Origin of the sequence: Sphingomonas sp. Leaf242 (assembly GCF_001422045.1) — a bacterium.
Taxonomy (GTDB): domain Bacteria; phylum Pseudomonadota; class Alphaproteobacteria; order Sphingomonadales; family Sphingomonadaceae; genus Sphingomonas.
In genome coordinates this window covers 1-95,744 of record NZ_LMLW01000014.1, presented here as the reverse complement: position 1 = coordinate 95,744, position 95,744 = coordinate 1, and the positions used below count along the sequence as shown (strand labels likewise).

The 95,744-nt window shown below is 63.7% G+C and carries 84 protein-coding genes and 1 pseudogene; 45 read left to right on the top strand and 40 right to left on the bottom strand.

Going from position 1 to position 95,744, the window contains the following annotated elements:
• Positions 1–41 precede the first annotated feature (41 nt).
• Together ASF09_RS19920 and ASF09_RS19455 are read right to left on the bottom strand one after the other, a co-directional pair.
• Complete coding sequence (locus ASF09_RS19920; RefSeq protein WP_082444515.1) at positions 42–503, bottom strand: acyltransferase family protein; 462 nt, start codon at positions 501–503, stop codon at positions 42–44.
• A 164-nt stretch (positions 504–667) separates the two neighbouring features.
• Positions 668–2,077: a right-handed parallel beta-helix repeat-containing protein gene (locus ASF09_RS19455; RefSeq protein WP_156359457.1), complete on the bottom strand. Its 1,410-nt coding sequence runs from the start codon at positions 2,075–2,077 to the stop codon at positions 668–670.
• A gap of 271 nt (positions 2,078–2,348) precedes the next feature.
• Between ASF09_RS19455 and ASF09_RS19450 the strand changes: the two genes are divergently transcribed.
• The 10 genes from ASF09_RS19450 (at position 2,349) to ASF09_RS19405 (ending at position 13,785) form a co-directional block, all read left to right on the top strand.
• Positions 2,349–3,620 (top strand): lipid II flippase MurJ, encoded by a 1,272-nt coding sequence (locus ASF09_RS19450; RefSeq protein ID WP_082444513.1) that lies wholly within the window; start codon positions 2,349–2,351, stop codon positions 3,618–3,620.
• Positions 3,621–3,640: 20 nt separating this feature from the next.
• On the top strand, positions 3,641–4,588 hold the full coding sequence (locus tag ASF09_RS19445; RefSeq protein WP_200912607.1) for a class I SAM-dependent methyltransferase: 948 nt from the start codon (positions 3,641–3,643) through the stop codon (positions 4,586–4,588).
• Positions 4,589–4,812: 224 nt separating this feature from the next.
• Positions 4,813–5,592, top strand: coding sequence for a glycosyltransferase family 4 protein (locus ASF09_RS19440; protein WP_200912606.1), 780 nt, complete (start codon positions 4,813–4,815; stop codon positions 5,590–5,592).
• Positions 5,593–5,603: 11 nt separating this feature from the next.
• A complete protein-coding gene (locus ASF09_RS19435; RefSeq protein WP_156359456.1) occupies positions 5,604–7,535 on the top strand; it encodes an acyltransferase family protein in 1,932 nt (643 codons plus the stop codon).
• A complete protein-coding gene (locus ASF09_RS19430; RefSeq protein WP_060527729.1) occupies positions 7,532–8,701 on the top strand; it encodes a glycosyltransferase in 1,170 nt (389 codons plus the stop codon). Before ASF09_RS19435 ends, ASF09_RS19430 begins: the two co-directional genes overlap by 4 nt.
• A gap of 2 nt (positions 8,702–8,703) precedes the next feature.
• Positions 8,704–10,647, top strand: a complete 1,944-nt coding sequence (asnB, locus tag ASF09_RS19425) for an asparagine synthase (glutamine-hydrolyzing) (RefSeq protein ID WP_060527728.1) — start codon at positions 8,704–8,706, stop codon at positions 10,645–10,647.
• A 112-nt stretch (positions 10,648–10,759) separates the two neighbouring features.
• Positions 10,760–11,755, top strand: coding sequence for an NAD-dependent epimerase/dehydratase family protein (locus ASF09_RS19420; protein WP_060527727.1), 996 nt, complete (start codon positions 10,760–10,762; stop codon positions 11,753–11,755).
• 244 nt (positions 11,756–11,999) lie between these two features.
• Positions 12,000–12,239, top strand: coding sequence for a hypothetical protein (locus ASF09_RS19415; protein WP_133032097.1), 240 nt, complete (start codon positions 12,000–12,002; stop codon positions 12,237–12,239).
• Positions 12,240–12,346: 107 nt separating this feature from the next.
• Positions 12,347–13,381: a M48 family metalloprotease gene (locus ASF09_RS19410; protein WP_060527726.1), complete on the top strand. Its 1,035-nt coding sequence runs from the start codon at positions 12,347–12,349 to the stop codon at positions 13,379–13,381.
• The gene (locus ASF09_RS19405; protein ID WP_060527725.1) at positions 13,378–13,785 is read left to right on the top strand and encodes a J domain-containing protein; all 408 of its coding nucleotides are present in this window, start codon (positions 13,378–13,380) and stop codon (positions 13,783–13,785) included. Before ASF09_RS19410 ends, ASF09_RS19405 begins: the two co-directional genes overlap by 4 nt.
• A 34-nt stretch (positions 13,786–13,819) precedes the next feature.
• On the opposite strand, the gene ASF09_RS19400 is transcribed toward ASF09_RS19405, so the two are convergent.
• The 8 genes from ASF09_RS19400 to ASF09_RS19365 all read right to left on the bottom strand — a co-directional run bounded on the left by ASF09_RS19400 (position 13,820) and on the right by ASF09_RS19365 (position 23,687).
• Positions 13,820–15,079 (bottom strand): sugar transferase, encoded by a 1,260-nt coding sequence (locus ASF09_RS19400; protein WP_235529903.1) that lies wholly within the window; start codon positions 15,077–15,079, stop codon positions 13,820–13,822.
• Positions 15,080–15,901: 822 nt separating this feature from the next.
• Positions 15,902–16,573, bottom strand: a complete 672-nt coding sequence (locus ASF09_RS19395; protein ID WP_060527723.1) for a hypothetical protein — start codon at positions 16,571–16,573, stop codon at positions 15,902–15,904.
• Between the two features lie 322 nt (positions 16,574–16,895).
• On the bottom strand, positions 16,896–17,162 hold the full coding sequence (locus ASF09_RS19390; protein ID WP_060527722.1) for a ribbon-helix-helix domain-containing protein: 267 nt from the start codon (positions 17,160–17,162) through the stop codon (positions 16,896–16,898).
• Complete coding sequence (parA, locus tag ASF09_RS19385; protein ID WP_056056097.1) at positions 17,159–17,827, bottom strand: ParA family partition ATPase; 669 nt, start codon at positions 17,825–17,827, stop codon at positions 17,159–17,161. The genes ASF09_RS19390 and parA overlap by 4 nt, the downstream gene beginning before the upstream one ends.
• A 121-nt stretch (positions 17,828–17,948) precedes the next feature.
• Positions 17,949–19,436, bottom strand: coding sequence for an alpha/beta hydrolase family protein (locus tag ASF09_RS19380; protein ID WP_060527721.1), 1,488 nt, complete (start codon positions 19,434–19,436; stop codon positions 17,949–17,951).
• A 276-nt stretch (positions 19,437–19,712) separates the two neighbouring features.
• Positions 19,713–20,528: a helix-turn-helix domain-containing protein gene (locus ASF09_RS19375; RefSeq protein ID WP_082444511.1), complete on the bottom strand. Its 816-nt coding sequence runs from the start codon at positions 20,526–20,528 to the stop codon at positions 19,713–19,715.
• A gap of 420 nt (positions 20,529–20,948) precedes the next feature.
• Positions 20,949–22,028 (bottom strand): replication initiator protein A, encoded by a 1,080-nt coding sequence (locus ASF09_RS19370; protein WP_082444509.1) that lies wholly within the window; start codon positions 22,026–22,028, stop codon positions 20,949–20,951.
• 318 nt (positions 22,029–22,346) lie between these two features.
• Positions 22,347–23,687 (bottom strand): capsule biosynthesis protein, encoded by a 1,341-nt coding sequence (locus tag ASF09_RS19365; protein WP_060527719.1) that lies wholly within the window; start codon positions 23,685–23,687, stop codon positions 22,347–22,349.
• Positions 23,688–23,931: 244 nt separating this feature from the next.
• Here ASF09_RS19365 and ASF09_RS19360 point away from each other — a divergent pair, with 244 nt between their 5' ends.
• Positions 23,932–25,449 (top strand): LTA synthase family protein, encoded by a 1,518-nt coding sequence (locus ASF09_RS19360; RefSeq protein ID WP_327196600.1) that lies wholly within the window; start codon positions 23,932–23,934, stop codon positions 25,447–25,449.
• Here the strand turns inward: ASF09_RS19360 and ASF09_RS19355 are convergent.
• Positions 25,436–26,194 carry an SDR family NAD(P)-dependent oxidoreductase gene (locus tag ASF09_RS19355; RefSeq protein WP_156359455.1) on the bottom strand — a complete coding sequence of 253 codons (759 nt, stop codon included), beginning with the start codon at positions 26,192–26,194 and terminating at the stop codon, positions 25,436–25,438. The two genes, ASF09_RS19360 and ASF09_RS19355, sit on opposite strands and share 14 nt — an antisense overlap.
• A gap of 175 nt (positions 26,195–26,369) precedes the next feature.
• Here ASF09_RS19355 and ASF09_RS19350 point away from each other — a divergent pair, with 175 nt between their 5' ends.
• A complete protein-coding gene (locus ASF09_RS19350) occupies positions 26,370–27,044 on the top strand; it encodes a sterol desaturase family protein (RefSeq protein WP_235529902.1) in 675 nt (224 codons plus the stop codon).
• A gap of 89 nt (positions 27,045–27,133) precedes the next feature.
• On the opposite strand, the gene ASF09_RS19345 is transcribed toward ASF09_RS19350, so the two are convergent.
• The 5 genes from ASF09_RS19345 to ASF09_RS19325 all read right to left on the bottom strand — a co-directional run bounded on the left by ASF09_RS19345 (position 27,134) and on the right by ASF09_RS19325 (position 32,392).
• Positions 27,134–28,825, bottom strand: coding sequence for a capsular polysaccharide export protein, LipB/KpsS family (locus ASF09_RS19345; RefSeq protein WP_082444507.1), 1,692 nt, complete (start codon positions 28,823–28,825; stop codon positions 27,134–27,136).
• Positions 28,822–29,865, bottom strand: coding sequence for a phytanoyl-CoA dioxygenase family protein (locus ASF09_RS19340; protein ID WP_060527743.1), 1,044 nt, complete (start codon positions 29,863–29,865; stop codon positions 28,822–28,824). Before ASF09_RS19340 ends, ASF09_RS19345 begins: the two co-directional genes overlap by 4 nt.
• Before the next feature lie 69 nt (positions 29,866–29,934).
• Positions 29,935–30,561 (bottom strand): histidine phosphatase family protein, encoded by a 627-nt coding sequence (locus ASF09_RS19335; RefSeq protein WP_443025037.1) that lies wholly within the window; start codon positions 30,559–30,561, stop codon positions 29,935–29,937.
• Entirely contained in the window at positions 30,558–31,409 is an 852-nt protein-coding gene (locus tag ASF09_RS19330; RefSeq protein WP_268795653.1) for a 3-deoxy-manno-octulosonate cytidylyltransferase, read from the bottom strand. Before ASF09_RS19330 ends, ASF09_RS19335 begins: the two co-directional genes overlap by 4 nt.
• Positions 31,406–32,392, bottom strand: coding sequence for a KpsF/GutQ family sugar-phosphate isomerase (locus ASF09_RS19325; protein WP_060527715.1), 987 nt, complete (start codon positions 32,390–32,392; stop codon positions 31,406–31,408). Before ASF09_RS19325 ends, ASF09_RS19330 begins: the two co-directional genes overlap by 4 nt.
• Before the next feature lie 214 nt (positions 32,393–32,606).
• Between ASF09_RS19325 and kdsA the strand changes: the two genes are divergently transcribed.
• The gene (kdsA, locus tag ASF09_RS19320) at positions 32,607–33,446 is read left to right on the top strand and encodes a 3-deoxy-8-phosphooctulonate synthase (protein WP_060527714.1); all 840 of its coding nucleotides are present in this window, start codon (positions 32,607–32,609) and stop codon (positions 33,444–33,446) included.
• 13 nt (positions 33,447–33,459) lie between these two features.
• On the opposite strand, the gene ASF09_RS19315 is transcribed toward kdsA, so the two are convergent.
• Both ASF09_RS19315 and ASF09_RS19310 read right to left on the bottom strand, forming a co-directional pair.
• A complete protein-coding gene (locus tag ASF09_RS19315; protein ID WP_156359454.1) occupies positions 33,460–34,620 on the bottom strand; it encodes a glycosyltransferase family 4 protein in 1,161 nt (386 codons plus the stop codon).
• A 260-nt stretch (positions 34,621–34,880) separates the two neighbouring features.
• Entirely contained in the window at positions 34,881–35,528 is a 648-nt protein-coding gene (locus ASF09_RS19310; RefSeq protein WP_056056120.1) for an outer membrane protein, read from the bottom strand.
• A 317-nt stretch (positions 35,529–35,845) separates the two neighbouring features.
• On the opposite strand from ASF09_RS19310, the gene rfbC reads away from it, so the two are divergent.
• The 6 genes from rfbC (at position 35,846) to ASF09_RS19280 (ending at position 41,519) form a co-directional block, all read left to right on the top strand.
• Positions 35,846–36,418, top strand: a complete 573-nt coding sequence (gene rfbC / locus ASF09_RS19305) for a dTDP-4-dehydrorhamnose 3,5-epimerase (protein WP_060527713.1) — start codon at positions 35,846–35,848, stop codon at positions 36,416–36,418.
• An 11-nt stretch (positions 36,419–36,429) separates the two neighbouring features.
• Positions 36,430–37,485 (top strand): dTDP-glucose 4,6-dehydratase, encoded by a 1,056-nt coding sequence (rfbB, locus tag ASF09_RS19300; protein ID WP_060527712.1) that lies wholly within the window; start codon positions 36,430–36,432, stop codon positions 37,483–37,485.
• Positions 37,482–38,411: a dTDP-4-dehydrorhamnose reductase gene (gene rfbD, locus ASF09_RS19295; protein WP_060527711.1), complete on the top strand. Its 930-nt coding sequence runs from the start codon at positions 37,482–37,484 to the stop codon at positions 38,409–38,411. The genes rfbB and rfbD overlap by 4 nt, the downstream gene beginning before the upstream one ends.
• Entirely contained in the window at positions 38,408–39,277 is an 870-nt protein-coding gene (rfbA, locus tag ASF09_RS19290; protein WP_060527710.1) for a glucose-1-phosphate thymidylyltransferase RfbA, read from the top strand. Before rfbD ends, rfbA begins: the two co-directional genes overlap by 4 nt.
• 193 nt (positions 39,278–39,470) lie before the next feature.
• Positions 39,471–40,304 (top strand): ABC transporter permease, encoded by an 834-nt coding sequence (locus tag ASF09_RS19285; protein WP_235529900.1) that lies wholly within the window; start codon positions 39,471–39,473, stop codon positions 40,302–40,304.
• A gap of 33 nt (positions 40,305–40,337) precedes the next feature.
• Positions 40,338–41,519, top strand: a complete 1,182-nt coding sequence (locus ASF09_RS19280) for a lipopolysaccharide biosynthesis protein (RefSeq protein WP_200912605.1) — start codon at positions 40,338–40,340, stop codon at positions 41,517–41,519.
• Between the two features lie 41 nt (positions 41,520–41,560).
• Here ASF09_RS19280 and ASF09_RS19275 read toward each other — a convergent pair whose 3' ends face one another.
• The 3 genes from ASF09_RS19275 to ASF09_RS19915 all read right to left on the bottom strand — a co-directional run bounded on the left by ASF09_RS19275 (position 41,561) and on the right by ASF09_RS19915 (position 45,455).
• Positions 41,561–42,736, bottom strand: a complete 1,176-nt coding sequence (locus ASF09_RS19275) for a hypothetical protein (protein ID WP_060527709.1) — start codon at positions 42,734–42,736, stop codon at positions 41,561–41,563.
• 98 nt (positions 42,737–42,834) lie between these two features.
• Positions 42,835–44,112: a glycosyltransferase family 4 protein gene (locus tag ASF09_RS19270; protein ID WP_060527708.1), complete on the bottom strand. Its 1,278-nt coding sequence runs from the start codon at positions 44,110–44,112 to the stop codon at positions 42,835–42,837.
• Positions 44,113–44,174: 62 nt separating this feature from the next.
• On the bottom strand, positions 44,175–45,455 hold the full coding sequence (locus ASF09_RS19915; RefSeq protein ID WP_162237261.1) for a glycosyltransferase family 4 protein: 1,281 nt from the start codon (positions 45,453–45,455) through the stop codon (positions 44,175–44,177).
• On the opposite strand from ASF09_RS19915, the gene ASF09_RS19260 reads away from it, so the two are divergent.
• From ASF09_RS19260 to ASF09_RS19250, 3 genes are all read left to right on the top strand, one after another.
• A complete protein-coding gene (locus tag ASF09_RS19260) occupies positions 45,438–46,100 on the top strand; it encodes an ABC transporter ATP-binding protein (RefSeq protein ID WP_060527706.1) in 663 nt (220 codons plus the stop codon). The genes ASF09_RS19915 and ASF09_RS19260 overlap by 18 nt on opposite strands.
• A 49-nt stretch (positions 46,101–46,149) precedes the next feature.
• The gene (locus ASF09_RS19255; protein WP_235529899.1) at positions 46,150–47,367 is read left to right on the top strand and encodes a polysaccharide biosynthesis/export family protein; all 1,218 of its coding nucleotides are present in this window, start codon (positions 46,150–46,152) and stop codon (positions 47,365–47,367) included.
• A 111-nt stretch (positions 47,368–47,478) separates the two neighbouring features.
• The gene (locus tag ASF09_RS19250) at positions 47,479–48,180 is read left to right on the top strand and encodes a class I SAM-dependent methyltransferase (protein WP_200912604.1); all 702 of its coding nucleotides are present in this window, start codon (positions 47,479–47,481) and stop codon (positions 48,178–48,180) included.
• 46 nt (positions 48,181–48,226) lie between these two features.
• Here the strand turns inward: ASF09_RS19250 and ASF09_RS19245 are convergent, their stop codons facing one another.
• A complete protein-coding gene (locus ASF09_RS19245; RefSeq protein WP_082444503.1) occupies positions 48,227–50,353 on the bottom strand; it encodes a glycosyltransferase in 2,127 nt (708 codons plus the stop codon).
• Between the two features lie 256 nt (positions 50,354–50,609).
• Between ASF09_RS19245 and ASF09_RS19240 the strand changes: the two genes are divergently transcribed.
• The gene (locus tag ASF09_RS19240; protein WP_082444501.1) at positions 50,610–53,216 is read left to right on the top strand and encodes a glycosyltransferase family 2 protein; all 2,607 of its coding nucleotides are present in this window, start codon (positions 50,610–50,612) and stop codon (positions 53,214–53,216) included.
• The gene (locus tag ASF09_RS19910; protein WP_082444499.1) at positions 53,213–54,421 is read left to right on the top strand and encodes a glycosyltransferase family 61 protein; all 1,209 of its coding nucleotides are present in this window, start codon (positions 53,213–53,215) and stop codon (positions 54,419–54,421) included. The genes ASF09_RS19240 and ASF09_RS19910 overlap by 4 nt, the downstream gene beginning before the upstream one ends.
• Positions 54,422–54,515: 94 nt before the next feature.
• Here ASF09_RS19910 and ASF09_RS19230 read toward each other — a convergent pair whose 3' ends face one another.
• Entirely contained in the window at positions 54,516–55,934 is a 1,419-nt protein-coding gene (locus tag ASF09_RS19230; RefSeq protein WP_060527700.1) for a hypothetical protein, read from the bottom strand.
• A gap of 115 nt (positions 55,935–56,049) precedes the next feature.
• On the opposite strand from ASF09_RS19230, the gene ASF09_RS20530 reads away from it, so the two are divergent.
• Complete coding sequence (locus ASF09_RS20530; RefSeq protein WP_156359452.1) at positions 56,050–57,567, top strand: hypothetical protein; 1,518 nt, start codon at positions 56,050–56,052, stop codon at positions 57,565–57,567.
• A 136-nt stretch (positions 57,568–57,703) separates the two neighbouring features.
• Here the strand turns inward: ASF09_RS20530 and ASF09_RS19220 are convergent, their stop codons facing one another.
• Positions 57,704–58,687: a class I SAM-dependent methyltransferase gene (locus ASF09_RS19220; RefSeq protein ID WP_060527698.1), complete on the bottom strand. Its 984-nt coding sequence runs from the start codon at positions 58,685–58,687 to the stop codon at positions 57,704–57,706.
• 650 nt (positions 58,688–59,337) lie between these two features.
• On the opposite strand from ASF09_RS19220, the pseudogene ASF09_RS21025 reads away from it, so the two are divergent.
• Positions 59,338–59,424 (top strand): annotated as a pseudogene (locus ASF09_RS21025) (SUF system Fe-S cluster assembly protein); the annotation flags it as partial.
• A 62-nt stretch (positions 59,425–59,486) separates the two neighbouring features.
• Here the strand turns inward: ASF09_RS21025 and ASF09_RS19900 are convergent.
• Together ASF09_RS19900 and ASF09_RS20525 are read right to left on the bottom strand one after the other, a co-directional pair.
• Complete coding sequence (locus ASF09_RS19900; protein ID WP_082444519.1) at positions 59,487–60,203, bottom strand: hypothetical protein; 717 nt, start codon at positions 60,201–60,203, stop codon at positions 59,487–59,489.
• A gap of 187 nt (positions 60,204–60,390) precedes the next feature.
• On the bottom strand, positions 60,391–60,552 hold the full coding sequence (locus tag ASF09_RS20525) for a hypothetical protein (protein WP_156359451.1): 162 nt from the start codon (positions 60,550–60,552) through the stop codon (positions 60,391–60,393).
• A 320-nt stretch (positions 60,553–60,872) separates the two neighbouring features.
• Between ASF09_RS20525 and ASF09_RS19210 the strand changes: the two genes are divergently transcribed.
• Positions 60,873–61,355, top strand: a complete 483-nt coding sequence (locus ASF09_RS19210) for a hypothetical protein (RefSeq protein WP_060527696.1) — start codon at positions 60,873–60,875, stop codon at positions 61,353–61,355.
• A 106-nt stretch (positions 61,356–61,461) separates the two neighbouring features.
• A complete protein-coding gene (locus ASF09_RS19205) occupies positions 61,462–63,234 on the top strand; it encodes an ABC transporter ATP-binding protein (RefSeq protein WP_060527695.1) in 1,773 nt (590 codons plus the stop codon).
• A 27-nt stretch (positions 63,235–63,261) separates the two neighbouring features.
• On the opposite strand, the gene ASF09_RS19200 is transcribed toward ASF09_RS19205, so the two are convergent.
• Complete coding sequence (locus tag ASF09_RS19200; RefSeq protein WP_060527694.1) at positions 63,262–63,729, bottom strand: lasso peptide biosynthesis B2 protein; 468 nt, start codon at positions 63,727–63,729, stop codon at positions 63,262–63,264.
• Positions 63,726–64,361 (bottom strand): aspartyl/asparaginyl beta-hydroxylase domain-containing protein, encoded by a 636-nt coding sequence (locus tag ASF09_RS19195; protein WP_200912603.1) that lies wholly within the window; start codon positions 64,359–64,361, stop codon positions 63,726–63,728. The genes ASF09_RS19200 and ASF09_RS19195 overlap by 4 nt, the downstream gene beginning before the upstream one ends.
• A gap of 136 nt (positions 64,362–64,497) precedes the next feature.
• On the opposite strand from ASF09_RS19195, the gene ASF09_RS19190 reads away from it, so the two are divergent.
• Together ASF09_RS19190 and ASF09_RS19185 are read left to right on the top strand one after the other, a co-directional pair.
• Positions 64,498–65,733, top strand: coding sequence for an aspartyl beta-hydroxylase (locus ASF09_RS19190; RefSeq protein ID WP_156359450.1), 1,236 nt, complete (start codon positions 64,498–64,500; stop codon positions 65,731–65,733).
• A gap of 147 nt (positions 65,734–65,880) precedes the next feature.
• Positions 65,881–66,468, top strand: a complete 588-nt coding sequence (locus ASF09_RS19185) for a phage tail protein (protein WP_060527692.1) — start codon at positions 65,881–65,883, stop codon at positions 66,466–66,468.
• 279 nt (positions 66,469–66,747) lie between these two features.
• On the opposite strand, the gene ASF09_RS19180 is transcribed toward ASF09_RS19185, so the two are convergent.
• Entirely contained in the window at positions 66,748–67,053 is a 306-nt protein-coding gene (locus ASF09_RS19180; RefSeq protein ID WP_235529898.1) for a DUF6916 family protein, read from the bottom strand.
• A 173-nt stretch (positions 67,054–67,226) separates the two neighbouring features.
• On the opposite strand from ASF09_RS19180, the gene ASF09_RS19175 reads away from it, so the two are divergent.
• Genes ASF09_RS19175 through ASF09_RS19165 form a run of 3 tightly spaced genes read left to right on the top strand, consistent with a single transcriptional unit; the run spans position 67,227 to position 69,714 of the window.
• On the top strand, positions 67,227–68,192 hold the full coding sequence (locus tag ASF09_RS19175) for a hypothetical protein (protein ID WP_060527690.1): 966 nt from the start codon (positions 67,227–67,229) through the stop codon (positions 68,190–68,192).
• A complete protein-coding gene (locus tag ASF09_RS19170) occupies positions 68,189–68,458 on the top strand; it encodes a PqqD family protein (RefSeq protein ID WP_060527689.1) in 270 nt (89 codons plus the stop codon). Before ASF09_RS19175 ends, ASF09_RS19170 begins: the two co-directional genes overlap by 4 nt.
• Positions 68,459–68,505: 47 nt before the next feature.
• Positions 68,506–69,714 carry a putative 2OG-Fe(II) oxygenase gene (locus ASF09_RS19165; protein ID WP_060527688.1) on the top strand — a complete coding sequence of 403 codons (1,209 nt, stop codon included), beginning with the start codon at positions 68,506–68,508 and terminating at the stop codon, positions 69,712–69,714.
• Here the strand turns inward: ASF09_RS19165 and ASF09_RS19160 are convergent.
• The gene (locus ASF09_RS19160; protein ID WP_060527687.1) at positions 69,711–71,486 is read right to left on the bottom strand and encodes an asparagine synthase-related protein; all 1,776 of its coding nucleotides are present in this window, start codon (positions 71,484–71,486) and stop codon (positions 69,711–69,713) included. The genes ASF09_RS19165 and ASF09_RS19160 overlap by 4 nt on opposite strands.
• Before the next feature lie 50 nt (positions 71,487–71,536).
• Between ASF09_RS19160 and ASF09_RS19155 the strand changes: the two genes are divergently transcribed.
• On the top strand, positions 71,537–72,469 hold the full coding sequence (locus ASF09_RS19155) for a hypothetical protein (RefSeq protein ID WP_060527686.1): 933 nt from the start codon (positions 71,537–71,539) through the stop codon (positions 72,467–72,469).
• Between the two features lie 155 nt (positions 72,470–72,624).
• On the opposite strand, the gene ASF09_RS20520 is transcribed toward ASF09_RS19155, so the two are convergent.
• Positions 72,625–72,771, bottom strand: a complete 147-nt coding sequence (locus ASF09_RS20520) for a hypothetical protein (RefSeq protein WP_156359449.1) — start codon at positions 72,769–72,771, stop codon at positions 72,625–72,627.
• Between the two features lie 303 nt (positions 72,772–73,074).
• Between ASF09_RS20520 and ASF09_RS19150 the strand changes: the two genes are divergently transcribed.
• Together ASF09_RS19150 and ASF09_RS19145 are read left to right on the top strand one after the other, a co-directional pair.
• Entirely contained in the window at positions 73,075–74,301 is a 1,227-nt protein-coding gene (locus ASF09_RS19150; protein ID WP_156359448.1) for a putative 2OG-Fe(II) oxygenase, read from the top strand.
• Positions 74,298–75,272, top strand: coding sequence for an HPr kinase/phosphorylase (locus tag ASF09_RS19145; protein ID WP_060527684.1), 975 nt, complete (start codon positions 74,298–74,300; stop codon positions 75,270–75,272). The genes ASF09_RS19150 and ASF09_RS19145 overlap by 4 nt, the downstream gene beginning before the upstream one ends.
• Positions 75,273–75,299: 27 nt before the next feature.
• Here the strand turns inward: ASF09_RS19145 and ASF09_RS19140 are convergent, their stop codons facing one another.
• Both ASF09_RS19140 and ASF09_RS19135 read right to left on the bottom strand, forming a co-directional pair.
• The gene (locus tag ASF09_RS19140; RefSeq protein WP_060527683.1) at positions 75,300–76,037 is read right to left on the bottom strand and encodes a class I SAM-dependent methyltransferase; all 738 of its coding nucleotides are present in this window, start codon (positions 76,035–76,037) and stop codon (positions 75,300–75,302) included.
• Complete coding sequence (locus tag ASF09_RS19135) at positions 76,007–76,516, bottom strand: hypothetical protein (protein ID WP_060527682.1); 510 nt, start codon at positions 76,514–76,516, stop codon at positions 76,007–76,009. Before ASF09_RS19135 ends, ASF09_RS19140 begins: the two co-directional genes overlap by 31 nt.
• Positions 76,517–76,654: 138 nt before the next feature.
• Here ASF09_RS19135 and ASF09_RS20515 point away from each other — a divergent pair, with 138 nt between their 5' ends.
• Complete coding sequence (locus ASF09_RS20515) at positions 76,655–77,830, top strand: hypothetical protein (RefSeq protein ID WP_060527681.1); 1,176 nt, start codon at positions 76,655–76,657, stop codon at positions 77,828–77,830.
• Between the two features lie 8 nt (positions 77,831–77,838).
• Positions 77,839–79,065, top strand: a complete 1,227-nt coding sequence (locus tag ASF09_RS20510; protein WP_156359447.1) for a nucleotidyltransferase domain-containing protein — start codon at positions 77,839–77,841, stop codon at positions 79,063–79,065.
• 42 nt (positions 79,066–79,107) lie between these two features.
• Here the strand turns inward: ASF09_RS20510 and ASF09_RS19120 are convergent, their stop codons facing one another.
• Both ASF09_RS19120 and ASF09_RS19110 read right to left on the bottom strand, forming a co-directional pair.
• Positions 79,108–80,142 carry a phytanoyl-CoA dioxygenase family protein gene (locus tag ASF09_RS19120; RefSeq protein ID WP_156359446.1) on the bottom strand — a complete coding sequence of 345 codons (1,035 nt, stop codon included), beginning with the start codon at positions 80,140–80,142 and terminating at the stop codon, positions 79,108–79,110.
• Between the two features lie 513 nt (positions 80,143–80,655).
• Positions 80,656–81,648, bottom strand: coding sequence for a site-specific integrase (locus ASF09_RS19110; protein WP_060527677.1), 993 nt, complete (start codon positions 81,646–81,648; stop codon positions 80,656–80,658).
• 372 nt (positions 81,649–82,020) lie between these two features.
• On the opposite strand from ASF09_RS19110, the gene ASF09_RS19105 reads away from it, so the two are divergent.
• Together ASF09_RS19105 and ASF09_RS19100 are read left to right on the top strand one after the other, a co-directional pair.
• Positions 82,021–83,304: a nucleotide sugar dehydrogenase gene (locus ASF09_RS19105; protein ID WP_060527676.1), complete on the top strand. Its 1,284-nt coding sequence runs from the start codon at positions 82,021–82,023 to the stop codon at positions 83,302–83,304.
• A gap of 66 nt (positions 83,305–83,370) precedes the next feature.
• Positions 83,371–84,153, top strand: a complete 783-nt coding sequence (locus tag ASF09_RS19100) for a metallophosphoesterase family protein (RefSeq protein ID WP_060527736.1) — start codon at positions 83,371–83,373, stop codon at positions 84,151–84,153.
• On the opposite strand, the gene ASF09_RS19095 is transcribed toward ASF09_RS19100, so the two are convergent.
• Positions 84,150–84,521 carry a hypothetical protein gene (locus ASF09_RS19095; RefSeq protein WP_060527675.1) on the bottom strand — a complete coding sequence of 124 codons (372 nt, stop codon included), beginning with the start codon at positions 84,519–84,521 and terminating at the stop codon, positions 84,150–84,152. The two genes, ASF09_RS19100 and ASF09_RS19095, sit on opposite strands and share 4 nt — an antisense overlap.
• Entirely contained in the window at positions 84,521–84,844 is a 324-nt protein-coding gene (locus ASF09_RS19090) for a hypothetical protein (protein WP_060527674.1), read from the bottom strand. Before ASF09_RS19090 ends, ASF09_RS19095 begins: the two co-directional genes overlap by 1 nt.
• A gap of 122 nt (positions 84,845–84,966) precedes the next feature.
• On the opposite strand from ASF09_RS19090, the gene ASF09_RS19085 reads away from it, so the two are divergent.
• The 4 genes from ASF09_RS19085 (at position 84,967) to ASF09_RS19070 (ending at position 90,560) form a co-directional block, all read left to right on the top strand.
• Entirely contained in the window at positions 84,967–85,713 is a 747-nt protein-coding gene (locus ASF09_RS19085) for a polysaccharide biosynthesis/export family protein (RefSeq protein WP_156359445.1), read from the top strand.
• 167 nt (positions 85,714–85,880) lie between these two features.
• Positions 85,881–87,971 carry a GumC family protein gene (locus ASF09_RS19080; protein WP_235529897.1) on the top strand — a complete coding sequence of 697 codons (2,091 nt, stop codon included), beginning with the start codon at positions 85,881–85,883 and terminating at the stop codon, positions 87,969–87,971.
• Positions 87,961–89,214, top strand: a complete 1,254-nt coding sequence (locus tag ASF09_RS19075) for a hypothetical protein (RefSeq protein WP_060527671.1) — start codon at positions 87,961–87,963, stop codon at positions 89,212–89,214. The genes ASF09_RS19080 and ASF09_RS19075 overlap by 11 nt, the downstream gene beginning before the upstream one ends.
• Positions 89,211–90,560, top strand: a complete 1,350-nt coding sequence (locus ASF09_RS19070; RefSeq protein WP_060527670.1) for an O-antigen ligase family protein — start codon at positions 89,211–89,213, stop codon at positions 90,558–90,560. The genes ASF09_RS19075 and ASF09_RS19070 overlap by 4 nt, the downstream gene beginning before the upstream one ends.
• Position 90,561: 1 nt before the next feature.
• Here the strand turns inward: ASF09_RS19070 and ASF09_RS19065 are convergent, their stop codons facing one another.
• Together ASF09_RS19065 and ASF09_RS19060 are read right to left on the bottom strand one after the other, a co-directional pair.
• Positions 90,562–91,719 carry a glycosyltransferase family 4 protein gene (locus tag ASF09_RS19065; protein ID WP_060527735.1) on the bottom strand — a complete coding sequence of 386 codons (1,158 nt, stop codon included), beginning with the start codon at positions 91,717–91,719 and terminating at the stop codon, positions 90,562–90,564.
• A gap of 19 nt (positions 91,720–91,738) precedes the next feature.
• Positions 91,739–92,788, bottom strand: a complete 1,050-nt coding sequence (locus tag ASF09_RS19060) for an EpsG family protein (RefSeq protein ID WP_060527669.1) — start codon at positions 92,786–92,788, stop codon at positions 91,739–91,741.
• A gap of 420 nt (positions 92,789–93,208) precedes the next feature.
• On the opposite strand from ASF09_RS19060, the gene ASF09_RS19055 reads away from it, so the two are divergent.
• The gene (locus ASF09_RS19055) at positions 93,209–94,912 is read left to right on the top strand and encodes a hypothetical protein (protein ID WP_060527668.1); all 1,704 of its coding nucleotides are present in this window, start codon (positions 93,209–93,211) and stop codon (positions 94,910–94,912) included.
• Between the two features lie 74 nt (positions 94,913–94,986).
• Here ASF09_RS19055 and ASF09_RS19050 read toward each other — a convergent pair whose 3' ends face one another.
• A complete protein-coding gene (locus ASF09_RS19050; RefSeq protein ID WP_082444491.1) occupies positions 94,987–95,664 on the bottom strand; it encodes an acyltransferase family protein in 678 nt (225 codons plus the stop codon).
• Positions 95,665–95,744: the final 80 nt, after the last annotated feature.

Sequence of the window (95,744 nt, the reverse complement as noted above, 5' to 3'; positions counted from 1 at the left end):
GCATCGCTACCCGTTACGACAAGCTTGCGGCTAACTTCCTGTCAGCTGTCGCGCTCGCAACAGCGGTCGCCTTTTGGATGTGAATGAGTCTGAGCCCTAGGAAGCGATGGCCAGACGACGCCTTTCAGTATTTCAATGGCATAGGGCCGAATATTTCCGCCGTTATACCATAGTCTTACTCCCTCTATGACGATAACGACGAGAAGAAGAGGGCCGAGGCGGAGCATTCGCGTCCAGAAGAATTGTACATATAGGACACGCCTGCCATCGAGTATTTTAGCAAAAAGATATCCGCTCAACGTCATGAACAGCGCAACGCCGGTATGCCCCTCATCAATCACCGCGAGAAGATGAACGCCTTGAAATGGAATAGGATTTCCGGTTTGGCCATGCATAAAATGCCAGCTGAATACGAGAAATGCCGCTAAAGCTCGAATATGATCGAGGCCGATCCAGTGCGGCGCCGCATCTCGACGGATTTCGTCTTTTCGTTGAACATCCAAACCCGTTTTCCCGCTGAAGCCGTACTTATTTTCGACTGGCTTCGGCGTTCACATTGCAGACGGGTTGCTTCCAAGGACAGATGCATCCATTTTGGATGTATTGGAACTATTGCGTGACCGAGCGGGCGCTACCCGCTCGGCCCGGCACCGTCGGAAACGCGGTCTCAGGTGACCGGCTGGCCGTTCACGGTAAGCGTCCCGCTGATCTTGGAGCCGCTGAGGTCGACCTTGCCGCGGATACGATTGACCCCGACAAATCGCCCGCGCGGGTGACCGGTCGCCTGCATTCCCTGGACCATCGTGCAATCGCGGTAGATCGCGGCGATCGACCACGGCAGCGTCCCGTGAACGGCGCGGAAGCTGCAGCGGTCGAACAGGATGTTCTGGCTGCTCGAAAGATCGGCGATCGGCCGATCCGCGTTCGCCCCCGCGCCGATCCGCGCATCGGTGGTCTTGCCGGGGTCGTCGGTAAAAGTGCAGGTCACGAACTGCGTGGCGCGGGCTGGGTCGGGATCGCCATAGGCGCGCACCACCCCGCCGACGAACGTGCAGGCGGCGAAGCGGAACAACGGCTTGGAAGGCCATGCCGACCAGCTGGTGGTGCCGACGAACGTACACCGCGTGAAGCGCACATCGGCGCTGTCGCCGGAATCGGCGACCATCCCGCATCCCAGATTGTCGGCGAAGCGGCACTGGTCGAAACCGATGTCGCGGATACGCTTGCCGCCCTCGGCCTCGATATCGAAGCCTGCGCCGGGCGCGCTGCGAACCTTGCCACGCCCGGTCCGCGTGAAACTGCAGCGCGAGAAGCGATAGCCGCTCCCGCCGACCAGGCTGCAGCCCTGCCGGCCATTGCCGTCCGAGACCACATCGGTGATCGTTCTGGTCGTGGCCGGGAGCGGGTTGGCGGCGCCGTCGATCACCATGCCGTCGAGCGGATGGTCGACGAGCCGAAGCCGCTCGATCGTCTCGCCGCCCCGGTTTTCGATCAGCCGCAAGCCATATGCCGGGATCTGCCAGCCGACGTCGCCAAACTTCCCGCCCAGCACCACGGCATCGCCCGGCCCGACCAGCGCGAAGTCCGACACCGCGACCGGGGCGCTACAGCCTTCGATATGGATCATCGCGTCGTAGGGCGTCGCCAACCCGTTTCCGAGATACGGCATCGGATGATCCTCACGCGCGCCGTTCGCGTCGAAAACGCCGTAGCGCAGGCCGTTCCGGCACAGGAAGCGGGCACCGTTCCCCCGCAGCGACAGGGGTCGCGTGCAATTCTTGAACATCAGCAGCTGATGCGCCGGGAACATGTACTTGCCGCCGGGCTGCAATCCCTGGTTGCCGACCAGATACGTCGTTCGCCGAAACACGACCGTGCCACCGCCGTACAGGGTCACCGCATTCGAGAGCGCCGCCATCGCCATGCTGTCGTCCGCCACGCCGTCGCCCTTGGCGCCGAATTCCTCGGGCGTGAAAACACGGTCGCCGTTGGCAGAGGCAGGGGCGCGTGCCGAGACGGAAGCCCCGCATGTCAGCGCCAGACCCACCGCGAGAAGCGTCCGTCGATCCGTGTCCATGTCGTCCATCCGATACCTGCCCTGCCCGCGTCTGACCTGCCCAAGCCTGCCCTGCCCAAGCCTGGCCGCCAGACGCTTCGCACTTTCGCCAACGCCAATCGCGTCATTGCCGGTTATAGCAGCGACCTCTACGATCGTCTCGTCCCCGCCCCCGTCAGGCGCCTGCCTGCGACGTGACGACGGATTCGCCGTATCGGACGATCGACTGCCTGGAAGCGCGCGCTGTCATGCCGAAAAATATCACCATGCATAACCCAGGTAGATCGCGTCGATGAGTAGAACGCTTGCCCTGGCGATGATGAGCGCGCTCAACATCGCCTCCACCCTCGCGTTCCAGTGGATCGTCTTGACGATGATCGGACCGGGCAGCGAGACCGACGCGCTTTTTGCCGCCATGACGCTGCCGCAGATCTTCGCGTCGGTCATCAGCGCATCGCTCGCCAATGTGCTCACGCCGATCCTGGCGGGCGAAACCGACGATGATCAGCGTCGCGATTGCTGGACGCTCCTGATCGTCAGCGGGGCCGGATTCCTGGTCGTGACGCTCGCGCTCGAACTGACCTCGGCCTGGTGGACGCCCCTCACCGTTCCCGGCTTCACCAAGCCCCATCAGGACCTGACGGTGCATCTCGCGCGCATCAGCCTGATCGGGATCGTCTTCACCGGCATGAATGCGGTGCAGACCGCGCTGGCATTTGCCCGGCACCGCTACATCCGCGTCGATGCCATCGCCGCCCTGGCCAATGTCGTTGCAGTCGGAACGCTCATAGTATTAATTCCTTACTACGGCGTCGAAGCTGCGGCGTGGATCGGAACCGGCCGACTCTGTCTGCAAACGCTGCTCCTGTTGCCGGGCATGGGCCGCGCATCGCTGCCCGACCTTCGTCAGCCGATCGTCGGACTGGCATGGCGTCGCCTGAAGCCGCTGCTCGTCGGCGCGAGCTATTACAAGATGGACCCGCTGGTCGACCGCTTCCTGCTTTCGGCGCTGCCGGCCGGATCGTTGTCGCTGCTCTATCTGGCACAGCAGCTATACGGTGCTGCCAGTCAGGTTCTGGTGAAAGCGGTCGGCGTCCCAGTAATAACCCAGTTGTCGGTGCTGGCGAAGGCGGATGACGATGCTAACTTTAACCTGTTGTTGCGCCGAACTTTTATCGTGATGGGGGGGCTTAGTATCACCGGTGTATTAGCCCTCATACTGATCGGCCAACCAATCCTTGCGACGGCAATCCAGTTCGGTCGGTTCGGTGCAAAGGATAGTCATACGCTATGGCTGTTGCTCGTTCTGACAAGCGGTATGTTCGTTGCCGGAAGTCTGGGATCGCTGGCTTCCGGTGCGTTTTATGCGCGCGGCGATACGCGTACACCGACACTATTGGGATCACTCTCGTTCACGATCGCTATAGGCCTCAAGATCTTGATGTTTTGGCTGTACGGGCTGGTTGGCGTGGCGATCGCCATTTCACTCTACTATGTCATGTCGCTTGTCATGCTAACCGTGCCTCTCTATCGACGCGCGCTTGATCAGCGGCACGTCCTGTAGCCGACAGAGGATTGCAGACATTGGCTTTGGAAACGATTCCCTGCCCGCTCGGCTGCCAAGGGCCGGATGAGTTTGTCGTAACGGGCCATGATCGCCAGCATGGTCTGCCAGGCGAGTTCACGGTCGTGCGATGCCGCGCCTGCGGGCTTGCCCGCACCTCGCCGCGGCCGACGCCCGAAAGCATGGGCGACTATTATCCCGACGATTACGGCCCCTATGTCGGAACGCGCATTTCCGCCGATGCCGCAGCCCAGACCGGCCTCAAGGCACGTGCGCTGGCGACGGCCAAGACCGTGTTCGATACCAAGGCGCATAGCCTCCCCGATATCCCGGTGGGACGGATGCTGGAATTCGGCTGTGCCTCGGGGAATTTCCTCAAGCTGATGGCGGACCGCGGCTGGGACGTCGAAGGCGTCGAATTCTCGCCCGACGCAGCTGAAGCGGCGCGCGCACTCGGCTTCCCGGTGGAGATCGGCGCGTTGGAAGGCATCGAGAAGGCCGAGAATTCCTACGACCTGGTGGTCGGCTGGATGGTCGTCGAGCATCTGCACGACCCTGTCGGGGGACTGCGCAAGCTCGCCCGCTGGACCAAACCCGGCGGGCAACTCGCGGTGTCGGTGCCCGACAGCGGCGCGGCCGAAGCGCGTCTGTTCGGCAAGCGCTGGTACGCGCTGCAATTGCCCAATCACCTTTTCCACTTCGACGCGAGCAGCATCACCAAGGTCATGGCGGCGTCGGGGTGGCGCGTGACGCGGATCCAGCGTCATCGGACGATGTCCAACCTGATCGCCAGCGCGGGCTACTGGCTCGAGGACAAGGGCTGGCAGCGCGTGGGGAAGGCCTTGAAGGACTTTCCCGAACGCGGGGGCCGGATCGGCGCCCTCGCGCTGTTCCCCGTGTCCTATGTCATGGCCAGCCTCAACCAGACCGGGCGGATGACGGTCTGGGCGGAGCGTACCGGAGAGTGAAGGTTGCGGCGTTCACCGGCGGTCGCGACGTTCCGAGCGCCCGATTTCGCGTGCGGCAATACATCAAACCGCTTGCCGATCTCGGGATCGCGATCACCGAGATGCCGACATCGACGTCGGTCTATCCTCCTGCGGCGCGCTGGCAGCGGCCAGGCTGGGCGGCCACGCGCCTCGCCGAAGTCGGCTGGCAGGCGATCCGTTCGCACGGCTTCGACCGGGTACTGTTGCAGCGCGAGATGCTGTCGTCGCTCGCGACGCTTGAGGGGCTGACCAAGCGGCCACGGCTGCTGGACGTCGACGATGCGATCCATCTGCTTCGCGGTGGTCGATTTGCCCGGCGGATCGCGGGGGCCTGCGACCGCGTGATCTGCGGCAACGCGTGGCTGGCCGACGTCTATAGTGGCTGGGCGCGCGATGTGGTGATCTTGCCGACCGGCGTCGATGCCGACCGGTATCATCCCATCGAAAAGACGCAGGCCGACCGCCTGGTCATCGGCTGGATCGGCACCGCGGCGAATTTCCCGTATCTCGAATCTCTCGAACCCGCCTTGAAGATCGTCCTGGCGCGGTACGATCACGTCGATCTGCGAATTGTCAGCAATGCCCGTCCCAGCTTTCCCACTATCGATTCTTCGCGGTGGAGTTTTGTACAATGGTCTGAACCGCGCGAAGTATCGGAAATACAGGCCACCGATATTGGACTGATGCCGCTCGCCGATACCGATTGGGCGCGTGGCAAATGTAGCTTTAAGATGTTGCAATATATGGCGTGCGGCAAACCGGTAATAGTATCGCCCATCGGCATGAATGCGGATATCCTCGCAATGGATACGCTGGGCATCGGTGCACGCGGCATCGATGAATGGGTTGACGCCCTCGACCTGCTCGTTGCATCGCACGCGGAACGATCTCGCTTGGGACGGGCAGGACGCACAGTCATCGAGCGAACGTTCTCGCTGACAATGCTCGTACCGAAACTCGCCCACCATCTGCGCGACGTCTAGGGGGCATTGTTGTGACATTGCGGCAGGATATTCAGGCTTTGCGCGGCATCGCCGTGCTGATGGTCGTCATCTATCACGCGCGATTGGGACTATTGCCGGCCGGCTATCTCGGCGTCGACATATTCTTCGTGATCTCGGGTTTTCTCATCACCTCGATGATCCGTACGCAGATCGATCAGGACAGATTCAGTTTCACGGAATTCTATTTCCGCCGGGCAAAGCGGCTGCTTCCCGCGGCGTATACGACCTTCACGATCACCGCGCTGATCGCGACCGTGCTGCTGACCAGCGTCGAATTCCGCCAGTTCGCACAGCAGTTGCTGGGCGCGGTCACGTTTACCGCCAATTTCGTGCTCATGCAGCAAGGGTCGTACTTTGGCGGCGACGCCGAGTTGAAACCGCTGCTCCACACCTGGTCGCTGTCGATCGAGGAGCAATATTATCTCCTGATGCCGGCGATCCTGTTCTTCACGCCGCGCCGGATGTGGCTTGGCGTGGCGAGCGCCGCGCTGGTGCTCTCGGCGATCGCGTGCATCGTCATCGGACTGTGGAAGCCGCAGATCGCCTTCTACTTCTTCCCGACGCGAGCGTGGGAGCTCGCCATCGGATCGATCGGCGCTCTGATCATCCATCGCGGCTGGACCGCGCGCCCGGTCGAGTGGCTGTTCTGGCCTGCCGTCGCCACGCTGATCGTTCTGCCGATCCATCCGATCGGCGGGTTGCATCCGGGTGCCGACGCAGCACTGGCCTGCCTTGCCACGCTGGTGATCATCCTGCGCCATCATCCGCTGAGCGATCGACCGGTCGTGCGGCCGCTCGCGTTCGTCGGCGACTTTTCCTATTCGCTCTATCTGATCCATTGGCCGCTGTTCGCCTTCGCGATGAACGTCTGGGTGCAGACCCCGCCGACATGGCTGAAGCTGGTGCTGATCGGAACCGCGCTCGTGCTGGCCTGGCTTCAGTATCGCTTGGTCGAATACCCGGTCCACAAGGCGCCCATACGCTTCTCGTGGCCGCGGGTGGCGGCCGCGCTGGCGATTTCCGCGTCGGTCATCGCCGTACCGTATGTGGCGATCGGCATGGGCGCGGCACCGTCACGCTATACCGAGGAACGCCGCGGCAATACCGGGCTTGGCGACGCGTGCGTTTCAGACGTCAGCTACAAGCCCGGATCGGGTTGCATGACGCGATCGCCCCCGACGCTGCTGGTGTGGGGGGATTCCTATGCGATGCACCTGATCCCCGGCATCGTCGCAACGCGCCTGCCCGGGCAGGAGGTCGTCCAGGCGACCAAATATGTCTGCGGGCCACTGATCGGCGTCGCGCCGGTCGGCCACTTTACCGGATCGACGCAGAACACCGCGTGGGCGAAAGGCTGCCTCGCGTACAACAACGATGTCCTGGCGTATCTGCGCGACACGCCCTCGATCCGCACGGTCGCGATTGCCAGCGTCTTCAAGCAATATCTCACGCCGGCGGAGTTTCACGTCATGCGCGGCACCCCGGCCGCGGAGCGCGAACAGGCCAGTTCGGAGGCGGCCGCGATCGCCGGTCTCGGCAATACCGTTCGCGCGATCCGCGCACTGGGTCGCCGCGTCGTCGTCATCGCACCGCCTCCTGCGCTCGATTGGGACGCCGGGCTGTGCGCCGAACGGCTTTTGCGAGGACTGCCGACACGCGGGCGCTATGCCGACTGCGCCGTACCCGATGACGAATATCACGCGTACCGCGCGCCCGTGCTGCACTTTCTGGACCGCGTGCGGACGCACCTCGATGTCGACGTGATCATGCTCGACGACGCGTTGCGCGCAGGGACGGGGTACCCCGCGATCGCGGATGGCCGGATCGTCTATATCGCGAACGGCCATCTGTCCTATTGGGGCTCGGAATACGTCGCGCGCCGGATGCAGCTTGCGCGCCAGATCGATCGCCGCGCGCGGTGACCGATCCGCGCGAACAGGATTTCCGCGTGATGCACGTCATCACCGGACTGGGGGGTGGCGGTGCGGAAGCCGCGCTGTTCCGCTTGGCCGCAGCCATGCCCGATCCCGGGCAGGTGCATGTCGTCAGTCTTACCGGCGACGGCCTGTATGCATCCCGGCTGCGTGACATCGGCGTTCCCGTAACGGTGCTCGAGGCCGGATCGGCAGTCTCCCTGCTGTGGAGCATAGCCCGATTGGTCCGCCTGATCCGGCGTTCGCGTGCCGATGTCGTCCAGACCTGGATGTATCATGCCGATCTGGTCGGAGGCATCGCCGCCTGGATCGGTCGGCGTCCGGTCTGCTGGGGCGTTCGTGCGGCCAGCTTCGATCCGGCGCGCAACAAGACATCGACGCTGGTGGTGGCGCGTCTCTGCGCCCGGCTGTCGCGGTTGATCCCCGCCGCGATCGTCTCGCCCAGCCAGGCCGCGATCCAGCTCCATCGATTGATCGGCTATGCGGGACGTTTCGAACTGATCCCGAACGGCTATGATTTTGGTGCGCTCAGGCCCGATGCCGCAGCCGGCGCGCGCTTCCGGATCGCCACCGGCGTTCCTGCGACGGCGCGCGTCATAGGCCATCTTGGCCGGGCCGATCCGCTGAAGGACCACCCTTCCCTGCTCGAAGCCTTTGCGATGCTTGCCGTCGATCGACCCGATGTCTGGTTGTTGATGGCCGGCGCCGGACTGGAACGCGGCGAACCCTATTTCGACGCCCTGCTCGATGGCCATCCGTTCGCCGATCGGATTGTCGGTGTCGGGCGCCGCGACGATATCCGTGCGGTGATGAACGCCATGGATGTCTTCGTGCTCAGTTCGGCAGGGGAAGCCTTTCCCAATGTCGTCGCCGAAGCGATGGCGTGCGCGGTACCCTGCGTCGTCACCGATGTCGGCGACGCCGCGTTGATCCTCGACGGCACCGGATGGGTGGTACCGCCGCTGGCGCCCGAAACGCTTGCACAGGCGCTGGGCACCGCGATCGACGAACCGGCTTCCGAGCGCGCGCGGCGCGGCGAGACGGCACGGGCCAGCGTGCTTGGTCGGTTCGGACTCGATCGCATGGTATCGGCGTATCGAACCCTGTGGCATCAAATCGCGCGCGCACGCGCCAAAGCTTCGCTAGGAACCTGACGATGTGCGGTATTGCTGGAGCATGGGCCAAGGACCCCACCGACCCGTCGGGCGACGCGTTGCGCCCGATGGCATCGGCGATTTCCTATCGCGGCCCGGACGATGGCGGGGTCTGGACCGACGCGGGACACGGGATCACCCTGCTGCATCGCCGCCTGGCGATCGTCGACCTGTCGCCGGCGGGACATCAACCCATGACGTCGACCAGCGGCGCCCTGGTGATCGTGTACAATGGCGAGATCTACAATCACGACGACCTGCGCGCCAAGCTCGCCGCGCAAGGCCTGACGCCGGAATGGCGCGGCCATTCGGACACCGAAACCCTGCTCGCCTGCATCGAGGCCTGGGGAGTCGAACGGACCGTCTCCGAAGCGGTCGGCATGTTCGCGTTCGGTCTGTGGAACCGGACGACGGGCTCGCTGACGCTGGCGCGCGATCGGTTCGGCGAGAAGCCGCTATATTATGGCTGGCAGGGCGGCCGGTTTCTGTTTGGATCGGAACTCAAGGCGTTGGCCGCGCATCCCGCGTTCGAGCGCCGGATCAATCACGATGCGGTCGCGCAGCTGCTCCGCTTCAACTATATCGCCGGCCCCCAGTCGATCTGGTCGGGGGTGCGCAAACTGCCGCCCGGAACGACGCTGACGCTGCGCTCGATCGACGACCGCGACGCGACCCCGACGCGCTACTGGTCGCTGGTCGAGACCGCGCTCCACGGTATCGCCAATCCGCTCGACCTCGACGACGTCGCCGCGACCGATCATTTGGAAGCGGTGCTCAAGCGCGCCGTCGGCGGTCAGATGATGGCCGATGTGCCGCTGGGCGCGCTCCTGTCGGGGGGAGTCGATTCATCGCTGATCGTCGCCCTGATGCAGTCCCAGTCGACGCGCCCGGTGCGGACCTTCAGCATCGGTTTCCATGAGAAGCGCTTTGATGAATCGGGCCACGCCGCGCTCGTCGCCGCGCATCTCGGGACCGATCATACCACGTTGATGATGACCGCCGACGATGTCCTTAGCGCGGTGCCGCGGATGCCGGACATCTATGACGAACCCTTTGCCGACAGCTCGCAATTGCCGACGACGTTGGTCATGGCACTGGCGCGGCAGCACGTGACCGTCGCGCTGAGCGGCGATGCCGGCGACGAGCTGTTCGGGGGCTATAACCGGTATCTGTTTGCACCCAAATTGTGGAAATCGCTTCGACTGGTGCCTGCACCGCTTCGATCGGCGGTCGCGCAGATGATGACGAAGGCACTCTCGCTCAACGGCGGTTCGCTGTCGCACGCGCTCGATCGTCTTCCGATCCATGCGAATCTGGGGGACAAGGCGTACAAGCTTGCCGCTCGGCTGGGCCCGGTTCGATCGGTCGATGATCTCTATGCGTCGATGCTCGCCGAATGGGGCCTGTCCGACGTCCCCGTCCTGAGGGGATCGTCGCATCACGCGCTGATCGACGATCGCGGCGCCTGGCCCGTCATCGCGGATCCGGTCGCGAGAATGATGGCACTCGATTCCGTCAGCTATCTTCCCGACGACATCCTCGTGAAGGTCGATCGCGCGGCCATGGCGGCGTCGCTGGAGACCCGTGCGCCGTTCCTGGACCACCGCGTCGCGGAAGCCGCCTGGACACTGCCGATGCACCAGAAACTGCGTCAAGGCCGCGGCAAATGGGTGCTCCGCGAAATCCTCGACCGCTATGTTCCGCGCACGCTGATCGAGCGACCGAAAATGGGATTCGGCGTGCCGATCAACGACTGGCTGCGTGGTCCGTTGAAAGGCTGGGCTTCGGACCTGCTGTCGGAAGATCGCCTCCGGCGACAGGGATTGCTCGATGCGGAGATAGTCGGGCGCCAATGGCGCGATCATCTATCGGGTCGTCGACAGCTGGGCAGCCAGCTCTGGAGCGTCCTGATGCTCCAGGCTTGGCTCGATCGTCAAGGTATGTAACGGACGACGCACGGTGCGTCAGATACCCCAATTGACCACGTCTCGCAGCACTTCGTGCTTTAGCGGATAGTCGTGTTTGGTACATAGAAACCGCAGACTGCAGGAGTTACTTATGCGCGTTCTCGTCACCGGCGCAGCCGGGTTCATCGGCTTCAACGTCAGCCGCCATCTGCTCGCACGCGGCGATACGGTGCTCGGCATCGACAGCCTCAACGAATATTACGACGTCACGCTGAAGCATGCGCGCCTCGCCGAGCTCGACAAGCTGGGCGACGGCTTCGCGTTCAAGCAGGTCGACTTCTCCGATCATGTCGCGCTCGAAGCTGCGCTCGACGGCGAGCATTTCGACCGCATCGTCCATCTCGGCGCACAGGCCGGCGTGCGCTATTCGATCGAGAACCCGCGCGCGTATCTGCAGGCCAATCTCGCCGGGCATCTCAACATGATCGAGATCGCCCGCCACCGGAAGGTCGAGCATATGGTCTATGCCTCGTCCTCGTCGGTCTATGGCGGCAACGACACGCTGCCGTTCCGCGTCGAGGACCGCGTCGACCAGCCGCTGTCGCTCTATGCCGCCACCAAGAAGGCGGACGAGCTGATGAGCGAGACCTACGCGCATCTCTACCGGATCCCGCTGACCGGCCTGCGCTTCTTCACCGTCTATGGCCCGTGGGGCCGTCCCGACATGGCGATGTGGCTGTTCACCAAGGCGATCTTCGAGGGTCGTCCGATCGACGTGTTCGGCGAAGGCAACATGCGCCGCGACTTCACCTATATCGACGACATCGTCGCCGGCATCGTCGCCTGCGTCGACAATCCGCCCGCCGACGATGGCAGCGTGAAGGCGGGCGGCAGCGTCAGCCCGCACCGGATCTACAATATCGGCAACAGCCAGTCGGAAGATCTCGGCGAGATGATCTCGCTGATCGAACAGGCCTGCGGTCGCCCCGCGGAACGCCGGCTGCTGCCTATGCAGCCCGGCGACGTGCGCGATACCTTCGCCGATATCAGCGCAATCCAGAACGACCTCGGCTTCGAACCGCGGACGACGATCGCCCAAGGCGTGCCGCAGTTCGTGGCCTGGTATCGCGAGTATCACGGTCTCTGAGCCATACGACTCTCGGGCCGAATACTTCGACCCGAGAGTCGCAGGCGTCATGACTGCGATGACGGAATCTGTCTGGAACACCCCGGACAAAGGAACTTGCCGTTGCTCGACGAGTTTCGATATCGTCTATAAGTCTATGACGAATAGCAAAACTTGCCATTATTTGATGTGGACAAGGGCGGCGATTCGGGGCTATGGAAACTGCGATATTGGGTTTTCCGAATCCTAAAAGGGGATGAAGGCAATGAAATTGAAGGCACTCTACACGGCGATGACGGCGCTTTCGCTCGTCGCAGCGCCGACCATCGCGGCAGCGGCTCCCGTCGCTACCCCGCTCACGCAGCCGGCCAAGGAATCGGTCGATGGCGACAACGCACTTGCTAGCGGTGGTGGCTTCATCGTCGCTGCACTCGCAGTCGTTGCAGTCGGTCTCGGCATCTATGTTGCCGTCGACAAGAACGACGACACGCCCAACAGCCCGTAAGCCATCTGGTTTTCGGTAGAAGAACGGCTCGGATGGTTATCCATTCCGGGCCTTTTTCTTGTCCGGCCGCTTTTGTCTGCCCTCTTAGATCGATCGATTGATCGCCCATGGCTTCGGTCAATCCCATGCTTGGAATGCTCGGTATCGTCGCCGTGATCGCGGCCGGACCGGTAATCGGCCTTGTCTCTGCGCAGGCCGTACAGCCCTTGTCGAAGTCGAAGTCGATCCCGGCGCTGGCCCCCGCCCCCCCTGCCCGCGCCCCGGTAGCGACCGCCGTATCGACTTTGCCGGGACGGGAGGCGGATGGCCGGGTGGAGCACATCGCGTTTCGTCTCGCCAGCGCCGGCCGTGCCCGTTGCCCGGCGCTCGAGCCCGCTCTCGGCCTCGTGCTCCAGCACCTGTCGCAATTCGAGCTGGCCGATCGCGCGGGCATGATCGCCGGACTGTCGCTCGATCGCGGCCCTGGCGTGATCGCGGTCGTTCCGGGCGGTCCCGCGGCGCTGGCAGGGATCCGTCCCGGCGACGTGCTGCTGGGGATCGATGGCCATGCGATCCCCCCCGAGACGGCGCTTGCCACGCCGTTCGATGCCGCCCGCGCGCATGCCCGCGCCGACGCCGTCCGCGACCTGCTGGCGCACACGAAGACCACGCCGTTTGCGATCTCGCTGCTGCGCCACGGGGTAGCCATGACCGTCACGGTGACGCCGCGCCTCGCCTGCCCGTCCTACGTCCACCTCGCGCGCTCGGACCAGCGCAATGCCTATGCCGATGGCCGCCATGTCTTCACCACCACCGGTCTGCTGTCGACGGTCCGGAACGACGACGAACTCGCGTTCATCCTTGCGCACGAGATGGCGCACAACATCCTGCATCACGCCGTCGTCATGCGGGGCGGCGACGTCGGACACGGCATCGGCCGCAATCTGGGACGCAGCGGCCGGATCGTGCGCGAAACCGAGCGCGAGGCCGATGCGCTTGGCGGGACGCTGATGCTCGACGCGGGGTTCGACCCGGTCCGGGGGGCCGCCATCCTCGGGCGTCTCGGGGGAGGCGATCTCGGTATCGAGCTGTTCGCCGCGCATGACTCCGTCGGCAAACGCATTGCCGCGATGCGCGCGCTGGCCGCGGCGCGCCAACGGTGAGCCAGCGTGATTTCTACCAGGTCCTCGGCGTCGCCCGCGATGCGTCGTCCCTCGACATCCGCGCCGCGTTCGTCCGGCTGGCGAAGCATCATCATCCCGATCACGGGCAATCGGCGCACCTGCCCGGACGTCTCCACGAGGTCCAGCAAGCCTATCGCTGTCTGTCGGAGCCAAGCACAAAGGCCCGGCACGACGTCGCCCTGGCGGAAAGCGAGCGGCTCCATATCGCGCACCAGCGCCGCGTTCGGACCCGGCTAGCTCGCTATGATGGGCGCCATGCCAAACGCGATTCTGGACCCCCGCCCCCCCGGCTCGAGGCCCATCGCAGGCTACGCTGGTGGGCGGTCGGCGTGCTCGTCGTGAGCGCGGCGATCGCAGCGAACGTGGCAGGCCTCGTCCGCTGACTATTGGCGTCCGCGACTGTTTGGCGTCCGCGGACTATTTGGCGCCGAAACCGGTAAACATGATGCCGATGGTGCGAAGCGCGATCAGCAGGTCGAGCCACGACGAGAAGAACTTGATGTAGTAGAAATCATAGTGGAGCTTGACGTGGACGTCGTCGAGCCCGGCGACATGGCCCTGATTGACCTGCGCCCACCCCGTGATCCCCGGTCGCACGATATGGCGATAGGCGTAGAACGGGAGCTCGCTCTCGTACCAGGTCGACAGCGGCACCGCTTCCGGCCGCGGACCGATCCAGCTCATCTCGCCGCGCAGGATATTGATGATCTGCGGCAGTTCGTCGATCCGCGAGCGGCGCAGGAAGCGACCGATACCGGTGATGCGGTCGTCGGCATCGCGGGTGATCGCCGAATGCCGCGCGGCGACGTCGCCGGTCGTCGTCGCCTGCTCGACCATCGTGCGGAACTTGATCATGTTGAAGGGGATGCCGCGATACCCCATGCGCTGCTGACGGAACAGGACGGGTCCGGGCGAGCTCGCCCGGACCAGCAGCGCAACGACGATGAGAGGCAGCAGCAGGACCGGCAGCAGCACGATGCTCGCGACGATATCGATCGTCCGCTTGATCCCGCGATAGCCGAGCGCGGGCAGCAACGACCCGAAACTATTCTCCGACAGATGCTCGATCTGGACGCGCCCGGTCAGCGATTCGCGCAGCTGCTTGGTGTGATAGACGGGAATCCCCGAGATCGCCGCCTTCGCGAGCATCCGCTCCCATTCGGGCGAATGGTTCGAGCGCAGGTCGACGACGATCGAGGCATGCGGGTCGTCGGGGACGACCGGTTCGACGAGCTTGATCCAGTCGACCTCGGGCGTGTCGTCGACGATCCCGGTCTTGCCGACGGGGACATAGTACATCCGCTTGGGCGCGGCGTTCTGATTGAAATAGCCGAGCAGGAACGTCACGCCCACCGATGCGAGATACCCGGTCAGCAGCATCGAACCGCTATAGCTTGCACGCGACGTCAACAGGATAGCGCCAGCAACCCCGAATGTCGTCGAGAAGGCCGGCAAGATAAAGCCGAACGCCCGCGCCCCCGGATAGACCGTGACGCGCCGAAAGACGAGCAACGCCGTGACCGCCGCGATCAGCGACGTCAGCTGTGTGTTACCCGTGCTCGAAAGGTTCAAGGACAAGGTGCCAGATGTCATCAGCGGCGCGGCCAGTGGGACCACATACGCCGTCAACGCCACCATCAGGAGCGGCTTGAGCAATCGAACATCGGTATGGCTCACCCGCGTGGACCGTCCATTATCGCCGGTTATAAGCAAGAACCACCCCATACCGAATTAACAGCTTGTACGTTTTGCCGAGCCACGACCACATCGACTTGCACAGCGCGGTATGCCCTCCACCGCTTTCCAGCAAGCATTACAATCCTGCTTGCCGCTGGAATGCGATCTTCACGTCGACAGCCTCTGCCGACAGGAGTCTTGCTTACCCGACCAATCCGCGATCCCGGTCGGAAACTGCGTTCAGGATTGCTCGGCCATATGCCGTCTTCTTGAACCGCTCGCCTGCGGCACGCGCCTGATTGAGCGGGTACACCACCGCCGATCGGATCTACCGCTCGGCATCGTCGCCCATCACGCCGTATATCGATCGTCCGGCTCGTCCAGGGTAGCCAGGGATGGTTTACGAACTTCTATTGGCGGATGCCGTAATCGGGGCGGCAGCAAAATCGATCCACATCGCACCGGTGAATGACCTTAGACATGTCTTTATGTCGACATGTCGTATTATCGACACGCAGACATGGTGCACGATCGGAAGGTGCTTAGAACCCCGCCCTTCGTCGGACGCTACGAGATTCGCTGTCCTACACCGCGCGACCGTGCGCAGATCGGCGCATGGCACCGCACCCTCCCCAACCGGATCGACCCCCAACCGATCGACAACAAGTGCAGGACATGCACGGCATCGCGCCAGCGTCTGCACTTCGTGCACATCCAGCGCCCAACCCGTTGAAAACGCCAGATACACGAAGGGCGGGAAGTGTTGCCACTCCCCGCCCCCATGCCGTCACGTCAAGCCGTGCCCGTTGCCGGGCGCAAGGCTCAGAAGTGCGTGATGATGCCGAGCATCGGACGGAAGCTCTGTGCCGAACCGAAGGTGTTGACCTCGGCGCGGATGCGGAAGCCGGCGTTGCCGGTGATGCCCTTGAGGCCGATGCTCTGCGGACCGACTTCGGCCCCGATGCCGTAGGTCACGGCGTTGTAGTCACGGTTGGTCCGGCCGCCATTGGTCGAGAACTGTGCGAAGTGGTCGAAATTGACCCACTGGTAGCCGACCTTGCCGTAGAAGATGCCGCTGTCGCCGGCGCGGAAGCCGAAGCGGCCTGCTGCGCCGTATTCCCAATCGATGTTGCCATCGACGCCCTTGATGACGTTACCTTCGACACCGACGAAGACCGGGCCGAGCGGCACGTTGACGCCGACGACGCCCTGCACGAGCGCACCGTCCGCGCGGTAGTTGTTACGGACCGAGCCGTCCGAGTTCAGCGCGCGCGGGATGCCGTGGTTGCCGACGTTGTCGAACTGCTCCCAACCGCCCATGATGCCGACATAGGGCTCGATCCCGAACGCCTTGGAGCCGTCGGGCGCGGCTGCTTCGCCGGGGGCTGCGCTGTTGTCGGTCGGCGCGGGCGCGGGTGCTGCCATGTCCTGTGCGAAAGCAGGGGCTGCGAATGCGGTGGTCGCAAGGACGAGAGCCAGGGAAAGCGTACGCATGGAAATAGACCTTCTATCGTTAATTACGTGGCCCCCGACCGCACGATGCGTCGGCTTGATCCAGGGCCTCGAAACAGGCGGCTAGCCGCTTTGTTGCAATAAAAATACAGTGCCTGAGGAACTTTCCTGCGGTGTTGCACTGCAGCAACGGTTCCTGACGGGACGATGAACGGTCTGCATCGTCCGAACGCGCTTGTGATCGCAGCGGCCGGCAAAAGGTCTTCGTCCCATGTTCGCAGCGACTTTTCGGAACGGACACGCGCACGGTCGCCGATGCCTGGCGCGCGCGCCTCGACCGGATCGTCGTCTACCGGGGCGTGGTCTAGTCGCCGATCGGGCTTTCGCCGTGCTTGCGCAGGACGTCGTTGAACGCCTCGGCCATCAGCGCCTGGAGACTCCTGCCCTGTCGACGGGCGAGCGTATGCATCGCGAACGACATTTCGGGCGAGAAGAACCCGGCGATCTGCTTGCGGCCCTGTCGGCTGGCGGGTCCGGTCGATGCCCCCTGCCCTGCCATCAAGGGTGCCGGTGCGACCGGTTCGGATGGCGTGCGATCACGCAGATTGGCGAACGAGGGTTTGCGACTCATGCTGCGGTCTTTCTCTTGCGGGCCGGTTTTGCAGACGATGTCGACACACCTGTCTGTCGACATGTCCACTCGTAGATATGTCGAATGTCCTCGGCTGCCTTGCCGTTCGGTTCGAACTCCATGACGGTGCGGCCTTCGGCGCTCGCATGACGGAAGGCGGCGCGATCGGGGATCTGGATCGGACAGGCCGGCGTCCCGAAGCTTTCGACGAGCTCACCGGCCTCCTGATAGACCCGCGGTGCGTTCGGCGAGCCCGCGGTGAATACGACGAAGGCGGGTTTGCGGAGCAGCTGGACGAGCTTGGCGGTGGTCTGGATCGCCGACAGGTCGAACGCGCTGGGTCGGCACGGGATCAGCACCAGGTCCGCGATCTCGACCGCGGCACGCGCGGCGCTGTCGGCGTGCGGTGGCGTATCGATGACGATGAACTCGGCCCCCTGCTCGGTCGCCTGCGCGACCTTGGCGGCGAGCCGCGGGGGGGGGCTGTCGATCACCTCGGGTGGCGCTTCGCTTCGCCAGGCCGCCCATTGGCTCGCGGTGGCTTGCGGATCGGTGTCGATGACCAGCGCGATGCGGCCCGCATCGTGCGCGGCCGCGGCGAGGTGGAGCGCCAGCGTCGTCTTGCCGGCGCCACCCTTCTGGCTGATGATCGCGATTGTCGTCATGTCAAAACCCCTACATGTCTACATGACGACAAATCACCTGTTTTGGCAAGCCCATAATCAGGTCGGCGGATCGCGCGGGGACGCATATCGGCACGCGCTGGCGGTGCTGGATTGCCCCTGGCTACCCCAGTTTCGGTCGGCCTCGGGCGCGCTTCGTCCGGTCGACGATCCAGTCGCCCACCGTCTTCAGGGCGATAGGGGACACCGTCTCCTCGATCGCGGCATATTCGGAAACGTTTCCCGTCGGCGCGGTCTGCAGCAAATGGTTCAAGCCCGGTATCTCGATCGTCGTGGCATCCGGATTATCGTGAAGCGCGGCCTTGATATCGGCGAGATTGCGCGACGCCGGCACCTGCACGTCCTTCGAACCGCCCAGCGCGAGGACGGGGCATCGGACCTTTTCGAGTGCTGGCCGCGGATCGTAGGCAAGGAACCAGCGCATCCACGGTTGTGCGATGGTACGCAGCCCGATCGGGACGGGAGCATCGCCGCGCTCTCCGCCATGCTTTCCTCCGTGTTGGGCGATCGAATGCCACGCCGCGGCGAGACGGCTATCCGCACTCTGCTGATCGGGGGCGCCTTTTACCGCATCGTAAAGACGCTGCATGGTCGCTGCCGACTGGTCGACGGTCGCCTTCGGCACACCGGCGGCCGTTTCCAGCCAACGCTTCTGGGAAAGAAGGACCTGTTCGAGCGGTTCGCCCGGGCCCGACAGCAACACGATGAATGCCAGGGCAGGGTCCCGGTCGGCGACGATCGGTGCGATGATCCCGCCTTCGCTATGGCCGATCAGACCAATGCGGCTTGCGTCGATATCCCGGCGCGAACGCAGAAAGGCAAGGCCGGCCTCGACGTCGCCGGCAAAGTCGGCTGTCGTGGCACTCCGGACATCGCCGGTCGAACCACCGGTCTGACGATCGTCGACGCGGAGCACTGCAACCCCGCGACGGGTCAAGGCATCGGCCCAGACGAGGAACGGCTTGTGCCCGAACAGCGTCTCGTCGCGATCCTGAAGCCCGGACCCCGTGATCAGCAAAACCGCCGGGAAGGGGCCGTTGTTTGCAGGCCCATTGTTTGCAGGCAGAGTGAGCGTCCCGGCGAGGTGCGATCCGCCGATCGCGTTGTCATATGCGACCTCCTCGACGCGGTACGGGAACGGTGGCCGGGGCGTTTGGGGTCGCGCAGTGCCCGACGTTGCGGCAGGAGCCGCCCGGGTCGTCGCACGGGTCATGGTGAGCGAAATCGAACCGCCACCCTGCGACCATGTCCCCTCCAGCGTTCTGCCGTCATCCGAAAGGATCGCCGTATAGCTGGCCGATGGCGTGGTCAGCACGAGGTGGAGCGTTTTGCCCTCCTGCTTGACCGACGCGATGGGCAGGCCGACCGCGCCTTGGGCAGGACTGTCGAGCGTTGCGGTCAAACTGCCGGGCGTGCCGCTGATATGCAGTATGAGAGGGATCGACCGCCCCGGCGCGGGCACGATCGCGCCCTGCCAGTCGCCGACGATCGCGTTCGATGCCGCTACGGTCGTTGTCTGGGGTGCGGATCGGGGTGGGACTGGCCCCGCCATGCCCAGCGTAGATGCCGCAAACAGGATCGCCGTCATCATCGTCGCCGGACCTCACTATGGTCCGAGCTGAATCTAGCTATCGGACCGGAACCTGGAACGTGATGCTGCCAAGCGGCCGGTAGCGGCGCAAGTGCAGATGATCATCGAGCTGCGACATGTCGGATCGACGGCTGACCGTATGACCACCATGCCTTTGAAAGACGGCGCTCACCGCTTGCTCCAGCTAGGGAGCATGTGACGGCAACGCCGGCACTCCTGGACTTGGTTTTTACCGTTTTTTGCTAACCAACTCGACATCGATTCTCTTTCTATCAATCAACTTAGGAGGGGTTGAGGCTGGATTTGAGACTCGCGTTCGATCCGGTCGACACCGGCTCCGAGCTTGGCCAGCATCTTGCCCAATTGCCCCCCGACCGTCACCGCCGCCAGATCGTGACACGACAATCCGGACAGCATGGCCGCGGTATCGTCGATCCGATCCGCCTGCTGCTGGACGACGTCGTCGGGCGTCGGCGCCGGCCGCATCCACCGCGGCAGATAGGCGAGGACGCGCTGGGGCAGGGTAGGGCGGTACACGTTGGAGGTCTGCCGATAGCGCGGCCCGGGGCCCTCGGCCTCGACACGCTTGAATCGCCGCTGCCGAACGAGAAAGCCGATGTCCTCGAGGATATGCAGCGCGCGCGCGATCGTCGCACGGCCCAGGCTCGTCGCCTTGGACAGGTGGTCGTAGCTCGGAAAGACGCGCCCCTTGTTGAGCCGCGCCAAGGTGAGGATCTCTTCGTAGACGCGGACCGCAGCCGCGGTGAGCAGGATGATCCGGCGCTCGGCCGCGCTCAGAATACGGTCGCCGGCGCGCGCCTCGCGGCGCAACTGACGGCCCGCATCGAGTGTTCGCCTGGCGATCCGCAACAATTTGTCGGTCTCGCCCTTGGCCGGAACGGTGAAGAACAGCGTCTCGAACGTACCCGCCTCGATGCTGTCGCGCAGCACCGGCGCACCGGTGCGATGTGGACCGCCCGCCCGCGCGCCCAAGCCTGGAGACAGGCCAGGTGACGGCCGGCGCGGCGACTGACGTCCTGCAACCGCGCCCAGCGCCTGCGCGGTCGCCTGGCCCAAGGTAAAAACAGCCATCTTCCATCCCCTTATGGGGCTGGGACCGAGACAAAGAGAGAGCGTGGCGCGAAACGCGCATCCTTGAACCGAAGTCCGTGTCAGGCTATGTGGAGAGGGTCGGTCAGTTTCGACCCCGGAATCGACGTTTGGCGACGTCGCTCCATCACTACCTTGGGATGCCCGGCCTTCGTGCCGGGCTTTCCTTTATTGGGTCACAGCCGCTCCAATTTGCGTTCCACCGACGTCATCGCCGACATGTCCCGATTTTTGCAGTTAATCTGTAATAACGAAAGCGTCCGCGGTTCGTGCTTTCGAGTATCAATTACGAAAATCGATCGATTATCCTGTCGAAAGTTCGTGCTTTCGAGTATCAATTCGTCCGCGTATTCGTGCTTTCGAGTATCAATTCGCGGGAAAGTTCGTGCTTTCGAGTATCAATTAAAACAGGTCTTCCGACTCGGTGATCCCTGATTCGCGCGGTGATTCGCGGCTCGGTTCCCGGCCAGTTTCACGACCTGCTTCACGGGGCGCTTTAGGCACCGGTTCCGCGGTCGACAGGAGCTGCCGCGACAGCCGGGGCTTGGGGTGCTCGTCGAGCGCAGTCAGCCGCCTGGTGATCACGACCCTGACGGGGTTGGTCTTGCGGCCCCGCTTGACGACCTCGGTGCCGTCGGGATCGCCGATCGTCTCGACCAGGTCGAGCCGGTAGTCGGGGATCGTGTCGGCGACGACGATCTGTCGCAACGCGGCGCGAAAATTCGCCAGCGGGTTCTGGTAGCCGATCTGCAACCGGAAGGTCGCAAGGTCGATCTCGAATCCGTCACCATCGCCGGTCGATCGCGCGACTTCGTAGATCCGCCGCTCGATCGGACCGAGTTGAAAATACGCCGCGGCATAGTCGAGCACGTGCCGGTCGAGCAGGATCGCCCGGAACAGCCAGTCGCACAGCCGCACCTTGACTGCCTTCAGGCGGCGTTCGCCGGCGCGGGTCTTGTTATAATGGAGCTTGGCTTCGGATAGCCATGAGAAGAACCCTTCCTCGCCTTCGCCGCCCGCCTCGATATTGGTCTTGATCTGGGTACCCTGCAGCCGCTCGAGCGCTTCGGACAGCCGCCCATAGGAGCGCGCGCTGTGGTTGCTGCCGGTGACGCTGAACAGATCGTGCGCGGTAAAGACGAAATCCTGCGCGACATCCTCGCCGGCCTCGAGCTTGGCGGCCATCAGGCTGGCGATATAGAGCACGATCTCCTTGTCGTAGATCGTCGCGACGCCACTCGCACTGGGCCGGACTTCGATCGTGACGGTGTCGGTCTTGTAGCTGAGCGGCTTCATCCACGCATTCTTGCTGAGCGCGAAGAACGGGAACGCCATCAGCGATCGCTCGCCGCGGATCTCGCCGTATAACGGGCTGTCGAGCAGGAACAGGTCGCCCTGCGGAATTTCCGTCTGGCCGGCGCTCGACTTGCGGGGTTTGGCGCGCGGGACAGGGGGACGCTTGGCAGGGCTGGGTCGGGTCATCGGCTATTTCTACTCGAAAGCACGAACTTATGGGAGCCTGCCAAGGGAGACGGAGAGGAAAATCGCGGTTTTCGGTGAAAAGCTCGTGCTTTCGAGTATGAATTCAACGGGTGCATGGCGCAGGCCTGCGACCGGTTGCAGAGTGCTGCAAGCCAGGGTGCCCCGCGCTCGATCAACCGCGCCGTCGATCGAGATGTCTGCTTGTCGACATGTCGGACCGCTGCCTGTTGCGCTAAGAACTCTGGCTCTGGCCTAAACAAAGCGATCTCTGTCGCGCCGCTATCCTACATGTCGACAGGTCGTCATGTAGGATAGTAGTCAGGAAATCTTCGTGACCTGCAAGGCGGCGGACAACGCGCCCGTGCCGTCTGTCGCGATATGCTTCGGGCTCGCCGCTTCCAGCCGGGCGATCACGCCTTCCGTTACGCGTGCGAGCGCTTCTTCTGAGAAGAAACCGCCGGGGATCAGGCACCGGTCGATGAGCACGCGGCGGAAGGCGGCAAACGTCTCCGCGTCGGGCTTGCCGGGATCGCGCCAGAACTCGTCGAGCGATCCCTGGAAGGTGATCCCGTCCATGTCGTAGACCGCGTGGCCGAGCGCGATCACCGGGACGCCCTGCATCAGCGCGAGCGTCCCGCTGGTGCTGTTGATCGTCACCATGCCTTTCGCCTTGCACGCGATCGGCACCATGTCGCCGCTTTCGAGATAGTCGACGCGGTCGGTAATACCGTGGAGTGCGGCGAGCGACGCGGTCTCCTCGCGCCAGTCGCGGACGCCGTTATCGAGCGGGTGCTCCTTGATGACCAGTCGCAGCGGGGCAGGGGCATTCTCGGCAAAGGAATGCATCACCATCCGCAATGCGTCGGCGATCCCGGCAAAGCTCGAATGCAGCCGGATCTGGGCATCGGAATCGAGCTGCAACGGAAACAGCACATAGGGATCGCCGCGGGTCTCGAGTTGCGCGACCAGCGCGGCCGCCCGCACCGCCGCCTGCTTGCGCCCGCGCAACCGGCGGACCCAGCCCATCGCCTCGACCAGCGGATGCCAGGGGCGGTGATTGGCCCAATGCGGGTAATACCAGCGGCTGAAGACGTCGGCGACGTTATAGGCGACCGCCTCGAGCGCGCGTCGCCGAAACGACGATGCGACCTGGCGATGCTCGGGGATCGGCGGAAGCGTCGCGGCCTGGGCGCGGTACCAGGCCGGATCGCGCGGCAAGCTCGAATGGCCGTTCACGCCGCCCAGTTCGAGCGTCACCCAGTCCGGCCGGATATAGCCTTCCTCGAACACATGGACGGGGATGTGGAGGGTGCGGCACACCTGGGTCGCGCCGAGGTGCATCGCCCGGCAGTCGCCGAACAGCATGACATCGGTGATCTGATGCTCGTCGATCAACCGCGCCAGCGCGTCGGGCCAGTCGGCGAGCGATCCGCGATAGTCGATGCCGTTGGGCAGCCGCCAGAACAGCCGGTCGCCACCGTTGAAATTGACCTTGTAGACCCCGTAGCCCTGCTGGCGCAGCGCCTTGCCGACCCGGCCGAAGAGCGGCCCCATCAGCCCTTGCAGAAGCAGGACGTTGCGTCGCGCCGGGGGTAGTGTCGAACTCGGCGCCGCTATTTTGGGTGTGATGTCGGGCACATCGGCAAAGGAAGAAAGCATGCGGCAGCCTTTCATACATATCCGATGCAGGCGATAGACACATAATGCGGTGCATCATGGCGGGTGTCCGTCGGCATCCGGGCCGTGGACCCGGCAGCTAGATAGGTTGACGCACGGAGGCAAGATGACCGGCGGTGACAGCCTCACGGCCTCCCGCTATACGCCCGCCGCTACAAGCCCGTCGTCGCTTGCCTTCGCGCGTCGATCCCATGACCCTCCTTCGAGTCCGACACCGCGGCAGACTGTGACGATCGGTTTTATATCCTTCCTGCTGATGCAGAGCGTCTCGCTGGCGCTCGATGCGGCGGTGCGACCGCGGCACCGCTATCGGGGCAGCGCGCTGCGCAGTGCACCGGGACTGATCCTGCATTGTCTGACGATGACCGCGCTGTTCGGCCTGATCCTGGCGCTTTCGGGAAGCGCACCGGTTGCCGCCAGCCTGGTCGTCGCGCTCATGGCGGTGTTCGTGACCGCATCGAACGCCAAGCACGCGATGCTGGGCGAGCCGTTGTTGTTCTCCGATCTCGCGCTGCTCTCCGCGCTGGTCCGACATCCCGGTTTCTATTTCACCGCGCTGTCGATCCAGCAGAAGTCGGGGCTGGCGATCGGTGCGCTCGGCCTGCTCCTCGCGCTGGTCTGGCTGTTCGTGCCGCATCTGACGCCGCATCTCGTGGGGGCAGGGGTGCTGCTGCTGGCGGGAGGCACCTTGGCGGCGCTGCTCCACGGCAAGGCCTTTGCCGGCCTCGCGCGGATACCCGACATCGACGCCGATCTCGCCCGCCACGGCCTGATCGCGACGCTGCTGCTATATTGGCTACGCTGGCGCGAAACCCCCGATCCTCCCTTGTGCCCGACCGAATTTTCCGACGGATCGCTATCGGCAACCGATCCAGCAGCAGACTTTGCCCGGCCGGATCTCGTGATCGTCATCCAGTGCGAATCCTTTGCCGATCCGGTCGACCTGACAAACGATCCCCTGCACGCCTTGCCCGGACTGGCGCGGGCGCGCGCGATGGCATCGCAATGGGGCAACCTCGGCGTCAGCGGGTTCGGCGCCTATACGATGCGGACCGAATTCGGCGTGCTGTTCGGGCGTAGCGAGGCGGCGCTGGGCTTTCGTCGCTACGATCCCTTTCTGACCGCGCGACGCGAAGGCTCCTATGCCTTGTCTGCGAAGTTTGGCGCATTTGGTTATGGCTGTCTGTTCGTGCACCCGCACGACCTGCGCTTCTACGGGCGCGACCAGATGATGCCGGCGATCGGTTTCGACCGCCTGATCGGGGAGGAGCATTTCCCGCCGGCAGAACCCGGCACCGGCCGCTACGTCGCCGACCGGACGCTCGGGGCGTCGCTCCGCAAACTAATCGACGACGCTGCGGAACCGACGTTCCTCTATGCGGTGACGATGGAAAACCACGGTCCGTGGATGAAGGACCGGTTGACCGGATCGCCGGGCGGGCTCGACGCCTATCTCCATCATGTCCGCAACAGCGACACGATGCTGACCGAGCTGATCGACGGCTTCGCCGATACCGGCCGCTCCGCGCTGCTGGTCTTCTTCGGCGATCATCGACCGAGCATTCCCGGCGTGGCCGAACCGGGGCCGGTCCGCCACACGCCCTATGTGATGCTGCGGTTCGTCGACGGAAAGCCGGTCCCGGCGCCCGTCGCCGGCGCCGATGGCCGTATCGATCTCACCCCCGACGAGCTCCATCATGCCATCCTGCACGCGGTCCGCGGCGCCTCCGTCACTTCGGCCTGAGGCTCCGCAGCAACCGATCGCGCAGGCCCGCGGGCAGCAGGCGATCGACCAGCCGCAACGCGGCGAACGGCCAGGGCAGGACGAGATGCGCGTGGCCGCGTGCGCTCGCCGCCACGATCCGCGCGGCGACGTCGGCGGGTTGCATCAGGAGGCGTTGCGGCGCTGCGACCTGACGCCCTTCGGGCCGGTCGATCGGGCCGGGCGAGACGAGCATCACGCTGACGCCATGAGGGGCCGCGCCGATCCGCAGTGCCTGCGCGAAGCGGGCGAGGCCTGCCTTCGATCCGGCATAGGCCGCGGCGAACGGGAGCGCATGAAACGCCGCGGCCGATCCGATCAGGATGATATGGCCGTGGCCGCGCGCTGCCATCCTGTCGGCCAGCGCCGCGGCCATCGCGCTCGGCGTGACGAAGTTGACCATGCCCAGCCTGACCATCCGGGCCGGGTCTTCGCCCCGTTCGTGACGACCCTGGATATCGCCGAGCCCGGCCGCGAGCACGGCGATGTCGATGCCTCCCGCAGACTCCTCCGCGTCGATCGCGGCGAGCGCGGCTGCGGGATCGACGAGATCGAGCAATCGGAGAGTCACCATCGCACCGGCGTCACGGCACTGATCCGCGACCTGCTCGAGCCGTTCGTGGTCACGTCCCCACAACACGAGCAGGACATCCGGACCGGCATAGTGCCGCGCGATCGCGGCGCCCAACCCTCGCGAGGCACCGGTTATGAGAATTCGCTGTCGCACGTCTATCCTGAATGGCGCTTATTTGACGGGGCTGTCGGGTGTGTCGTCTACACCATAACTTGGCGCAAACCTGAACCAGCCCGTCGACAGATGCCGTTTCTCGGTAAGCTCAGGATAATCTATTGCTCCTAGTGTCACTTGACAGGGGCACCCCGCCTCTGTCCATAGCGGCGGTATGAGTATGCGTAGACAAGAGCCAAGGCCGAACCACGGCGGAGGCGCCGAGTATCCGCAACGCCTTCGGCTGTTTCGCAGCGATCTGCTCGAACGCCTGACCGTGATATCGCCCCGCGCGTTCGTCGCGACCTGGTCCATGATCCTCGTGCTGGTCACATGGGCGGGCTGGGGAACCGTGGCGCCGCTGACCTGGGTCGGACTGGTGATGACGGGTCTGCTGATCTGGTCGCTGTTCGAATATTGCATGCACCGCTTTCTGTTCCACCTGGAATTGCAGTCGGACCTGGGCCGCTGGCTCGGCTATGTGATGCACGGCAATCATCATTCCGATCCGAACGATCCCTATCGCAGCCTGATGCCCCCGATCGTCAGCGTGACCTGGTCGGGTGCGATCTGGATCGGCCTGGCGTCGGCGTTCGGGCCTGCGGGCACCGTGATCTTCCTGGGGTTCGCGATCGGCTACGTCGCCTATGACAGCATCCATTACGCCTGCCATCAGCTACCGGCGCGCGGTCCGCTGATGCGTGCGTTGCGCCGCCATCACCTGCGCCATCATTTTGGTCGTCGCGACGGCAATTACGCGATCACGACGATCTTCTGGGATCGCCTGTTCGGCTCGCATATCTCCGCCAAGGCGGCAGCGACCGCGCCGGAGACTCCCGTACACTCCTGATCGAGGGTCCGACTGCGGGCTTCACCGAGACATGGTGCAGCGGTGATCGGTTCGACGCGCCCCCGTCTCGGGCCCGTCTCAACCCTGCTTCAGCGACGCCCCTTCATCAGGCGACCCTGAATCTGCCGGAGGCGCGTGACCCAGCCAAGCCGGTTGACGGCATCGCCGGCGACCATCCGCGCGAACAGCGTCTCGGGTTCGCAGGGCAGGCCGCTCACCGGATCCAGATACCGCGGATAGAGGATCAGCACGCCGGCGACGAGTTCGTCGAGCGCCAGCCCACGGCCCCGGCGGTCCGACAGCGGCATCAGATCGCGCGTCAGCCCCCAGCCGGCGTAGAACGGCATGCCGTGGCAGGTAACGTCGCACCCGCGCAGCAACGCCTCGAAACCGGTCAGCGAGGTCAGGACATGGACCGCATCGACGCGTTCGAGCAATGCGGCCATGCCGCCTCCGCGGACAATCCGATCGGCAACGCCCAACGCGTCCGCATCGGGCACCGCGCCCTTGCGATGCCCGGCATCGACATCGGGGTGCGGCCGGAACCAGAGTTCGGCCTCGGGCTCGAGCGCACGCGCGCGGCGCAGCAGTTCGAGGTTGCTGGCGAGGCCCCCGCCACCGAGCTTGACCGACATGTCGTCCTCGACCTGCCCGGGCACCAGCACGAGACGACGCCCGGGTTGGCGGGCCGGAAACACGTGCGGGGCGTTACCGCCATATTTGCTGATCCCGCCCGCCAGGATGGCCGCGCGGAGATGCGCCGCGCGCGCCAGCAATGCCGCGGGGAAGTGCGTCTCCGCGAGCAACGTCTCGAGATCGCTGGGGCGGCTCGGATCATAATGGATTCCGCGCCAATCGACGGTGATCGAGGAGGGTGGCACCATGTCGCTGCCCAGCCCGACCGACCGGACGAAGCCATCCTCGACCCGCACCAGCGGGACGTCCGCGGCCGCGGCATCGCGGGCCATTGCCGGCGAGATCCGCGACGGCCACACCGCGACCGCACCACCGTGCCGCTTGGCATGGGCGATGGCGCGGCGTTCGGACGAAAAATACCGTAACCGGCGACCCGGCGACCAGAGGAAGCGCGCGATCTCGCGGCGCTTCCACCAGGCGATACCGCAGGCCGCGACGATCCCGCGATTGCCGTCGCAGATCCGCCGCCAGAAGCCGAGATGCGCGATCGTCGCATCGATGCCGGTGTCCAGACCCGTCGCCGGGTCGCGATAGCGCGTGTCGACCAGCGCGGTGGCGATCCGCTGGCGGCGCGTCTCCAGGGGCGTATCCGGCGTGCCATAGGCCCCGTCGGACAGTATCCGTACGGCGCTTCCGGCGATGTCCGCCAACGCCACCCATTCGTCGTCGCCATGCGCGACCAGTTGCACGGCGTCGTCGAGCAGCGACCAGGGATCGACCTCCCCGAAGATCATCGCTCCACGCGGATGCGGCACGCGCAATGCCGGGTCGCGCGCGCGATCGGCCGGCAGCAGCCAGACGACCGCGTCCTGCTCGGCATCGGTCATGCTCGCACGAAGGTCAGCGACCTCGGACGCTGATCGTGCGCGGACGATCGTGCGGGCATCCGACGCAGCGGCGGGTCTCGTCCAGAAGGGGCCCCCGACCCTGGCCTCCCGGATAGCCGTAAAGATCCGCGCGATGTCGGCGTGCTCGACCGCCGGCGCGATCGCACTGTCAGTGGCGGGTATCGGGCCCGAATACGTCACGGTCGCGCCGGGAAAAGGCGGCGCGCGGAGCAGAGGGACGGTCTTCGCGTCCCTCACGGTACCGTCCCGTCCGAATGCGCCGGCGCAGCCGCGGTCTTCAGCCCGGCGTCGCTCCAGGGCTGGCCCAGCAACCCGCGCAACCGGTCGCGGATCGACCAGGCCAGCGGCGCACGACGCTCGGCGATGCCGGGCAGGCTGAACGGATCGAGCCCGGTCCAGGGCAGGAAGGGATTGCGCCGGCCATAGGTCCAGATCTCGATCCGCACCGATGGTCTGACCGAAGCACCGCGCGCGTGAAACCCCGACGTATCCGCGACGACCAGGGTATTGGCGGGTACGGCGAATGCCTGCGGTTCGGGCAGATCGAGCGCCGGCAGTTCTTCCGGCGTAATCCGCAACGATCCGCGCGCCGACAGCCGATCGAGACCAGACCGCGCGCGAACGCTGCGATCGCGTTCCCAGGCCAGCCGCTGCGGCGTCATCCGGTGCGACCCGGGGACATAGACCAACGGGCCTTCATCCTCGGCGACATCGGTCAGGAACAGCCACGCCTTGACCGTCGCGTGGAAGGTGTCGGCGTGCAGCGCGGTCTGCGGGTCGGGCGCGGCATCGCTCACATGGCTGAGGATAGTCTGGATATAGCCGACCGGTTCGCTGTCGAAGCTGCCGACATAGCGCATCAGCCCACGCCACCGGGCACTGCCGACCAACGCCGCGACTGCCGGCATCGCCGCCAGCGCGGCGGGATCGAGCGCGATCCGGCGGGTGATCGTGTCGCCTTGCACCATCTCGCGCGCCGGGGCGACGTGCGCCAGCACCTGTCGCTTGAGATCGGCGAACACATCGGCCGGCAGAAAGCCCGGCTTGAGGACGAAGCCGTCGCGGTCGAACGCGGTGCGATCCTCGGGCGACACGAGACGCGCGAGCCGCCTGCGACGGGCGGACGCCAGCCGCCCCGCCAGACGAATCCGTGCGACATGCAGGCCCCAGCGATTGAGCAGCGGAGAGCCGATGATCGGATTGTCGCTGAAGGCCTTGGCGCCGGTCGGCAATTGCGCGATCCACCAGGGCAATAAGAGGTAACGGGCCGGTTTCATCGCCACCCTCTCTTCGAGGAGATCGACGGACGCAAGCATGCTGGTCGAGCGGGATCGATCATAGGCAGTTTATGGGCGCCGATCCCAGGCGACGCACTGCAAACCGGCATCGCTGCTCCGGATGATCCCGAACGCGCCGGTCCGCAATTTCAAGCTGGGGAGCGCACATGCCTGCGTCATCAGGGCGGCGTCGGCGAGCAGCGCGAACCGCGCGGCACCGTTGCTCGTGACGAGCAAGGTCGTGCTTCCCACCTGTTCCGTAAACGCCTGTTCCGTAAACAAGGCACGCCATCCCGCCAGTCGCGCCGGAGCATCGACGACCCAGCCGGGGGGCGCGACGCCGTGCGCTTCCCATGCGGCGAGCGCGTCGCTGCCGATCCGCGCGATCACCTCGCTCTCGATCCGATCCTCGTCCTGCCCGTGATCGATCTCGGCGAGCAGCGGCGCGGGGATGACGGTCGGCGCATCGTCGAACGCGCCGCGGATCGCCTCCGCGGTCTCACGCGTCCGCAGGAGCGGCGAACAGAGGATAGTGTCGAAGCGCCAACCCTGTTCGGCGAAATAGCCTCCCAGCCGATGCGCCTGCTCATGCCCGCTGGCGACGAGCGGCAGGTCGGTTCTCGCGCCGATCCGGCGCGGCGCTTCGTGATCGGCAAAGGTATTGCCGTGGCGGACGATGACGAACGTTCGGATCACGACGCGTAAGGGTCGCCGAAGCGCCGGATCAGGTCCTCGGCGAGCGCGACGTCCTCCGGCGTGTCGATCCCCGACATGGCATGCGTAGGCGGCGCGACCGCGATCGTCTGGATATCAAGCCCCATCTCGAGGAAGCGCAACTGTTCGAGCCCTTCGAGGCGCTCGTAGCGGGTCGGGGGCATCGCCTCGAAACGTTCGAGCGCGTCGATCCGATAGGCATAGAGCCCGAGGTGACGGAACACCGGCGACAGCGGGCTTTCCGCACGGAGACGGTCTTCGTCGCGGATCGCGGGGATGATCGTCTTCGAGAACCAGAACGCCTTGCCGTCGGCGTCGCGGGCGCAGGTCGTACCGCTGAACGGCGACCGCGCCTTGTGCGCCCGCATCGCATCGAGCGCAGGCCAGTCGAGTTGCACCACCGGGGTGACGCAAGCGGCGGGGCTTGCCCGCGCGGCCGCGATCAGCGCGGCGACCATCTCGGCCGGAATGAACGGTGCATCGCCCTGGAGGTTGACGATGATATGCGGCCGCACGTCACGCCCCCCCGCCGCGGCACAGGCGCGCCCCGAGCCCGACCGGATATCACGGGCCGTCATCACCGCGTCGCAGCCGAGTAAGTCTGCGTGCTCAGCGATGCGGTCGTCGTCGGTCGCCACGACCACGTCGCAACCGCCGGCGATCGTCGCGGCGGTGTGCGCGACCTGGACGACGCGCTCCAGCAGCGTTCGGCCGGCAATCCGGAGCAGCGGCTTGCCCGGCAACCGCGTCGAGCCGTATCGCGCCGGAACGACGATCAGGTCTGTAGGTGGCTGGACGCCAGGCTGAACGCCAGATTGAACGGGAGTCAGACGACGCCAGCCCGCAACAGGTCGTGGACGTGCAGCACGCCGATCAACTTGGTCCCGTCGCACACGAACAGGACCATGACCGCATTAGCATTCATCGTGCGCAGCGCTTCGGTCGACAGCGTCGTTGGCGGCACCGCGAGCGGGGTCGGCGTCATATGCGCCTCGATCGGATCCTGCAGATGCTGGGTCGCGAAACTGCGCCGCAGATCGCCATCGGTAAACGCGCCGACCAGATTGCCCTCGGCATCGACGACCGCAGTCGAGCCATAACGCTTGCGGCTCATCTCGAAGGTCGCGTCCATCAGCGACGCACCGAGCCGGACCACGGGCACCTCTTCGCCACGGCCCATCAACTGCTCGACGGTGACGAGCTTGGCACCGAGCTGACCGCCCGGATGCAGCGACAGGAAATCGGATTTCGAAAAGCCGCGCTGCTCGATCAGCGCGATCGCCAGCGCATCCCCCAATACCGCCTGCAGCGTCGTCGACGAGGTCGGCGCGAGTTCGTTCGGGCACGCCTCGCGGACATGCGGCAGGACCAGGCAGATATGCGCAGCCTTGCCCGCGGTGCTGTTCGCCTTAGCGGTCGCGACGATCAGCGTGATGTTGAACCGGTGGCAATAGGCGATGATGTCGCCGAGCTCGGCGGTCTCGCCCGACCAGGTGATCGCGAGCACGATATCGCTCGGGGTGATCATCCCCAGATCGCCGTGGCTGGCTTCGCCCGGATGGATGAACAGCGACGGCGTGCCCGTCGAGGTCATCGTCGCGGCGATCTTGCGGCCGATGATCCCGCTCTTGCCCATCCCGCTGACGATCAGCCGGCCGGAGGTCGCCGCGATCGCTGCGACCGACAGCTTGAACGCATCGCGGAGTGCCGAATTCTCCAGCGCGATCGCGAGAATGTTGAGCGCTTCCTGTTCGATCCGAACCGTCTTCAACGCCGATACCAGCGCGGCGTCGCCGACTTTACGCATTTCCATGGACTGCAACTCGTCACCTCGCCGGAGGGGCTCGTCATATCGCATATGGCGAATCCGTCCCTTAAAAGATACACGACGGCCGGGAGCCGTCGCGCGGCCCATACTGCAAGTGTGACGGGTGATCCAGTTTTTACAGTTCTCGCGGTCAACCGTAACGATGTCGGTTTGATACCGATAATTGCGGCGGTCATCGAATGACGAAGGGTTAAGATAGATGCAATTGTGCGGCAAGGCGGTGGGGTCGACGGAACCTTTGTTCCTGATCGCGGGTCCATGCGCGATCGAAAACGAAGCGCTTGCGCTGTCGACCGCCGAGACGCTGAAACGTATCGCGGACCGGCTGGGCATCCTGCTGATCTACAAAAGCTCGTTCGACAAGGCCAACCGCAGTTCCGGATTGTCGTTCCGCGGGCCCGGAATGGACGAAGGCCTGCGGATCCTCGCCAAGGTGCGCTCCGAGATCGGCGTCCCCGTTCTCACCGACGTCCATACCGCCGAGCAGGTCGCGGCGGTCGCGGAGGTGGTGGACATGCTCCAGACGCCGGCGTTCCTCGCGCGCCAGACCGATTTCATCGCGGCGGTCGCGGCCTGCGGCAAGCCGGTCAACATCAAGAAGGCGCAGTTCATGGCGCCGGGCGACATGACGAACGTCATCGACAAGGCGCGCCGCGCCGCGACCGAGGCGGGCTGCGATCCGGACAGCTTCACGGTGTGCGAACGCGGCGCGACGTTCGGCTACAACAATCTGGTATCGGACATGCGCAGCCTGGCGATCATGCGCGACACCGGATGCCCGGTTGTGTTCGACGCGACCCATTCGGTGCAGTTGCCGGGCGGGCAGGGCGATCGATCGGGTGGCCAGCGCGAGTTCGTGCCGTTGCTGGCGCGCGCCGCGGTCGGTGCCGGCGTCGCGGGGTTGTTCATCGAAACGCATCCCGATCCCGACCAGGCGCTGTCGGATGGCCCGAATGCCTGGCCGCTGGATGACATGGAGCCGTTGCTGCGTCAGCTGATGGCGATCGACGCGGTGGTCAAGGCGACGCCGATGCTCTGACCTTACCGGGATTTTATTGGGCCGGGAGGGTTTCCAGCCAGCGCTCGACGATCGCGAAATGGCCCTCCCAGCTTGGTGCCCGGTATGCGCGCATCGCCGCGATCTGCCGCGCGCGTTCGGGGGAGGGGCCGCAGAAATCGAGGATCGTGCGCTCCCATTCTCCCGCGTCGTGGACCGGGATGAACGTCGGGATCGTGTCCGCGATCTCACGGAACACGGCCAGGTCGGATGCGATCACCGGCGCGCCGAGCTGCAACGCCTCGATCACCGGCATGCCGAACCCTTCGGCGAACGAGGGCATCAACAGCGCGCGCGCGCCCTTCAGCAGTCCCGCCAGTTCGTGGTCGTCGCAGCGGCCGCGTTCGATCACCACGCCCTGCAGCGCGATGCTGCGGTCGAGCAACGCAAACGCGCCCTCGGCCTCCCAGCCGCGTTGTCCAACCAGCAGCAGGCGCGGGGCCGCGTCACCAAGCCGTTCGACCAGCCGCTTCCACACCTGCAGCAGCAGCAGGTGGTTCTTGCGCCCCTCGATCGTGCCGACGACCACGAAATAGGGATGATCGGCGGGCGTCGGCGCGACCTCAGCCGGCAGCACGTCGCCGGCCAGCCACGCGGCGACCATCGGCGGGGAGGGGAGACCATGCTGAGCGGCGAAGTCGCGCAACGCCGTCAGCGTGGCCTCAGAATTGCCGATGATCCCGCTTGCGCTGCGCAAGGCGTTGGTCATGCGCTGGACGTGCCGGCCGGCTTCGCCTGGCCGACAGAATTCGGGTGTCTCGATCGGAATGAGATCGTGGATCAGATGGACCGCACGCAGACCATGGTGGGCGATCCAGGTCACCAGACTGTCGTCGTTCAGCCCGGTATGGCCGATATTCAGATAGAGCTGACCGCGCTGCGGCGCGCTGGCGAACGCGGTCGGGATCGCTTTGCCCAGTACCGCGATCAGCGTCTGCCGGGACGGAGGCCCCGGCGCGACCAGCAGCGTCATCAGGCGTCGCGAATTGGCCGCGGTGAGCACGATGCGGCGTCGCTTCCACTGGACGACCGCCTGCGCGCGCAGGCCGAAATGCTCGACATATGCCAGGCACACGCGATCGATGCCGGTCGGCAGCCGACCAGACCAGTAGCGCCAGATCGAGCGGCTGACGTCGATTAGTAGGGGAGGCGCCACGGCAACGTCGTTCCGAGCGGGGGCGGGCGGGCGGTCAACCATGGTCATGGCCGACGGTCGTCGATCTTGCGATCGACCCGGCAAAAGGCCCGGTAGGGAAATTGCACGTATCTGTCCTCGAAACCCAACGCAGGACCACGTCGGAATGTGGCTTACCGAGGAATGCCACGGCTGCCGCTAGCGAGATCGTCCCTAGCGGCAGATTGCCTGTCGGCAAAGCTACGCCATCGGCGGTCGAGACCACCGATGGCGTCAACCGCTTACTTGAAGCGGATACCGATGCCGCCCATCACGCGCTGACGCGAGGTGTGGTCGTCATACTGCGAGTAGACATACTGCGCGTTGACGTAGAGACCCGAGAGCGGGCCCTGGAAGCGGTTCGCCATCGAGGCTTCGACGCCACCGCCGACCTGATAGCCGTCGGTGTTGAAGTGGTTGTAGAAGCTCGTCTGGCCGGCCGGTGCGTCGAAGCGCTTGCGCTGCTCGTTGGTCACGTAACCGCCCTTGGCGAACACGAGCAGCTGCGGTGCGACCAGAACGCCTGCGCGGACGCCGACGCCATATTCCTCGAACGACTTGTGGCAGATCGACCCGCCCGAAACGCCAGCGGTGCAGTTTTCACCGAAACCGCTCGAACGCCAGTAGGTCGCTTCCGGCCCGATCACGATCCGCTCGCCGATCTGGCCGTCGAAGCCGATGCTCGCGCCGTAGCCGAACTTGTCGTCGTGGCGGCCCTGCGACTGGAAGCGATCGCCACCAGCGTTACCTTCGATGCGGAAACCGCGGAACGAGGTCGGGCCGGTATCGGTTGTGGTCTGGGTCGTGTCCGGCGTCGCATCCTGTGCGAGGGCCGGGGTAGCAACGGCCGCAAAGCCCGCGATCGCGCAGAGCGCAACGATTTTACGCATGTAAACATCCTTGATTGGTACGGTAGACGACGTTGAAACCGTGGCGCTGGCGGGACGTTCCCCGCCTAACATAGAATAATCGAAGCGTGGCTTTTGGGCCACAGGTTCGCCACGCCACTTGGTTCCCGATATTTTAGCTTCGTTAAATTTCGGTTAGCCAAACGACATCCGGCGGGACATCCAGAGGGTACCGCAGCGGGTTCGCTTTGCGGGACGACCTACAGCCATTCCACACGAAGGACCGTTACAAACATGTCAAATCACCCACATGACCGAGAAAGATTGCCATCAATTATCGCGTCCCCTTATAGGGGCGAGTGGACTACTCACCGGTAAAGCTCATCGCACCCCGTCGTTTCGGCGACTCCCGTGGCTGGTTCACCGAGGTATACTCGGTGCCAGCATTTTCGGATCGGGGCATCTCATGCACCTTCGTGCAGGACAATCACTCGCTGTCGGTACCGGCGTTTACCCTGCGCGGCTTGCACTTTCAGACCCCCCCCCGTGGGCAGGACAAGTTGGTCCGGTGCGTCCGAGGGCGGATCTTCGACGTCGCGGTCGATGTGCGTCAGGAATCCCCGACTTACGGGCAGTGGGTCGGGGCCGAGCTGTCCGCTGAAAACGGTCATCAGCTTTTCATCCCGATCGGCTTTGCGCATGGTTTCGTGACGCTCGAAGCCAATTGCGAAGTGACATACAAATGCTCGGATACCTACGCACCGGAAGCCGATGGTGGTGTACGCTGGGATGACCCCGCGATCGGCATTGCCTGGCCAATACCCGCCGGCACCACGCCCGAGCTGAGCGCGAAGGATCAGGTCCAGCCGCTGCTCGCCGATTTCGACAGCCCATTCCCCTATGACGGCCGCCCACTCGGCCCGCTCGTCTGAAGGATAGACCGATGCGCATTTTCGTCACCGGCGGGGCCGGCTTCATCGGCTCGGCGCTCGTCCGCCATCTGCTGGAAAACACGCAGTACGAGGTGCTCAACTTCGACAAGCTGACCTATGCCGGCACGCTGACGACGGTCGAGCGGGTCGCGCAGTCGAACCGCTACCGCTTCGTCCAGGGCGACATCTGTGACGCCGAGGCGGTCCGCGCGGCAATCGCCGAGTTCAAGCCCGACGTGATCACGCATCTGGCGGCCGAGAGCCATGTCGATCGCTCGATCGACGGCCCCGGCGCGTTCGTCCAGACCAATGTCGTCGGTACCTACACGATGCTCGCCGAAGCGCGCGCCTATTGGCTGTCGCTCGAGGAGGCGGCTCGCGAGCGCTTCCGGTTCCATCACATCTCGACCGACGAGGTTTACGGCTCGCTCGGCGATACCGGGCTGTTCACCGAGGAGACGCCGTACGATCCGCGCTCGCCCTATTCGGCATCGAAGGCGGGCTCCGACCATCTCGTCAGCGCCTGGGGTCACACCTTCGGGCTGCCGGTGCTGATCACCAACTGCTCGAACAATTACGGGCCCTATCACTTCCCCGAAAAGCTGGTGCCGCTGATGATCGTCAAGGCGCTCGCGGGTGCCGACCTGCCGGTCTATGGCAAGGGCGACCAGGTCCGCGACTGGCTGTTCGTCGAAGACCACGTCCGTGCGCTGCATGCGGTGTTCGAAAAGGGCGAGCCCGGCCGGACCTACAATGTCGGTGGCAACAACGAGAAGCAGAACCTCGAGGTCGTGAAGACCGTCTGCGCGATCCTCGACCGGCTGCGCCCGCGCGCCGATGGCCAGTCCTATGCGACGCAGATCGCCTATGTCGCCGACCGGCCCGGCCACGACAAGCGCTATGCGATCGACGCGACGCGGATCAGGGACGAGCTCGGCTGGACGCCGACCGAGACGTTCGAGACCGGCATCGAGAAGACCGTCGCCTGGTATCTCGACAACCAGGACTGGTGGGAAGCGATCGTCGCTGAGCACAGCGCCGACCAGCGCCGCGGACTCTCGGTATGACTGACGCCCCTCGGGCTGGCGGCGTTAAGCAGATCCTGGTCACCGGCGGGAACGGCCAGCTCGGTACCGAACTGAAGCGCTATTCCTGGCCGGAGGGCTGGGCGGTCACCGCGATCGACATCGACGACCTCGACCTGCGCGATACCACTGCGATCGCCGCGATGGTCGCGTCCGAACCTTGGGCGGCGGTGATCTCCGCCGGCGCCTATACCGCCGTCGACAAGGCCGAGAGTGACATCGTTACTGCCTGGGCGGTCAACGCGCTGGCGCCCGCGGCGTTTGCGGAAGGCTGTGCGAAGGCCGGTATCCCGATCGTCCAAGTCTCGACCGACTACGTCTTCGACGGCGCGCGCGACGGCGCCTGGGAGGTGACCGATCCGGTCGCCCCGCTCGGCGTCTACGGTGCGTCGAAGCTTGGGGGCGAACTGGCGGTACGGACGTCGGGCGCCCGCCACGCGATCGTCCGCACCGCGTGGGTGGTCAGCGCGCACGGCAGCAACTTCGTCAAGACGATGCTGCGCGTCGGCGCGACCAACCCGACACTGCGCGTGGTCGACGACCAGCACGGCAGCCCGACGTCCGCGGCCGATCTGGCAGCCGCACTCGCGACGATCGCGATGCGCCTCGTCGAGGATCCCGCCGCCCCCACCGGCACCTATCATTTCAGCAATGCCGGTGCGGTCACCTGGGCCGGTTTCGCGCGCGAGATCTTCGCACAGAGTGCGGTGCGCGGCGGTGCCCGCGCCGAAGTGCAGGGCATAACCACCGCCGAATATCCGACGCCTGCGACGCGCCCGGCGAATTCGCTGCTCAGCCACGACGCGATCACGCGCGACTACGACATCCATCCCCCGGCCTGGCAGACCGCGCTCGGCAACATCCTCGACGAACTGCTCGGGGCCCCCAAGAAGGACATTTCCCGATGAAGGGCATCATTCTCGCAGGCGGTTCGGGCACGCGACTGCATCCGGCGACGCTGGCCGTGAACAAGCAGCTGCTGCCGGTCTACGACAAGCCGATGATCTATTATCCGCTGTCGGTGCTGATGCTCGCCGGCATCCGCGACATCCTGATCATCTCGAGCCCCGAATTTATCGGCAATTACAAGAGCCTGTTCGCTGACGGTGCGGCACTCGGCCTGGCGATCGCCTACGCCGAACAGCCCAAGCCAGAGGGCTTGGCCCAGGCGTTCACGATCGGCGCGGACTTCATCGGTGACGATGATGTTGCGCTCGTGCTTGGCGACAACATCTTCTTCGGCGCGCACCTGACCGACCTGCTGGCGAGCGCGGTCGCGCGCAAGGGTTGCGCGACGGTATTCTCCTACCGCGTCGAGGATCCCGAGCGTTACGGCGTCGTCGAGTTCGGTGAAGGCGGCAAAGCCGTTAGCCTCGAGGAAAAGCCGGCAAAGCCCAAGTCGCATCATGCAGTCACTGGCCTGTATTTCTACGACAATCGGGTCGTGCAATTTGCCCGCGACCTCAAACCGTCGGCCCGCGGCGAACTCGAGATCACCGACCTCAACCGCATCTACATGGACGCTGGCGACCTGTTCGTCGAACAGATGGGCCGCGGCTATGCTTGGCTCGATACCGGCACGCACGACAGCCTGCTCGAGGCGAGCGAGTTCGTCCGGACCATCCAGCACCGTCAGGGCATCCAGATCGCATGCCTTGAGGAAATCGCTTACGAACGAGGCTTCATCACTGCCGATCAGGCGCGTGCAGCCGGTGAGCGGTTCAAGAAAACCGCTTATGGTCGCGCCATTTTAAATGCCGTCGATGGCGACTGATCCGCGACTTAGGAAAAACGAGGGAAACAGTCTTCGACCCGTTGGCCGACGGTCGGGCTGCCGACCAGGTGCGTTCATGCCGAGCCACTTTGCGTGATGAAACTGCGCGACGCTTGCGATACAGGCATTTCGGTCCACGGATCTTGGCGAGTGCGGACGTCCCGATCGGTCGTACGCTCAGCCCTGAATCTGGATGGAAGATGATGAAAGTCGAAGCGAGATGAGCGGCTTGGTAAACCCGGCGACCAAATTCTCTTGGCGCCGTGCATTGGCCGTGCAAGGCAGGGTGATCGGTGCCGTGCTCATGCGCGAACTCCACACCCGCTATGGTCGCGAGAACATCGGTTATCTGTGGCTGATCGCAGAGCCCCTGATGCTGGGAAGCATCATCGCACTGCTTCACAGCGGTCAAACGGCGCACGAGGGTACCATTAACCCTGTCGCGCTGACGGTAGTCGGCTATACGATCTTCATCATGTTTCGCGGCATCGTCAACCGGGCGGAAGGGACGCTGCACAGCAATCTGCCACTTCTCTATCATCGCATGGTGACGGTTTTCGATATCGCTTTGGCGCGAGCATTGTTGGAAGCTGCCGGTACGTTCGTCGCATTCACGATCTTGCTCAGCTTGATAATCGCAATCGGGTTTGCCGATTTTCCAGCCCGACCGCTCATGCTGCTTGCAGGGATTGCCTATATTTTCTTCTTCTCGTTCGGCTTGTCGACAATTATCGTTGGCGGAACGCATGATAATACCCTGCTTGAGAGATTAGTTCATCCTTTCAGCTATTTTATGATTCCGCTATCCGCGGCCTTCTATCAGGTATCTTGGATACCCGAGCCCTATCGCCACTATCTCCTCTACAATCCATTTCCGCAAATGTTTGAACTCGTCCGGTATGGACAGTTCGAGTCCGCAACACTCGAATATGTCGATTTTGTTTACATGACAGCTTGGACACTTGTCCTTAATTTATTTGGCTTGATTGCCTTACGAGCAGTTCGAAACCGCATACACCTCAGCTGAGCGCGCGCCGGCACGAATTCGAGAGTTAATCGCATGACCCTGCATGGTATCTTTGCCCCGGCGCTGGAGCTCGCCCCCGAGGAGCGGCCGACATTATGGACGCACATAAAGGATTTTATTCGCAAGCGGCGAATGATGATGCTTATCGTCGTACTGCCAACCCTTTTGCTTTCGGGCTATTACTACCTGATCGCCTCGGATCAATACGAGTCAGAAGCGCATTTCGTCGTGCGGTCGGCTGATGCACCGTCCTCGGGGCCTTCCGGTTTTGGCCAGCTTCTTGGTCTGTCGGGAATGGGCGGCGGTGCTGGCGACGCAGCCAGCGTCACGGACTATCTTCAGTCTCACGATGCGGTCGAAAAACTGCGTCGGGATGTCGGCTTGGTCAGCAGGTTTCGCCGCCCCGAAATCGATCCGCTCAGCCGACTGCGTACGGAAGATCCGACGCCCGAGAGCTTGCTGAAATATTACGATGGCAAGGTAAGGGCACGGACCGATCACGACACCGGAATTACGACGTTGACGGTGCGCGCCTTCCGCCCCGGTGACGCCTATGCGATTATCCGCAGTCTGCTCGTGATGGGCGAGCAGCGGGTCAATGCGATGAACGCACGCAGCTATAACGATGCGATCGCCTCGTCACGACGTCAGCTCCAAGAAGCCGAAGTCGCAGCGGCCGAGGTCCAGGACAATTTGACGGCCTATCGCCAGGATAAGGCCGACATCGATCCCGAAGGATCGGGCAAGGCTCAGATCGGCTTGGTATCCACGCTGCGGGCGAATTTGGCGGCTGCACAAGCGCAGCTCGAAACGGCAGGGGCCTTCATCAGTCGGTCCAGTCCGCAATATGTCGCGCTATCGCGCCAGGTACGCTCGCTGCAAGCGCAATTGGCGGCACAGTCAGGCCGCTTGGCTGGAAGTTCAGCAAGCCAAAGTTCCAGTATCGCGAACAATTTGGGGGGGTATGAGGATCTACGCCTCCGCCAGGAATTTGCGGGAAAGCGGTACGAGGCGGCTGCTGCGGCGTTTGCCCAGGCTCGCGATCGTGCCCAGCGCCAGCAACTGTATCTGGTGCGGATCGTCGATGCCAATGTTCCCGTCAAATCGCTCTATCCCCAGCGGGGCCGGATCGTGCTGACCGTTTTCCTGGCACTATTGCTTATCTACAGCATTGGTTGGCTGATTGCGGCAGGCGTTCGAGAGCATACCGCCTGATCGCCGACACGAGAAACGACCACCGCTGATAGCTCGCCGGACTATCGAACCCGGCGAGCTATCAAGGCAAAGGGAATATGCCGATCGCCCGGCGTGTCCGGCTGATCCACGTCGAACTTGAGCTGCGCGACTTCCTGGCCGTCCGCGATCAGGGACAATGCCAAGCGCTCGATCTCCGCACGTCCATAGCTTGCCGAGTTTGGATCAGGAGCAGCGCCGATTTCGCCTGAATATTGCAGAATATGGACCGCAACGCCCCCGAGCTGCAGGTAATCGAAGCTTGCGCGCAGCATGTGCGGAAAGTGCATCCGCGCATCCGGTCCAGCGGTCACATCGATCGACCACATAAAGTCGAATTTCGACAGCCCCGACGGAATCGCCAAATTCTCGAACACAGTCTGATCGACCGCATCAAAAAATCGTGTCGACGCGCAGAGATCGGGATAGAGCAGGCGTTCCAAGGCCAACCCGGGATCGCCCTCGGGTAGATCGCTGTGGTGCCCGGCAGCCACCAAAACCTTGCATCCGCGACCGGCAAGATAGCTGGGCAATGGTTGCCGCCTGCCGCTGATGCACAGCGCCGACCCGCTATCGGTGCTGACGCCATAATAATGCAGCGCCTGCAAAACGAATGCGTTCTGCCACCGCTCTATATCCGTGCCATCGGGCTGATGAAGCGCGGTATCCCAAGCTTCAACCAGCGGGTCCCGCCGTTGTCGCTCGGTCATCGCCTGCGATACTGGCCGGGCAAGCAGCGCGGGCTGCATCGTGGCCAGCTCGGGTCGCGGAACGAACTTTTCAATCGGAATGACTGCGGGCGCCGCCAGCGACCTAACCGCCTTCGAGTTCGGCAAGGGCACGTCGCGCTCTCGGGGGTCGACGGACAGGCTCAAGGCCGCAGCACTGCTATCGGTCTCGTCATCGATCCTGCCGCCTATCGTATAGACCATGTTACGGCGACTGATGATCTCGACGACGAACACACCATCGTTCTGGGCAAGTTCAGGCAACGGGACCGTTACGGTCTTGATCGGAATAGACACTGTTCCGGGGTAGGAGGACGCCACGCGTATCTGCACGGTCAGCGTGCCGGTGGTTGCGACCAGCTGGTGAAAGTGAAGCGTAAAACGCACCGGTCCGACGACGGGATAGATATCGAGCGACTGAAAGACATAGCCTGGATCGTCGCTCGGATGCGGGCCGCCAAGCCCGGTCACGCGACTGGATATGTCCCGCTTCGCCGCAAAAGGATCCACGGGCAGAAAGCTGAGTCGGTCCGAAGGGGGATCGGAGCGCTCGAGGGCAACGCTTTTAATCATAAGGGCATACTCAAGGCTTTGCGATATAACGCACTCAGGGCGCTCTGGTAGCGATCGGACGAAAATCGCGATGCCTGGATCATACCGCGATCCGACAGTCTAGCACGCAGTGCCGGGTCTTCGTCCAGCCGACGCAGTCCCGCCGAAATCGCGGCTATGTCGTACGGATCGACCAGCACCCCCGCATCCCCGACGACTTCTGGCAGCGATCCGGTTTTCGCCGACAGGACGGGCACGCCCAACAGCATCGCCTCGTGCACCGGCAGTCCGAACCCCTCGTACAGCGATGGAAAGGCCAGCGCGCGCGCGCCGCGCAACAACCGCATCAGCAGATGACGGGGCAGATAATCGATCTGGATGATCCGCCGCTCGAGATGAGCGTGACGGGGGCTTGCCATATCGTCGGCCCGCGGCAGCAGAACCAGCTCCGCCTCGCTTTGCCATGACCGCGCTGCCACGATGACGAGCGGTGTCTCGGTGCCGAGAGAGAGATACGCCTCGATCAAGCGACCGAGGTTTTTCTTGGGCTCGATTGCGCCGAAGTACAGAAAATATCCGTTTTTCGGGAGCCCGAAAATAGCATCTATCTTGCGCGCGGATTCATCAGGATCTTCGTCGAGGATTTCGCTTTCCATCGGGGACACCTGATAGGTGTTCACAACCTTATCAGGATCGATTGCAAGCAAATCGAGGATATCGTTCCGGCTGGCTTCAGAAACGGTGCAGATTGCGTCCGCGTGTAATGCACAGCCGTCGATCAAAGACCGATAGACCCGTTTCTCATCGAGCGTTGCGAACGGTAGTCGTAACGGTACGAGGTCATGCAAAGTATAGACGTTGCGCGCTCCCTCCAGGACGACCGGTATCGGGTAGGTCCAATGCATGATGTCGGGGGGATTCGGCATGCGCAGGCGCGCGAAGCGGCCGGTCGCACGAAAATAGGCATGTGCGCGTTCGAACAGATGACCGCTGCTCCATAAGGTATCGAAATCCGCCAACAGCCCTGCCAAAGCGCGTGTGTCGACCGTGCCGGATGGCACCTGATGCATTTCCAGCCCACGCGCTGCACCGAACGTAGACAGCAGACGGCCAAGACCTTTTCGTCGTGAACGTCGTTCGCTGGGCCGGGCGAGACGATCGTAGAACAGGGTCTCGCGCTGGTCGACAGGACCGGAGATGTCGAGGCCGAATATACCATCGACCCGATGCTCCATCGCATGCAACGTGCGGGCAAGCATCAGTCCGTATGTGGCGATTCCGGTACCGTGCGGCATTGCCAAATTGTAGCCATCTATGCCGATCCGCAAGTGTGTGTACCTTAGTGATAAAAGGCCGGCTAGTTACCCCTGTCTGCCCTTGCCTGCAACGCATCGTCGTAAACCCTCCCAAGTCGGCCGACGAAGCGATCCCGAGAGAACATCGCGGCGCGTGCGATACCGCGCTGCGACAATATCGCGTTCAGGGCATCATCCGACGCCAATTCGATCAAGGCGGCGCTGATGGCTGCAATGTTCGTCGGATCGACCGTCAGCGCAGCATCCCCTGCAATCTCGGCGGGCGCATCTCGGTCGCTGGTCAGGACCGGCGTACCAAGCGCCATCGCCTCCACGATCGGAAGGCCGAACCCTTCCGCAAGCGACGGGAAGATCAGCGCTCGTGCATTCTGGATCAGTCCAAGCAAGACATCGCGTTCGGCATACGCGATGCGGATCACTCGCGGCGTCGCCGCAATATCGGCCAAGATCGGGCCGGCCCGCCACCCGTCGGGCCCGACCACGACGAGCGGAAGGTCGGTATCCGCATAACGGAACGCCGCCAGAATCGTGGCAAGGTTCTTGCGCGGTTCAACCGATCCGACCACCAGAAAATACCCGTTTTTCACGAGCCCGGTCGGTAGCGGGCCGGGTACGGCGTCGGCGATGTCGACCGGTTGGCCGGTATCGGCAACGAATTCCGGGCGACAGCCGAGCGCGCTCACGAGCGCCTTGCGTGCGCTTTGCGAGACGGTGGTGATCCCGTCGCCATGCGCGACGATTGCCTCGACGACCGCGCGATGACGGCGGGCATTTATGGGAGTCAGGTCGGGCCGATCGAACGGGATCGCGTCATGAACAGTATAGAGGTTGATCCATCCCTCCATCATCATCGGTACCGGATACGTCCAGTGCATGATGCCCAGCGGAACGTCGCAGCGGACGCGATACAGTCGGCGACGGACTTTGAAATGGATATGGGCACGACGGAATATGTCTCGCCCTTCCAGCACTCCCCCTCGACAATCGCTGCGTCGCTCCAGCCGGCGGGGCGTGTTGCGCAAAAGGTCTAGCGCCTGCATCAAGGGCCCGTCGTCGGTTCGCCGGGCGACAAGTAGATAGCGATGCTCGCTGATCGCACCGACCGCCTCCGCCAGCGACCGCGCATACGTGGATACCCCCGTTCCACCCGGCCCGATCATCCGGCCATCGACGCATATAGGCACATTGCCGGTGCTTTGCCCCCAACCCATGGTTACCGTGCCTTCCAAACCCATCGGCAAGCCTGTACGGCAGCAGCATGCTGAAGGCGAACGCCTCGATGCGTTGCCCACGACAGGACTGCCATGATACGGTTCAACCATGTGTCGAAGACCTACCATCTTCGAAAGTTCGAAAAGCTCGTGTTTGCCGATCTCAACTTTACAATCGAGAAAGGGGATTCGATCGGTATCTGCGGTGCGAACGGCGCCGGGAAATCGACCTTGATGCGGCTTATCTCGGGCGTTGAGCAACCGACGTCGGGCAAGATCACCCGTTCGATGACCACGTCGTGGCCGATCGGGTACGCAAATGCGTTTCAGTCCAGTCTGACCGGAGCCGACAACGCCAGGTTCATATCGCGGATATACGATAAACCGGAGCAAGAACTGCTCGATTTCGTTGAAGATTTCGCCCAGCTTGGAGCGTATCTCCATCAGCCTGTGAACACGTACTCCGCCGGAATGAATGCGCGTCTGGCCTTCGGGATCAGCTTGGCGATCGATTTCGACTGCTATCTGGTCGATGAGGTGACTGCGGCCGGCGACGAACGGTTCCGTCGTCGTTCCGAAGATGCTCTTATATCGCGCCGTGACAATGCAACGTTGGTCATGATTTCGCACGATCCGGGAACGCTGAAGGCATATTGCCGGAAAGGCGCTGTTCTATATGGCGGTGCCCTGGTTCATTATGACTCGATCGCGGAAGCCTGCGAGGTCCATCATCGTCTTCAAAGCCGTGGGATATGATGCTGCACAACGCATGATATTTAATGGCAATTCATCGCCGGGGCCCCTAATGGACCGACGTTTTAGCATATGGCCTGCACCTACTCGGGCTTGGATATTCAGGAACTACAGGTTGATGTCGTTAAGTTTTGCTCGTGGGCGCGTCCTGAACCTGCTTGGATCAATATCGCTTCTCACGGTCGCTGGATGTGCCGCGCTCCCGTCGAACGGGCCAACCGCCGGTGCCATCCTCCGACAGTCCAAAACGCCCGATGGCAATGTTCGTTTCCGGATCGTCGATCTTGATCTCAATGCGATCAACGCCATCAATAGCATCGAACGCGAGCGCGCGGCCGTCCTGCCGACGCTTGCCCCCCTCGCTGAAAGCCACCGGGTAGATCTGATCGGGCCGGGCGATGTTCTGACGATTTCGATCTACGAAGTCGGCGTGTCGCTGTTTGGGGGGGGGACCCGTTCGGCACCAGGTGGGTTCGATCCCTCGGCGCACGGCGAGACGTTCCCCGATACCGTCGTCGATGCCAATGGTCGGATAGATCTACCCTATCTGGGTTCGATTGATGTCGGCGGTCTTACCGCGGACGAAGCCCAGAAGCGTGTGGCGGCCGGCTTGCGGGGCAAATCGCAGGACCCGCGGGTATTGTTGGCGATCCGCCAGAATATCTCCAATACCGTCTACGTTGCCGGCGCGGTCAATCGCCCCGGCCGTTTTCCGCTGACGCTCGGACGTGAGCACCTGCTCGATGCGATCGCCAGTGCCGGTGGAAGCGCCAACACCTCCGATGACACCATCGTCCGGTTTGTCCGCGGAAATCGGACCGTCGAGCAGCGACTGGGTACGATCCGCGCGAGCAGCCCCGATGATCTAGCGCTCGTCCCCGGCGACCGGATCGAGTTGATCCGCCGACCGCGGACGTACACCGTTTTCGGCGCGGTCACCCGCATCTCGCAGGTCGCTTTCGAAACCGGCGAAGTGTCGCTCGCCGAGGCGTTGGCACGGGCGGGCGGGCCCAATGACGCGGTCGCCGATCCTTCGGCAATCTTCCTGTTCCGGTATGGTATGCGGGTCGGATCGGATGGCGAGGAACCGGTAATCTATCGCCTCAACCTATTGAAACCAGAAAGTTATTTTCTGGCCCAGCGGTTTGCAATGCACGATAAGGACGTGGTCTACATCGCCAATGCCCGCGCCAACCAGCCTGCCAAGCTATTCGGGATCATCAACCAGTTGTTCGCTCCGTTCATCACGGCACGACAGATCACCAACTAGGGCATGCCGGGCGCTGCACACGCTACTAGAAGTATCCGATCGTGATCTCCGTTGCCTATGCCGCTAGCGACTTCGTGGCGAATGCCCGCTCACAAGAAGGTCTTGAGAAACATGCTGCCTGAAAACGATCTCGATCGCCTCGCCTTGCTGCATGGGTCTGACAAGTTCGGGTCGCATTTTTATACTACGCATTATCATGCATGCTTTGGGGCGATGCGCGCAAAGCCGGTGCAATTGCTGGAAATCGGCATCGGTGGTTACGACGATCCCAATGCAGGCGGCGCATCGTTGCGCATGTGGAAGGATTATTTTCCTTCCGGGCATATTTACGGCCTCGACTGGTATGCGAAGCCCGGCCTCGAACAGGAGCGGGTCAAGACCTATCAGGGATCACAGGCCGATCCGGTCGCGATCGCAGCCGTCATTGGCGACAATCCGGATCGTGCATTCGATATCATAATCGACGACGGCAGCCATCGCAGCGAGCATGTGATCGCGTCTTTTCTCATGCTGTTTCAGTATGTAAAGCCGGGCGGCTGGTACGTCATCGAGGATGTTCAGACCTCCTACTGGTCAGATCATGGCGGCAACAGCTCGGATCTGAATACGCCGATGACGAGCGTCGCGTTCTTCAAGCAATTCATCGATGGTCTCAATTGGCGCGAGATCCATCGTCCCGGTTATACGCCGACGATATTCGACCAGACGATCGTATCGATTCGATTTTACCACAACATGATCTTCATCGAAAAAGGCACGAACGATATTCCTAGCAACTTCGTTCAGAACAACCGAGTGCCAACGGCAGTATAACGGTGCAGTCTATCGTTCGAAATCGTCTTTTACGCGGTTCATAAACCTATACGGGATCTTCGGCACCGATGACCGGGATCCAAGGAGTCGGCTGGGCGGCCAGATCGATACGATGGAGCACCTCTTGCATAGTGGGAATGCGATAGCCGTCGAAGGGCTGGCCGACATGGGTCCAATGCGGGTTATAGGCCGGATCGTCGAATAACGCCGAACCCCAGCGATCATGCATGCGGCCGAGTTCGTCGAGATCCCAGGCGACTTGCGATCTGGTGGTGTTAAGCCCCCGCGTCTTGGATTCGTGATGGATAACCAGAATTTGCGATGCCATCACGATCCGGAACCCCGCGGTTCGGACGCGCAGGCACAGATCGATATCGTTGAACGCGATCGCGAACTGTAGCGCATCGAACCCACCGACCTCGGAAAAGACGCTGCGCCGCATCGCCATGAAAGCTCCGGTCACCGCGGCCGCGCTGCGCGGTTTGCGCCAACGGTCGCCAGGGCCGGCTTCGATCCGACGCCCGACACCTTCGTGAATGGGGCCACCACCGCCCATGCCCATCACGACGCCGGCATGCTGAATACTATGGTCGGGGTATAGCAACGTGGCACCGACGATTCCGACGTCGTCCGCGGACAGCGCATCGCGCAGCATATCGTCCCAACCAGCGCTCAGCATCTCGGTGTCGTTATTGAGGAACAAGAGCAGCGGCGCCGTCCCGATCTCGACGCCAAGATTGTTCGCGCGCGACCAGTTGAACGGCTCGTCGAGCGGTAACGTCGTTGCCACCTTACCGCGCTGCCATCGATCGAGCAGTCGCGCTGTCGCAGGCTCCACGCTGCGATTGTCGACAATCGTGATCTCGAGAAGGTCGGCCCGCGCCGCGCGGTGGCGAAGGGTGTCGACCGCCGCCTTGAGCATGGCCGGCTCGTCACGGGTCTGGACTATGATCTGGATCGCCTGGGGAGGCTGGTTGGCGATTTGTCTGTCTCTGGCAGGCGTCGGGTCCGCGAGGTCCGTAGCCGGCCCCGGGGGATCGGTTAACGCTTGATCGGCCTGAGCAGCCAGTATTTTGCGGCTCGCCAATAACAATGGAAGATGGACGACCGCGCCGATCGCCGCAGCCTCGTGAAGTATCTGGCAGCTGCCACCCCACGGCCAGTCGAACAACGGCAGCCGAGTACGAACGACGAAGAGCAAGGCAGGGCTATTGTCCGTATCGGAAAACCATTCGGGATCGTACATCGGCTGGAATGCGGGTTGCATGAAGGTACGCCCGGTTCGCCAGTCATCGACGGCGCGATCATGATCGCAATAGGCAGCGACGCAGTCCGTCCTAATTGCCGCGAACGAGAACCAGGCAAGCGCTTGACGGTCGAGCATGTCGCCAGCTCTAACCAACAGAACATGCGGCGCGTCTGCCACGCCGGGCAGGGGGGTATCGACCGCGACGAAGCGGATGCGGGGATCGATCGCCGCCAAACTGGCGACGGAATGGCTGGAAATGACCGCCGGGGCATAGACGATGGCCTGCCATCGGTCGTCGACCTGATCGAGCAGGCTGGACAAGGTCGCACGGACCTCGACCGGCAACGCTGAACGCGCGTCGATCAGAACCATCGTTGGCCTCGCCTCTTCATTAGCGATCGAAACTGGGCGTGGCGGTGCTGGAATAGACACCTGCTGCCGGAAAGCGTCGTATCGCGAGGGCGGATAAACTCCCGACCCGAACGGTACATGGTCGATATGGCCGCCAGAGGGGGTAGCGGTTGCGCTTGCACCATCGACCGCAGTACCAAAGGGGAGGCGATCACGCGCGCCGAGAGCCAGCAGCTCCTCGGTCGCTTTGGCGAACGTAGGATCAAGTTCGGCAGCCCGTGCGCAGCAGTCGATCGCCGCGGATCTATCCCCTAATCGCTTGCAGGCATGCGACAGATGAAACCAGATTTCTGCAGCTTGGGGCGTGATATCCAGAGCCCGGCCATAAGCGGCAACTGCTGCCTCGATATCGCCGGCCTCCCTTGTCGCGTGACCATATTGCACCAAAGCTTTGACGTCGTTGGGCTTGCGAACGAGGTAGGCTTGGTACGATTTTACCGCGGTAATCCAGTCCCGATTTCGTGCAGCCTCGCGGGCCGCGGTCCGAAATCGGATAGCCGCCAAACTCAGCATTACGTTCCCCAAGACAGCTTTATCGCCGCAAATTGATCTAGTGGATGCGCACGGCTTGCGCTAGCGCAAGCGGCACCGGCACCGCGGTATCCGCGCACGGACGGGGAAAGAGGTTTACGTGAAACGGCCAAGTTTGCATTCGCTATTCCCACTTAGCAAGCGGTCGCAAGCGACTAGAAACTCGGCACGACGAGAGGGAGATCGTGCTCGCGATACCCGTAATTGGGCCGCTGCAGCTACTCACTATCGGACGCATTTGGCCAAGCATTCGCGCGATGCCGCGATCTGGGTACAACTCGGTCATGCACTCAAGGAAAACGGATCCTTGGGCGAAGCACTTGATGCCTACCAAACCGCCCTGGCGCGCATGCCTCGCGATGCCGACCTCCTACTTAACATAGGCCATGTCCATAAATTGATGGGCGATATGGAAAAAGCCCTGATTTTCTACCGGCGCAGCGCTGAAAGCAATGGCAATAGGCACGCCTTATTTGAGATCGATGCTCTAAACCAGCTGAACCCCTCGCTCGAAACGCAACGCGTAAGGCAAAAGGCTTTGCCTGACGCGATCTTGGCAATATCTAAGCAAAGCATCGGGCTTTCACCCATTGAAGCGAATGATGTCAGCCTTACGAATAAGAACCGCCTGAAGTTTTCGTCTCTTGACCCGTGGATAACGTTTTCGCTCGATACCACTATTGCAGCCGTTTCCGGCATAGGCCTTCTTACTATACAGGCCTCAGCGATTGATAAGGAAAACTCTCTCAACGGCCAGCTCTATATAGATTACGGTGACGGCTTTGACGAAAAGATGAGTTTGCCATTTTCGTCGAGCAATAAACCGGTATCGCTGCTATTGACGCACCCCGACCAGATTGTCCGGTTACGGTGGGATCCCGACCGCAAGTCGAATATAATACACCTTCCTTCACTGAAATTCACTGCCATAGAAGATTTCGGCGATGCCGAAACCGTCATCAGAGAGCATGCGGCACGTGACATCGACATCACACCGCTGATCGAGCTAGCGCGGTCGTGTTTCGCCCGCGTGCCGATGAAGCCGCGCGAGGCTGCGGAAGCATCGTTGATTCTTATGGTGTCGGAATTTGATCTCGATGCTCATTATCGACGCTGGCTCTTCAAATACGAACGCCCGCTCCCCGAAGACTATGCGATCATCGATCAGATGACGGCTGCGATGACGATGAAACCATCGTTTTCCTTTGTTATGCCGACGTACAATACCCCCCTCATACTGCTTCGTGCCTGCCTCGATGCCATGCTAGAGCAGACATATCCCGATTTCGAGATCTGTGTCGCCGATGACCATTCTCCGAAACCCGAAGTGGTTGAGGTCCTGGCAGAATATGCGCGTCGCGATCCCCGGGTAAAATACGTCCGTTCTCCGAAGAACGGCCACATTTCCGATGCCAGTAATCGAGCCCTTGCATTGGCGACGGGTGACTTTATCGTTCTCGTCGATCATGACGATGTCATTCCCGACTATACGCTTTTCGTCGTAGCGCATTATATCAACCGTCACCCAAATGCCGATGTCTTGTTTTCGGACGAGGACAAGATCGACCTTCACAACAATAGGTCGGCGCCCTACTTTAAAGGAGCCTTCAGCAAGTTTCTGATGTATGGCCATAATATGGTTAGTCATCTCGGCGTCTATAGACGCTCTTTGGTCAACGAGATCGGCGGTTTCCGGTTGGGGCTTGAGGGCAGTCAGGATTATGATCTGCTGCTTCGCTGCTATGAACGGAGTAGTGACGAACGCATCGTCCATATTCCGCACGTCCTGTATCACTGGCGCACGACGCCGGGATCGACCGCGATATCGCCGGACCAGAAAGGCTATGCGATCGTCGCGGCACAACTGGCGATCAACGGCCATTTCGAGCGAACTGGGATGCCGTTGCGATCCGGCAACGGCTTTGCGCCCGGCTGCACCGGTGTCAGCCCTTCGCGTGCGTTCGATACATCGATTTCGATCATCATACCGACACGCAACGGGCTCGACGTTCTCGAACCCTGCATCACTTCGATCCTCGCAACAGTACCCGAGCATGTCGAAATCCTGATAGTAGACAATGGATCGGACGATCCCGCGACGCTCGCTTATCTCGATGCTTTGGCGACCGCGGGAACGGCGCGCGTGTTGCGCTACGATCAACCGTTCAACTTTTCGATGATCAACAATTTCGCGGCTGAACAGGCGCAAGGCGATCTCCTCTGCTTCCTCAACAACGACACGGAAATTCTGTCTGGCGACTGGTTGGCACGCGCGCGGGCGCTCCTGTCGCTCGACGAGGTTGGGATCGTCGGTGCGCGACTGCTCTATCCGGACAGAACCCTTCAGCATTTCGGCATAGCGCTGGGGATGGGCGATCACCGCGTTGCGGGTACACCCCATGGCGGCATGAACGCGGACGACCCCGGGTATTTTGGCAAGGCCCGGCTGATGCAGGAATTTTCCGCAGTCACTGCCGCATGCCTGTTCATTCGGCGAAGCGATTTTACGAAGGTCGGTGGGTTCGATCCCGAACTGCGAGTGGCCTATAACGACGTCGATCTTTGTCTGAAGATACGCGCCACGGGTCTCAAAGTGGTCGGTGATCCCGAAATCATGCTGATTCACAAAGAAAGCAGGACGCGCGGCAGCGACAAGAAGGGCGCGCGTGCGGAACGACTCGCCAAAGAAGCCGAATGGATGCGGGATAAATGGTCCGACCTTCTTACCAATGACCCTTATTACTCTCCCAATCTGTCACTTGATCGGCTGGACTTTTCCCCCGCAACTCCGCCTCGCACGCCAATGCCGTGGCAGCGTGGATACGCGACAGATGTTGAATCATGATCGCTGGTCAGTCGAATGCAACTTTGTCTTACATCTGCTGCTCCGTTACCCGCACCTACGGCACCGGCGCTATTCCGCAGGGTTTGAACGAAGACGTTCCGGAAGCCGTTTCGACCGATCCGACAAGTCTAGGTATAGACGTCGTCACCGATTTGTTCGCGACGGCCCGTTACCACTGGCGTTTTCCAGCTGACGGCTTTGTCGTACCGACTACTTTTACGCAGGAGCTTGGCGCGTTTTATGCCAGTATCGCGACCAGGAATTGCCCTGCTTCAGTCGTGGTGCGCCTGAAGGACGCGGTGTTGGCCAACAGCATCATCTACGCGAACGTTTCGGAAACGCCGAAGATCGTATACGAGACACATCGTCCCAATGATCGAGGGGCCGTTTCCACGGTGAGTTCCGATGCTATATCGACAGCCGATCCGGAACGATTTGCCAACAGTGCATGGAAAAACCTGTTTATAGGCTCCGCAGGGTCTTCCAATTATGGCCATTGGCTGGTCGACGATCTGCCAAGACTGAAAGCGATCGACGCACTTGCACAAGTCGACCCGCGCCCTGTTCGCGTTCTTATACATAGCCATGGCTCGGCAATCGACGATATACGGATACAGTCGATCCGCATGATGTTGGGCGAGGCGGTTCACATCGACCTGCTCACGCCTGACATACCATATCATTTCGACGAGTTATTTTACGCGACGCCGGTCAGTCAGCATCCGGTGCAAAAATCGCCGATCGCGATTGATCATGCGGCGCGAGAAATCGTGTCGCGTGCTCTTGCAGAGCGGCCTGCCCCTGACGGACAGACCTTGTTGTTTGTGACCCGTTCAAGCCGATATGGTCGGACCTTGGCGAATGAAGAGGCCATTCGCAATTTGGTTGAGCGGTACGGTTTCACGACGGTGAATCCGGAGGGAATGAGCTTTGCAGAACAGGTGAGACTATTTGCCGGGGCTCAGGTCGTCATCGGCCAGATGGGTGCGGCGATGACGAATACGCTGTTTTGTCGGCCGACGACGACTTTGATCTATCTTGCACCCTCTGGCTGGATAGAACCATTTTATTGGGATTTGTCGGTCGTGCGGGGCCAATATTACCGGGTTCTATTTGGCGATGTCTCCGATCCATCGGTAGCGCCGCACCGCAGCGACTTTTCCATCGATCCCGATGCGCTCGAGACTGCCATCACCCTTCTCTAATAGGAAGATTATGGAGTAGCCGGCCTATCACACCGATCAGTATGGCCGGCATCGACGCAACGCCGCTCTGTATCATCGCTCGTCATGCTCGTGCTCAAAATCGGCTTCCAGTATGACGCTCCGATCCAAATGGATCGGCTATTTCGTACAACGCCCAGTCGATACCCGACAGACGGGCGCTGCGGCGAACAACGATCCGGCGATAGCGCCGACCGCACCGGACCGTGGTCGGTGATGCGCTCTCGTGTGCGCTCAGATCGACCTGCAGGAAGCGCCGCGCTGGACAGTCGCCGGCGATCGCCAGCGGATACCGTGCCTCGACCGCAGCCACGCGTAACACGGCGACGGACCGCAAATAATCGACCATTACGACGGCCCCGCGCGGCGCACGTGCCGCCATCGTCGCGATCGCCGCGCCGGGATCACCCCGGCGAAGCGCGGCTTGCGCGATGTCCTCGTACAGGCTGACGACGACGATCCCACCAAGACACAGCATGGCCAACACCTTGGTCCATCGACGCCCGGCCGTTCGACTGTCGAGCGCGCTCGCGATGCCGTCGGCGACGAGCAGCAGGATGGCGACCGTCGTCAGCAGAAAATACCGCGGAAAACCGCTGTTGCCGATCTGCAAAAGCGGAAACAGCAACGGAAAGATGCTCGCGACAATCGCGAACGGTCCGACTACCGAGCGTCGGCTTCGGGCGCCGAGGCCAAGCCATATGATCGCAACGATCACCACGACGACGATCCATTGCCCCTCATCAGGGAGACCGAGCGTCGAGCCCACCAGCATTACCATCGCCGTGGACCAGCCAACGAGCGAAAAGTCGCTGTAATCGCCGACCTGCATGCCGGTCGGGCTCCAAACGGCCGCACCGATCGTCATCCCGACCACCAGGATACAGGCTCCAAAACAGGGCAGCAGCAGGCGGATAGTCGATCCGAGCGCGGCATCGATCGGCAGCCGTCGCACCATCACCCACATGGTCCAGGCGGCGATGGCGAGGACAAAGAACAGCATCGTCAGTTGCGAGACCAGCCCCAGCATCGCCAGCCCGCCAAGGCCCCACGCCGTGCGCGGCGAGATCCGCCGCGGGTCGTCGAGCACCGCCGCGACACGCCAGATCATCGTCAGGGCGGCGAGCAGCATCGGTGCATAGCCTCGCGCTTCGGAGCCATAGTTTACGAGGATCGGCGAGACCGCGAACAGCAAGGCGGCGACCAGCGCATAGCCAACGCCCCGCTGCGCGCCGATCGCGCCGGCAACCAGAATGGTGAGCGTGCCGGTCGCGATCGATAGGCTGCGCAGCGCGAGCGGCGAGGCGCCGATGCCCCACATCTGCATCCACAGGCTGTTGAGATGATGGTTATTGTCGTGATTGATCGCGATGAACACGCCGAGCGGCGTTCGCGCACGCGCCGCAAACACCGCCGACCACGCTTCGTCGACCCACAGCCCACCACGCGCGGACCAGATCCGCAGCGCAAGACCCAGCAGAGCGATAGCAACCAAGGCAGGGGCATAGAGACGGTGGCGCACATCCCGACCATAGGGCAGGATGATTAAGACCGGATTAGACCATGATCGGGGTCGGTACATAGACAGTAACGTTTTCGACACTAGCAGATTGAGCGGGGGCAGATATCTGCTAGCGGTTTGGCAGCGGGGGAAAATTATGCGCGTTAAACGTTTCGCAGTACTGATCACGTTTCTTTTAGCGACATCTTGCGGTGCGGACGGATCAGACGACACGCCAGTCAAGCCGATGTTCTCAGTAGGGGGCACGGTGACGGGTCTCATCGGCTCGAGCATGGTGCTGCACGCAGGCAGCGATGCGGTGTCGGTGCCCGCCCGCGCCAGCAGCTTCGTCTTCGCTACAGCACTGCCGGCAGGTGCTTCCTATTCGGTGACGATCGCGACGCAGCCCTCGGCGCCCGCGCAGACGTGCACCGTCCAGAACGGCGCGGGAACGATCGCCTCGGCGAACGTCACGAACGTCGCCATCGTTTGCTCGACCACCCCCCAAACCGCGATCTACGTGGTCAATAGCAGCGTGATCGGAAGATCTTCTTCGCAAATCAGCAGTTACCAAATGGACCCTGCAACCGGCACGATCATGCGCGTGGTCGGTGCCAACACCTACGCGCCAGCCTGTACCAGGACCATAGCTCTCGTCCAACCGACGCGTCTGCTTCTGGCATCCTTTGGCAGCCCTGCCATTGATCTGTACCTCTGCAGCACGAGAATTGCTTCGGCCGACCTGACGTCGGGTAATATAGCGGCGTTGAAGGAAGTGGATGGCCCATTGGAGGACCAGAGCCCCATCGGCATATACCCACACCCGGGGGGGCAACTGGCCTATTATCTGCGTGGCGAGCATGCCTATGATGAGGCCGACGATCCCGCTGACGTCGCTCCTGGTCAGTTGCGGCCGTACAACACGACCGTCGCCGGCGGGCAGGCGGTCGGAACGCCGGCGAGCGCCGGTGTCACCCCGCGCTCCGCGGTAGTCGATCCAGCAGGGCGCTTCGTAATTGTCGCCGACGAAGGTGCAGGGCTTGGCAGCGAGACGGTTTTGCGCACGTTGGCGACGACGACGCCAACCGCGCCGGTCGCGGCGAGCCTGTACACCATGCCGACGCCGCCTTGGGCCTTGGCCTATGCCGCGGCCGGCCCCTATGTCTACGCCTCCAGCCCGAGTGCGTCGTCGGGATATGCCTTCACCGTAGATGCGGCCGGCAAGCTCACCCCGATTGGCGGGGGCACATTCGCCTCGATGCCGGGCGTAAAGCTTTATGCCACGACGGGTCGTTTCCTGTTCGCCGCGGCGCCCGACAGCGGGATGGTGCAAGCCTTCCAGATCGGCGGCACCGGCATCCCCGTCAAGGTTGGCGTGGCGCTGGCGTCGGGCGGTACGACCCCCGTTCAGATGATGATCGATCCATCGGGCCGCTACCTGATCGTCCTCAATAAGGGAACGAACGAATTTCGGAACGCCGACGGCAATCTCGATTCGCCCGGGCAAAGCACCCTAGCCGTCTTCGCGATCGGCAATGATGGCGCCTTGAGCGCGGTGGGAACCCCTGTAATCGCCTCGAACAATGCCTTGAGCTTCGCAGTGACGACGTTCGTGCCGACGTTCTAGGCGAAAGACCCACTAATCTGAGAGGCGCGATCTGATCCTGGCTTGGGGAGAAGATCGCGCACGAGCAGCCTTTACTGGCTAACCGACGAGCAGATGGCGCGCTTGCCCTGAAGAATATCCGAGGTGATCTCAGCCGCTAAGCAACTCGCGGCTTGATCGCCTTGTTGATATATCGACGCGCCTTATCGAGCGCCGCCCGGGCAACGACTGAATTCATTCTCTTTAATCTCTGGCCGTCGGGCTTCTCGTTTTCATGGGCCAACGACTTCGTGCCGAGAAGCAGTCCGTGAATATCGGACATCATCGGGAAGCTCGCGGCAAGCATCTGCGCACCGCACGTCACCTGATCGTACAAAGCGAACTGACTGAGTGCGAGCCTGCTCATTCCATGACCCGGCGCGCCGGCACGCAGAGCAACGTGAAATTCAAGTGCGCCCATCTCTGCCATATACGCCTCATCGACCTCGATGAGGCCCAGCTCGCGAAGATCCGAAATGATCAAGCGGAAGCTGTTCGGTGTAAAGATCCAGGCGTGAACGTCTTGATAAGCCCCCTCAGGCTGCACCGCCTGATCGAAGGGCGGCTTGCCATCCGCAGGGCCGTGCCTGAATTTTATTTGTCCCGTGCTGGTCTTCGTCCAGACACCCTGCCCATCCAAGTCAATGCTGTTGGCTATAAAGTCGAAAACCGCAGCCGGGCTATGGCGTGACTGTCCGCGCGCGAATGCCTCCAGAACCCGACCGGTCGTGGTCAGAGGTTGGCATGCATCAAACGTATAGCGCTTGTCCGGGACCGCGAAGGCTATGACACCGCCTGGCTTCAACAGCCGCTCGCAGCTCCGGATATACGCCACAAAATCGGTGACATGCTCGATCGCGTGTGACGAGAAAATATAGTCATACGTATGTTCGTACGGTACGACCTCATGAAGCGGGCGACCATCGGAAATGTAATCGACCTCCTCGATCGCCTCGATCTCAACTCCCAACTCGCTATATTTCCGCCGAAGTTCGGCTGCGGGGGCATAGTCGACGGTTTCGACACGGAACCCCTCGCGTTTGGGAAATACGGGTGCATGGCTTGGACCGATCTCCAAGCCGCGTCCGCTCACGTCGACCATGGCCCTTAACTGTTCGTTGCGTCCCATAGATTCAATTCCGCCCCACCGGATGCATGATTATTATTCAGGATTTTGGGGAAGCAGCTCTGTCATGTCCACTGAAAAGATTACGGTGCCATTCATTTGCCGCCGATCGGCTTTTTCAATTTTGCAAAAGGCCTGTAATATTTAGATAATTATCTATCATGTCCATTTTCGTCGGACTCGATACATCAAAATTGAAGATCTCGGTCACGGTTTGCCGATGGCGAACGGAATATCCAAGTCCGATTTTTTGGCGACATATCGCCGGAGCCGACATCGGTAGTGTCGATGGTTGCAAACTGGCACAGCGAGGCGCCAAGCTCTACTCTGCTATGAGGCTGGGCCTACGCGATACGCGCTTACCGACAGCTCGTTGAGCTGGACCAATGTTGCGAGGCGATGGCGCCATCGCTCATGCCAAGCTTCCGGGCGGCCGGGTCAAGACCAACCGCCGACGCTGTAAGTCTGGCGCGGCTCCATCGAGCGGCGAGGTGACCGCGGCCTAGTGCCAGATGAAAGGCATGACAGCCATCGCGATCTGGTGCGAGCACGGGAAGTCGCAAACGACGGCATGAAAAAAGCGCTACAGCACCTCCAGTCCTTCCTTCGGCGCGAGCGGTCGGTAGATCCCGGTGAACATCTATGACCTGGGGCTGATCTACGGCGTCGAGGTGACCGAGGACGGGCATGCGGTGGTGGCGATGACGCTGACCGTCGCCGCGACCGCGGTTCCTCGCAAACCGAAGGTGCACGGCGGGGACCCAGTCTTTCCGGTTCAGTTACGCCCACCGATAAGGCCGGAATATCGGGTGCCGTCTGCCGCACTCATCGTGAATACCATAGCGATCTCGACGCCATGCGGGCCGTATAACGCACCTTCGAACTTTCCCGTCGCCCCCGACGCGGTATGGGTGATCACGCCCGTCAAGCGACCGGTTGATGGATCCAGGGTGCCCGAAAACGTGATGGGTTCCGGGGTTGGCGCGGGGCCACCGGACGACCCCGTACCGCCCGTCGATGCCGGACTAAACACGGTCGCACCCGCGATCGTTCGCGCCGCATAATCCACGGTGATCGAGGCGGTGCCACCGCTTCCGCCACCCGGTCCGGTCATGGTCGATTGGCCCATAAAAGCCGCGACAGACGACGTGGGAAGATCGCTCATGACCGTTCGTGCCCCGAACAGGATCCTTCGGGTGGCGGATCGGGTACCAAAATCCCCGGCGCCGGTGCCATTATTGTCAGACCAGTCGACATAACCGAAATACGTCGACCCGATCAGTACACCAGTCGCGCTTGCGGCAAGTGCGAACGGTGAACGGGAAAAGCTACTGTTAGGACCACTGAACTTATCGTACGGCGGCTCGGTCGCCACACCCTGCGTAACGGCCGTAATAGTGTCGCTGTTGTAGCGGGCTACATAGGTTCGCGACGATGCGGTAAAGTCGAAACCGATCGCCGTTCCCTCGGGATCAAGTCGGACATCGGTCACTGCCGTGCCGTTGCTTCGATCGACACCGATCCGAAGACCTATGCCGGAAAAGCTCCGATCGCGGCTGAAATCCGACGCCGACAGATACGTCGGCGAGGACGGCGTTGGTGTAGGTGAGGGCGCCGGGGCAGGGGTCGGCGTAGGCGAAGGCGTCAAGATTGGCGCAGGTTGCGTGCTGTCTCCGGAATCACCACCACAGGATGCTAGCAAAAACACAATCGGTATCATCGTACATGGCCAATTGGGTTTCATCATTCATCCCTGTTCTACGAAATCGCTGATCGCCACGACCTGTATCTACAGAGCTTTCGATGTCCATATTTTTAGACGAGGTCGTCTGATAATCCATCGTTGGAGATCCCCTAATAGTTCACTACCAGTTCTGCCGCGCTGCGCTGTTCCACTTTATTTTCACAAGCTTATCTGTGACTTAGCGATTGAGTGACGCGCGATATTCTTAGTCAAGTCGATCCTCGTGGCATGACCGGTTGGGACCTTGATCTCAGCGCCCGCGATATAAGCGGATCAGCCATGTCGACACTTATACATGGCAAAAATTTTTCCGTTTCGGACCGCCCGTCCGGTGCTTCGAACACGCCCGGTACAAGAGGGAAACGAAAGGCGAAGATTTCGCTTTCCTTCGAATCGGCGGTGACTCATAGAATCACGATGCCGATCCGCCCCGAAAACCGCTGGCTCTATCCGATCGACTGGCCGCAACTGTCGCAGGCGATCCGGTTCGACCGCGCCGGCGCGCGGTGCGAGCGGTGCGCGCGGCCGCACCGGCGGTTCGTCGCGCATCTCGGCGACGGCCGCTGGTGGGACGGCGATGCGGCATGCTGGCGGTCGGCGCGCGGACGGCGGGTCGCGGTGCGCGATCGCTTCGAACTGGGCAGCGTCCGGACGACCTACGTCGTGCTCGCCTGCGCGCATCTCGACCATGATCCGGGCCACAACATGCCCGCCAACCTCGCCGCGCTTTGCCAGCGCTGCCACATGCTCCACGACGCGGCCGAACATCGCTGGCAACGCTGGTGGAACGTCTTCCGCCTGTGCGCGCTGCGCGACCTCTACGAGGATCCCCGCCTGACGCACGCACGGAGCGCCCGACGTCCGATGTCGGCGCGAGGGGAGCGCGCGGCGCTGGCATAGACCGCAGGACGGCGCGCGCTTGCTCGCGGCGCGCCGGACCCGCATGCTGCACCATGCGTTTTTCCCGCCAACAGGTCGCACGCCAGAGTCTCGTCGGGTGACCCCGTTGGGCACGGCAGCCGGTGACGCCGCAGTCCCCGAGCCCAGGACGTCGCTGATCGCCGACGTCCGCGCATTGGTCGGCGACTTCGTCTGCCATGGCGGGCGTCGGCTGGCCGCGGCGGTCGCGCTGATGCTCGCGGGCGGCGTGCTCGAAGGCGTCGGGCTCGCGCTGCTCGTGCCGATCTTCTCGTTGCTCGCACCGCAGACCGGCGGGCGCTGGCGGGCGATGATGGTCGAGGCGCTGGCGTCGGTCGGGCTCGTCTCGCAGCTGACACAGCTGGCGGCGGTGCTGCTGGTCTTCTGCCTGCTGGTCGGTCTCCGCGCGGTGGTACTGGCGACGCGCGACCGGCTGGTCTCCGACCTGACGCTGGGGTTCGTCGATCATCGCCGGCTGATGCTGGTCACCGATCTGGCGCGGGCGCGCTGGTCGGCGCTGGCGCGGCTGCGGCATGCGCGGATCGGCCATATCCTGTCGAGCGAGATCGCCCGGCTTGCGCTCGCCTGTTCGATGCTGCTGACGATCATGATGGCGGCGATCATGCTCGTGACGCAGGCGATCCTGATGCTGCTGCTGTCGCCGGTCATCGCGCTGCTGACGATCGGTCTCGCGCTGCTCGGCCTCGCGTTGCTGGTGCCGCTGTCGCGTCGTGCGGCGACCGTCGGCACGTCGAGCGCGCGGTTCGCGTTCCGCATCGCAGGCGAGGCCGCGCAGTTCCTCGGCGGGCTCAAGATCGCGATCGCGCACGACATGGCCGACGCGTTCGTCGCGCAGATCGCGCAGGAGAGCGGCCATCTCCGCGCCCAGCTCGACGCGCAGCGACGCTTCCAGTCGCGCGTGTCGATCGCGTCGGCGAGCGTGGCCTCGCTGGTCGGTGCGGCCCTGATCTTCGGCGCGGTGATGTTGGACGTCCCGACGGTGACGTTGCTCGCGGCGCTGGTCGTGCTGGTGCGGATGAGCGGCCCGGTCCGGTCGTTGCAGCAGAGCACACAGCAATTGTTCGGCGTCCTGCCCGCCTTCACCGCGTTGCGCGCGCTGAAGGCCGATCTCGGCGATCCCGTGACGGCCTCGCCCGATGCCACGATGGGGTCGGTGCGTCACGGACCGCTGCGCTTCGAGCAGGTGACGTTCCGCTATCCGGATGCGCTAGCGCCTGTCTTCACCGGGCTCGATTTCACGATCGGCGTCGGCGAGATGGTCGGGCTGTCCGGCCCGTCGGGCACCGGCAAGACCAGCGTCGTCGATCTGCTGACCGGACTGCTCGAACCGACCGCGGGACGGATCATGATCGGCGACGCGGTGCTGGACCCTGCCATGCTGGCCGGCTGGCGGCGTCGGCTCGCCTATGTGCCGCAGGACTCCTACCTCATCAACGACAGCCTGCGACGCAACCTGACCTGGGGCAGCGCCGTGCGCGCCGACGCCGATCTCTGGCAGGCGCTGGCGCAGGCGGGCGCAGCCGACATGGTCGCGGCGATGCCCGGCGGGCTCGAGACCCGGGTCGACGAACGCGGCACGCGGCTGTCGGGCGGCGAACGCCAGCGGATCGCGCTCGCCCGCGCGATTCTGCGCGATCCCGACCTGCTGATCCTCGACGAGGCGACCAACGCGATCGACGTCGCGACCGAACGGGCGGTGATCGCCAATCTGCGGCGGGCACTGCCGCGCACGACGATCCTGATCGTCGCGCACCGCGAGGAAACGCTGCGCGCCTGCGACCGCGTGATCGCGCTGGAGACCTTCAGGCCCGCGGAGATCCACTCCACCGCACCGGACTGAACCCCGCGTCCCGGCCCGCGCGGCCCGTCACGTAAAGCGACCGACCTCGGCCAGCCCCGGATCGACCGGATAGCCGGTGACCTGCAACCGGCCGGCGTCGAGCCAGGCATGCGCCACCAGTTTCGTGCCCGTCGGGTCGCCGACGCCGAGATGCAGGACGCTACCGATCCCGCGGCGCGCCAGCATCGCGCGCGCGGCGATCGCCTGCTGGAGGCACTGCGTGCGGAATGGCAGCCACGGCGCCACCGCACCGATCGCCCAGCGGACCGCGAACACGCTGGTCTCCTCGTCGGACGACAGCGGGGAAGGGGGGGCGGGGGATCCTGACGGGACCATGCCGCCCAGGTGCCGGGCGAGGACTCTGAACGGTAACAGGCTGCGCAGACGCGCCGTCAGCAGCGCCGCCATCGCCTCGACCACCAGGCGTCGGTCGGCACGGCGCATCCGCGCTGCGGTCCCGAGCTTGCGTAGCGCCCTGCCACTCCCGAGCGTCATCGCGATAGCGCCCCCCCGCTCTTGCCCCGATCCAGCAGGTCTTCGAGCCAGCGATCGACGATCGCATCGATCACCAGATGGACGCGCGCGGTCGTGCCCGCATTGGTCACCGAATGCGGATCGGCCAGCCGCAGATACCAGACGCTGCCGGGTGCCATCGACACGCGCGCGCCGTTCAGCCGAAAGTCCACATCCGAGTTGGTTACGACCGGGATGTGCAGCCGCGCGCGCGCCTGTTCGGCCGCGAGGTCGTGATCGCGGTGCGTCTTGATCGCCGATCCGGGCGCCAGCCGCATCAGCCGGACCGCCTCGATCGGACAGGCAAACGCCGCGAGGACCTGCTTGAAATAGGGGCATGCCCCGAGCAGCGCACTGTCCTCCCAGTCGCGACAGCCGGGATCGGGCGCGATCCGCAGGATCGGGTGGGTGACGCCAACCGGCGCGCGCAACGGCAGCACGCTCCAGTCGCCGGTATAATGCTGCGGCACGAAATGCGCGGTCCAGGTGCCGGCATCGAGCCGCGCCAGGTCGTCGGCGAGACGAACCGGATCGAACGCCAGCGGCAGGCACAGCCGGTCCGGCCACCGAGCGTCGGCGCCGTGTCCGTGCAGTTGTCCGCCAAGCCCCGCCACGATACCCCGTCTCCGATCGCCGCAGCGTAAGAGGCGACGACGCCGATGCCAAGCCGGCGCCGGTCACGCACCGATGCCGCACGAATACTGGGGGGCCGCGCCCCGAAACGCCGCGGTATCATGCGAAGGAGAGCCCGTGGCCACGATGTCCAACCGCGATGCCATGGCGGCCGACACGGCCGTCGGCGCCTCGCCGCTCGCCTCGTTCCGCACTCTGGTGCTGGCCGACGATGCGTTGCAGGCCCGGCTCGGCACGATCGAACGCCCCGATCGCTATATCACCGACGCAATCGCGCTCGCGGCCGCGCATGGCATCCCGCTCGGGGCGGACGCGATCCGCGACGCGATCCTGCCGATGGGGCGTCCGAAGCCCGCTCCGATCACGCTCGATCGCTGGCCCCCGCGCGGCTGGCTGCCGGTCCACGCGGTGGAGACCGGCGCCGCCCTCGCGTTCGACTGGGCCTGGTTCGGTGACCAGCCGCTCGACGCGCCCTTCTACGGGGATATGATCCGCCGGTTCGCGGCCCGCCCGTTCAACCGGATGTTTCGCGTCCGGACCGGTCTGGCCACACTCGTCAAGGGCAGCGATGCCGCAATCGGACCGGCGCCCGCGGGCTTCATCCACCATATGTCGCGATGCGGCTCGACGCTGGTCGCACAGATGCTGGGTGCCGATCCGCATCACGTTGTACTCTCCGAACCCGCACCGCTCGATGCGGTCGTGCGCTGGGCGCTACAATCGGAGACGCCGCGAGACGACCAGGTCGCGGCACTGCGGGCGGTCGTCGCCGCGCTCGGTCGCGACCGGTCGGGCCAGACGCACCGCGTGTTCTTCAAGCTCGACAGCTGGCACGCAGTGGCGCTGCCGCTGTTCCGCGCGGCGTTTCCCGAAACGCCCTGGGTGTTCCTGTACCGCGATCCGGTCGAGATACTCGTCTCGCAGCAGCGGCAGCGGGGCATCCACACCGTGCCGGGGCTGTTGCCGGCGAGCATCGTCGACATCGCGGGGGGCGCGGCCATGCCCGCGGATCGCTATGCGGCGTGCGTGCTGAAGCGGATCGGCGAGGCGGTTCTCGATCATTGGCCTCTCGATCATTCGCCGTCGGGCGGCGGACTGCTGGTCGACTATGCGGAAATGCCGAATGCGATCGTCGATCGGATCGCCCCGCATTTCGGGTTCGTGCCCGACGCCGGCCAGCGCGCTGCGATGATGCAGGTCGCGACGCGCGACGCCAAGGCACCCGACCGGCGCTTCACACCCGACACCGCCGCGAAACGACGCGATGCGACCCCCGAGATCGAAGCGGCACGCGTCCTGGTCGATCCGGTTCATGTCCGGCTCGAGACCTTGCGCAAGGCCTTGAGACCGTGACCCACCCTGTAACAGTATAATGTTTTCGTGCTAAACTTGATCGAAAATCGACCATGATTTTCCTACAACGTTTTCGCTGTCATTTGCATGATGTTGACTCCTCGCATCAATGTATCGATTGTAACCGCTGATCAGGGAGACTGTCGCATGGGCCTAGAACCATTTGTTGGCGAAATCTGCATTCTCGGATTCACGTTTGCGCCATCGGGCTATGCTTTGTGTAACGGGCAGATCATGTCCATTGCCCAGAACACCGCGCTGTTTTCCTTGCTGGGTACGACCTATGGCGGCAACGGCACGACGACGTTTGCGCTCCCCGATCTGCGCGGTCGCGCCCCCATCCATGTCGGACAAGGGCCGGGTCTCGCAGACTATGCCCAAGGCCAGGTTGCTGGTGTCGAGTCGGCCACGCTCACGTCGGCGCAGTTGCCCGCGCATACGCATAGCTTCGCCAACAACGGATCGGCGCTGAGCGTGATAACGATCAAGGCGACTTCGCAGATACCCGCTGCGGGTTCGCAGCTGGCGAGGACCGTCGACGGCAGCGGGGTAGGCGCCCAGCCGCTCATCTATGTCCCGGCGGGTACGGCGGGCGCGACCGTCGCGCTGGGCGGGCTGAACGTCGCGGGGACCATCGGGAGCACAGGCCAGAACCAGCCGGTGTCGATCATGCAGCCGTATCTCGTGCTGAACTTTTCGATCGCGCTCCAGGGTATTTTCCCGTCGCGCAACTAGCGCCGGGATACGCGGGGCTTGATGTTGAACAGCGGGCGTTTCGAAAATAATCGGGGCGTCCCCGAGCGTGCCGGAACGCTGTCCAGCAGCTACCCGCCTAGTGGTGATCTGAGGGCCGGTGATCTGAGGGCCGGGCCGCAGAACGCGCAACTTCATGCCGGGACTATCTGTGCCGAAAACCACGGTTATCCCGAGATTCTCGGGCTCCGGATGGACGGTCCTCGAACCTCGACCGCTGCCGGACGGAGCCTCTTCCCCAGCCGCGAAAATCCCCGACGCTCAGTTGAACACCGCCTGGTAGTAATGGCCCGGTTCGCCGGAAAGCGGACGCGGGATCTGCCCGATATCGATCCGGTCGGGGCCGAACCCTTCGCCGCGCAGGACGTAGGTGCCCGAGGTCAGCATGGCCTCCGGCGCGGACCGGAAGATCAGGATGAACGGCAGCCGGTCGAGCTTGGCGTGATTGGCCAGCGGAGTCGCCTCCACGAGGTGCAGCGCGACCGGTTGCGGATCGCAATCGGCCATCAGTGCGGATCCGACCAGCGGGACGAATTCGGCGAGATGGATCGGGCGGAAAAGCGGCACGCTGTTGGACATCCCGCAGGCGTAGCATCGCGCCCGCCCCGATCACACCGCCCGCCGGCGGATATGCCACCGATGTCGATCCGATTGTCGGCACACCGACCGCACCCGACGAAAGACCGACCCGGCCTAGCTTCGGCGCGCCCCGAGCCGGTATCGAAAGGGAAACGATCATCATGACCGACGGCGGTCTTCACGCCGACATCGATCGCCAGCGCTGCATCGGGTTCGACCGAATACTCGATACCGACCGGCGCATCCGAGGCACGCTTGCCGCCTCACCGGCGGTGTTGGCATCGCGCGACAGGGGAGACCCCATCGCGATCGGCTGGCAGCCGGCGATCGCGGTCTCCGTCGGCCCCCGGCCGATCTGGTCGCAAACCGGGGGGGACCTGTGCTTCACTGCGCCAGCGGTCGCCGAATATCGCTGCACGCCGACGCTGATCGCCGTAACCCCGTTCGTGGGCGCCCCCGACGCTATGATCGAAGCGCTGCTGATCGCGACCGCGCTGCCCGCGACCTTGTGGCTGCGCGGCGACGTCATGCTGCATGCCGCGGTGATCGTCCCGCACGACCGGGACGACGATGCCGCGCTGGCGATCGCGGGCGCTTCGGGCAGCGGCAAGTCGCGGCTCGCTGCGGCGTTCCTCGCGCGCGGTGCTGCGCTGGTCGCTGACGACAGCATCGCGGTACGCCACGAGCATGGCCAGGTGCGCTGCGCCGGGCTTGCCGGTGGCTATCATCTCGGAGGGCATCTCGGACGTCATCTGGAGCCGAACCCGGCGACCAGAGACGCGACCGAGCGCGCCTTCCACCCGGTCGCGGAGCACCGTGCGCGTCGCTCGGCCCGGCTGGCGGCGATCGTCGTCCTCGAGGACGATCCACAGACCGGCCGCACGCTCTTGCACGGTGTCGAGGCGATCGAAGCGCTGTTAGCGAACCGTCATCGCGCCAGCGTTCCGCGCCGCTGCGGTCTTGAGCCGCGCGCGCTCCGCGACGTGGCGCAGTGTGCGCGGACCATCTCCATCTGGAGATGGCCGAGGCGCGACGCGGACGCGCTGCTCGACGACGATATTCGACGGATGGTCATGCCCAATGACGGCATGCATAACAACGGCTTGCGAGAAAAGGGACAGCGATGACCGAGACACTGTGGCAGCGGACCGACGAATGGGTGGGCACCGAAGTCGAGGACAGCTTCGTCATGATCAACCTGGAAACGGGCACCTATCTGACGTTGAACCCAACCGCCAACGCGGTCTGGGACATGCTCGAGACGCCGCAGACGCAGGATGCGGTCGAGGCGTCGCTGCTCGAGCAGTTCGACGTTCCTGCTGCGGACTGCACGACCGCGGTGACGACGCTTCTCGCGAAGATGCAGGCCATGAAGCTCGCCGCACCGGTCTGATCGTACCGATCTGGTCGTCGTCGCTCGCAAACAGGGGGAGGGGCCCAATGCTGATACGTCCCGAACCCGCCAAGGCGCTGAGCGCGCGCCAGGAATGCGCCATCGTGGCCCATGCGGTCGCCGGCAATCCCGGATCCGCGGCGTTGCGCCTGCGGCTGGCGCGGCTGCTCAACCAGCTCGACGCGTTCGACGAGACGATCGCCATGCTGACTGCGTCGGATGCCGGCACGCCTGCACACGATGCGCTCGATTACGGTGCGTACATGGTGCTGGCGGCGGCCTGGTTCGGGCGGGACCAGCCCGGCGATACGGTCCACGCGCACCACGCCGCACTGCGTGCAGAGACGCTCGCCGCGACCGATGCGCAGCGCAGCGCGGCGCTGGCCGATCAGGGCAAGGCGTTGCTGCGGCTCGATCGTCACGACGACGCGCGCACGCGGTTGACCGAGGCGCTACGGCACGATCCGGGCAACATGCCGGCCTGCCGACGCCTCGCCACCGAATTGCTGCGGACTGGCGACGCCGAGGCGGTGATCGCGATGACCGACCGGCTGGCAGCGCAGGGCATCGGCCATGCCCGGCTGTTCATGGCACGGATGCTCGCCTTCGCGCGGCTCGACCGGATCGCGGAGGCGCGCGCGATCACCAATCCGGCGCGGTTCCGCCATCGCCAGATCCTGACGCCTCCGCCTGGCTGGGCGGATATCGCGGCGTTCAATACCGCACTCGTCGAGGAGCTGAAGACGCACCCCGGGCTGCGCTACGAACGCCACGGTACCGCATCGCGCAGCACCTGGCGGATCGATGCGCTGGCGACCGGCGCCGCACCGGTCGCGCGTGCGCTGCTGGCACGGATCGCGGAGACCGCGGAACGCCATGTCGCCGCATTGTCGGACATCGCGCATCCCTGGCTCGCGGCACGTCCCGACCGCGGCGAGCTGCGAAGCTGGTGCGTCATCACCGAAGGCGAAGGCTTCGAGCAATGGCACGCGCATCCGTTCGGCTGGATGAGCGGGGTCTATTACGCGCAGGTCCCCGATACGGTCGTCACCGGCCATGATGCCGGCGGGTGCATCGCGTTCGGTCTGCCCGATGGGTTGATCGGCGCCGATCGGGCAGCGCAGTTCGGCGAGGATCTGGTCCGCCCGCAGCCGGGCTTGCTGATGCTGTTCCCATCGCACAGCTATCACCGCACGTTCCCGCATGGTGCCGTAGATCGCCGGATCTGCGTGTCGTTCGATATCTGGCCCGCTTAGGAGCGCGCGCGCCACCAGGTCAGGAATTCCGCGGTGATCGCGGTCAGTTGCACCTCGTAGGATTCGGCGAAGTTTGTCGCCCCCCGCTCGGCGACCTTTGCAAGCGCCTGATCGAGCCAGTCGAGGTCGATCCATTCCTGCACTTCGGCCTTGCGGAACGCGGCGATCCGCCCGCGCGCCGCGGACGCCTGGCGCTGGAGCCGCGCCATGTGATCGGGCGATGCCGGCCTGCCCGAGCGCCGCAAACGGATCGTGTCGGGCAGATGACCGGCGAGCATGTGCCGGACGGGCGCACGATCGAGACCGTCGTGGACGAAAAAGCCTGCCGGAAGACCTGCGAACAGTCGCAGCAATCGGACGTCGCGGAAGGGGAATTCCATGCGCAGCGCACCGGGATAGAATTCGTTCGGGTGCAGCAGCGCCTTGTCCGCGCCGGGCAGATACCCCCACAGATCGCGCGGACGCCGGATTTCGTCCTCGAGCGGGGCCGGAGGCGGCGAGCGCATCGCTTCGGGCAGCGCGGCGAGACGCGCCGGCGACAACCGGACATGAAAGGGGCTGTGCCGCACCGGCTCTTCGGCCGCCCCCGCCAGATAGCGCCGCAACCGTCCCGCGGTCCCGCGCATCCGTTGCCGCATCGTCGTCAGCGGAAACTTGACCGTCAGCGTCGCCTCGCCGAACGACCCGTCGAACAGCGCGGTCGCGCCCAGCGCCTTGCCGCGCGCCTGGAATGTCTCGGTCAGGCAGTGCCGCACCGGCATCGGCGGTCGACTGGCGCCGCCCAGGATCAGGTCGGACGGGCGGTAGATATCGGCGTCCTCGGGCGGCGAGACATGCTCGGCCGTCAGCCCGATGCGATCGGCAACCGCATCGGCGAACGCGGCTTCGTCGGCGAGCCCGCTGCCGGGCGGTGCGACCGAGGTCAGCAGGACCATCCGCTGCTCCGCCGCCCGCTCGCGCGCCGCCAGCCACGCGATTGTCGATGAATCGAGCCCGCCGCTGAGCAGCACGCCCGGCACCGCCGTCCGTGCGATCCGCGCCTGCAAAATCGTCCGCAGCGTCTCCTCGGACGCGACGACCGCATCGTCGAACGAGCCCGTCCACCGCGGCTGCGGCACCAGGATCGCCGCGGCGTCGCGACGGATACCGTCCGCTCCGATCGTCAATCGCGTCGCCGGTGCGAGCTGGCGGACCTTGGCCAGCATCGTCCGGTCGCCCATCTCCTCGCGCAACGCCGCACGCAGATCGGCGCGCCCGATCGACGCCAGCAACCCCGCTTCGTCGAGCCGGTTGCCGATCCACCCAATCCGCGACAACGCGAACAGGTTCGGGGCCACTGCGACGCGCGGACCGTCGACTGCGAAAAACAGCCGATCGCGCCGCGCGGCCGACATCGTCAACACCAGCCGGCGATCCCGACGATCCCAGTGGAGCAGCGACCACTCGCCGATCATCTCGGCCGGGGTTTCGCCTCCGAACCGGTCCAGCGCGGCGCGCGCGAGCACCGCGGCGGGCAGCGTCGGCGGAACGTTCAGCCGCGCCGCCAATGCCTGCGGTTCCTCGATATGGCCGACGAGGATGGTCAGCGCATCGTCCGCCTCGATCCGGTGCAGCGCGGTGCGATCATGCGGGTCGACCGCATGCGCGAACGCCGCGCCCGCCACGTTGCCGCTATCCAGTCCGAGCGCGGCGACATCGCGCGGATCGACCGGTCCGCCATCGAGACGAAACAGACCGTAGATCCCGCTGCTCAGCATCCCGCTGCTCGTCATTGTACCGACCTGCGATTGACGCGCGTGCGGCGTCGGATAGACAAGGGTGGATGCCCGACATCGACCGTCTTGCCGCCAAGAGCGCGCTGCGTGAAGCGATGGCGCGCGACGCCTATGCGCGCGGCGAAGTCCGCATCGCCGATCCCGATCTGGCCGGACAGACCTGGCTGGTCGCCTCGCACCGCGGGCTCTTCGCGATTGCGGCCGACGCGGGGGCGGGGGCCAGCGTGAAGACCATCGTCTATGGCTGGTTCTTCGGCCTGTGCCGTCACCACGACGCGCTGTATCTGTTCGAGAATTGCGGACACCGCGATCGCACCGTGCCGATGGGGCGGATCGTCCGGTTCGATCTTGCCGGAGACCGGCTGAGTACGCCCGAGGTGATCGTCACCGGGCTGCACACCAATTGCCACCAGATCGCGGTCGTCGACGGGCTGTTGTGCGTGCTCGACACCGCGAACCAGGCGATCCTGCGGTTCACGCTCGAGGGCCGTGCGGTCGACGTCCAGCGCCCGTTCGCGGCCGCCCCGCCACACGATACCAGCGGCGCGTATCTGCATATCAACGCGATAGCAGCGGTCGGCGACCGCACCGCGATCATGCTTCACAACGGCAAGGCGATCCCCGAAAAGACCAGCGAACTCGCCTGGCTCGATCGCGACTGGCGGGTGATCGCGCGTCAGCCGCTGCCCGGTCATAGCTGTCACGACATCGTCGCGGACGAGCGCGGGATGCTGTGGCACTGCGACTCGATGGCCGGCGACATCATCGCCGCGGATGGCACGCGTGCGCATGTCACCGATACGCTCATGACGCGTGGACTGGCGATCACGCGCGATGCGATCATCGTCGGCATGTCCAGTTTCGGCCCCCGCCATCTGCGCAGCAAATTGCATGGCGGGGTCGTGATCCTCGATCGCGCGCTCGAACCGCGCACGACGATGATCCTCGGTGGATCACCAACGGATATCATCGCGCTGTAACGACGCCCATAACGACGACCTGTAGCAAGGCCCCGTGACGGCGGGCTTCAACGAGACCCGTAACGATACACCATACCGACGGCCCGTACCGACGCCGCACAACCCCGACCGTAGCGACGCAGCCACGCGATCAAGCGCTCCAGCGTGCGCCGGAATCAGGACTTCTGGCAGTCCGGGGAAGGATTGCCCCCGACATCGTTGCCCACGCCGGGCGACAACGCGGTTTCGCGGACGTCGAGTTCGCGAATTTCAGGCGCGATCCAGGTCTTGCGCTGGCCCGACTGAATGATCTGATCGGTCATCATACTATCCTCGTTTGCTGCGTCCAAGTCTACGCAATGCCCTACGGGTACGATCTAGGCCTGTTCTTCTCCCATAAACAAGAGATTCTATCATCCTTCGATGTTCAATCGTACATATTACCAAATCAATGAATACACCCAAATCGGTTGCCTCACCTTGATTAACATAATGTCTCAAAACATATGTTTCCATATATAATTGTATCGATAATCGACTCATACAGTAGAGATCGCCCCGGGTTTTTATGCTGAACCATCGCAAGGGTCATTCCCCGGTGAATCAGCCGAAAAGCGAGAGCGTTCATGTTGCAGCGCACTAGAATCGATCTTGAAGTCGCCAAGCAATTGACGCTTCCTCAGGAGTTGGCGCTCGTCCGCGCCGCCTATGCCCGTCATCAGGGGCCGGTGCTCCGCAGCCGATTGGCGACGCTGTTGCTGGTCTGCGATGCGTTCGACGACCTCGTCACCTTGCTGTCGCCGCACGAGGACCTGACTTTCCTCGAAGAGATGCTGCTTGCTCAGGCCTGCCTTGCCCGCGAGACGCTCGAGGATGCCGACCAGGCGCGGCGCAGCACAAACCGCGCGCTGGCCTTGGCGACCAGCGACGTGCAGCGCGCGGCTGCCCTCGCGCTGCGGGGCAAGACGGAGACCCGGCTCGGTGCGGTCGAGGCGGCACGGGCGACGCTGGAACACGCGCTGCGCTACGACCCGCATGAGAGGGATGCCTGCAAGCGCCTCGCCGCGCTCGATCTCGCCGCCAACGATCCGGCTGCGGTGCTGACGATGGTCGACGCCCTGACCATGCGGGGTGCGGCGCACGCCCGACTGTTCGCAGCCCGTGCGCTGGCGCTGGCGCAGACCGGCGCGATCGAGGCGGCGCGCATCGCAACCGGACAAGGCGCGGCCGGGCAGGGTCCGACCGGGGAGGACGACCTCACCGCAATGGCGACGCTCGCACCGCCGCCCGGCTGGGACGACATCCACGCGTTCAACGCCGCGCTGGCGGACGAACTGCTCGCGCATCCGGGGCTTCGCTACGAACGCTATGGCACCGCATCGGCGCTGACCTGGCGGATCGACTCCCCGGCCACGCGCGAAGCCCCTCTGGTCCGCCTGCTGCTCGCGCAGATCGCCGATGCGATCGCCGCGCAGCTCGATCGCATCACCGGTCTCGACCACCCCTGGGCGCGGGCACGGCCGGCTGCGGCGATGCTGCGGAGCTGGTGTGTCATCACCGAGAGCGACGGGTTCGAGACCTGGCACGTCCACCAGTTCGGCTGGCTGAGCGGGGTCTATTACGTCCGAGTGCCGGACTCGATCACGCACGGCGAAGACCCGGGCGGATGCCTGGCGTTCGGAATCCCCGAAGACCTGGTCGGGGACGACGCCGCGGCCGCGTTCGGCACGCGGACGGTGCGGCCGTACGACGGCCTGATGCTCGCCTTTCCGTCGCACACCTATCACCGCACCTTCCCGCACGGCCTGCGCGAGAAGCGGATCTGCGTCGCGTTCGATCTCAGACCGCTGTGAGCGAAGAGTACCGCGCATCGGCGTTCGGACTGACATGGTATTCGGACATCGTGCTCGACGGCTTCGACCAATGCCCGCCAACACTCGATACGCCGCGACCCTGCATACGCGTGACGCGCGTCGCCGCGCTCGCCGATCGCGGGCCGGGACGCGCGCTCAACCGAGGGCTACTCTATCCCGACGGCATCCGGCTCGGCTGGGGAGACGCGGTCGTTTTCGACATGATCGATGGCGAACGGATCGACTATCTGCCCGGCCCCGGCTGGCGTGGCTCGCTCCCGTTCACCTTCTACAGCACGATCAGCGCGGTGACGCTGGCGTGGCGCGGGGCGATCCCGTTCCATGCCTGCATGGTCGAAGTCAACGGTATCGCAGTGCTGATCGCGGGCCGATCGGGGGCGGGCAAGTCGAGCCTCACCGCAGCGCTGCTCAGTCTCGGCGCGCGCCTGATCGCCGACGATCTGGCGGTGGTCCGTGTCGTCGACGGCCGGATCGAGGCGCTCCGCGGTCGCCCGACGATGCGCCAGCACCGCGATACCGCAGCGCGCATCGACGCCGATTTGCGCGCACCCGTTCCCGACGATCCACGCGGCAAATGGCTGGTGCGTCCGCGCGCGCGCGCGGCGGATTCAGCCCTGCCGCTTGCCGGCCTGCTGACGCTGACCGATCAGCCTTTGGTGCCCGACGCGCGCGCCAAGCTGACCGCGCTCGCGGCGCATCTGTTCCGGCCGCGGTGGCTCGCGGCGTTGCCCAACCAGGCGATACGCCGTCACGATCTGCTGACGATCGCCGCGGCGATACCCGTCGCCACCTTTCCCGCAATCACGACGTTCGACCCGCACGATCAGCAGGATCGCGCGCACCGGGCGCTCGCGCGGATCAGGACGATGATCGCGGCACCGTCTGCTCGAACCAGCGGGTTAACACGCGCCTCGGCCCGAGCCGCTGGGCTCGGCGTGACCGAAAAATGAGCGCGAGTATGCCCTCGGACCGAATGTCTAATCCTTGACGAAGACGAACGCGGCATAGCTGTCATCCGGCAACAGCCGATCGTCGGGGCCGTAAAAGGGGCCCGGCTGGGGTTTGACGCCCGGTGTCGCGATCATCCGGTAGCGCGTCGATACGGGGGTATCGGCAAACCGGAAATTGCATCCCCACAGGATGAGAAGACCGCCCCGACGAACACACGCGTCGAGCGCCTCGACCGCCGCGGCGAACCGCGCGAACGGCAGCAATCCGGTGCAACGGTCGGGACGCCACGCATCGAGATCACCGTGGCGCAGCACCGACAGGCAGAACACCGCGTCATAGCCCTCCGCCTGTCGCTTGATCGCCAGCGCGTCCGGCGTGTCGGCACACGCGAAGTCGATCTGCCCCAGCCCCAGGCGATCGGCGGTACGTCGCGCCTGCGCGATACAGGCGGGGTTCGCGTCGATCGCGTCGATCCGCGCGTGCGGCAGATAGCGCGCCAGCGTGACCGCCTCCTCGCCCGTCGAACACCCGAACGACAAGAGGCGTGGTACCGCTTTGTCCCCCAATCGCGCCGCCACGACCGCGAACAGCGCCGGATGCCGATCCAGTCGCGTCACCGTGGCAGGCTGGAACAGCTGTGCGCCCCGCCGTCCGGCGTCGAGCCGCCCACGGCCGAGCGGCGTCGACAGCGCCCGAACGAAACGAACGAGCGCAACCAGCCTAGGGAACGCTTTCAGGCGGTTGCGCACGGAGGTCGCAACCATGTCCGCATCGCCGGAAAGCGCGGGCCATCCTCACTGTCGCGCGCCGCCATCCGCCAATATTGCAGCATCGGCAGCCCGATAAAGCTGCCCCCGGCAAACGCCGCGATCAGATAGTCGGGACCGCCCTTGTAACCGGGGTGGAACAGAGTGCCGATCGGGACGCCGATTGCCATCGCCGCGGCATAGGACCAGGCGATCGCCGCCATCTCCTCGGCCGGATCGTCGCCGACCTGCGACAGCGTATCCCGAAGCGCCGGATCGGTCACTGCCAGATGCCCCGCCTCGTGGAGCAGGTCGCCGACCCGACCCGGCCGCGCGGGGTCGTACACCACCGCGCCACCCCGCACCGACATCGCCGGCAGCACCGCGTCGGCAGGCACGATCCCGACCGCGGCCGTCAGCCCGATACGCTTCAGGAAAGCGAGCATATCGGCCAGTTCCGGCGCATTGCCTAGCGGATAAGGGTGCCCGGTCTTCATGTAGACACGTCTACGCGTCTACGACCATACAGGCAAGGCGAGCGCAAACACCCGGCTTGTTAAACGCCCGCCAATGGCCGACCATCGGTCCGCACACGTCGCTGTGCGGGTCGAATTCCTCCTATCCGGGAACCGCGCATGATCAGGATCGTGCTTTTCGTAATATCGGCGCTCATGCTCGCCGGCCCCGCAGCCGCGCAGGTCGATCCGGTCGCGCGCGCGATGGCAGCGAAAGCGCTCTCGGTCGCGACCGCACCAACGACGATGAAGACGACGATCGTCGGTGGCGAGCAACCCGACACGCCGGCCGTCTCGGGCGCTTCGGGGACGATCGGCAACTCGCCGATCCAGGTCAACGGCAGCGCCGCCAACGACACCGGCTATCTCGCGTTCAAATACGGCGCGGACGGCAAGGGGGTGACCAATTACTGGGTCAAGACGCGCAGCCTAGCGATGAACGGCTATGCCGCGGTCCAGAACGGCGATCGGATCGTCGTCGACCTATGGCAGGCGGGCACCGGCGGGCAGACCGGGCATGTCGGCGGGAGCCGGGTCACCGTCGACAATGCGGTCTTCTCGGCGGGCGAGGTCGCCGGGCGCTGGGCGCTGTTCACCGGCACCGGGGTCGCGTCGTCGCAGGTGAGCAAGCAGTATCCGGTCCGCTACGGCACGATGAACGCGATCGTCGCCAACAGCTATCAGCAGGTGATTTTCCCGGGCGGCGTCAACCCGGCGCTGCCATCCGCGGGGAGCAATTTCGGCGGATGGGTAGTGATCGGCGCGGGTGCGGCATCGCCCGGTTTCGGCGCGCTGAAGTTCCTGCGGTCGGGCGCCGCGCTGCTCGCCACGCCCGAGGCGGGCGCGTTCGAGGTCGATGCGAACGCCCGACCGTATTTCACCGCAGCCGATGGTGTCCGGCGCGGCGTCATGCTCGCCGAGACCAGCGATCCAAGCGTAACGGTGCTGCCGGGCGCGGGCGCCGGCGCGACCGTCACGATCGACGCGAACGGCAATGCGGGGGTGGTCCTGCTGGTCACGGGCGCAGGACCTGGGAGCGGACCGGGCAGCAGACCGGGCGCGGGGCTCGGCGCGGCCGACCTGTTCACGGTGACCTATGCACATGCCTATCCGTCCGCCAGCTACCCGGTGATCTCGGCCGCCAACGCAGCCGCGGTCGCACTGGTCCGGAACGGCTATCTGACCGCGACGAAGACAGGCTTCACCGTCAGCGTGCCGATCGGTCCTGGGGATGGCCCGGGCGCAGCGCTTCCGGCCGGCAGCTATGCCATCACCTTCAACGCACCCGGCGCTTGACCCGACCAGTGTTTCCCGCCCCGGCGCTTCCCGAGCCAGCGTTTCCCGACCCGGCGCACCGGGCGATGGCCTCGCCCGAATTCGCGTTCGTCTGTGCCTGCGCCGGACCTTTCGCCCCCCCCGACCCGGACGGCGATCTCGACGATGCCACGCTCGCCGCGATCGCCCACCGGCATCAGGTCGTGCCGCTGGTGGTCGAGGCGCTCAAGCGACACGGTCGGCCGATCCCTCCGGCGCTTGCCGCGCGCCACGATCCGCTCGCGCCGCTGCGCGCGGCACGCGAGGCGATCCGGTTGCGGACGCTGTTGCTGGCGGACGGGATCGAACCGATCTTCCTCAAGGGCAGCGCGCTGGCGATGCTGGCCTACGGCGCGCTCGGTCGTCGTCAGTTCAGCGATATCGATCTGCTGGTTCGCCCCGTCGATGCACGCCGCGCAGCCGAGTTGCTCGAGAACGCCGGGTATCGCGCACGCAGCGATACGGGCGGCAATCCAGCGGATACCAATCTCGCAGGCGCCACGCTCGCAAACAGGGTCGCGCGACTGTCGCCGCTCGCCAAGGACATGGAAGTACGTCACGCCGACAATGGCCAGATCGTCGAGCTGCACTGGCGCATGACCGACGCTCTGCGCGAACGCCCGGCCCAAGATCGCGAAGCCGTCCAGTGGGTCGACCTCGCCCCCGGCGCAGCCGTCCCCACGCTCGCGACCGACGCGCTCTTCGCCTATATCTGCAACCACGGCGCCGCGCATATGTGGGCGCGGCTGCGCTGGCTGGCCGACGTCGCCGCGTTGCTCGCGCGCGAGCCCGACGGCGGGGACCGGCTCTGGCACGCCGCGGTCGCGCGCCGCCAGGGTCGCGCGGCCGCCTCCGCCATCCTGCTGGCGCGGCGGTATTTCGGCACGCCCGTCCCGCCAGCCTTCGCGGCACCCGTATCGCTGCGCCTGAGGGTGCTCGTCGCACTGTCCCGACGCGTGATCGAAGCAGGTGGCGGCACCACCGAGCTCGCCCGCACGCACTGGCGCGGCTGGGCCGAGATGACGGGCAAATTGCTCGTCGTGTCGAGCCCCGGCGATCTCGGCGGATGGTGCGTCCGCCTGCTGTTCTCGGCGTCCGACGCAGAAGCCGAACGCTCGCGCTTCTGGTTCGTGCTCCACCCGCTGCAGCGCATCCCGAGGCTGCTCAAGCGGCGCAGGCTGCGGCAGGACCTGCGCCGCACGCGCGAGCGAGCCTGAACCCCGCACGTCCCTAACCCGCAAGTCCCTGAACCCCGCACGTCACAGCCAGCGACGCATATCCGGCCAGCGCATCGGCGACATCGTGACATACTGCGCCATGCGCGGACGATCCGCGGTGTTGGCGCTGGCGCCATGCGGCAAGTCCTGGCGCCAGATCACCAAGTCGCCCGGCGCTGCCGCGATCGGCACGGCTTCGCGCGTCAGGTCGATCGTGCGCGGGTCGCGAGTCCCGAGCGTCTCCAACCACCCTTGCGCAAGCCGGTGATGGAAGCCCGGAACGACGCGTAGCGCCCCCTGCGTCGCCTCGGTATCGGTCAGATAGAGGATCGCCTGCGTCTCGAACGGAATCTCTCCGGCCAGGCTGGTGTCCCAGTGCAGGTTGGGCCCCGGAAACGCGTAGCGATCGGTTACCGGTGGATTGAAGCTCAATCGATCGGTCGACACCAGCAGGTCGGCATGGCCGTAAAGCTGCGCGAACCCGCGATGCACTCGCGCCGATCGACGCGGCACCTCCATCGTCGGGTGCTGGAACGCCTGCACCATAATGCCGTTCTCACCGCGGCCGTACCAGCTGGCCGGATCGGTAGGCGTGGCCGCCTTCAGCCTCCACAGATGCGCCGCGATCGCGGCCGCCTCGTCGCGCGTAATCGCCTGGTGCAGGACGACGACGCCGTCGCGCGCCCATGCGGCCATCTCGATCTCGGAGAACACCGGTTCGGCCGCCATGATCGCCGCCTGTCGCCTCAGTTCCGCATCCGGTATCGGCGCGCCGTCGTACCAAGCATGATAGCGCGCGATCGCCGCACCGCGCGCGCCGTCAGATGCCCCGCCTGCCGTCGCCTCGGTCCAGGCGACGAACGCGTCCCACGCAGGACGCTCCCGGCCGAGATACGAGATCGTCTGCTCCAGCCCCAGACCCAACGTATCGAGCAAGGCGCGCCATGGCACAGGCCGCGCCGCGTCGCGCGCGGCGCCACCCGTCACGCTCCGCCATACGTCTTCGAGGCCGCGTATCGTTCGAAAATCCAGCCGACCATCGGTCATGTCTTCGCACTCGCCCACTGCCAAGCTCACCAATACATTTTCATGATTGAAATGATCCGCTTAGCAATAGACTTTCGCCGAAAAACCATTCTTCGACTTAATTTGCATAACTCTTTGATATGCATCCTAATGTATTTCTATATGTCAGATTCTTGCAATTAACACATCTTACGATTGATCTATGTCATTCCACACAGGTATTACTATTCCTCTTTCATGCAAATAGTATTTCTAGATTCGCATTCCTGGCTTATCTAGATTTAGATAATCTCATAGCATTCAATGACAAACCATCATTATCAAAGGCTTACCCATGAGACTATTAATAGTTGCAGCCTTGCTCGTCGCCATGCTGGTGACTGGATGGTATATTTATACTAAGATGATGGAATCTAAGAGAAAGCACCGGTTTGCTCGCAAACGTGCGCGCGATGCGCTCGCATGGCAGAAGGTGTTGGACAAGAACGCCGCGGACCGCGCAATGGCCGACGCCGCCACGGGTTCGGCCTGAGGCTTGGAACCTATCCGATACGGCTATACCATCTAGAGAAAGCGCTCTCCGGCATGGTCGCGGAAGAGTTCGTGGTTGCGGACATAGTCGGACAGGATCTCGAGCGACTTATGTCGGCTGACCTCCTTCATCTTGAACACCGTCGCGCCTTGTCGCGCCGCCTCGGTCAGGAATCCGGCGCGTAGCGAATGGCCCGAGACCTGCGCCGGATCATAGCCCGCAGCCGCAGCGCGGGCCTTCACCACCAGCGCCACGCCGCGGTCGCTCATCGGCCTGGTCGTGATCCGCCCCTGCGGCGTGAGCTTGCGGAACACCGGCCCCGTGTCGAACCCGGCACAGGCGATCCACGCCAGCAATAGCGCCTTCGGCCGGATCCGCCGGCCCTCGGGGATCGCGATGATCGCGCCCTCACCTTCCTGGTCGGTCTTTGATTTGCGGACCGTGATCATCAGCCCCTCGGGCGTGATCGCGACATCGTCGATCTCGAGCGCGACCAGCTCGGACCGGCGCAAGGCCGCAGCCATGCCGATCGCCAGCAACGCCCGGTCACGGACCGCGCGCACGCTGTCACCGTCACATCCGCGCAGCATATCACGCAGCATGTCACCGTCCGCGGCGCGTTTTTGGACCTTCCTGATACCGTGCGTGCGGCGGATGCCCGCGACGGCATTGCGGATCGCAACCGCCCCGGGCTGTTGCTGCGGCGGATCATACCCAGCCTGCGCATGCATATAACCGATCGCCGCCAGCCGGCGCCCGATCGTCGACGGCCGCACGCCGGCCTGTGCTTCGGCCGACAGGAATATCGCGACGGCCTCGGGCGCGGCAGGCAACGACGTGATCGCGCGCGGCGCGCACCAGGCCTCAAATATCCGCCAATCGGAATCATAGGCCCGCCGCGTCGCCGGCGCGCGCGCTGCGGCGACATAGGCGCGCGCCGCCTCGATCTCGTCGTCCAGCAACAACGGGATCAACGGTGTCGACGCAATGCGCGTGAGCGCGGTATCGTCCAGGTCGTCGTTCATGCGTCGGTGCCTTCGCCTGGAGCCTGTTCGGTGGCCCGGTTTCATCTACGGCCGAGAATATGATCGGGCGACCTGCCGCACAGCCGGCCACCCGCCCGCCCCAAAACCAGCTGGTTCGTTTATTCCGAGAATAATGATTATCGGAATAAACGAACTTGTAAACGACCGTGATGCGGCGTGCTCGACGACGGCGATCGAGGCTCTGGAATCGACGGTGCGGATCGCCACGTCATCCGCGCGACCGCTGTCGAGCGGGATTTACACGTCCTTTCGCAGGACGCCGGACGGCGCCGCTGTAATGATCGCGACTTGTCGTTACGCCGGTTAACGGTATGGAACCGACTTCTTGCAGAACATGTAAAGGTGTCGAACATGGTCGATAACACGCGCGTAATAGTGGTCGGGCTCGGCTATGTCGGGTTGCCGCTCGCTGTTGCGCTGGCCAAGTCGTTCGAAACCTGGGGTCTCGATGTCGATACCGGCCGTATCGCCGAACTCGAACGCCGGCATGACCGCACCGGCGAAATCGACGCCGATCGTCTCGCTGCATCGAGTCTGAGCCTGACGACCGATCCCGCAGCCTGTCCGGAGGCCGATTTCTACATCGTCACCGTGCCGACCCCGGTCGATGCGGACAACCGGCCCGATCTCGGCATCGTGATGGCGGCGACGCGGACCGTCGGCAGCATGTTGAAACCGGGTCGCCGCTCGATCGTCGTCTACGAGAGCACCGTCTATCCCGGCGTCACCGAAGACCTGTGCGGTCCCGAGCTCGAACGCATCAGCGGACTCGTCTGCGGCGAGGACTTCTTCCTCGGCTATTCGCCCGAGCGGATCAATCCGGGCGACCGCGAGCATACCGTCGATCGGATCACCAAGGTGATCTCCGGCCAGACGCCCGAAGTCCTCGAGGCGATTGCGGACCTGTATAACAAGGTGACGACGGGCGGCGTGTTCCGCGCCGCTTCGATCAAAGCGGCCGAGGCAGCCAAGGTGATCGAGAACGCGCAACGCGACATCAACATCGCCTTCGTCAACGAGATCACGCAGATTTTCTCGAAGATGGACCTGTCGGTATGGGACGTGCTCGCCGCGGCGGGCACCAAATGGAATTTCCTGAAGTTCGAGCCGGGTCTCGTCGGCGGACACTGCATCGGCGTCGATCCCTATTATCTCGCCCACCGCGCGACCGAACTCGGCTGCGATCCGCGCATCATCCTGGCCGGCCGCGACATGAACGACGGTATGGCCGCATGGGTCGCGAAGGACGTCCACGACTGGCACGCGGGTGCGGGTGCTGCGCGCGTCGCGAAGGTGCTGATGCTCGGGCTGGCGTTCAAGCAGGACGTGCCCGACCTGCGCAATTCGAAGGTCGCCGATCTGGTCGCCGCGTTCCAGGGTCTCGGCCATCAGGTCGACGTCCACGATCCGCTCGTCTCCGCGCCCGAAGCGCTGCATGAATATGGCCTGGAACTCGTCGCGGCGCCCGTCGATGTCTATGATCTGATCGTCCTTGCCGTCCCCCATCGCGAACTGGTCGAGGATTTCGCCCGGTTTACGAGCCAGTTGGCGCCGGACGGCGGGATCGTCGATCTGAAGAACGCGCTCGCCGGGTCGGGACAGGTGCCTGACGGAATGAAGCTATGGACGATGTGACAATCGCGCCTACATGCAGCCCGAGCGGTCATCGTGCGGCCGCCCGTGTCTGCGTTCGAGGTTTGCGTGTTTTCTAAGCTGTTCCGCCGCATGTCGGCCTCCGTGTCGTCGAAACCCGTGTTCGCAGGGCCACCCGGCGCGCGTCTTTACGCGATCGGCGATGTCCATGGCCGGCTCGATCTCGTCGACGATCTGCTCGGCCGGATCGAGGACGACATCGCCGACCGACCGGTGGAGACCGCAGCGGTGGTTTTCCTGGGCGACCTGATCGATCGCGGCCCGGAGTCCGCCGGCGTCGTCGACCGGTTGCAGAGCCTCCGGCATTTTCCCGCCAGGATGCTGTTCATCCTCGGCAATCACGAAGAATTCCTGCTGCGTGTCCTGAACGGCGAGCCGGGAGTCGCGCATGACTGGCTCGGCTTTGGTGGCGATGCCTGCGCGGAGAGCTACGGTGTCGCGACCGCCGCGTTGCAGGCGATGGACGAACAGCGGATCGCCGAGGTGCTGCGCCAGGCGATTCCGGCCGCGCATGTCGCCTTTCTGAAGACCTTCGGCGACACCTTCCGGTTCGGCGACTATCTTCTGGTGCATGCCGGGATCCGGCCCGGCGTGCCGATCGATGAACAGCAACCGCGCGATCTGCGCTGGATCCGCCAGCCCTTCCTGTCCGATGCGCATGATCATGGCTGCATGGTGATCCACGGCCACACGATCAGCGACGGTGTCGACCAGCGTAGCAACCGGATCGGTATCGATACCGGTGCCTATCGGACCGGCATCCTGACCGCCGCGGTGATCGAAGAGGAGGATCTCCGCTTCCTGGCGACAGGGCCTGCAACAGGCGGTTAGCGCAGTGGCCTGAAGCGCTGAAACTCCGGTGAGTCCCACCGCGCGGCCAGCACGATCGCGAGTGGAGGCAGCATGGTCAGCGCGATATCGACGAGCATCGGGCCCGGCCCCCAGGGATAGCTGTCGATACGATAGCGAATGAAGTCGAACGCCTCGTTTACCAGTTCGAGGCCGAGGACGAGGATCAACGGCAGCCAGGACCCCAGTGGCCGACGCAGCAGCCAGCCGAACCCCAGCGTCAGCAGCACACCGAGCAGCAGATGGAAATCATGATGCGTCAGCCCGGACGTCGCGCTCAGCCAGACCTTGACCCTCTCCCAGTCGAGCACGATCGCGACCACCGCACCGCTGTGCCCGCCATCGCCCATCACTCCCCCTCCACCGGCGTGGTTTCGGTCACCGGAGTACCGGGCATGTCGACGAATTCGGCCTGCGTCACACCGTGATCATGAAGTTTGAACATGATCTTGGCGAGACACATCGTTCGCGCCGCCCGCGGAACGACGATCCTGACCGGACGTCCCGCCGCCCACTCCACCGCATATTTTCTGAAATCGGCATTCCGCAACGTCCGCCCGGCGCTCGATAGATCGCATTTACGGGATTTCGCGACGACGATGATCTCACGGGGAGTCTCGCCGGGCACGTCGCTACTCGACAGCAGCAGCACAAGAGCGGCAATCACGATCATGAAACCGCATTCGCTACCTTATCTACTGTGTCAACACGGTCTTGATCGCTATTGTCGGGCGATCTTGCCTTTGTAGAAGCTATCAGTGCCCGACTTGCGGCAGACCGGGGTTAATTGTAGGTGTGCGCATACGCATCACGGGGATGCATGGTCGGTTGCAGGGCAGTGACATTATGAAAATCGGATTGATGCGCCGGATGGCCGTCATCGGTCTTGCCCTGCTGCTGGCGGCGTGCGCGTCGACGCGCGGTGGAACCATATCCTATGATTCCAGTAACTTCGGCACACCCGATGCACCCAAGATCGTTGCGATCGACGATACCTACAAGCTGGCACCACTCGATACGGTGAGCGTCATGGTGTTCCAGGTCGCCGATCTCAGTCGCGACTATGAGGTCGACCAGAGCGGTCGCATCACCATGCCGCTGCTCGGTCGCGTCGATGCGGTCGGCCTCAGCACGACCGAACTCGGCACCGTGATCGGCCATCGGCTGGACGAAAAATACCTGCGCAATCCGAGCGTTACGGTGTCCCTGAAGTCGTCAGCCAGCCGCGTCGTCACGGTCGATGGATCGGTTCGCCAGCCCGGCATCTATCCTGCGACCGGTGCGCTATCGCTCATTCAGGCGATTGCACTCGCCCGCGGTACCGACGATCTGGCCAACCCGCGCCGTGTCGCTATTTTCCGAACGATAGCTGGCAAGCGCACCGCCGCAGCGTTCGACCTTACAAGTATTCGCCGTGGTGAGATGGCCGATCCTCAGATCTATCCTGGGGATACAGTTGTCGTCGATGGATCAGGCGTAAAAAAGACGCAGCGCGACCTTCTCCAGGCACTACCGCTTACTTCCATCTTCTTGGCGCTATAACGCCTTCGCCTTTAGGATTTTTGTAAATGGCAAGCCCGGGGGCCATGGGCCCCACAAACCTGACCGTGCAACCGGATCAGCGCCGTGAACTCGCTGCCATAAGCAAAGAAAGCGGTTATGGCGGCTATGGTACCACGAATAGCGGTCGCGAATTATCGCTGGCGCTGTTGTGGCGTATTGCTGTCGAGTGGCGATGGCTGATTCTTGCTGCGGTCGGCACAGGACTTGCGCTGGCAGTACTCTCCACGTTGCTGACGCCGCTCAAATATCGCTCCACGACGTCGATCGAACTCAACCCGCCACAAGTCGAAATTATGGCGAATGAGGATAGCAAGAGCGGCAGGCAAAGCAGCACGCGCAACGACACCAATTTCGTCGGCACGCAACTCGCGCTGCTCGGCAGTCGGGCGCTTGCCGAACGCGTCGCGCAAAATCTCAATCTTGCCGCCAATCCGGCAATCGTCGGTGAGAGTACCGATCGTACCGCAAACACCGAAACGGCTGCAAGATTCGTGCAAGGCGGAACGCAGGTAAAACTGCAGCCGCAGAGCATGATCGTCAGCGTGTCGTTCGTCGCCCGCGATCCACAGATCGCGGCGAAAGTCGTCAATGGCATCACCGATGCGTTTATCGCGACCAATCTCGAACGACGCTACCAGTCGTCCTCCTATGCACGCGACTTCCTGCAACGACAGATCGCGACGACGCGGCGCGATCTGGAAAAGTCGGAACGCCAACTCACCAGCTATGCGCAACAGCAACGGCTGATCAGCACGGGCGGCAGCGAAGAGGGTGGCGACACCAATTCACTGACCGGCAGTTCGCTCGTGTCGCTGAACACCGCTCTCGCCGCCACACAGGCACGCCGCATCGCAGCCGAGCAGAAATATCGCGAAGCGGCCCTGGGTGGTGCGACGACCGAAGGAAGCTCGAACGCGGCGCCGTTACGCGCGCAAATCGCTGCACTCGACGCCGAATATCAGCAGAAACTCCAGACGTTCCGTCCCGACTATCCCGAAATGATGGCGCTCAAAGCGCGCATCGATGCCTTGCGGGCGTCGGTGGTCAGCGAGACGCGCACTGCCAATTCCGATCGCATCGGCACGCTCCGCCAGGATTTCCAGGCGGCGCGCGCCGAGGAAGACCGGCTTCGTGCACAAGTTTCGGGGCTTAGCGGTTCGGTGCTCGAACAGCGCGGTCGATTGATCCAGTATAATATCCTGCGACGCGACGTCGATACCAACCGTACTCTCTACGATGCACTTCTGCAGCGCTATAAGGAGATTGGTGTCGCGAGCGGTATCGGTACTGCTGTCGCGTCGGTGGTCGATCGCGGCCTGGTTCCTGGCGGGGCGTTCTCTCCCAATCTCTATCTCAATCTCTTGATCGGTGCCGTCCTGGGCTTTGTCGTCGGCATGCTGGCGGCGATCGCGCTCGAATTCATCAACGACACGATCAAGACACCCGACGACGTCCGCAACAAGCTGCAGCTACCTTTCCTGGGGGGCATACCGACCGCCAAGAGTGCAAAGCCCGTCGAGGAATTGAAGGATACGCTGTCGCCGGTCGCCGAGGCCTATCTGTCGACCGCGTCGGCCATGCAGTTCGTGACCGAAGGCGGCGCGCCCAAGACGCTGCTCGTCACCAGCACGCGTCCGGCGGAAGGTAAATCGACGTCGGCATGGGCGCTCGCGTACAGCTTTACGCGGTTGGGCAAGTCCGTCCTGCTGATCGATGCCGACATGCGCCGTCCCGCCTTCGTTACCGGGCGCGACAATATCGGCCTGTCGCATATCCTCACCAACACGGGTTCGCTGAGCGAGCACGTCCTGCACACCGATGTGGAGGGGTTGTGGATCATGCCATCGGGCACCATTCCACCAAGCCCGCCCGAACTGATTGCCTCGGCACGCTTCGCGTCGCTGCTCGCCGACGCCTCCGCGACCTTCGACGTTGTCGTGATCGACGGTCCACCGATCCTTGGTCTCGCAGACTCTCCTTTGTTGTCGTCGATCGCGCAGGCGACGCTGATGGTGATCGAATCCGGTCGCACCAGAACGCGGGCAATCGTCGAAGCGCAAAACCGCCTGCGGACTGCGGGCGCGCATATGGTCGGTGCCATCCTGACGCGCTTTCAAGCGCAGGCATCGTACGGCTATGGCTATGGCTATGGACAGACCAAGGATCAGTATCGCTACGTTGCCGACGACAACGACAAGAAGCGCCGGATCATGCTGACGATGCACGATGAGCCGTAAGAACGGCAGACGTACGCCGCGCAACGCCCTGAGCGTTCGCGGCATGGTCTCTGCTGCGATCCTGGCGGTCGCGGGCGTATCGCTCGGTTGGCTGTCGTTCAAATCCGCGATGGTCAATACGCTGCCGGCTTCTTCAGGCGAAATCGCACGCTTGGCTGCCGATGATCCCGGCGTCGTACTGGGCCGAACAGCCACAAGGCTCGTCGCGCAACACGGTATCCTCGATGCGCAAACTCTCGACGCCGTCCGGCGGGCGGCTGCGGCCGCGCCGCTCGATGCGCGCGCCTATCTGATCCTCGGGCATCAACAGTTGCTCGACAATACACCGGACCGCGCGGTCGCGACGCTGGAAGCCGGACAACGGCTCGATCCGCGCCAGCGGTTGATCCATCTGCTGCTGCTCGATCGCTATCTGCGGACCGCGCACTATGCCGACGCCGCAACGCAATTCTCCGTCCTCGCACGCATTCTCGGCGCGGCGCAGGCACCGATTGCGACGGCGATGGCACAGATGACGATGGCGCCCGAAACCCGCGAGGCGGTCCGACGCACGCTGAACACCGATCCGGTACTCGAACGCGCGGTGCTGATCGCTCTGGCCAAATCGGCCATCGCGCCGGATGCGATCTTCGCGCTCGCGAGCCCGGCCGCGCGCGCCGATGCAGGCAATGCCGAGAGCTGGGGTCCCGTTCTGGTGAACCGGCTCGTCGAGCGCAGCCAGTACGCAGCTGCGCGGTCGGTATGGCAACGTATCTACGGCATATCAGCCGCGCAGGCGGCGATGCCGATCACCAATGCCGGATTCCGCGAAACCAGGGCAGCCCCCCCGTTCGACTGGACGCTGACCGCCAGCAGCCTTGGCGCAGCGGATTTGCGGAGCGGGAGTATGGCGGTGGAATATTATGGGCGGGACAGCGGTGCCTTGGCGAGCCAGGTGCTGGTGCTGCGGCCGGGGCGCTACCGCTTTGCGATCACCGTCGATCCGGGCAAGACCGATGCCACGACCACGCTAGCCTGGACGCTCGCGTGCAAGGCGGCAGCAGCCGACACGCGCGACCCGCTGATGACGCTTCCCGTCACCGCGACCGCCAAACCGCACCGTATCGCGGCCGATGTCGTGGTGCCGGCAAACTGCCCGAGCCAGATCCTGACGCTGCGCGGCGAAGCCGGCGAGTTTCCGTCGCCGCTGAGCGTAACGCTGCGCGATCTGGATCTTCGCCCCGTACCGGACTCCACGTCATGATCCGCCACGCGATCGTTCCCGTCTTCCTCCTCGCCTGCCTGCTGCTCGGAGGCGCGAGCGCGGCGGGCTTCACCGCCAATTTCATTCTCCAGATCACGAGCCTGCCGCTGATCGGCTGGGCGCTGTGGACGATGCTGCAGGAGCGCCCGCCGGCACAGATCCGCGCGCCGCTCGGCCTGCTCGCGATCTTCGTCACGATCGCGGTGCTGCAACTCGTGCCCCTGCCGCCCGCGCTGTGGACGCTGCTGCCGGGTCGCGCGTGGGTCGTCGACGGCTATCGGCTACTCGGCATCCCGCTGCCCTGGCTGCCGCTGACGCTGGCGCCCGATATCGCGCCGGCGAGCCTGTTGTGGCTGCTGCCGGCGATCGCAATGCTGTTGAGCGTAGTCGTGCTCGGCGCGTTTCGCGGTCGCTGGATCGCCGCGACGATCGTCGCGGTCACGCTCGCCTCGGTCGCGCTGGGCGCCTTGCAGGTCATCGGCGGGACCGGCGCCTATCTCTATGCGATCACCAATTACGGCGTCGCGGTCGGGTTCTTCGCCAACGCCAACCACAATGCGACGCTGCTGCTGGTCTGCATCCCGTTCCTCGCCGCGCTCCAGGCGACGCTGCTGCGGCGCAGCAAATCGCAGCGCAGCGCCTCGGCGGTCCACCTGCTCGTGGGCGCGACCTATGCGGTCATCTTCGTCGGCCTGCTGATCAATTCCTCGCTCGCCGGGATCGGGCTCAGCGTGCCCGTGGCGCTCGTCTCGTGGCTGACGTTCGGGCGGCGCCGCAGCGCCGTCGTCCAGCGCGGCCTGATCGTCGCTACCGGGCTGGTCTCGCTGGCGGCGATCGTCACGATCGTCGTCGGTCCGTTCGGCAACAACCTGTTCGGCGCACAAAAGGCCAATGCCGAGCTGTCGCGCCAGACCTCGTTCGCGCTCACCTTCCAGGCGGCGCGCGCGTATTTCCCGATCGGCTCGGGCACCGCCAGCTTCCAGCCGATCTATCGCACGCAGGAGCCGCTCGCCTCGGTCACGCCGACCTACATGAACCATGCGCACAGCGACTGGCTCGAGCTGCTGCTCGAGACGGGGATTGTCGGGATCGCGTTCGCGGCGCTGTTCCTGGCGTGGTGGGTGGTGCGCCTGCGCGCGATCTGGCGCGCTGAGGAGCCCGATCCGTTCGCGCAGGCCGCGGTCATCGCGACCGCCGCGATCCTGCTGCACAGCGTCGTCGACTATCCGCTGCGCACCGCGGCGCTGTCCGCGGTCTTCGCCGCCTGTATCGGCCTGATGTCGGGCGTGCGCCCCTATACGCGACGCAGTCGTGCGCCGTCCTCCGCGCGGCACATGAGCCTGTAGCTCAGGCGGGCGCGACCGCGGTTGTGCTGGTCGCCTGGGTGGTCGCGCCACCCGTCGCGGACGCGATCGCCTCCAGATAGCGCGCCTCGACGACCGACACGTCGAACTCGCGCTCGGCGATCTCGCGGCTGCGGCGCCCCATCGCCGCACGCGCGTCCGCGTCCAGGGCGAGGAACGCGAGCATCGCATCGGCGAGCGACCGCGCATCGCGTACGGTGCACAGAAAGGCGTTCTCGCCGGCGCGCGCGATCTCGGTACAACCGGGTACGTCGGTGGCGATCAAGGGCCGCCCCATCGCAGCCGCCTCGAGCAGCGAGCGCGGCATGCCCTCGCGGTACGACGGCAACACGACGGCAGCGGCGCGGACCAGATGCGGCCTGACATCGGCCGCCTCGCCGAGATAGCGCAGCGTACCCTCCTGTTCCCAGCGTTGGACGGTCGCGCGGTCGATCGCGGTGCGGTTCTGGACGTCGAGGAAGCCGAGCAGATGGAATTCGACGTCGGGCCGGCTGGCGCGGACGATCCGCGCGGCGTCGGCGAACTCGACCACGCCCTTGTCGCGCAACAGCCGCGCGACCATCAGCAGGACCAGAGGCGCCCCCTCCCCGGCCGGTTCGGGCACGAACTGCGCCAGGTCGATGCCAGACCCCGGGAGCAGCGCGGTCCGCGCCTCGCGGACCAGCCGCTGTGCCACGAACAGATCGCGGTCGTGGCGGTTTTGGAAGAACACCGTCGCCGACCGTGCCAGCGCAGCCCGGTAGAGCAGCCGCACCACCCGCGTCACCAGGCCGATCTTGATGAACGCGGTGCCGAGCCCGGAGATGTTGTTGATGACCGGGATGCCGAGCGCGTGCGCGGCCAGCGAGCCGTAGACATTGGGCTTGATCGTCCAGCCGAGGAACGCGACCGGCCGCACCTGTTTCAGGATACGCAGATACGCCGCGGCAAGCTTCAGGTCGCGGACCGGCGAGAGCCCCTTGCTGTCGATCTCGATCGGGAAATACCGGACCCCCAGCGCGATCAGCGCCTCGCTATGTCCGTCACGCGGCGCGATCGCGACGACGTCATAGCCTTCGCGTATCAGTCTGAGGACGAGATTGGCCCGGAAGTTTACGATATTCCAACTTGCGTTGACCGATATCACGATCGTCTTTTTCATCGGTCCCACCGGTTTGCGGCTAACCGGCATTGATGAAAAACGCTCTATACGGCAGCCAATATTCAGCGTTCGTCGCGAATACCAGCCAGACCAGCTGGACCGAGGCCGAATAGGCGCAAACGGCGATCGTCAGCTGCGCGTTCAACGCCCTGCCATTCCCGAAGACATACGGAATCCTCGGCAATATCGCGATCTGGAGGGGGATGAGGAACAAGGCCAGCCTGTCGATCGCGGTCGTAAAGCTGACGGTCAGCACCAATGGCAGCGTTATCAGCGATACCAGCGCGAAAGCGGTCCACATGTCATCCTGGTACGAACTGAACTTCATCTTCTTGCGCAGCAGGATGGCGATGACGGCAGGTACGAAATTCATCGCGACCCTGACCACGGCACCGGACGACGCATATTCCGAATCGATGTAATTGTTGATCAGGCTATCGGTCTGGTCTTTCAGGATCAGGACGAACAACCCGATCGAGACGATAATTCCGAGTATCGATTGCAGCAGGCTTCGGCGGATGACCGGCGCCAGTATCAGGGGCAGGATCAGAAGCGCCGTCTTATGAAAGAGTGCCGCGGCGAAGACATAGGCGAGCGTCTTCAGCGTCGACTGCTTGTCGACGTCTGCCAATCCCGCCAGGATTATCCCGATCGCGACGGCCTGGCGGGTGTATCCCATGCCGACGACGATCACGAGATAGGGCACGGCAACGAGGAATGTGAGCGCGGGATTCGGCTGGCGACTGCAGAAGCGGATCATCGCAAAGATCATGATCACGCCACACGCGAAATTGACCAGCCAGATACCCGCATCCAGTCGCCCGGCGACAAAGACTATCGCCGAATATGCCGGGTCATAGGTCAATACGGCTTGTGAAAACGTCAGAAGCTGGATTTGATCGTAGATTCCCAGATACGGAATCCAGTCGCCACCGACTTCGTACCGCAAGCCGATCATCAGCGCCGTCACCAGACCGAGGCCGTAGACGACTATGAGAGAATGGGAGGGCTCCGATCCGATCCGGGCATCAGGCGTGGCCAATCGATTATAGCCGAACGCCGCGACCATCCAGGCGATGAAGAGGACCCAATACGGAAGCAGAATAAAGTCCTAATATCGGTCGTTGATCGCACTCGCTTAGAAGGGATGCGGCGCCTTCGCAACGTTCGGGATCGGCGCGGCGCCCAGGCTATCGCCCGAGAGAGCAGCGCATTGCGCGTAGCCTACATAGTAGCGCGATACGAACCGAACCCCTGCGCGTCCGCACCCCGCATTCCGGAGCCGTCGGGGGGACGTTGCTCGGCTTACCCCGACGATCACGGCAAAATCATTGCCGACATCGTACGTGCGCTGGCAAAATTTCATCTTCGATGCACAATAAAGCGCAAACATAACATCTTACGTTCAGCTCTGTGATCTTAACAAATAAACATCTTTGCAGCCTCGTCATATGTAGTAGCCACCTCCCTATAATTTCGGGAGACTCAGATGCTGTATATCATAGGCACTTTTACCGAGGCATTGGCAGCAACCATCGATGCCGATGTCGAGGTTGTTCGCACGAGCGGTCGTTTATCCGAGAATGATGGTGGTTCAGCAACTTATCAGCGCACGACCGATACGCTCCCCAGCAGTCAGCAGAATTACAGCTGGTTTCAGGCGGCCAATGGATCTGTTTGGCAGCTCGCCTCCGGGCAACCCTATTACGCCGCGCAATTCGGCGCGCTGGGCGGCGACCAGATCGACAGCCGACCGATCATTCAGGCCGCGCTGGACGCGCCGATGGTCGGCGTTCTCAACCTCGGCCCCCTGGTCCATTGGTTCTCGGGAAACATCCACAAACCGAGTGGGAAAGGACTGGTCGGCGCAGGCCGTGGCATATCCGGGTTCCGCTCGTTCCAGATCACCGTCCAACAGGCAGGCCCGCGATACGGCATCTATTGCGATGACGATAAAAACGGGTGGTTCGCCGATTTCTTCATCAACATCGACCGGGCCGGCTTGAATTTCGGCGCTACGCCGCTGGCACAATTGTTGAACCGCTGCTCCGGACTGGTCATCCGCGGCAGCAGCCGAAGCGTCCGCGTCGATCGCGTCGACGTTTATAATGCCACCGGCTATGCGCACTATACCGCTGCCGGCAACGCGGGGAATTCGGGACCAACCCCGAAAGACATCATGCGCCGGGATTGCCAGGCGTATAACAGCCAGGTCTGCTTCGAGGCCACGAGTCTCGGCACCGAAGAGGAAACCATCGACTGTGCGGCGTGGGGCGCACCGCAGGACGGCGGTACGACCATTCCGATGGAAACCGCCTATCACGCGTATGGCGGGATCGCGCGCGTCATTCGCCGGCGTTGCAGCTTCTATGGTAACGCCACGGGCGACCTGACGGTCATCACCGACGGCGTCGACAATGGCGAAATCGGCTTCGAGGACTGCGATTTCGAGACCACGGGTACGCAAGCGGGGCTGAATGTCGCCAATCCCGATCCCAACGGTACGGCCAACCCTGCTAATATCGGCAAGATCACCAGGAATTACTGGGTTCGGGGCGGCCGGATTTCCGGCGGAACGTTCGGTTTACTTGCGAACTATGCGATCGTGTCCCTGGACCGGTGCTTGGTTATCTCGCGGTCCACCGGCATACAGATCAACCTGAACGCGTCGATCGATCTATATTATCCATCGATCCGAGTGGCCGGAAATACGACCGTGGCCGTATTCGGCGTCAACGTCGAAAGCAATGGCGCGGCACGCTGGCATGGCGATGGCGATCTGACCGTGACGAACGCCGGATCGGGCGCCGTCGTCACCCTATCGCCCGCCGTGAAATTCATAACCGCACCCGTCATATCCCCACCATCGGGCCAGTTGGGCACCCCCCTGCCGAATTACCGCCAGCGTAAAATCGGTCAGGTCGCGCGGTCGGCATGGGGAAGCTACCAGCCCACCTCGGCCAACCAGAACTATTTCATCAATATCTTACTTCCGACATCGGTGGCGAACCGCGCGCTGACGGCTATCAACCTTCAGCTTCAGCAGCCCAATGCGAGCACGGCATGGCCTGCCCAGGATCTGGCGGCGGTATTCAACTGGCAGAGCGACGGGCTTATCCAGGTCAAGATCAGCAGCGCGGATCTCTTGACCGGATACAGCCTCAGGTACGAGATAATCGAGTATCTATCGTAGAATACTGAACTCCATGTAACGATGCCCATATCCTGCACGACGTGGGCATCGATACATATCGCCGAGAGGCGGCTCTACACCACATACTTCTTGCGAAAACGCCGCGGTGGCTCTTCTATAAGCTTCATGCTTATATAGCCGATCGGCATCATCAGCATAAACGATATGGCAGACCAGGCCATGGCGACGTAGAAATTATCCAGAGCCATGACATGCGCAGCGATAAATTGCGCCATCTGGAATACGAAGAAGAAGTGTGTCAGGTATATCGAGTAGGAATACTCGCCCATCTTGCCGATGAGACGGGATACGGGCCCCAGCGAATGGCTGAAACTATTGTCGTACCAGGCAATCAGCGTGCAATAGGCAATACCCTCGATCGTCGGCAACAGTATCCACCACACTTTACTGCCGTCTTTACCACCGCCCTGGAGGTCGAATAGATAGTATATGGCGAAAAATATCGCCATGACGGAGATGGCCAATCCGTGATTGCCTTTGAATATGCGCTTATATTTGAACGCGATTATGCCGAAAACGAATTGGTCGATTCGTCCGACGATGGTTCCGTAGGCAAATTGCTGGATGTCGAGACCGGACAGATAGATCGCCAGCCTGATCGAAATCGCAGCCAGGACAAAACCGATCAGCGCCGACGGCCTTTTTTCCGCGATGATCAGGAGAAAGGGAAGAATGACGTAGAAATGGGCTTCGACCGTTATCGACCAGCCCCCGTTAGGGCTCAAACCCAATCAGTCTATTGATCTGAATGGAGCTTCCTGATTCACAGAGTGTGTGACGATGGAGGCGGTAGATGGCGTTGTTCTGGTTG

Coding starts and splice junctions, on each gene's coding strand:
- ASF09_RS19455 (WP_156359457.1), bottom strand. CDS start 2,077: ATGGACACGGATCGACGGACGCTTCTCGCGGTGGGTCTGGCGCTGACA.
- ASF09_RS19450 (WP_082444513.1), top strand. CDS start 2,349: ATGAGTAGAACGCTTGCCCTGGCGATGATGAGCGCGCTCAACATCGCC.
- asnB (WP_060527728.1), top strand. CDS start 8,704: ATGTGCGGTATTGCTGGAGCATGGGCCAAGGACCCCACCGACCCGTCG.
- ASF09_RS19420 (WP_060527727.1), top strand. CDS start 10,760: ATGCGCGTTCTCGTCACCGGCGCAGCCGGGTTCATCGGCTTCAACGTC.
- ASF09_RS19415 (WP_133032097.1), top strand. CDS start 12,000: ATGAAATTGAAGGCACTCTACACGGCGATGACGGCGCTTTCGCTCGTC.
- ASF09_RS19410 (WP_060527726.1), top strand. CDS start 12,347: ATGGCTTCGGTCAATCCCATGCTTGGAATGCTCGGTATCGTCGCCGTG.
- ASF09_RS19395 (WP_060527723.1), bottom strand. CDS start 16,573: ATGCGTACGCTTTCCCTGGCTCTCGTCCTTGCGACCACCGCATTCGCA.
- ASF09_RS19390 (WP_060527722.1), bottom strand. CDS start 17,162: ATGAGTCGCAAACCCTCGTTCGCCAATCTGCGTGATCGCACGCCATCC.
- parA (WP_056056097.1), bottom strand. CDS start 17,827: ATGACGACAATCGCGATCATCAGCCAGAAGGGTGGCGCCGGCAAGACG.
- ASF09_RS19380 (WP_060527721.1), bottom strand. CDS start 19,436: ATGATGACGGCGATCCTGTTTGCGGCATCTACGCTGGGCATGGCGGGG.
- ASF09_RS19375 (WP_082444511.1), bottom strand. CDS start 20,528: ATGGCTGTTTTTACCTTGGGCCAGGCGACCGCGCAGGCGCTGGGCGCG.
- ASF09_RS19370 (WP_082444509.1), bottom strand. CDS start 22,028: ATGACCCGACCCAGCCCTGCCAAGCGTCCCCCTGTCCCGCGCGCCAAA.
- ASF09_RS19365 (WP_060527719.1), bottom strand. CDS start 23,687: ATGCTTTCTTCCTTTGCCGATGTGCCCGACATCACACCCAAAATAGCG.
- ASF09_RS19350 (WP_235529902.1), top strand. CDS start 26,370: ATGAGTATGCGTAGACAAGAGCCAAGGCCGAACCACGGCGGAGGCGCC.
- ASF09_RS19340 (WP_060527743.1), bottom strand. CDS start 29,865: ATGAAACCGGCCCGTTACCTCTTATTGCCCTGGTGGATCGCGCAATTG.
- ASF09_RS19325 (WP_060527715.1), bottom strand. CDS start 32,392: ATGGAAATGCGTAAAGTCGGCGACGCCGCGCTGGTATCGGCGTTGAAG.
- kdsA (WP_060527714.1), top strand. CDS start 32,607: ATGCAATTGTGCGGCAAGGCGGTGGGGTCGACGGAACCTTTGTTCCTG.
- ASF09_RS19310 (WP_056056120.1), bottom strand. CDS start 35,528: ATGCGTAAAATCGTTGCGCTCTGCGCGATCGCGGGCTTTGCGGCCGTT.
- rfbB (WP_060527712.1), top strand. CDS start 36,430: ATGCGCATTTTCGTCACCGGCGGGGCCGGCTTCATCGGCTCGGCGCTC.
- rfbD (WP_060527711.1), top strand. CDS start 37,482: ATGACTGACGCCCCTCGGGCTGGCGGCGTTAAGCAGATCCTGGTCACC.
- rfbA (WP_060527710.1), top strand. CDS start 38,408: ATGAAGGGCATCATTCTCGCAGGCGGTTCGGGCACGCGACTGCATCCG.
- ASF09_RS19285 (WP_235529900.1), top strand. CDS start 39,471: ATGGAAGATGATGAAAGTCGAAGCGAGATGAGCGGCTTGGTAAACCCG.
- ASF09_RS19280 (WP_200912605.1), top strand. CDS start 40,338: ATGACCCTGCATGGTATCTTTGCCCCGGCGCTGGAGCTCGCCCCCGAG.
- ASF09_RS19270 (WP_060527708.1), bottom strand. CDS start 44,112: ATGCCGCACGGTACCGGAATCGCCACATACGGACTGATGCTTGCCCGC.
- ASF09_RS19260 (WP_060527706.1), top strand. CDS start 45,438: ATGATACGGTTCAACCATGTGTCGAAGACCTACCATCTTCGAAAGTTC.
- ASF09_RS19915 (WP_162237261.1), bottom strand. CDS start 45,455: ATGGTTGAACCGTATCATGGCAGTCCTGTCGTGGGCAACGCATCGAGG.
- ASF09_RS19255 (WP_235529899.1), top strand. CDS start 46,150: ATGGACCGACGTTTTAGCATATGGCCTGCACCTACTCGGGCTTGGATA.
- ASF09_RS19250 (WP_200912604.1), top strand. CDS start 47,479: ATGCTGCCTGAAAACGATCTCGATCGCCTCGCCTTGCTGCATGGGTCT.
- ASF09_RS19245 (WP_082444503.1), bottom strand. CDS start 50,353: ATGCTGAGTTTGGCGGCTATCCGATTTCGGACCGCGGCCCGCGAGGCT.
- ASF09_RS19910 (WP_082444499.1), top strand. CDS start 53,213: ATGATCGCTGGTCAGTCGAATGCAACTTTGTCTTACATCTGCTGCTCC.
- ASF09_RS19220 (WP_060527698.1), bottom strand. CDS start 58,687: ATGGTCGACGTGAGCGGACGCGGCTTGGAGATCGGTCCAAGCCATGCA.
- ASF09_RS20525 (WP_156359451.1), bottom strand. CDS start 60,552: ATGGATTATCAGACGACCTCGTCTAAAAATATGGACATCGAAAGCTCT.
- ASF09_RS19210 (WP_060527696.1), top strand. CDS start 60,873: ATGCCGATCCGCCCCGAAAACCGCTGGCTCTATCCGATCGACTGGCCG.
- ASF09_RS19200 (WP_060527694.1), bottom strand. CDS start 63,729: ATGACGCTCGGGAGTGGCAGGGCGCTACGCAAGCTCGGGACCGCAGCG.
- ASF09_RS19185 (WP_060527692.1), top strand. CDS start 65,881: ATGGGCCTAGAACCATTTGTTGGCGAAATCTGCATTCTCGGATTCACG.
- ASF09_RS19175 (WP_060527690.1), top strand. CDS start 67,227: ATGACCGACGGCGGTCTTCACGCCGACATCGATCGCCAGCGCTGCATC.
- ASF09_RS19170 (WP_060527689.1), top strand. CDS start 68,189: ATGACCGAGACACTGTGGCAGCGGACCGACGAATGGGTGGGCACCGAA.
- ASF09_RS19165 (WP_060527688.1), top strand. CDS start 68,506: ATGCTGATACGTCCCGAACCCGCCAAGGCGCTGAGCGCGCGCCAGGAA.
- ASF09_RS19160 (WP_060527687.1), bottom strand. CDS start 71,486: ATGACGAGCAGCGGGATGCTGAGCAGCGGGATCTACGGTCTGTTTCGT.
- ASF09_RS19155 (WP_060527686.1), top strand. CDS start 71,537: ATGCCCGACATCGACCGTCTTGCCGCCAAGAGCGCGCTGCGTGAAGCG.
- ASF09_RS20520 (WP_156359449.1), bottom strand. CDS start 72,771: ATGACCGATCAGATCATTCAGTCGGGCCAGCGCAAGACCTGGATCGCG.
- ASF09_RS19150 (WP_156359448.1), top strand. CDS start 73,075: ATGTTGCAGCGCACTAGAATCGATCTTGAAGTCGCCAAGCAATTGACG.
- ASF09_RS19140 (WP_060527683.1), bottom strand. CDS start 76,037: ATGGTTGCGACCTCCGTGCGCAACCGCCTGAAAGCGTTCCCTAGGCTG.
- ASF09_RS19135 (WP_060527682.1), bottom strand. CDS start 76,516: ATGAAGACCGGGCACCCTTATCCGCTAGGCAATGCGCCGGAACTGGCC.
- ASF09_RS20515 (WP_060527681.1), top strand. CDS start 76,655: ATGATCAGGATCGTGCTTTTCGTAATATCGGCGCTCATGCTCGCCGGC.
- ASF09_RS19110 (WP_060527677.1), bottom strand. CDS start 81,648: ATGAACGACGACCTGGACGATACCGCGCTCACGCGCATTGCGTCGACA.
- ASF09_RS19105 (WP_060527676.1), top strand. CDS start 82,021: ATGGTCGATAACACGCGCGTAATAGTGGTCGGGCTCGGCTATGTCGGG.
- ASF09_RS19095 (WP_060527675.1), bottom strand. CDS start 84,521: ATGGGCGATGGCGGGCACAGCGGTGCGGTGGTCGCGATCGTGCTCGAC.
- ASF09_RS19090 (WP_060527674.1), bottom strand. CDS start 84,844: ATGATCGTGATTGCCGCTCTTGTGCTGCTGCTGTCGAGTAGCGACGTG.
- ASF09_RS19075 (WP_060527671.1), top strand. CDS start 87,961: ATGAGCCGTAAGAACGGCAGACGTACGCCGCGCAACGCCCTGAGCGTT.
- ASF09_RS19070 (WP_060527670.1), top strand. CDS start 89,211: ATGATCCGCCACGCGATCGTTCCCGTCTTCCTCCTCGCCTGCCTGCTG.
- ASF09_RS19065 (WP_060527735.1), bottom strand. CDS start 91,719: ATGAAAAAGACGATCGTGATATCGGTCAACGCAAGTTGGAATATCGTA.
- ASF09_RS19060 (WP_060527669.1), bottom strand. CDS start 92,788: ATGGTCGCGGCGTTCGGCTATAATCGATTGGCCACGCCTGATGCCCGG.
- ASF09_RS19055 (WP_060527668.1), top strand. CDS start 93,209: ATGCTGTATATCATAGGCACTTTTACCGAGGCATTGGCAGCAACCATC.